The sequence below is a fragment of the Stenotrophomonas sp. PD6 genome (assembly GCF_049199305.1).
GTDB lineage: Bacteria > Pseudomonadota > Gammaproteobacteria > Xanthomonadales > Xanthomonadaceae > Stenotrophomonas.
On the sequence record NZ_JBLZQD010000002.1, the window covers coordinates 541917 to 657259 of the forward strand.

The 115343-nt window shown below is 67.1% G+C and carries 92 protein-coding genes and 2 tRNA genes (1 of these 94 only partly in view); 57 read left to right on the top strand and 37 right to left on the bottom strand.

Annotated features, from left to right (window positions below; genetic code table 11):
* Positions 1-518, bottom strand: the 5' portion of a protein-coding gene (gene crp / locus ACOZHM_RS05230; RefSeq protein WP_313345323.1) for a cAMP-activated global transcriptional regulator CRP. It extends 148 nt beyond the left edge of the window; 518 of the gene's 666 nt are visible here — the first part of the coding sequence; its start codon is at positions 516-518; its stop codon lies off the left edge, out of view.
* A 171-nt stretch (positions 519-689) separates the two neighbouring features.
* Here crp and speD point away from each other — a divergent pair, with 171 nt between their 5' ends.
* Together speD and ACOZHM_RS05240 are read left to right on the top strand one after the other, a co-directional pair.
* Positions 690-1484, top strand: coding sequence for an adenosylmethionine decarboxylase (speD, locus tag ACOZHM_RS05235; protein ID WP_017354544.1), 795 nt, complete (start codon positions 690-692; stop codon positions 1482-1484).
* A 171-nt stretch (positions 1485-1655) separates the two neighbouring features.
* Positions 1656-1973, top strand: coding sequence for a DMT family transporter (locus tag ACOZHM_RS05240; protein WP_421567954.1), 318 nt, complete (start codon positions 1656-1658; stop codon positions 1971-1973).
* Between the two features lie 43 nt (positions 1974-2016).
* Here the strand turns inward: ACOZHM_RS05240 and coq7 are convergent, their stop codons facing one another.
* Positions 2017-2661 (bottom strand): 2-polyprenyl-3-methyl-6-methoxy-1,4-benzoquinone monooxygenase, encoded by a 645-nt coding sequence (gene coq7, locus ACOZHM_RS05245; RefSeq protein WP_421567955.1) that lies wholly within the window; start codon positions 2659-2661, stop codon positions 2017-2019.
* A gap of 182 nt (positions 2662-2843) precedes the next feature.
* On the opposite strand from coq7, the gene rplM reads away from it, so the two are divergent.
* Positions 2844-3272: a 50S ribosomal protein L13 gene (rplM, locus tag ACOZHM_RS05250; protein ID WP_017354548.1), complete on the top strand. Its 429-nt coding sequence runs from the start codon at positions 2844-2846 to the stop codon at positions 3270-3272.
* A 2-nt stretch (positions 3273-3274) separates the two neighbouring features.
* The gene (gene rpsI, locus ACOZHM_RS05255) at positions 3275-3667 is read left to right on the top strand and encodes a 30S ribosomal protein S9 (protein WP_017354549.1); all 393 of its coding nucleotides are present in this window, start codon (positions 3275-3277) and stop codon (positions 3665-3667) included.
* A gap of 100 nt (positions 3668-3767) precedes the next feature.
* On the opposite strand, the gene ACOZHM_RS05260 is transcribed toward rpsI, so the two are convergent.
* Entirely contained in the window at positions 3768-4403 is a 636-nt protein-coding gene (locus ACOZHM_RS05260) for an RNA pyrophosphohydrolase (RefSeq protein ID WP_421567956.1), read from the bottom strand.
* Between the two features lie 121 nt (positions 4404-4524).
* Here ACOZHM_RS05260 and ACOZHM_RS05265 point away from each other — a divergent pair.
* The 4 genes from ACOZHM_RS05265 (at position 4525) to bfr (ending at position 5962) form a co-directional block, all read left to right on the top strand.
* A tRNA-Met gene (locus ACOZHM_RS05265) sits at positions 4525-4601 on the top strand.
* Positions 4602-4650: 49 nt separating this feature from the next.
* A tRNA-Gln gene (locus tag ACOZHM_RS05270) sits at positions 4651-4725 on the top strand.
* Between the two features lie 183 nt (positions 4726-4908).
* The gene (locus ACOZHM_RS05275; protein WP_313345311.1) at positions 4909-5118 is read left to right on the top strand and encodes a bacterioferritin-associated ferredoxin; all 210 of its coding nucleotides are present in this window, start codon (positions 4909-4911) and stop codon (positions 5116-5118) included.
* Between the two features lie 373 nt (positions 5119-5491).
* Positions 5492-5962, top strand: a complete 471-nt coding sequence (bfr, locus tag ACOZHM_RS05280) for a bacterioferritin (RefSeq protein WP_214904479.1) — start codon at positions 5492-5494, stop codon at positions 5960-5962.
* A 1-nt stretch (position 5963) separates the two neighbouring features.
* On the opposite strand, the gene ACOZHM_RS05285 is transcribed toward bfr, so the two are convergent.
* The 3 genes from ACOZHM_RS05285 to ACOZHM_RS05295 are packed head-to-tail and all read right to left on the bottom strand — an operon-like array spanning position 5964 to position 10840.
* Positions 5964-8285, bottom strand: coding sequence for an ATP-binding protein (locus tag ACOZHM_RS05285; RefSeq protein WP_421568118.1), 2322 nt, complete (start codon positions 8283-8285; stop codon positions 5964-5966).
* Positions 8286-8323: 38 nt separating this feature from the next.
* Entirely contained in the window at positions 8324-10216 is a 1893-nt protein-coding gene (locus ACOZHM_RS05290) for an EAL domain-containing protein (RefSeq protein WP_421567958.1), read from the bottom strand.
* Positions 10217-10840 carry a DUF4126 domain-containing protein gene (locus ACOZHM_RS05295; RefSeq protein WP_421567959.1) on the bottom strand — a complete coding sequence of 208 codons (624 nt, stop codon included), beginning with the start codon at positions 10838-10840 and terminating at the stop codon, positions 10217-10219.
* Between the two features lie 183 nt (positions 10841-11023).
* On the opposite strand from ACOZHM_RS05295, the gene ACOZHM_RS05300 reads away from it, so the two are divergent.
* The 5 genes from ACOZHM_RS05300 to ampE all read left to right on the top strand — a co-directional run bounded on the left by ACOZHM_RS05300 (position 11024) and on the right by ampE (position 14667).
* Positions 11024-11776, top strand: coding sequence for a DUF6776 family protein (locus tag ACOZHM_RS05300; RefSeq protein ID WP_421567961.1), 753 nt, complete (start codon positions 11024-11026; stop codon positions 11774-11776).
* A gap of 4 nt (positions 11777-11780) precedes the next feature.
* Positions 11781-12248 carry a bactofilin family protein gene (locus tag ACOZHM_RS05305; protein WP_421567962.1) on the top strand — a complete coding sequence of 156 codons (468 nt, stop codon included), beginning with the start codon at positions 11781-11783 and terminating at the stop codon, positions 12246-12248.
* Between the two features lie 46 nt (positions 12249-12294).
* Positions 12295-12684 carry an iron-sulfur cluster insertion protein ErpA gene (erpA, locus tag ACOZHM_RS05310; protein ID WP_038685803.1) on the top strand — a complete coding sequence of 130 codons (390 nt, stop codon included), beginning with the start codon at positions 12295-12297 and terminating at the stop codon, positions 12682-12684.
* Between the two features lie 69 nt (positions 12685-12753).
* A complete protein-coding gene (gene nudC, locus ACOZHM_RS05315; protein ID WP_421567964.1) occupies positions 12754-13659 on the top strand; it encodes an NAD(+) diphosphatase in 906 nt (301 codons plus the stop codon).
* A gap of 114 nt (positions 13660-13773) precedes the next feature.
* Positions 13774-14667, top strand: a complete 894-nt coding sequence (gene ampE, locus ACOZHM_RS05320; RefSeq protein ID WP_421567965.1) for a regulatory signaling modulator protein AmpE — start codon at positions 13774-13776, stop codon at positions 14665-14667.
* Here ampE and ACOZHM_RS05325 read toward each other — a convergent pair.
* The 8 genes from ACOZHM_RS05325 to ACOZHM_RS05360 form a co-directional block, all read right to left on the bottom strand.
* Complete coding sequence (locus ACOZHM_RS05325; protein ID WP_421567967.1) at positions 14664-15077, bottom strand: DUF2752 domain-containing protein; 414 nt, start codon at positions 15075-15077, stop codon at positions 14664-14666. The two genes, ampE and ACOZHM_RS05325, sit on opposite strands and share 4 nt — an antisense overlap.
* 70 nt (positions 15078-15147) lie before the next feature.
* On the bottom strand, positions 15148-15426 hold the full coding sequence (locus ACOZHM_RS05330) for a CD225/dispanin family protein (protein ID WP_421567969.1): 279 nt from the start codon (positions 15424-15426) through the stop codon (positions 15148-15150).
* Positions 15427-15469: 43 nt separating this feature from the next.
* On the bottom strand, positions 15470-15769 hold the full coding sequence (locus ACOZHM_RS05335; RefSeq protein WP_421567970.1) for a CD225/dispanin family protein: 300 nt from the start codon (positions 15767-15769) through the stop codon (positions 15470-15472).
* Between the two features lie 172 nt (positions 15770-15941).
* On the bottom strand, positions 15942-17831 hold the full coding sequence (locus ACOZHM_RS05340) for an MFS transporter (protein WP_421567972.1): 1890 nt from the start codon (positions 17829-17831) through the stop codon (positions 15942-15944).
* A 52-nt stretch (positions 17832-17883) separates the two neighbouring features.
* Positions 17884-20061, bottom strand: coding sequence for a YccS family putative transporter (gene yccS / locus ACOZHM_RS05345; protein WP_421567974.1), 2178 nt, complete (start codon positions 20059-20061; stop codon positions 17884-17886).
* A gap of 108 nt (positions 20062-20169) precedes the next feature.
* Positions 20170-23292: an efflux RND transporter permease subunit gene (locus ACOZHM_RS05350; protein WP_421567975.1), complete on the bottom strand. Its 3123-nt coding sequence runs from the start codon at positions 23290-23292 to the stop codon at positions 20170-20172.
* Complete coding sequence (locus tag ACOZHM_RS05355; RefSeq protein ID WP_421567977.1) at positions 23289-26519, bottom strand: efflux RND transporter permease subunit; 3231 nt, start codon at positions 26517-26519, stop codon at positions 23289-23291. Before ACOZHM_RS05355 ends, ACOZHM_RS05350 begins: the two co-directional genes overlap by 4 nt.
* Positions 26520-26605: 86 nt before the next feature.
* Positions 26606-27853 carry an efflux RND transporter periplasmic adaptor subunit gene (locus tag ACOZHM_RS05360; protein WP_421567979.1) on the bottom strand — a complete coding sequence of 416 codons (1248 nt, stop codon included), beginning with the start codon at positions 27851-27853 and terminating at the stop codon, positions 26606-26608.
* A gap of 224 nt (positions 27854-28077) precedes the next feature.
* On the opposite strand from ACOZHM_RS05360, the gene ACOZHM_RS05365 reads away from it, so the two are divergent.
* The gene (locus tag ACOZHM_RS05365; protein WP_421567980.1) at positions 28078-29394 is read left to right on the top strand and encodes a M20 family metallopeptidase; all 1317 of its coding nucleotides are present in this window, start codon (positions 28078-28080) and stop codon (positions 29392-29394) included.
* A 6-nt stretch (positions 29395-29400) separates the two neighbouring features.
* On the opposite strand, the gene queF is transcribed toward ACOZHM_RS05365, so the two are convergent.
* Positions 29401-30219, bottom strand: coding sequence for an NADPH-dependent 7-cyano-7-deazaguanine reductase QueF (queF, locus tag ACOZHM_RS05370; protein ID WP_421567981.1), 819 nt, complete (start codon positions 30217-30219; stop codon positions 29401-29403).
* A 143-nt stretch (positions 30220-30362) separates the two neighbouring features.
* On the opposite strand from queF, the gene ACOZHM_RS05375 reads away from it, so the two are divergent.
* Positions 30363-30659 (top strand): LysM peptidoglycan-binding domain-containing protein, encoded by a 297-nt coding sequence (locus tag ACOZHM_RS05375; protein WP_421567982.1) that lies wholly within the window; start codon positions 30363-30365, stop codon positions 30657-30659.
* Between the two features lie 46 nt (positions 30660-30705).
* Entirely contained in the window at positions 30706-31203 is a 498-nt protein-coding gene (locus ACOZHM_RS05380) for a hypothetical protein (RefSeq protein ID WP_421567984.1), read from the top strand.
* A 107-nt stretch (positions 31204-31310) separates the two neighbouring features.
* Here ACOZHM_RS05380 and ACOZHM_RS05385 read toward each other — a convergent pair whose 3' ends face one another.
* A complete protein-coding gene (locus ACOZHM_RS05385) occupies positions 31311-31988 on the bottom strand; it encodes a hypothetical protein (RefSeq protein WP_421567985.1) in 678 nt (225 codons plus the stop codon).
* 272 nt (positions 31989-32260) lie between these two features.
* Between ACOZHM_RS05385 and ACOZHM_RS05390 the strand changes: the two genes are divergently transcribed.
* The 7 genes from ACOZHM_RS05390 to ACOZHM_RS05420 all read left to right on the top strand — a co-directional run bounded on the left by ACOZHM_RS05390 (position 32261) and on the right by ACOZHM_RS05420 (position 39912).
* Complete coding sequence (locus ACOZHM_RS05390; protein ID WP_421567986.1) at positions 32261-34486, top strand: NADP-dependent isocitrate dehydrogenase; 2226 nt, start codon at positions 32261-32263, stop codon at positions 34484-34486.
* A gap of 304 nt (positions 34487-34790) precedes the next feature.
* The gene (locus ACOZHM_RS05395) at positions 34791-35744 is read left to right on the top strand and encodes a hypothetical protein (protein WP_421567988.1); all 954 of its coding nucleotides are present in this window, start codon (positions 34791-34793) and stop codon (positions 35742-35744) included.
* A 2-nt stretch (positions 35745-35746) separates the two neighbouring features.
* A complete protein-coding gene (locus tag ACOZHM_RS05400; RefSeq protein ID WP_421567989.1) occupies positions 35747-36295 on the top strand; it encodes a GTP-binding protein in 549 nt (182 codons plus the stop codon).
* Complete coding sequence (locus ACOZHM_RS05405) at positions 36288-36725, top strand: roadblock/LC7 domain-containing protein (RefSeq protein WP_421567990.1); 438 nt, start codon at positions 36288-36290, stop codon at positions 36723-36725. Before ACOZHM_RS05400 ends, ACOZHM_RS05405 begins: the two co-directional genes overlap by 8 nt.
* A 26-nt stretch (positions 36726-36751) precedes the next feature.
* Positions 36752-37111 carry a hypothetical protein gene (locus tag ACOZHM_RS05410; protein WP_421567992.1) on the top strand — a complete coding sequence of 120 codons (360 nt, stop codon included), beginning with the start codon at positions 36752-36754 and terminating at the stop codon, positions 37109-37111.
* A 129-nt stretch (positions 37112-37240) separates the two neighbouring features.
* On the top strand, positions 37241-38977 hold the full coding sequence (gene aceK / locus ACOZHM_RS05415) for a bifunctional isocitrate dehydrogenase kinase/phosphatase (RefSeq protein ID WP_421567993.1): 1737 nt from the start codon (positions 37241-37243) through the stop codon (positions 38975-38977).
* Between the two features lie 56 nt (positions 38978-39033).
* Positions 39034-39912 (top strand): energy transducer TonB, encoded by an 879-nt coding sequence (locus ACOZHM_RS05420; RefSeq protein WP_421567995.1) that lies wholly within the window; start codon positions 39034-39036, stop codon positions 39910-39912.
* A 48-nt stretch (positions 39913-39960) separates the two neighbouring features.
* On the opposite strand, the gene ACOZHM_RS05425 is transcribed toward ACOZHM_RS05420, so the two are convergent.
* The 3 genes from ACOZHM_RS05425 to ACOZHM_RS05435 all read right to left on the bottom strand — a co-directional run bounded on the left by ACOZHM_RS05425 (position 39961) and on the right by ACOZHM_RS05435 (position 45861).
* A complete protein-coding gene (locus tag ACOZHM_RS05425; protein WP_421567996.1) occupies positions 39961-41547 on the bottom strand; it encodes a sensor domain-containing diguanylate cyclase in 1587 nt (528 codons plus the stop codon).
* A gap of 224 nt (positions 41548-41771) precedes the next feature.
* Entirely contained in the window at positions 41772-42788 is a 1017-nt protein-coding gene (locus ACOZHM_RS05430) for a cupin-like domain-containing protein (protein ID WP_421567997.1), read from the bottom strand.
* A 61-nt stretch (positions 42789-42849) separates the two neighbouring features.
* Positions 42850-45861 (bottom strand): TonB-dependent receptor, encoded by a 3012-nt coding sequence (locus tag ACOZHM_RS05435; RefSeq protein WP_421567999.1) that lies wholly within the window; start codon positions 45859-45861, stop codon positions 42850-42852.
* A gap of 420 nt (positions 45862-46281) precedes the next feature.
* Here ACOZHM_RS05435 and ACOZHM_RS05440 point away from each other — a divergent pair, with 420 nt between their 5' ends.
* Positions 46282-47553, top strand: coding sequence for a sugar MFS transporter (locus tag ACOZHM_RS05440; protein ID WP_421568000.1), 1272 nt, complete (start codon positions 46282-46284; stop codon positions 47551-47553).
* 4 nt (positions 47554-47557) lie between these two features.
* Here ACOZHM_RS05440 and ACOZHM_RS05445 read toward each other — a convergent pair whose 3' ends face one another.
* Positions 47558-48565 carry a LacI family DNA-binding transcriptional regulator gene (locus ACOZHM_RS05445; RefSeq protein WP_421568002.1) on the bottom strand — a complete coding sequence of 336 codons (1008 nt, stop codon included), beginning with the start codon at positions 48563-48565 and terminating at the stop codon, positions 47558-47560.
* 322 nt (positions 48566-48887) lie between these two features.
* Here ACOZHM_RS05445 and ACOZHM_RS05450 point away from each other — a divergent pair, with 322 nt between their 5' ends.
* Both ACOZHM_RS05450 and ACOZHM_RS05455 read left to right on the top strand, forming a co-directional pair.
* A complete protein-coding gene (locus tag ACOZHM_RS05450; RefSeq protein ID WP_421568003.1) occupies positions 48888-51422 on the top strand; it encodes a glycoside hydrolase family 3 N-terminal domain-containing protein in 2535 nt (844 codons plus the stop codon).
* A 142-nt stretch (positions 51423-51564) separates the two neighbouring features.
* Positions 51565-51798 (top strand): hypothetical protein, encoded by a 234-nt coding sequence (locus ACOZHM_RS05455; RefSeq protein ID WP_421568004.1) that lies wholly within the window; start codon positions 51565-51567, stop codon positions 51796-51798.
* Positions 51799-51904: 106 nt separating this feature from the next.
* Here ACOZHM_RS05455 and rho read toward each other — a convergent pair whose 3' ends face one another.
* Together rho and trxA are read right to left on the bottom strand one after the other, a co-directional pair.
* Positions 51905-53686 (bottom strand): transcription termination factor Rho, encoded by a 1782-nt coding sequence (gene rho / locus ACOZHM_RS05460; RefSeq protein ID WP_421568005.1) that lies wholly within the window; start codon positions 53684-53686, stop codon positions 51905-51907.
* A gap of 223 nt (positions 53687-53909) precedes the next feature.
* The gene (trxA, locus tag ACOZHM_RS05465; RefSeq protein WP_421568007.1) at positions 53910-54242 is read right to left on the bottom strand and encodes a thioredoxin; all 333 of its coding nucleotides are present in this window, start codon (positions 54240-54242) and stop codon (positions 53910-53912) included.
* Positions 54243-54816: 574 nt separating this feature from the next.
* Between trxA and rhlB the strand changes: the two genes are divergently transcribed.
* The 5 genes from rhlB to ung all read left to right on the top strand — a co-directional run bounded on the left by rhlB (position 54817) and on the right by ung (position 59816).
* A complete protein-coding gene (gene rhlB / locus ACOZHM_RS05470; protein ID WP_421568008.1) occupies positions 54817-56529 on the top strand; it encodes an ATP-dependent RNA helicase RhlB in 1713 nt (570 codons plus the stop codon).
* An 84-nt stretch (positions 56530-56613) separates the two neighbouring features.
* On the top strand, positions 56614-57300 hold the full coding sequence (gene ftsE, locus ACOZHM_RS05475; RefSeq protein ID WP_421568010.1) for a cell division ATP-binding protein FtsE: 687 nt from the start codon (positions 56614-56616) through the stop codon (positions 57298-57300).
* Positions 57297-58247: a permease-like cell division protein FtsX gene (gene ftsX, locus ACOZHM_RS05480; protein WP_421568011.1), complete on the top strand. Its 951-nt coding sequence runs from the start codon at positions 57297-57299 to the stop codon at positions 58245-58247. Before ftsE ends, ftsX begins: the two co-directional genes overlap by 4 nt.
* Positions 58248-58254: 7 nt before the next feature.
* The gene (locus tag ACOZHM_RS05485; RefSeq protein ID WP_421568013.1) at positions 58255-59100 is read left to right on the top strand and encodes a response regulator; all 846 of its coding nucleotides are present in this window, start codon (positions 58255-58257) and stop codon (positions 59098-59100) included.
* On the top strand, positions 59097-59816 hold the full coding sequence (ung, locus tag ACOZHM_RS05490; protein WP_421568015.1) for a uracil-DNA glycosylase: 720 nt from the start codon (positions 59097-59099) through the stop codon (positions 59814-59816). The genes ACOZHM_RS05485 and ung overlap by 4 nt, the downstream gene beginning before the upstream one ends.
* 76 nt (positions 59817-59892) lie before the next feature.
* On the opposite strand, the gene ACOZHM_RS05495 is transcribed toward ung, so the two are convergent.
* The gene (locus ACOZHM_RS05495; protein ID WP_421568016.1) at positions 59893-60384 is read right to left on the bottom strand and encodes a helix-turn-helix domain-containing protein; all 492 of its coding nucleotides are present in this window, start codon (positions 60382-60384) and stop codon (positions 59893-59895) included.
* A 212-nt stretch (positions 60385-60596) separates the two neighbouring features.
* On the opposite strand from ACOZHM_RS05495, the gene ACOZHM_RS05500 reads away from it, so the two are divergent.
* The 4 genes from ACOZHM_RS05500 (at position 60597) to rpoH (ending at position 80473) form a co-directional block, all read left to right on the top strand.
* Entirely contained in the window at positions 60597-62735 is a 2139-nt protein-coding gene (locus tag ACOZHM_RS05500; protein ID WP_421568018.1) for a hypothetical protein, read from the top strand.
* Positions 62736-62881: 146 nt separating this feature from the next.
* Complete coding sequence (locus tag ACOZHM_RS05505) at positions 62882-75169, top strand: Ig-like domain-containing protein (protein ID WP_421568019.1); 12288 nt, start codon at positions 62882-62884, stop codon at positions 75167-75169.
* A gap of 4 nt (positions 75170-75173) precedes the next feature.
* Positions 75174-78827 (top strand): hypothetical protein, encoded by a 3654-nt coding sequence (locus ACOZHM_RS05510; protein ID WP_421568020.1) that lies wholly within the window; start codon positions 75174-75176, stop codon positions 78825-78827.
* 770 nt (positions 78828-79597) lie between these two features.
* Positions 79598-80473, top strand: a complete 876-nt coding sequence (gene rpoH, locus ACOZHM_RS05515; protein WP_313344523.1) for an RNA polymerase sigma factor RpoH — start codon at positions 79598-79600, stop codon at positions 80471-80473.
* A gap of 77 nt (positions 80474-80550) precedes the next feature.
* Here the strand turns inward: rpoH and purD are convergent, their stop codons facing one another.
* The 3 genes from purD to purH all read right to left on the bottom strand — a co-directional run bounded on the left by purD (position 80551) and on the right by purH (position 84582).
* Positions 80551-81837 (bottom strand): phosphoribosylamine--glycine ligase, encoded by a 1287-nt coding sequence (purD, locus tag ACOZHM_RS05520; protein WP_421568022.1) that lies wholly within the window; start codon positions 81835-81837, stop codon positions 80551-80553.
* A gap of 50 nt (positions 81838-81887) precedes the next feature.
* Positions 81888-82922: a RhuM family protein gene (rhuM, locus tag ACOZHM_RS05525; RefSeq protein WP_421568023.1), complete on the bottom strand. Its 1035-nt coding sequence runs from the start codon at positions 82920-82922 to the stop codon at positions 81888-81890.
* Positions 82923-82998: 76 nt separating this feature from the next.
* The gene (purH, locus tag ACOZHM_RS05530; RefSeq protein WP_421568025.1) at positions 82999-84582 is read right to left on the bottom strand and encodes a bifunctional phosphoribosylaminoimidazolecarboxamide formyltransferase/IMP cyclohydrolase; all 1584 of its coding nucleotides are present in this window, start codon (positions 84580-84582) and stop codon (positions 82999-83001) included.
* 178 nt (positions 84583-84760) lie between these two features.
* On the opposite strand from purH, the gene ACOZHM_RS05535 reads away from it, so the two are divergent.
* The 7 genes from ACOZHM_RS05535 to ACOZHM_RS05565 all read left to right on the top strand — a co-directional run bounded on the left by ACOZHM_RS05535 (position 84761) and on the right by ACOZHM_RS05565 (position 93108).
* Positions 84761-87286 carry a tetratricopeptide repeat protein gene (locus ACOZHM_RS05535; protein WP_421568027.1) on the top strand — a complete coding sequence of 842 codons (2526 nt, stop codon included), beginning with the start codon at positions 84761-84763 and terminating at the stop codon, positions 87284-87286.
* A gap of 61 nt (positions 87287-87347) precedes the next feature.
* A complete protein-coding gene (locus ACOZHM_RS05540) occupies positions 87348-87953 on the top strand; it encodes a CDP-alcohol phosphatidyltransferase family protein (RefSeq protein WP_421568029.1) in 606 nt (201 codons plus the stop codon).
* 37 nt (positions 87954-87990) lie between these two features.
* Positions 87991-89748, top strand: a complete 1758-nt coding sequence (locus tag ACOZHM_RS05545) for a bifunctional alpha/beta hydrolase/class I SAM-dependent methyltransferase (RefSeq protein ID WP_421568030.1) — start codon at positions 87991-87993, stop codon at positions 89746-89748.
* Positions 89741-91072: a phosphatase PAP2/dual specificity phosphatase family protein gene (locus ACOZHM_RS05550; RefSeq protein WP_421568032.1), complete on the top strand. Its 1332-nt coding sequence runs from the start codon at positions 89741-89743 to the stop codon at positions 91070-91072. The genes ACOZHM_RS05545 and ACOZHM_RS05550 overlap by 8 nt, the downstream gene beginning before the upstream one ends.
* Positions 91069-91506, top strand: a complete 438-nt coding sequence (locus tag ACOZHM_RS05555) for a hypothetical protein (protein ID WP_421568033.1) — start codon at positions 91069-91071, stop codon at positions 91504-91506. The genes ACOZHM_RS05550 and ACOZHM_RS05555 overlap by 4 nt, the downstream gene beginning before the upstream one ends.
* Positions 91496-92128, top strand: coding sequence for a lysophospholipid acyltransferase family protein (locus tag ACOZHM_RS05560; RefSeq protein WP_421568034.1), 633 nt, complete (start codon positions 91496-91498; stop codon positions 92126-92128). The genes ACOZHM_RS05555 and ACOZHM_RS05560 overlap by 11 nt, the downstream gene beginning before the upstream one ends.
* On the top strand, positions 92125-93108 hold the full coding sequence (locus ACOZHM_RS05565) for a phosphatidate cytidylyltransferase (RefSeq protein WP_421568036.1): 984 nt from the start codon (positions 92125-92127) through the stop codon (positions 93106-93108). The genes ACOZHM_RS05560 and ACOZHM_RS05565 overlap by 4 nt, the downstream gene beginning before the upstream one ends.
* 4 nt (positions 93109-93112) lie before the next feature.
* On the opposite strand, the gene fis is transcribed toward ACOZHM_RS05565, so the two are convergent.
* The 3 genes from fis to prmA all read right to left on the bottom strand — a co-directional run bounded on the left by fis (position 93113) and on the right by prmA (position 95282).
* Positions 93113-93388 carry a DNA-binding transcriptional regulator Fis gene (gene fis, locus ACOZHM_RS05570; RefSeq protein ID WP_038685853.1) on the bottom strand — a complete coding sequence of 92 codons (276 nt, stop codon included), beginning with the start codon at positions 93386-93388 and terminating at the stop codon, positions 93113-93115.
* Between the two features lie 112 nt (positions 93389-93500).
* Complete coding sequence (locus tag ACOZHM_RS05575) at positions 93501-94331, bottom strand: DUF3426 domain-containing protein (protein ID WP_421568037.1); 831 nt, start codon at positions 94329-94331, stop codon at positions 93501-93503.
* A 30-nt stretch (positions 94332-94361) separates the two neighbouring features.
* Complete coding sequence (gene prmA, locus ACOZHM_RS05580; protein ID WP_421568039.1) at positions 94362-95282, bottom strand: 50S ribosomal protein L11 methyltransferase; 921 nt, start codon at positions 95280-95282, stop codon at positions 94362-94364.
* A gap of 171 nt (positions 95283-95453) precedes the next feature.
* Here prmA and ACOZHM_RS05585 point away from each other — a divergent pair, with 171 nt between their 5' ends.
* The 4 genes from ACOZHM_RS05585 (at position 95454) to ACOZHM_RS05600 (ending at position 99584) form a co-directional block, all read left to right on the top strand.
* Positions 95454-96413: a hypothetical protein gene (locus ACOZHM_RS05585; protein ID WP_421568041.1), complete on the top strand. Its 960-nt coding sequence runs from the start codon at positions 95454-95456 to the stop codon at positions 96411-96413.
* Positions 96410-96781 (top strand): hypothetical protein, encoded by a 372-nt coding sequence (locus ACOZHM_RS05590; protein WP_421568043.1) that lies wholly within the window; start codon positions 96410-96412, stop codon positions 96779-96781. Before ACOZHM_RS05585 ends, ACOZHM_RS05590 begins: the two co-directional genes overlap by 4 nt.
* Positions 96781-97503, top strand: a complete 723-nt coding sequence (locus ACOZHM_RS05595; protein ID WP_421568045.1) for an alpha/beta fold hydrolase — start codon at positions 96781-96783, stop codon at positions 97501-97503. The genes ACOZHM_RS05590 and ACOZHM_RS05595 overlap by 1 nt, the downstream gene beginning before the upstream one ends.
* A 134-nt stretch (positions 97504-97637) precedes the next feature.
* Complete coding sequence (locus ACOZHM_RS05600) at positions 97638-99584, top strand: hypothetical protein (RefSeq protein WP_421568047.1); 1947 nt, start codon at positions 97638-97640, stop codon at positions 99582-99584.
* A 121-nt stretch (positions 99585-99705) separates the two neighbouring features.
* Here ACOZHM_RS05600 and accC read toward each other — a convergent pair whose 3' ends face one another.
* The 4 genes from accC to ACOZHM_RS05620 form a co-directional block, all read right to left on the bottom strand.
* Complete coding sequence (gene accC, locus ACOZHM_RS05605) at positions 99706-101073, bottom strand: acetyl-CoA carboxylase biotin carboxylase subunit (RefSeq protein ID WP_421568048.1); 1368 nt, start codon at positions 101071-101073, stop codon at positions 99706-99708.
* A 10-nt stretch (positions 101074-101083) separates the two neighbouring features.
* Positions 101084-101578, bottom strand: a complete 495-nt coding sequence (gene accB, locus ACOZHM_RS05610) for an acetyl-CoA carboxylase biotin carboxyl carrier protein (protein WP_421568049.1) — start codon at positions 101576-101578, stop codon at positions 101084-101086.
* 63 nt (positions 101579-101641) lie between these two features.
* Positions 101642-102085 carry a type II 3-dehydroquinate dehydratase gene (gene aroQ, locus ACOZHM_RS05615; protein ID WP_421568051.1) on the bottom strand — a complete coding sequence of 148 codons (444 nt, stop codon included), beginning with the start codon at positions 102083-102085 and terminating at the stop codon, positions 101642-101644.
* 77 nt (positions 102086-102162) lie between these two features.
* A complete protein-coding gene (locus ACOZHM_RS05620; protein ID WP_421568052.1) occupies positions 102163-103101 on the bottom strand; it encodes a LysR family transcriptional regulator in 939 nt (312 codons plus the stop codon).
* Positions 103102-103200: 99 nt separating this feature from the next.
* On the opposite strand from ACOZHM_RS05620, the gene ACOZHM_RS05625 reads away from it, so the two are divergent.
* Together ACOZHM_RS05625 and ACOZHM_RS05630 are read left to right on the top strand one after the other, a co-directional pair.
* Positions 103201-104070 (top strand): SDR family oxidoreductase, encoded by an 870-nt coding sequence (locus ACOZHM_RS05625; RefSeq protein WP_421568053.1) that lies wholly within the window; start codon positions 103201-103203, stop codon positions 104068-104070.
* A gap of 174 nt (positions 104071-104244) precedes the next feature.
* Positions 104245-105339 (top strand): alpha/beta hydrolase, encoded by a 1095-nt coding sequence (locus tag ACOZHM_RS05630; protein ID WP_421568054.1) that lies wholly within the window; start codon positions 104245-104247, stop codon positions 105337-105339.
* A 23-nt stretch (positions 105340-105362) separates the two neighbouring features.
* Here ACOZHM_RS05630 and ACOZHM_RS05635 read toward each other — a convergent pair whose 3' ends face one another.
* Entirely contained in the window at positions 105363-106256 is an 894-nt protein-coding gene (locus ACOZHM_RS05635) for a LysR family transcriptional regulator (protein WP_421568055.1), read from the bottom strand.
* Positions 106257-106330: 74 nt separating this feature from the next.
* On the opposite strand from ACOZHM_RS05635, the gene ACOZHM_RS05640 reads away from it, so the two are divergent.
* From ACOZHM_RS05640 to ACOZHM_RS05650, 3 genes are read left to right on the top strand one after another with little or no spacing between them, the layout of a single operon-like run.
* Entirely contained in the window at positions 106331-106927 is a 597-nt protein-coding gene (locus ACOZHM_RS05640) for a flavodoxin (RefSeq protein WP_421568056.1), read from the top strand.
* Positions 106928-106937: 10 nt separating this feature from the next.
* Positions 106938-107930, top strand: coding sequence for an aldo/keto reductase (locus tag ACOZHM_RS05645; RefSeq protein ID WP_421568057.1), 993 nt, complete (start codon positions 106938-106940; stop codon positions 107928-107930).
* A gap of 58 nt (positions 107931-107988) precedes the next feature.
* Entirely contained in the window at positions 107989-108420 is a 432-nt protein-coding gene (locus tag ACOZHM_RS05650) for a DUF4279 domain-containing protein (RefSeq protein WP_421568058.1), read from the top strand.
* 4 nt (positions 108421-108424) lie between these two features.
* Here the strand turns inward: ACOZHM_RS05650 and ACOZHM_RS05655 are convergent, their stop codons facing one another.
* Complete coding sequence (locus tag ACOZHM_RS05655) at positions 108425-109093, bottom strand: hypothetical protein (protein ID WP_421568060.1); 669 nt, start codon at positions 109091-109093, stop codon at positions 108425-108427.
* Positions 109094-109783: 690 nt separating this feature from the next.
* On the opposite strand from ACOZHM_RS05655, the gene ACOZHM_RS05660 reads away from it, so the two are divergent.
* Entirely contained in the window at positions 109784-110152 is a 369-nt protein-coding gene (locus tag ACOZHM_RS05660; protein WP_421568062.1) for a VOC family protein, read from the top strand.
* 23 nt (positions 110153-110175) lie between these two features.
* Here the strand turns inward: ACOZHM_RS05660 and ACOZHM_RS05665 are convergent, their stop codons facing one another.
* Positions 110176-110988, bottom strand: coding sequence for an AraC family transcriptional regulator (locus ACOZHM_RS05665; protein ID WP_421568063.1), 813 nt, complete (start codon positions 110986-110988; stop codon positions 110176-110178).
* 59 nt (positions 110989-111047) lie between these two features.
* Between ACOZHM_RS05665 and ACOZHM_RS05670 the strand changes: the two genes are divergently transcribed.
* Complete coding sequence (locus ACOZHM_RS05670; RefSeq protein WP_421568065.1) at positions 111048-111971, top strand: NADP-dependent oxidoreductase; 924 nt, start codon at positions 111048-111050, stop codon at positions 111969-111971.
* Between the two features lie 42 nt (positions 111972-112013).
* Here ACOZHM_RS05670 and ACOZHM_RS05675 read toward each other — a convergent pair whose 3' ends face one another.
* A complete protein-coding gene (locus ACOZHM_RS05675) occupies positions 112014-112586 on the bottom strand; it encodes a metal-dependent hydrolase (protein WP_421568066.1) in 573 nt (190 codons plus the stop codon).
* Positions 112587-113067: 481 nt separating this feature from the next.
* Here ACOZHM_RS05675 and ACOZHM_RS05680 point away from each other — a divergent pair, with 481 nt between their 5' ends.
* The 4 genes from ACOZHM_RS05680 (at position 113068) to ACOZHM_RS05695 (ending at position 115105) form a co-directional block, all read left to right on the top strand.
* Positions 113068-113415: a hypothetical protein gene (locus ACOZHM_RS05680; RefSeq protein WP_421568068.1), complete on the top strand. Its 348-nt coding sequence runs from the start codon at positions 113068-113070 to the stop codon at positions 113413-113415.
* Positions 113412-113729 (top strand): hypothetical protein, encoded by a 318-nt coding sequence (locus tag ACOZHM_RS05685; RefSeq protein ID WP_421568070.1) that lies wholly within the window; start codon positions 113412-113414, stop codon positions 113727-113729. Before ACOZHM_RS05680 ends, ACOZHM_RS05685 begins: the two co-directional genes overlap by 4 nt.
* Positions 113730-113894: 165 nt before the next feature.
* Positions 113895-114494 carry an NAD(P)H-dependent oxidoreductase gene (locus tag ACOZHM_RS05690; protein WP_421568071.1) on the top strand — a complete coding sequence of 200 codons (600 nt, stop codon included), beginning with the start codon at positions 113895-113897 and terminating at the stop codon, positions 114492-114494.
* 14 nt (positions 114495-114508) lie between these two features.
* Positions 114509-115105, top strand: coding sequence for a TetR/AcrR family transcriptional regulator (locus ACOZHM_RS05695; protein WP_421568072.1), 597 nt, complete (start codon positions 114509-114511; stop codon positions 115103-115105).
* Positions 115106-115343 lie beyond the last annotated feature (238 nt).

Genomic DNA, 115343 nt, shown 5'->3' on the forward strand with positions numbered 1-115343 from the left:
TGCGGGTGGCTCATGGCCTCCGGTTCGCGGGCCAGGTCGTGCAGGGTGCGCACGATCCGGTCGGTGACGTCCAGGAAGGCCAGGCGGCTGGCCTTGCGGCTGGTGTCCAGCAGGCGCTTGGAGATCTGCTGCCCCAGCGCGTACAGCAACCGCGGGGCGTCGGCCGACAGCGGGCCCAGGAACAGCTGGTGCAGCCGCTCGTAGCTGATTTCGGCCAGCTCGCACGGGGTCCGGGTGCGCAGGATGACCTCGCGGCGGTCCGACTCCACGAACAGGCCCATCTCGCCGACGAACTCGCCCGAGCCGAAGTAGCCGAGGACCAGCTCACGGTCGTCTTCCTCTTCAGCAATTATAGAAACCGAGCCACTGATCACGTAGTACAGGGTCCCGGCGGGGTCGCCAGGCCGGAAAACGTCCGTGCGGGCCGGGTAGCGGCGACGGTGGCTATGGGCTAGAAAGCGATCAATGGTGGCGATATCCAGGGCCAATGGACTCGTGGCAAGGCGCACAGATGACACGTTGAGGCGCTCCCTTTGCTCATGAACAATTCACGGCTATATGCCGCGAGCTTAACGATCAGGGTTGTTAAGGGCAAACCCCAACACACCAACTTGTTTCAATGCAAGTTTCGCCCCCGATCACTTTGCCCCATAATTGATCCTTTCCCACCACACACAGGATCGACCGCCGTGGTCAAGCCGTTGCCTCGCCTGAGGTTGCAGGGTTTCAACAACCTCACCAAGGCGCTGAGCTTCAACATCTATGACGTGTGTTACGCCCGCACCGAAGAGGAGCGTCAGCGTTACATTGAATACATCGATGAAGAGTACAACGCCGATAGGCTGACTCAGATCTTGACCGATGTCGCCGAGATCATCGGCGCCAACATCCTCAACGTCGCGCGCCAGGATTACGATCCGCAGGGCGCTTCGGTGACGATCCTGATCTCCGAAGAACCGGTGATCGACAAGAAGCTGGCCGGCAAGGAGTTGATCTCCGACGCCGTGGTCGCGCACATGGACAAGTCGCACATCACCGTGCACACCTATCCGGAAACGCACCCGCAGGAAGGTATCGCGACCTTCCGCGCCGACATCGACGTGGCTACCTGTGGCGTCATTTCGCCGCTGAAAGCGCTGAACTACCTGATCGAGAGTCTGGAATCGGACATCGTGATCATGGACTACCGCGTGCGTGGCTTCACCCGTGACGTGAAGGGCAAGAAGCACTACATCGATCACAAGATCAACTCGATCCAGAACTTCCTGGCCAAGAACATCAAGTCGCGTTACGAGATGTTCGACGTCAACGTCTACCAGGAAAACATCTTCCACACGAAGATGCACCTGAAGGACTTCGACCTGGACCAGTACCTGTTCGAGGAAAAGGCCAAGAACATCTCGTTCAAGGAACGCATGAAGATCGAAGCGCTGCTCAAGCGCGAGATCGAAGAGCTGTTCCACGGCCGTAACCTGTCCGAGTAAGACCACGCGACACCCGTCCGGGCTCCGGCCCGGGCGGTGCTGCACAAGGCGGGACGTCCCGCCCTGTGGAACATCTGTTTTGCGCAGAAGTAATGTTCCACGGCACGTTACCGACGACGGTCCGGTGTGAAAACACCGGGCCGTTTTGTTTTTGTTTAGGAGGCAACCCCCATGCCCTGGATCTACCTGCTGCTGGCCGGCATCTTCGAAATCGGCTTCGCCCTTGGCCTGAAGTACAGCGACGGCTTCAGCAAGCCCTGGCCCACCGTGGCCACCATCATCTCCGCCGCGATCAGCCTGTATCTGCTGACGCAGGCGCTGCGCACCATCCCGGTGGGCACCGGCTACGCGATCTGGACCGGCATCGGCGCGCTGGGCGTGGCCATCCTGGGCATCTTCCTGTTCGGCGACAGCGCCTCGGCCCCGCGCCTGGCCTGCATCGGGCTGATCGTGGCCGGTGTGATCGGCCTGAAGCTCGTTTCGGGCTGAGGTCGCCTGCGGCGTCGCCCTACCAACGGTAGGGTGCTACGCCCTACAACCGGTACGCAATCGTCTTCATGACCTTCGACGCCAAGGCCATCACGCCCGGGATCGGCGGCGGCAGCTTGCGGGCGCCGGCGTGCTCGGCATGGTCGGCGTGGCGCGCCTCATCGATCTTCATCACCTTGAGGATCGCGCGGCTGCGCTGGTCCACCGGGGGCAGGGTGTCCAGGTGCTCGTCCAGGTGGGCCTCCACCTGGCGTTCGGTTTCCACCACGAAGCCCAGGTTCCAGCCGTCGCCGCGCAGCCCGGCCAGGGTGCCGATGGTGTAGCTGCCGGCATACCAGATCGGGTTGAACAGGCTGGGGCGGCTGTCCAGTTCGCGCAGGCGCTGCGCGCACCAGGCCAGGTGGTCGGTCTCTTCCTGGGCGGCTTCAAGCAGGTGCGCGCGGGTTTCCGGCTCCCGGGCCACGGCGGCCTGGCCGAAGTACAGGCCCTGGGCGCACACCTCGCCCACATGGTTGATGCGCATCAGGCCGGCCGCATGGCGGCGGGCCGGGGCGGGCATCGGGGCGTCCGGGGTCGCCTCGGCCGGATAGGGGCGGCTGGCCGGCGGGTTGCCGAACACTGTGTCCAGGGCGCGCTGGGCCTCGGTCAGCAGGTGGTCGAGCGGGGTGATCTGGCGGAACGCGGTCATGCGGGTGGGCATCGCGGCAGGGGATCAGCGATTCTCGCCCCATAGGGCCAGCCTGCCAACCCGTGACGCCGGGCGATTTGCATGTGGGGCGAATGGCCAGTACAATCCCGCCTCTTCACAACGCGTGGCAGAGTTGCGGCCGCTTCAACGCCGTAATGAGCCCGACCTACTTGAGTTCTTCCATGAGCACTTTCACTGCAAAGTCCGAGACCGTCCAGCGCGACTGGTATCTCGTCGACGCCTCCGGCAAGACGCTGGGCCGTCTGTCCACCGAGCTGGCCCGCCGTCTGCGCGGCAAGCACAAGCCGGTTTACACCCCCCACGTTGATACCGGTGATTACCTGGTTGTCATCAATGCAGAAAAGATTGCCGTCACCGGCAACAAGCTGCAGGACAAGCTGTACCACCGCTTCACTGGCTACATCGGCAACCTGAAGACCGAAACTCTGGCCCAGGCGCTGGAGCGCCACCCGGAGCGCGTCATCGAAACCGCCGTCAAGGGCATGCTGCCGAAGGGCCCGCTGGGCCGCGCCATGTACCGCAAGCTCAAGGTGTACTCGGGTTCCGAGCACCCGCACGCCGCTCAGCAGCCTCAGGTTCTGGATATCTAATCATGGCTATCACGCAAAACTACGGCACCGGCCGCCGCAAGTCCTCCACCGCCCGCGTGTTCCTGCGCAAGGGCGCCGGCAACATCACCGTCAACGGCCGTCCGCTGGACGAGTTCTTTGGCCGTGAGACTGCACGCATGATCGTGCGTCAGCCGCTGGAACTGACCAAGAACACCGAATCGTTCGACATCATGGTCACCGCCGCTGGCGGCGGCACCACCGGCCAGGCCGGTGCGATCCGCCTGGGCATCGCCCGCGCGCTGGTCGAGTACGACGAAACCCTGAAGTCCGAGCTGCGCAAGGCTGGCTTCATGACCCGTGACGCCCGTGAAGTCGAGCGTAAGAAGGTCGGCCTGCACAAGGCACGTCGCGCCACCCAGTTCTCCAAGCGCTGATCCATCGCGCCTGGCGTGGGATCCCTCGGGATCCCGCTGGGAGGAAAGCAAAAGCCCGGCTTCGGCCGGGCTTTTGTCGTTTCAGCAGAACCGGGGGCGATCACACCGCGCCCGGGTCGCCCTTGGCCTTGCTGCGGGGCCAGTAGCCGCCGCCGCGCTTGGGTGCCGGGGCGCGCTTGCGCGGGCGGTCGTGCCCGGCCGCATGCCCGGGCATCCACGCTTCCTGGGCGGACTTGGGCATGGTGTCCACGCCGGTACCGGCCACGCCACGCGCCAAGGGCGCCAGGTGGCGCAGGGCCCGCGCGTAAACCCCGCGCTTGAACATCACCACATGCTCGACCGGGTACCAGAAATCCACCCAGCGCCACTGATCGAACTCGGGGCTGTCGGTGTGGTCCAGTTTCACGTGCGATTCGTCGCCCGACAGGCGCAGCAGGAACCAGACCTGCTTCTGGCCGATGCAGACCTGCCGCTCATTGCGACGGATGGCACGTGCCGGCAACCGATAGCGCAGCCAGCCCGGTGTCGCACCCAGCACTTCTACGTGCTCTGGCAACAGTCCGGTTTCTTCATGCAACTCGCGATACATGGCTTCGACAGGCGTCTCGTCAGTATTCATGCCACCCTGCGGGAACTGCCAGCCATCCCGGCGCACACGTCGTGCCCAGAACACCTGCCCGTCCTGCCGCATCAGCACAATGCCGACGTTCGGTCGATAGCCGTCCGGATCGATCACGATGCGGACTCCTAGAAAAATCTACTGGTCAGGACTGTGACACGCCCGCTGCCCACTCACAAGCGTGATGAAAAGGTGTTGACAGATCCCGTTTACATCTCCAGAATTGCCGGCTCACCAGGGCTATGTAGCTCAGCCGGTTAGAGCACAGCACTCATAATGCTGGGGTCGGTGGTTCGAGTCCACCCATAGCCACCAAGTTCGCTTGGTTTCCTAGTGAAAAAGTGCAATAATCGCACGCACATTTTGCCCCGTCGCCAAGCGGTAAGGCACCTGACTCTGACTCAGGCATTCGGTGGTTCGAATCCATCCGGGGCAGCCAAATACGAAAGAGACCGATCGAAAGATCGGTCTCTTTTTTTGTGCTCAGCGCTCCTGGGAGAAGGCCCCTCTGAACGGGCTGGCTGAACCGTATCGAGAATGATTCAGATACGAAATTGACAACGATTCGCGTTTCGATTGGAATAGCCCCAGGCCGATCCGGGCCTGTCTGCCGAGTCCGCACGTGTACGTCTGCATCTGCAACGGGGTTACCGACCATCAGATCCGCGAAGCCGCCCTCAGCGGTGTCGCCAGCGTGTCCGAGCTGACCATGCGCACCGGTTGCGGCGCCACCTGCGGCTCCTGCCTGGACATGGCGGCCGACCTGCTGGCCAAGGCCCGCAACACCCACGATCTGCCATTGCCCGTTCTGGGGCTGGCGCAGGTCGCCTGACGCAACGCCGACGTCCGAAGGGCCGACTGGTCCGACTGTTCCGACTGGTCCGACTGGGTAGAGCCGACTGTTAGTCGGCTGCTCTTCCCGGACGTCCACGCAAACCGCCAGCCGACTAACAGTCGGCTCTACCCAGTCGGTATCCCACAGTCGGTTCCCCACCGTCGGTTTCCGCAATCGGTTCGCGAGTCATCTACTCAGTCGCTTCCACCAGCATCCACGCTGGAGCAGGGAGCTGCCCTCCCGCGGATTTCACGCGGTCTGAATGGAACGCCTTCCCGGCAGGTTGCGCAACTAAGGTTGATTCGCGTTCCTTCATCGGCGCACGCAACGCGTTACAGTGCCGGCGTTTTCACGCTGCAGGAGCACGGTCATGAAGGGCGACGCCAAGGTCATCGAATTCCTCAACAAGGTCCTCTACAACGAGCTGACCGCGATCAACCAGTACTTCCTGCATGCCAAGATGCTGAAGAACTGGGGTCTGAAGGAACTGGCCGAACACGAATACAAGGAATCGATCGAGGAGATGAAGCACGCCGACGTGCTGTCCGATCGCATCCTGTTCCTTGAAGGACTGCCGAACTTCCAGGCGCTGGGCAAGCTGCGCATCGGCGAGAACCCCACCGAGATCCTGCAGTGCGATCTGGCGCTGGAGCGCGAGGGCACCGTCACGCTGCGCGATGCGGTGGCCTACGCCGATTCGGTCGGCGATTACGTCAGCCGCCAGCTGTTCGTGAAGATCCTCGACAACGAGGAAGAACACATCGACTGGCTGGAAACCCAGCTGGAGCTGATCGAGCGCATCGGCGAGCCGAACTACCTGCTCACCAAGCTGGAAGAATGAGTCACCGCGCGGCGGTGGCGCGCACGCTGGCCTGGTAGCCAGCCAGCGCCAGCCGCGCCCGCGCGTATTCGGCAATCAGCAGCGCCACGGCCACGGCCGGGCGCTCCAGCGTGCCGGCGCGTGCGTCGTGTTCGATCCGACGTGCGGCCACCGACAGCGCCATCGCGCCCACATTCGCACTCGCCGACTTGAGGCTGTGTGCCAGTGCGCGCAGCTTCTCCAGGTCGCCGGCAACCGAGGCGTCCTGCAGCTGCCGGATCAACGGCGGGGTGTCTTCCAGGAACACGCCGATGATGTTGGCCGTCTCCGCACCGATCACCTCCTGCAGCTCGTCCAGCACGCCGCTGTCGAGCACCCCGGGTGTGCCATCTTCGCTACCGTCGTCTGCGACCAGCAGCGGCAACGGTGGCGGCAACGGCGTGGGCACCGCTGCCAGCACCGGCACAGCGGCGGGGGCGACCGGCGGGAGCGGGGGAGCATTGCGCAGGTCTGCCGCGTTGTCTTCCATGGTGAACTGCCAGCGCAGCAGGCAGGCCTGCAGCGACTCGCGGTTGACCGGCTTGGACAGGTAGTCGTCCATGCCTGCCTGCAGGCAGCGCTCGCGGTCGCCGGCCATCGCGTTGGCGGTCATCGCCACGATCGGCAGGCGGGTGCGGCCCTGCGCGGCTTCCTGTTCGCGCCAGCGGCGGGTGGCGCTGTAGCCGTCCAGCACCGGCATCTGGCAATCCATCAGCACCAGGTCGAATGCGCGGGTCTGCAGTTGCTGCAGGCCCTGCTCGCCATCGGTGGCGGTGGTGACGGTGCAGCCGAGCACCTGCAGCAGGCGCTGGGCGACCAGCAGGTTGACGCTGTTGTCTTCCACCAGCAGCAGGCGCAGGCCCAGCTGCGGCGCCTCCACCGGGCCGCTGTAGGGCTCCACGCTGGCCAGCAGCGGTGCCGGGCGCGCGCTGACCACCGCCGGGCGCAGCAGCGTGTGCAGTTCGACGTCGCCGGCATCGCGCGGCAGTACGTGCGTGTTCTCGCGCAGCAGCGCGGCCAGCGGCTCGTCGCCCTGCAGCCATAGCAGGCGCGGTGCGGGCGTGCGGGTATCGTGCAGCACCGCGCGGTGCAGCGCGGTGGCGCCGTGGCGCAGCGCATGGGTGTCGGCGATCACCCACACCAGGTCCGGTTCGATGCCCGGGCGCACGGGCGCGCGCAGGATGTCCTGCGCGGCCGAGGCGCTGTCCACCGTATGCAGGCGGATGTCGTGATGCTGCAGCACGCGCTGCAGGCGCTGCACCAGCAATGGGTCTTCGCTGACCAGCAGCGCGCGCGTGGTGGCGGGCGCGGCCGGCAGATCGCCCGCCACCTTCAGCAGCGGAATCTCGAACCAGAAGGTGGAGCCGTGGCGCGGGGTGGAGCTCACGCCGATGCTGCCCTGCATCAGGTCGATGATGCGCCTGCAGATGGCCAGGCCCAGCCCGGTGCCGCCGTAGATGCGGGTGGTCGAGGCATCGGCCTGGCTGAAGGACTGGAACAGGCGTGCCTGCAGACTGCCGTCGATGCCGATGCCGGTGTCGATCACCTCGAAACGCAGCTGGTGTTGGCTGGCCGTTTCGCCCTGGCGCGTGACCCGCACCCGGATCTGGCCGCGTTCGGTGAACTTGATGGCATTGACCATCAGGTTGCCCAGCACCTGGCGCAACCGCACCGGGTCGCCGCGCACCGACAGCCGCACCGCCGGGTCCAGTTCCAGCGACACGCCCAGGCCCTTGGCCTCGGCGCTGCGTTGCATCAGCTGGACGATGCCCTCCAGCAGCTCGCGCAGGTTGAACGTGGTGATTTCGAGGTCGAGGCCTTTGGCCTCCAGGCGCGAGTAATCGAGGATGTCGTCCACGATGCGCAACAGCTGCTGCGAGCTGACCGTTGCCGTGGCCAGCATCTGCCGCTGGTCGGTGCCGAGCTGGCCTCCGGCGATCAGATCCAGCATCGGCAGGATGCCGTTGAGCGGGGTGCGGATCTCATGGCTCATGGTGGCCAGGAACTCGCCCTTGGCCAGCGCCGCGGCCTCGGCCGCCTGCTTGGCCTGCAACAGCTCCTGTTCCAGCATGTCCTGCTGGTGCACGGCGCGCTGCAGGTGGTCGCGTTCGCCGGCCACGGCCTCGCTGCGGCGCTGCATCAGGGCCAGTTGCGCCTGCAGTTCGCGCCAGCGGCTGACGCCGACCAGTGCGGCTACCAGGCTTACCGCTGCAGTGCCGGCGGCAATGATCGCCCACGGCCCGTTGGCGCCGGCCGCCGCCATGCCGCTGGCGGTGGCGGCAAGCGCGGCCGCGATCGCGGCCAGCCACAGTGCGAGGGGAACCCGTCCGTGGGCTGTCATGGTCAGAGCACCGCGGTGTGGAAGTCGAAGTTCAGTTCGCTCCCGGCCGACTGCACCATGTTGCCCTGGATGAAGTCCACGCCCCCCATCCACATCGCCGCCGCGGCCTGCGGATCCTCGATCTGCTGGCCGATGATGAGCGCGCCGGCCCGATGCGCCGCGTCGATCGCGCCGCGCAGTTCGTCGCGCGTCTGCTGGTTGGCGTGGCTGCTGGAGAAGCGCGCGGCCATGCGCACGAAGGCCAGCGGCAACTGACCAAGCAGTGCGTTGGCCTCCGCGCCGGGTTCGAACTGGCTCAGGCAGAAGCGCACGCCCGCCGCACTCATGCGCGTGCAGAACTGCTGCAGGGTGACAGTGTGGATCAGCGCGTCGGGCAGGCGCACGTCGATGACCAGCGAAGCGCCCGGCAACTGGCGCTGCTGCAGCGTTTCCAGCAGCCAGTCGGCGAAGGCGTCACGGGCCAGCGTGCGCAGCGACTGCGAGACGAACAGGCTCAGCGGCTGGGCAGCGTGCTGGTACAGGTCGAGCAGGCCCAAGGCGTGGTCCAGCACCTGCTGGTCGAGGTCGGCGATGCGCCCGGCCGCTTCGGCTGCCGGAATGACCTGGCCGGCATTGAGCACGCTGCCATCGGCCTGGCGCAGGCGCAGCAGCACCTGGTACTGCGCGGTGTTGCCACCGGCCACTGCCACGATCGGCTGATAGGCCGGCTCCAGCTGGCCTTCCAGCAATGCGAGGTGTTCCTGCGCGGCCACGTCTTCGCGGCGCACGTGCGCGGCCACACCCGAGGGCAGCAGGCGAGCCTGCAGCGTGGTGCGCTCTACGGCCTCCAGCGCCGTGCCGGCGTCGCCGAAGCCGGCCGACAGCCGTCCATGACCCACGACGCCACGCAGATGGACCGATTCCTCGTCGCGGATCACGAAGGCGCGCGCGGACAACTGGTCGCGCAGGGTGTGCGCCATCGTGTCCAGCGATTCCTCGTCGATGCCGCGGGCGAGCACCAGGAAGCTGTTGTCGTTCAACCGCGCCAGCAGGTGCGGATGCGCGGTCTCGGCCAGGCGCTGGGCGGCCTGCACCATCAACCGTTCGAACGCGGCATAGCCGTAGCGCTCACGCAGGCCGAGCGCGCTGGCCACTTCAATGAAGAACAGCCCGCCGTGGTCGCGGTGCGCCAGCGAGGCGCTCAGCTGCTGCATCACGTGGTGGCGGGTGGGCAGGCCGGTCTCGGGGTTGTTCATTGCCGGCGCGCCCTGCGCACCCGGCTGGGTGGCGGCCTGCGCGCGGGCCCGGCGGATCCGGTTGGATACCGCTGCAATCAGATGGCGCGGCCGGATCGGCTTGCTCAGGAAATCATCGGCGCCACTGTCGAGCACCTCGAACTGGCGCTCCGGATCGGGATCGCCACTGAGGAACACGATCGGTAGCAGCTGCTGGCCGGGCTGCTGGCGGATCAGCGCGGTCAGGCGCATGCCATCCAGGCCGGGCAGATGCAGGTCCATCAGGATCAGGTCGGGGCGGTGTTCGTTGATCACCTGCTGCACGCCTTCGGCCTCGCTGTGCACGATGGCCTCCATGCCGGCACCGTGCAGCACGCTCTGCGCGAACAGCGCCTGCGAGCGGTCATCCTCGACGATCAGCACGCGGTACGGGGCATCGGAGCCAGGCGTCGGCTGTGGGGCGTCGTCCTGCCACTGCACCGGCGGCAATTGCGGCGGCGTGGCCGCAGCCGCTGCGCTGGCTGCGTTGAGCGGCACCACGTTGCTCGGCGCGGCGGCGGGCGCAGGCGAATCGACCCAGCGCTGCCAGTGGTCGGCGGGCGGGGTCTCGGCGCGGGTGGCGCGGGCGGATGCAACAGCGTTTTCGTGAACGGCCATCAGTACTCCCAGTCTGCGGCGCAATTATGCGGTATCGCGGTCGACCACGGTCCCGACCCTGTTGGCCGGTTGCCGCAGCAACCAGCGCATGCCTTTCCACAGGGTGCGCCAGACCAGCCAGACGATCAGCGCGCCGACCAGGCTGCAGGCCACCACCGCCACCAGCGCGAGCCACGGGTGGGCCAGCGCCAGCGCCAGGCCCCCCACCACCACTGTGTCTTCGGCGGCCGAGGCCACCCAGTTGCTGGCCGGTTCGGGCGAGGTGTTGAGCAGGGCCCGGGTGCCGGACTTCAAGCCATGGCTGGCCAGCGCCACCCCGGCGCCGGCGGCCAGGGCGGTGCCGCTGAGCTCGCCGTTGGGTGACAGCGTGGCCGCCGCCAGGAAGGCACCGGCCGGAACCCGCGCCAGGGTCTGGACCAGGTCCCAGGCCGAATCGACCCCGGGAATCTTGTCGGCGAAGAACTCGGTGATGGCCAGCGCGGCCGAGGTGCCCAGCACCCACCAGGACTCGGTGGCCTGCAGCGCGGGCGGCAGCTCCACCCAGCCCAGCAGCCCGGCCAGGCCGACCCCGAACACGGTGAGGTACACGCGGATGCCGGCCAGCCAGGCCAGCAGGATGCCGATCACGAACAGGTGGGCCTCGGTCATGGCAGGCGCTCCGGCGTCAAAGTGTGCACAGGCCCACACTATCGGGGATGGCGTCGATGAACGCTACTGCCCAGACACCGGCCGGAGGCGAAAAATGCGCCAACCCTGACTTACACTACACAGTCGCTCGTTCCGACAGGGCCGTGTCGGTATCGTCCATAGGGCGCTGCCGTGGAAAACGCCATGAACAACCCGACTCCTTCCCGCATCCAGATCCGCCGTCCCGGCACGCCGTCCGTGCCCGATCGCCGCCGCCTGCTGATCCTGGGCGGGGTGTGGCTGGCCACCCTGGTCCTGGCCGTGCTGGTGGGCCGCTGGCTGGGCAGCCCGGGCGGCGACGTTGGCCGTGAGCTGGACGCGGCCAAGGGGCGCGCCGAGACGCTGCAGAAGCAGGTGGTGGAACTGCAGCAGCGGCAGGCCACCCTGCAGGCCTCCGACCGCATCAGCCGCGCCGCCAACAACGAAGTGCAGAGCTCGCTGAGCGAGCGCGACGAGGAAATCGCCGGCCTGCGCGCCGATGTGGCCTTTTATGAGCGGCTGGTGGGGGCCACCAGCCAGCGCAAGGGCCTGAACACCCATTCCATTGAATTCTCGCCGGAGGCCGGTGGCACCTGGCAGTACGCCGTGGTGCTGACCCAGAACCTGAATCGCGGAGCGATCAGTCAGGGCCAGATGCGCTTCACGGTTGAGGGCGTCAAAGGCGGCAAGCTGACCTCTGTCAGCTGGGACGAGCTGCACCAGCGCACCAAGGTGCCGGGCCAGGAGTATTCCTTCCGGTACTTCCAGCAGCTCACTGGCAGCGTCATTCTGCCGAAGGACTTCACCCCGCAACGTGTGCGGGTCACGCTGGGGAACGGTGCAGGGGGCGCCACCCAGGTATTCGACTGGAAGCAGGCCGGAGCACCGGCTGCAGCAACGGCAAAAGAAGGGGAGTAAACCGATGTTTGGCAGCAACAAATCCAATCGCGACGGCCATCTGGTCGTGGACGCGCTCATTGGCGCGCAGGTGGTGATCCGGGGCGACGTGGAATTCAGCGGCGGCCTCTACGTGGAAGGCACGATCCTGGGCAAGGTGATCGCCCAGGAAGGCGCGGCAAACGCCACGCTGACCCTTGCCGAGCAGGGCGCCATCGAGGGCGAGATCCGCGCCCAGGTGGTGGTCATCAGCGGCCGCCTGGACGGCGACGTGCACGCCAGCGAGCGGGTGGAACTGACCCCGACCGCGCGGGTCAACGGCAACATCCATTACCAGGTGGTGGAGATGAACGCCGGCGCCCAGCTGACCGGTCGCCTGATCCACGGCAGCCCGCAGATGGCGTTGCCGCCGCCGGCCGCCGATGCCGCCGCCAGCAGCAAGGATGGCAAGGACGGCAACGCGCGCAAAAAGCTTGCCGACGCCATGGCCTGAACGCGGCATGCTTGAAAGCGTGCCCATGCACCCCCATGCTGGGGGCATGAGCACGCTTGTTTCCCTGCCCGGCGCCCCTGTCGCCGCGCCGAACTACCAGTCGTTGGACCGTCCGCTGAACTTCACCGAGGCCGCTGCGGCCAAGGTCAAGGAACTCATCCAGGACGAGGCCAGCACCTCGCTCGCGCTGCGCGTGTACATCCAAGGCGGCGGCTGTTCGGGCTTCCAGTATGGCTTCGAGTTCGACGAGAACCGCGCCGAGGATGACCTGGCCGTGGACACCAACGGGGTCACCCTGCTGGTCGATCCCCTCAGCCTGCAGTACCTGATGGGCGCCGAGGTGGACTACACCGAAAGCCTCACCGGCGCGCAGTTCGTGATCCGCAATCCGAACGCGAAGACCACCTGCGGCTGCGGCAGCAGTTTCAGCATGTGACCGGCACGGCAGCGTTCCGCCGGGCCGCTGCCGCTTGCTACTGCCGATGAATGGGGGCAGGCTTTAGGGATGTCCATATTCCCCCTTCCGCTGAGCGGTTTTTCCTTTACCACCGATCCCCTTGAACGTGCCGATACGCTGCGCGACGACGCCGATGCGTTGTTGCGCCTGTGGCCGCAGGCGCATGTGCTGGTCCTGGACGTCGACGGCCGCGCGCTGGCCGGCGAAGACGGTCAACCGCTGCGCCTGAGCGGCGCGCAGGTGGGCGGTGGCCCGGGCACGGCCATTTTCCTGGGGCTGCGCGGCGAGCAGGCGTGGTTCTCGATCGAGTCCGCCGCCGTCGATGTGAACGCCCCGCAGCGCGTGGACCTGCGCGAGTCGGCCAGCACCTGGTCGGCCGCCGACGCCAGCGCGTTCTGCTACGCCCGCGGCATGTCCTACTGGCAATCGCGCACCCGCTTCTGCGGCGTCTGCGGCGGTGCGGTGACCTTCAGCCGCGGCGGCTTCATCGGCCGCTGCGGCCAGTGCAACACCGAACACTATCCCCGGGTGGACCCGGCAGTGATCGTGGCGGTGGAGAACAACGGCCGGCTGCTGCTCGGGCGGCAGGCGAACTGGGCCCCGCGCCGCTACTCGGTGCTGGCCGGCTTCGTCGAACCCGGCGAGTCGCTGGAGCAGACCGTGGTGCGCGAGGTCTTCGAGGAAAGCAAAGTACGGGTCCGCGAGTGCCAGTACCTGGGCACCCAGCCGTGGCCGTTCCCCGGTGCATTGATGGTGGGCTTCAGCGCCACCGCCGAGGACGACGTTCCCACGGTGGACGGCGAGCTGGAGGACGCGCGCTGGTTCAGCGCCGAAGAAGTGGGCGCCGCGCTGGCCCGCGATGTCACCGATGACGGAATCGGCATCCGCCTGTCCCCGCCGATCTCGATTTCACGCAGCCTGATCGAACACTGGTACCGCCGCCAGGTGGGCTGAGCCGTACCCTGCGTTGCCGCTGCCTGAACACGGGGCGGCATACATTACCTACGGCCCGGGGAATTGCCGGGTCGCAAGGCATAGTAGCCGCCAGAAACCGAGCCGGAGGCATTCATGTTCACCACCCTGGTTGCCGTGCTGGTCGCCCTGGCCCTGGGCCATGTAGCGCCTGCCGCTGCGGTGGCGCTGCGCCGGTTCGGCGGGTACCGCCGCTGGCTGCGGTGGCTGGACGCACATGCGGCCGAGAACGGCTTCTGGCGCGGGCGCCAGGGCTGGGTGCTGGCGGTGCTGCCGTTCGTGCTGCTGCTGGCGCTGCTGCAGTGGGCGCTGCATGACCGCCTGTTCGGCCTGCCTTCGCTGCTGCTGGGCATTGCCACGCTGGTGATCTGCTGGGGGCCGCGCGACCTGGACCGCGACGTGGAGGCGGTGATCGACGCCGACGATGCGCATGCCCGGCATCTGGCCATCGCGCAGCTGCAGTCGGCCGGTGGCAGCCTGCACGAGGATGTTCCGTCGCTGGTGGAGGCGACCGTACTCAACGCCCTGCGTCGCTGGTTCGCGGTGCTGTTCTGGTTCCTGCTGCTGGGCCCGGTCGGGGCACTGGCGTACCGCCTGCTCACGCTGCTGGCCGTGGGGCCGATGCGCTCGCTGGCCAGCGTGGAGGCGGTCGTGGGCGCGCGGGTGGTGCTTTCGTGGCTGGAGTGGCCGGTGGCGCAGCTGATGTCGCTGTCGATGGCGCTGGTCGGCAACTTCGACACCGCCTACAAGGCGTGGCGTGAGGCACACGGCAACCGTTGGGCCGCATCCACGGTGTTCCTCGGCGCGGTGGCACGGGCCAGCGTCAGTGCCGAGCTGCGCGAAGACGCGCACGATTACAGCGATGCGGGCATGGTGCCGGTATGGCGCCGCCTGCCAGAGCTACGCGATGCGATGAGCCTGGTCTGGCGCATGCTGCTGCTGTGGATGGCCGCGCTGGCGTTGCTGGTGATTGCCGGTTGGGTGACTTAAGGCGCCAACAACGTAAACGGCATCCAGGGCAGGTTGCGCATCACCGCATAGCCGACCAGCAGCACCAGCCAGAACGTAGGATTGGCCAGCACCCGCATCAGCGGGTCCAGCGCACGCATGCGCACACCCGCGTTGTTGAGCAGCATCAGCAGCAGGAACGGCAGCGAGATCACCAGCAGGGGGTTCATCGCCAAGGCGCCGCTCCAGTCGAAATGGACCAGCGAATACAGGCAGCGGGTGCTGCCGCAGCCGGGGCAGTACAGCCCGGTCAGCGCGTACAACGGGCACCCGGGCAGCACGCTGTTGCTGGCATACGGGCTGACGTGGCGCAGCACCACGGTGGCGCCCACCGCCAGGCCGGCACTGATGGCCAGCGGCGCCCAGCGGGTGAGGGTTGTGCGGGAAGGCATCTTCATCACGGCAGAACGGCCCGGGCCGGGTACCCCGCAGGGGCACCGGACCGGGCCGTCCAGAGTGCGATCAGTAGTTGCTGCCGCCCATCGCGCCGCCGACGCCCATCACCACGACCAGGATGATGTACAGCACGATCGCAACGACGCCGATGATGGCCGACCACATGGCCCACTTCTTGGCGTTGGCAGACGATTCCTGCGCACCGGCGATGTCACCCGCGGCCAGCTTGCCGTTGACCTGGGCGGCATACACGATCGACACGATGCCGGCCGGCAGGCAGCAGAACAGGGTGGTCAGGATGGCCCAGACGAGATTGTTGGGGACTTGCGGGGCAGTGGCGTTCATGGGTGAAGCTCCATTTTCTTGGGTGAGTTGAACGAAGGGTGTTTCAAAGGTCGGAAAGAGCGCCCAGCGCGGCAATGCCGCCGAACAGACCGAACCACAACAGCAGCAGTACCGGCATGGCCAGGGCCGATGCCAACGCCCACCCACCTGCCTTGCGCGATGCCTCGTATGCACCTGCCAGGTCGCCCGCCGCACGGCGGCCGTCCACCTGGGCGGCATACACGATCGACACGATGCCCAGCGGCAGGCAGCAGAACAGCGTCGTCAGGATCGCCCACACCAGGTGGTTCGGTACGACGACGGCCGATGACGTTTGCGGCGGGTGATCCACGTACTGCTCCATTCCATTGGTTGTCCCTTGGCATCTCCAAAAGCCAAGTGACACCCCCTATGGCGGGTAATTTACCCGATGTTGCGTCGGGATGTATGCGTTTACATCCCCGTGGGGCGGGATTTCTTCCATGCGCCAGCGGACGGGCGGGGTCCGCCGCGTCCCGACCGGGGCGATCGCGACATCAGCCGCGGTCGCCGCGCAGCGCGCGCACCTGTGCTTCCAGCCCCTCGGCGGTGGCGGTGGCGCCGTCTACCGGTGCACCGGCGACCACTTCGATGTGGGCGCGGACGCGGCGGGGTACCCGCATGCGTCCCAGCCGGCTGTCGCGGCGGCTCCACATGCTGGACCACATCCCGCGCAGGGCCATCGGCACCACGGGCACGGGGCGGCGTTCGAGAATCTTCTCCACGCCGGATTTGAACGCGGCCATCTCGCCGTCGCGGGTGAGCGCACCCTCGGGGAAGATGCAGACCAGTTCGCCTTCAGCCAGCGCCTTGTCCACCTCGTCGAATGCCGCCTGCATCAGCGCAGGGTTCTCGCGCGCGCCGGCAATCGGAATGGCCTTGGCGGTGCGGAAGATCCAGCGCATCACCGGAATGTTGAAGATCTTGTAGTACATGACGAAGCGCACCGGGCGCGGGATCGTCGCCGACAGGATCAGCGCGTCCATGTAGCTGACGTGGTTGCACACGATCAGCGCGGCACCCTCGTCGGGTACGTTGGCTTCGATGCCGTGCGGGCGCAGCCGGTACAGGAAGCGCACCATCACCCAGCTGAGGAAGCGCATCAGGAATTCGGGGACGATGGTGAAGATGTAGATCGCCACCACCGCATTGGCGATCGCGAGGGCCAGGAACAGCTGCGGAATCGTCCAGTGCAGGAACTTCTGGGTGACCAGGGCGATCATCGCCGCACCGACGATGAAGCCGGAGTTCTGGATGTTGAGCGCGGCGAACACGCGCGACATTTCCGATTTCGGCGTGCGGCTCTGGATCAGCGCGAACAACGGCACCACGAAGAAGCCGGTGAACAGGCCGATGCCGACCAGGTCGATGATGATGCGCACGCTGCCCGGAGCGGCCACGAAGGCCGATACGCTCAAGCCTGCGGCGGTCGCGGTGCCGGCGCGCGCGAAGTACAGGTCCAGCATGAACGCGGTCATGCCGAAGGCGCCGAGCGGCACCAGGCCGATCTCGACGGTGCGCCCGGACAGTTTCTCGCACAGCAGCGAGCCGACGCCGGTGCCGACCGAGAACAGCGCCAGCGCGAAGATGTACAGGGTGGGCTCGCCGCCCAGGTTGACCACCGCATAGGTGGGCAGCTGCGAGGTGAGCATGGTGCCGACGAACCAGAACCACGACACGCCCAGAATGGCGTTGCGCACGGCCTTCTGCTTCTTGGCCAGGCGCAGCACCGCCAGCGATTCGGGAATGGGGTTCCAGTTGATTTTCAGGTCCGGCGCGCCGGCGTCGACCTTGGGGATCATGCGCGCGGTGACGTTGCCGGTGATGGCCAGTGCGATCACCGCGGTGGCCGCCACGATCGGACCAAAGCTACCCGCCAGGGTGAAGATGATGCCGCCGCTGATCATGCCGGTCAGGATCGACATCGAGGTGCCCATCTCGACCAGGCCGTTGCCGCCGGTGAGTTCTTCGGGCTTGAGCACCGAGGGCAGCACCGAGTACTTCACCGGGCCGAACAGGGTGGACTGCAACCCGGTGCAGAACAGCGCCACCAGCAGGATCGGCATGCTCTGGGTGAGGAAGCCGACCGCGGCCAGCGACATGATCGCGATCTCCATGGTCGTGGTGATCACGATCAGGCGCGACTTCTCCAGCTTCTCGGCGATCTGGCCGGCCAGGGCGGAGAACAGGAAATAGGGCAGGATGAAGATCGCCGGCGCCAGGGTGGTGTACAGCGATTGTTCTTCCTGGCTGACGCCGAGGTAGAACAGCAGGCCGATGATGGCCTGGCGGTAGACGTTGTCGTTGAACGCGCCCAGCGACTGGACGATGAAGAACGGCAGGAAACGGCGCTGGCGGAGCAGGGCGAACTGACTGTGGCCGGACATGGGAACTCCTTGCGAACCGGCGCACCTTATCACGCGGCCCCGCCGTCCCCGATTACCGCAACGTACGCGCGGCCTCGTTGGCGGCGGCGCGCAGCTTGGGCAGCAGGCGCAGCATGAGGCCCATCTGGGTGCGGATCAGCTGCAGCTTGGGCGGCATGTCCTCACCGATCTGCTCGAGCTGTTCGGCCAGGGCGCGGTCGCCGTCGTTGCCGTCCTCGGCCACCGGTTCGCGCTGCTCCAGCGCGCTGGCGATCTGCTGCATGGCCTGCTGCACGCGTTCGCCGCTGGAGCGGGCCAGCGGGTCCTGGGCGTAGCTGTCCAGCTGCGCGCGGTGGGCGCCCAGCGCGGAGAGGTGACCGAGCAGGGTGTTGGACAGGGCCAGGAAGCGGAAGCCGGCATCCAGATTGCGGCGCACGTGGCCCGGCTCGCGCAGCATGTTGGACAGGGCAGTGGACAGGGCTGCGTCGGCGTTGTGCATGTCGCGGCGGGCGATGCGGTAGGCCAGGTCGTCCTGCATGCCGCTGCCGTACTGGCCCAGCACGGCCTGCAGGTAGCCCGCGCAGCGCTCCAGCACGCGTGCCATGACCAGGTTGAGCCGCCGGCCCTGCCAGTCGGGCAGGATCAGGAACGCGGCGGCCGCGGCAATCGCGCAGCCCAGCAGGGTATCGACCAGACGCGGCCAGATCAGCAGGAAGCCGTCGCCAATCAGGTTGAAGCAGGTCAGCGCCATCACGGTGATGGCGGCCGAGGCCACCAGGTAGCGGTCGCTGCGGGTGAAGAAGAACAGCAGGGCCGAGAGCAGGGCGATCAGCAGCTCGATGCGCAGGTCCTGGAACAGTTGCATCAGGGCCCAGGTCAGCACCAGGCCGATCAGGGTGCCGGCGATCCGCTGGGCCAGGCGCTGACGGGTGGCGCCGAAGCTGGGGCGGCACACGAACACGATGGTGAGCAGCACCCACGAGCCGTTCTGGGTATTGAACAGGCGGATGGTGACAAAGCCGACGATCAGCGCCAGCGCCATGCGCAGGCCGTGCCGGAACAGCACCGAGCCGGGGGTCAGCTGCTGGCGGATGCGCACGCCCATCTCGCGGAGCGTATGCGGGTTGGTATCGCGCAGGCGGGTGTCGACGTTGTCGAGGGTGGATTCGGACTGCGCCGCTTCGGACAACCGGCGTTCGATGCTCTGCAGGTTGTGGCCGAGCAGTTCCAGCGAAGACAGCAGGCGCTGCCACTGCGGGTTGTGCTGGTCACGCAGCCACGCCAGGGAGTCGGTGAGGTCGGCGGTGGCCTGGCGGGTACGGTCGCCGTACTGGAACGGGCGGCGCAGGCGGATGGCGGTACCCAGGTTGGCGCAGGCCTCGCCCTGCAGGGCGAGCAGGCGCTGGCAGCGGTACAGCACGTCGCTGTGGAAAAACGCCTCGGTGAGGGCGCCGTACGGGTAGTGGGAGGAGCTGGCGCGCTCGTGGAAGTCCTGGGCCATGTAATACAGGCGCAGGTACAGCCCGGACTGCACGCCGGGGCGACCGGAGCGGCCGAAGCGGGCCAGGATGGCGGTCTTGGCAATGTTGAGGGCCTCGACGACGCGGCGGTTCTGCTCGGCCAGGGCGAGCTGCCGCTTCTGTACGTCGGCATCGCGCACGGGTTCGAAAAGATCGGCCTTGAGCTGCAGGTAGCGGCCCAGTTCGACGAACAGGCGCGCGATGCGCTCGCGCACGGGGCGGTTGGCGAACAGGGCGGTCCACAGGATGGAGAGCAGGCCATACCAGAGCGCGCCGGCCAGCAGGTGGCTGACGGCAGTGAGGGCCTGGGCACGGTCGGCGGCGCCATGCTGTTCCAGGCCGATCATGGTGTAGATGGCGAGGGTGACGGTGGCCTGGGCGATGGAGGCGTAACGCTCGCCCAGCGCACCGAGCAGGGTCAGGGCAAAGGTGGACAGGGCCAGCGCGCCGATGAACAGCCACGGCCAGGCGAACAGTTCGACCACGGCGGCGGCAGCAGCCACGAAGCACAGCAGCGACAGCGCAACGGACTTGGTGCGGCCCCACCAGTTGTCGTCGGTTTCGGCGATGGCGCTGGCGATGATGCCCAGGAACACGCCGGGCAGGGCGGGCAGCTGGTCGAGGTGCCAACACAGGCCCATTGCGACAGAGAGCGCGATGAACACCCGCAGGCCATAGCTGGCCTTTTCATGCGCCCACAGGCGGCTCAGGCGGGATTCTCGGGCGGACATGCGGACTCGCGATGCAGGGGGCACCCTCATTATTGCGTCATCGCAGTGAAGCCGACATAGCCGGTTGGTAGGTACCTGCCGTTGGTCGGCACCTACCCGGGCCGCGCCTCAGGCGCGCGCGGCCTGCTTCATCAGCTTCTTCTCTCGGCGGCGCGCGCGGCGGTTGACCCAGCGCTCGCGCAGGCAGGAGAAGATCACGTACAGCGCGGGCGTGCTGAGCAGGGTCAGGCTCTGCGAGAACAGCAGGCCGCCGATCATCGCGATACCCAAGGGACGGCGCAGTTCGGAGCCTTCGCCCAGGCCGATGGCCAACGGCACGGCGGCCAGGATCGCCACCATGGTGGTCATCATGATCGGCCGGAAGCGCACGATGCTGGCCTCGCGCACGGCATCGTGCGGGCTCTTGCCGTGCTCGCGCTGAGCCACCACGGCGAAGTCGATCATCATGATCGCGTTCTTCTTGACGATGCCGATCAGCAGCACCAGCGCGATCATCGAGATGACCGACAGCTCGGTGTTGGTGACGAACAACGCCAACAGTGCGCCCACGCCCGCGGCGGGCAGGGTGGACAGGATGGTGACCGGGTGCACCAGGCTCTCGTACAGCATGCCCAGCACCAGGTACACGGTGATGATGGCGGCCAGCACCAGGATCAGCATGGAGTTGGGGTTGAGCTGCACGTTGAAGCCGCCGCCGTCGCTGATGCGGATGTCGCCCGGCAGGCGCAGCCCGTCCACGGTGGCCTTGATGATCGCCTCACCCTCGCCGGTACTCACGCCCGGGGCCAGGTTGTAGCTCAGGTCCATGGTGGTGTACTGGTTCTGGTGGGTGATCTGCGGCGGGGCCAACCCGGGGATCTGGCGGGCCACGGCGGTGATCGGAATCATCTCGCCATTGCCGGCGCGTACATGGATCTCATCCAGCGCACGCGGGGTGGCTGTCTGCTCGGGAATCGCGTTGACCACCACGCTGTACTGGTTGATGTCCGAATAGATGGTCGATATCTGGCGCTGGCCGAACGCGCCGTACAGCGCACCGTCGATGGCACCCACCGACACGCCGAGGCGCGCGGCCTTGGCCCGGTCGATCTCGATGTTCTGGCGCAGCCCGGCGGTGTCCACGTCGGTGCCCACATCGCGCAGCATGGGGTTCTTCTTGAGCGCGGCCTGCACCTTGGGCAGCCATTCCTGCAGCTGGGCAAGGTCATTGCCCTGCAGCGATACCCGGTACTGCGCGCCCTGGCTGTTGCCGCCGCCGCCGTCGCTGGGCAGGTCCTGGATCGCGCGCAGGCGTAGTTCCAGGTCCGGGTAACGGTCGGCCTTGGCGCTCAGCCGTGCCAGCACCTGCGCGGTGGTCTCGCGGCGGCCGTCCTTGCGGGTCTTCAGCTCGATGTTGAACTGCGCGCTGGAGCCCTGGCGGCCGCTGCCCAGGCGCACGCCCACGGTCTTCACCGCCGGGTCGGCCATCAGCATGTCGGTGATGCGACGCTGGCGGTTGACCATGTCTTCGAACGACACCGTGGCGCTGGAGTTGGCGCGGCCCCAGATCAGGCCGGTGTCCTGCGGCGGGAACGAGCCCTTCTTGACCGCGCCGGCCAGCATCACCGTGGCCACGATCAGCAGGATCGGGGTGAGCGCCAACAGCAGCGCATGCCGCAGCGAGAAGTCCAGGCACACGGTGTACACGCGCAGCATGCGGTCGTGCACGCCGTCGAGGAAGCGACCCGTCCGCGACGGCGGCGCGTCATGGTCGTGCGCGCTCAGGAAACGGCTGCACAGCGCCGGCGTGAGCGTGAGCGAAACGATCATCGACACCACGATCGCCGCCACCAGGGTGACGGTGAACTCGCGGAAGAACGCGCCGACCATGCCGGTGGCGAACAGCAGCGGGATGAACACCGCCACCAGCGAGGCGGTGATGGAGACAATGGTGAAGCCGATCTCGCGCGCGCCGGTGAGCGCGGCCTGCATGCGTGGCATGCCCTCATCCAGGTGGCGCATGATGTTCTCGATCACCACGATCGCATCGTCCACCACGAAGCCAATGGCGATCACCAGCGCCAGCAGGCTCAGGTTGTTCAGGGTGAAGCCGAAGATGTACATGACCAGCGCGGCACCGGCCAGCGACAGCGGCACGGTGATGGCCGCGATCAACGTCGGCGCCAGCCGGCGCAGGAACAGCGCCATGGTCAGCACCACCATCGCCAGGCTGATGAGCAGCGTGATCTGCACTTCATGCAGCGACGAGCGGATGGTGGGGGTACGGTCGAAGTACGGGGTGAGCGTCGTGCCTGGCTGCAGGTAGTCGCGCAGCGCCGGGATCTGCGCCTTGACCCGGTCCACCGTCTCCACGATGTTGGCCCCGGCGCGGGTGAACACATACATCACCACCGCCGGCTTGTGGTCGAACCAGGCTGCCTGGTAGGCATCCTGCTGGCCGTCATAGACGGTGGCCACGTCCTTGAGCCGGATCACGCGGCCATCGTCCTGGGTCTTGATCACCAGGTTGGCGAAGTCCGCCGCGCGCGCCACCGAGTCGTTGGCGATGATCGCGGTGGTGGTGTTGCCGTCGGTCAGGAAGCCGGTGGGCGAGGTGACGTTGGCGGCGCGCACCGCGTTGCGCAGGTCGTCCGGGGTGAGGTTGAGGGCGTTGAGCAGGCGCAGGTTGACGTCAACCCGCACCGCAGGCGTAGAGGCGCCGGCGATATCCACCGAGGACACGCCGCTGATCTGGCGGATGCGCTGGGCCAGCAGCGAATCGGCCACGTTGTACAGCTCGTCGGCCGACTGCGTCTGCGAGGTCAACGCGATGGCGATGACCGGGTCGTCGTTCGGGTTCGCCTTCTGGAACATCGGCGAGCCGAGTCCGGAGGGCAGGTCGGCCTGCGCCGAATTGATCGCGGTCTGCACGTCCAGCGCGGCCGAATCGATGTCCACGCCACTCTGGAAGATCATGAACACCAGCGAGCTGCCTTCCGAGCTCGACGAGCGCATCTGGTCCACCCCGGGCAGCTGGCCCAGGTGGCGTTCCAGCGGCGCGGTGACCGTGGAGGCCATGGTGGTGGCGTCGGCACCGGACTGGCTGGCATGCACGAAGATCACCGGAATCTGGATGTTCGGCAGTGCCGACACGCCCAGCTTCAGGTAGCAGATCAGCCCGATCACGAACAGGCCGATCGCCAGCAGCGTGGTGCCGATGGGGCGGCGGATGAACGGTCCGGAGATGTTCACGCGCGGTCCTGCACGGCGGCCTGGCGCAGCGCGCGCTGCTCACGGCGCACGCGCATGCGCTCGGAGAAGCGTTCCATGTACAGGTAGATCACCGGCGTGGTGTACAGCGTGACCAGCTGCGAAAGCAGCAGGCCGCCGACAATGGCGATACCCAGCGGGCGGCGCAGCTCCGAGCCGATGCCGGTGCCCAGCGCCAGCGGCAGCGCGCCCAGCATGGCCGCGGCCGTGGTCATCATGATCGGGCGGAAGCGCAGCAGGCAGGCGCGGCGGATCGCCTCGTGCGCGTTGGCACCGGCGCGGCGCGCCTCGATCGCGAAGTCCACCATCATGATGCCGTTCTTCTTGACGATGCCGATCAGCAGCACGATGCCGACGATGCCGTCCACCGACAGGCTAAGCCCGCACACCATCAGCGCCAGCAGCGCGCCCACGCCGGCCGGCGGCAGGGTGGAGATGATGGTGATGGGGTGGATGTAGCTTTCGTACAGCACGCCCAGCACGATGTAGATCACCACCAGCGAGGCCAGCAGCAGCCACACCACGTCGGTCTGGCTGCCGGTGAACTCGGCGGCCTTGCCGATGAACTGCGCGTGGACCTGCGAAGGCATGTCCAGGCTGGCGCGGGTCTCTTCAATCGCCTTGACCGCGTCGGACAGCGAATAGCCCGGGGCGATGTTGAACGACACCGTCACCGCCGGCAGCTGCTGCTGGTGGCTCACCACCAGCGGCGTGCTGGTGACCTTGCCTTCGGCCAGTGCGGCCAGCGGAATGATGTTGCCCGCACCGACCGGAATGCCGGTGTTCTGCGCGCCGATGCCGGTGGCGGTGGACGAGTTGGACGAGCTGACCTGGCCGAAGTTGGTGGCATTGCTGCCGGTCAGCGCACCGGCGCCGTTGGAGGCCACCGCCAGCTGGTTCATCAGCGCGGTGCTGGTGCGGAACTCCGGCGCCACTTCCAGCACCACGCGGTACTGGTTGAGCTCGGTGAAGATGGTGGAGATCTGGCGCTGGCCGAACGCGTCGTACAGGGTGTCGTCGATGGTCTGCATCGGCACGCCCAGCACGCTGGCCTTGTCGCGGTCGATGGTCAGTTCCAGCGCGCGGCCCTGGTTGGACAGGTTGTTGTCCACGTCGGCCAGCTCCGGGCGCTGGCGCAGCGCCTCGGTAAGGCGCGCGGCCTGCAGGGCGACCTGGGCGCTGTCCACGTCCGACAGCGAGTACTGGTACTCGGTGGCGGCCACGCGGGTATCCAGGGTCACGTCCTGCACCGGCTTGAGGTACAGCGCCACGCCGGGAATGCCGGCCACGGCGTTCTGCAGGCGCGGCAGGATCTCGTCGAGCCCGTCGCGGTCGCCGCGCTTCTTCAGCACGATCGACAGCTGGCCCTGGTTGAGCGTGGGGTTCATGCTGCCCGCACCGATGAACGCGGACACGCCGGTCACCGCCGGGTCCTTGCGCAGTGCCTCGGCCACCGCCTGGGTGCGCTGCTCCATCTGCGGGAAGGCGATGTTCTGGTCGGCCTGGACCACGCCGGTGATCAGGCCGGTGTCCTGCTCGGGCAGCAGGCCCTTGGGGATCACGATGTACAGCACCACGGTGAGCACCAGCGCACCGGCGGCCACCGCCAGGGTCAGCGGCTGGTGGTCCAGCACCCAGTCCAGGCTGCGTTCGTACAGGCCCACGGTGCGGCTCCACACGGTCTGCTTGCCGGCCGCGTGGGCGCGCTCATGCGCGTCTTCGCCTTCCGGCAGCGCGTCGGGCTTGAGCAGGTAGGCGCACATCATCGGGGTGAGCGTCAGCGAGATCAGCATCGACAGCACCACCGCGATGCTCAACACCCAGGCGAACTCGTGGAACAGCCGCCCGGTGACGCCGGGCATCAGCAGCAGCGGCAGGAACACCGCCACCAGCGACACGGTCAGCGACAGCACGGTGAAGCCAATCTGGCGCGCACCGATCTCGGCCGCCTCCGGGCCGCTCTTGCCCTGTTCGATGTACCGCACGATGTTCTCGATCATCACGATCGCATCGTCGACCACGAAGCCGGTGGCCACCACCAGCGCCATCAGCGACAGGTTGTCCAGCGACATGCCGGCAAAGGCCATCACCCCGAAGGTGCCGGCCAGCGACAGCGGCACCGCGACCGAGGGAATGATCGTGGCCCACAGCCGGCGCAGGAACACGAAGATCACCGCGACCACCAGGCCGATGGTCAGGATCAGCGTGAACTGCACTTCGTGCACCGAGGCGCGGATGGTTTCGGTGCGGTCGGAGAACACCTCCAGGTGCACGTCGGCCGGCAGCACGTTCTGCAGCTGGGGCAGCAGCGCCCGGATCCGCTCGACGGTCTGCACGATGTTCGCGCCGGGCTGGCGGCGGATCTCCAGCAGCACCGCCGGCTTGCCATCGGCCCACGCGGCCAGCTGGTCGTTCTCGACGCCGTCCACCACGTTGGCCACGTCCGACAGCCGCACCGGGCGGCCGTTCTTGTAGCTGATGATGGTCTCGCGGTAGTCGGCGGCGCTGGTCAGCTGGTCGTTGGTGCCGATCGAGTAGGACTGGGTCTTGCCGTTGAGCGAGCCCTTGGGCGCGTTGACGTTGGCCTGGGTCAGCGCGCTGCGCAGTTCTTCCAGGGTCAGGCCCATGTTGGACAGCTGCGCCGGATTGACCTGGATGCGCACGGCGGGGCGCACATTGCCGGCGATGGAGACCAGGCCGACGCCCTGCACCTGCGACAGGCGCTGGGCCAGGATCGAGTCGGCGTAGTTGTTCACATCGCGCAGCGGGCGCGTGTCGGAGGTGAGCTTGAGGGTGATGATGGCCGCGTCGGCCGGATTCACCCGGTTGTAGACCGGCTGGTAGGGCAGCGACGAGGGCAGCGTGGCCTGGCGGATCGCGGCCTGCACGTCCTGCGCGGCGATGTCGATGTCGCGGTCCATCGAGAACTGCAGGATGATCGTGGACAACCCGGCCGACGAGTCGGAGGTCATCAGCTCCAGCCCGGAGATCTGCCCGAACTGGCGCTCCAGCGGCGTGGTCACCAGCGAGGCCATGGTGGTGGCGTTGGCACCGGGATACTGGGTGGTCACCACCAGGCTGGGCGCATCAATTTCCGGCAGCGCCGAGACCGGCAGCTGGCGGTAACCCAGAATGCCCAGCAGCAGCAGGCCCGCCATCAGCAGCGAGGTGGCGATGGGGCGGCGGATGAAGATCGTCGAAAAGCCCACGGGCGGATCCTTGCTGTTACGTCAAACGGCGATGCAGGGGACGAACGCCGGCCCGAAGGCCGGCGTCGCGGACACGGAGCGCGGCGTCAGCGCGGGCCGCCGCCACGGCGGCTGCCGGCATTGCCCTGCTTCTGCGCGGCGGCCTTGAGTTCGGCTTCGGTCGGTGCGGCCGGGGTTTCGCCCGGCTTCAGCGCGGTGACCTTGCTGCCCGGCTTGAGCCGGAACTGACCCTCGCTGACAACGCGCTCGCCGCCCTTCAGGCCGTCGGTGATCTGGACGTTGCTGTCGCCCACTTCCACGCCACTCTTCACGGTCTGCATGGCCACCGTGTTGTCCGGCTTGACGATGTACACGTACTCGCCATCCGGGCCACGCATCACGGCCTGGGTCGGGATGACCACGCCGCCGGCGATGGTGCGCAGCTGCATGCGCACGTTGACGAACTGGCCGGGCCACAGGCGGTTGTCGGCGTTCTCGAACAGGGCGCGGGCGCGGAAGGTGCCGCTGTCGCTGCTGATCTGGTTGTCCACCACGTCCAGCGTGCCGCCATCGGTGAGCACGTGCGAATCGTTGCGGTCCAGCGCGGCGATGGTCACCGGGCCGGCCTGCTGGGCCTGGCGCACGTCCGGCAGCTGGCGTTCGGGCAGGTTGAAAACGACATGGATCGGATGGATCTGGGTCAGCGTGACCAGCGCGGTGCCGGCGCTGACCACGTTGCCGGCGTCCACCGCGCGGATGCCGGCGATGCCGGTGATGGGCGCGGTGACGCGGGTGTACTGCAGCTGCACCTCGGCCGCGCGCATGCTGGCCTCGTTGGCCGCCACCGCGCTTTCGTACTGGGCTACCTGGTTGCGCTGGGTGTCCAGGTCGGTCTTGGCGACGTACTGGCGGTATTCGGGCGAATTGGAGCGGGCGTAGTTCGAGCGGGCCGTTGCCAGCTGTGCCTGGTTCTGCTTCTTGGCCGCGGCGGCCTCGTCATAGCTGGCCTGCAGCGTGCGCGGGTCGATCTGCGCCAGCAGGTCGCCCTTCTTCACTTCCTGGCCTTCCTTGAAGTTCAGGCTGATCAGCTGCCCGCCCACCTGGGGGCTCACCGTCACGGTGTTCATCGCGCTGACCGTCCCCAGTGCGCTGGCGTAGACCGGCACGTCCTGGCGCGCGGCCTCGACCACCGTCACCGGCACCGGGTCGTTGTTGCGCTCGCCATCCTTGCCAGCCTCGGCCTTCGGGCCGCCCTTGGCGTCGTTGGATTTGCCGCCGCCGAGCATGCGCATGCCGACCAGCCCCACCACCAGCACTGCGATCACCAGCAGCACGATCTTCCAGAAACGCGACATTCAAAAACTCCTGAGGCTGGCGAAGGGCAGGGCCCGGTTGGCAGTGGCAAAGCATACCCGCCACCCGTGACCTTGCATGCATGACAAATGGGACGGGCGGTCAGACCGGCAAGCGCAACCAAGGTTCAAGGGGAAACGTCCAACGGCGCCGAAAGTTACAGCGAAAACCACCCTGATGCCCTACATTCAGGTTCAACCGCCTCGAACCCCCGCCGGAGACCCGAATGCCCCGCCTGTCGCTGCTGCTGTCCGCCCTGCTGCTTGCCTCGCCCGCACTGGCCGCCACCGCCCCGGCAGAACGCCCGGAAGTGACCGCCGCCGCCGCCCGCCTCCAGGCCCAGGTGGTGCAGTGGCGCCGTGACTTCCACCAGCATCCGGAACTGTCCAACCGCGAAGAGCGCACCTCCGCCAAGGTCGCCGAACAACTGCGCGCCATGGGCCTGAAGCCGAAGACCGGCATCGCCCACCACGGCGTGGTGGCCATCATCAAGGGCGGCAAGCCTGGCCCGCGCATCGCCCTGCGCGCCGACATGGACGCCCTGCCGGTCACCGAACAGACCGGTCTTCCCTTCGCTTCCAAGGCCACCAGCACCTACCGCGGCGAGCCGGTGGGCGTGATGCACGCCTGCGGCCATGACGCCCACACCGCCACCCTGCTCGGCGTGGCCGACGCGCTGGTCAAGATGCGCGACAACCTGCCCGGCGAAGTCATGCTGATCTTCCAGCCCTCCGAAGAGGGCGCGCCGCCGCCGGAAGAGGGCGGTGCCTCGCTGATGCTCAAGGAAGGGCTGTTTGCCGACTTCAAGCCGGACGCGGTGTTCGGCCTGCACGTGTTCTCCAGTGTCCAGGCTGGGCAGATCGCCGTGCGCGGTGGCCCACTGATGGCGGCCTCGGACCGCTTCGGGATCAAGGTGATCGGCCGCCAGACGCACGGCTCGGCGCCCTGGAACGGGGTCGACCCGATCGTGGCCACCGCCGACCTGGTGGGCACCGCGCAGACCATCGTCAGCCGCCGCGCCAACATCTCCAAGCAGCCGGCGGTGCTGTCCTTCGGCGCGATCAAGGGCGGCATCCGCTACAACATCATTCCCGACGAAGTGGAGATGGTGGGCACCATCCGCACCTTCGACGAGGGCATGCGCCAGCAGATCTTCGCCGACCTGCGCAACGTGGCCGAACACACCGCCGCCGCGCACGGTGCCAAGGCGCAGACCGAGATCTATGAGTCCGAAGGCAACCCGGCCACGGTCAACGACCCGGCCCTGACCGCACGCATGCTGCCCAGCCTGCAGGCCGTGGTGGGCGAGGCCAACGTCTACGAGCCGCCGCTGCAGATGGGCGCGGAAGACTTCTCGCTGTACGCCCAGCAGGTGCCCGGCATGTTCTTCTTCGTCGGCTCCACCAGCGAAGGCATCGACCCGGCAACGGCACCGGCCAACCATTCGCCCAAGTTCCTGCTCGATGAGAAGGCGTTGGACGTAGGCCTGCGGGCGCTGTTGCAGGTGTCGCTCGATTTTCTCAACGCGCCGAAGGCGGGTTGAGGCGGATTATTGCCGGACGTCGCGTACGGTCCGCGCCGGCTGCTCGATGCCGGCGCTGGCCCGCCACGGGTTGATGTCCAGCCCGCCGCGGCGGGTGTAGCGCGCCTCCACTTCCAGCCATTCCGGCCGGCAGCGCTGGGTGAGCTCATTGAAGATGCGTTCCACGCACTGCTCGTGGAACTCGGCATGCTCGCGGTAGCTCACCAGGTAGCGCAGCAACCCCTCGCGGTCGATGCGCGGGCCGCGGTAGCGCACGCTCACGCTGGCCCAGTCCGGCTGGCCGGTGACCGGGCAGTTGGACTTGAGCAGGGCCGAGCTCAGCGTTTCGGTCACCACCTGGCCAGCATTGGCCGAGAGGTATTCCGGCGCCGGCGGGCCGTAGCGCTCGATCGCCACGTCCAACCCGTCCAGCGACTCGCCCTCGGCATCTTCCACCAGCAGCGGCACGCCGAACACCACGTTGACCACCGCGCCGGCACAGGCTGACAGGTCGCCGGCGATCCGCTGGCGGGCCTGCTCGTCATCGTCGAAGCGGGTGCTGTTGAGCGAGTTGAGGTAGAGCTTGAACGACTTGGATTCGATCAGGTTCGGCGAGGTGCAGGGCACGCTGATGGTCGCCACGGCGACCCGGGGCTTGCCGCGCCGGTCCAGCCAGCTCAGCTCATAGGCCTGCCAGCGGTCGTGGCCGACAAACGGCAGGTGGGCCTCGTCCACCCCGATCTCCTCGCGCGCGGCGCGGCGGGGGATGGGGAACAGCAGGCTGGGGTCGTACTGCGACGGGTAAGCAACCTCGCGACCGAGGCTGGAGTCCTGGGGGGTATTCATGCCGCCATTTTAGCGTGGCCCGGGACCGCCCCGGCGCCCTGTTCAGAAAACCTTCCGGAACCTTCACGCCTGCGCCATGCCCCATTAACAAGGCCTGTGACACCGTGCGATCCAGGTCGTCACATTCAAAAGGGAGTGTGTGGATGAGTACCGACAAGAAGGCCGATTTCTCCGGTGTCACCTCCAGCGTGGATACCACGGCGCAGAAGGTGGAAAAGGCCGATTTCTCCGGCGTCACCGCTTCGGTGGATACCACCGCCGAGAAGGTGGGCGGAAGCACCTACACCGTCAAGTCCGGCGACTCGCTGTCGAAGATCGCCAAGCACGAGCTGGGCGATGCCAACGCCTGGAAGAAGATTTTCGAGGCCAATCGCGACGTGCTGGATGACCCCGACAAGATTTTCCCGGGCCAGACACTGAAGCTGCCGGCAAAAGACTGAGTCCGCTCCGCCTCACACCCACTATTGATTCCCAGGGAGGAATTCCATGAAAAAGACGTCCATCAGCACCGCCGTACTCGCTGCCCTGCTGGCCACTGTGGCCTTGGCAGGCTGCAAGAAGAAAGAAGACACCGCCGACAGCAATGCCCAGCCGGCCGCACCGGTCGCGATGACCCCGGCCGAACCGGCCGCGCCGCAGCCGATGACCGCGGCTGCACCGGTCAGCGTGTCGTCCGTGACGGTCGGCAAGACCGCCGCCGCCGACAAGTCGGTCGCCCCGGTGGCGCTGTTCGCGCCGAAGGACATCATCATCGTCTCCTTCCGCACCGACGGCACCGCCAACAACGTCAATACCGGGGTCAAGTTGACCTATCAGGACGGTCAGGTGGCGGGTGAGAAGACCCAGGCACTGAACACCACGGGTGCCGAGACCACCAACGTCACCTTCGAAAATGCCAATGGCTGGCCGGCGGGCAAGTACCGCGCGGAAGTCACGGTAGATGGTAAGGCGGCTGGAACGCCGCAGGAGTTCGAGGTCAAGTAAGTCCCGCCGACTCTCTCCCGGCACGGGCTCACGATGGACGCAGCCGCGAGGCTGCGTCTTTTTTTGGCCAACCAATCTGCGGGAAGATCGAAGCCGCCTTCCGCGTCTCAGTCAGCATGAGGCACAACGATTCCCGGAATATCGGGATCCGTTGAGAAGATAAAGCGACTCTCCGTGAGGTTGCCGATGCGCTCCACCGCCCTCAAATGACCAAATATTCGTGTTGAGGGCGCATCGAGAAACCGGTAGGTCCATGAGTCGCTATCTACCGCCGGGTGCGTGTGCACAGATCCCATGCACATGCTCAGACCACAGGCAAAGGTTACGACTGCGCCATCGGTGCCAATAACTTCGGCCAGGGCACGCCGATAGAGATCTGCGAGATCCTGGGCCTCCGTGCTCGTCATCGCCGCAGCGCTCATCTCATTCAATGCGCGGGAGAATGCATCGCTTGACCCGAGCACCTCATTGGCGCTGTCGCTATCCAGTCCGCCGTGCTTGATGAACCTGGCTTCTGAAGCAAGGTAGATCGAAGGCGAGGCCTCCGTGGGTATGGGTTGGCCGGCGTGTGCCGCCAGAAGGGGCGCGGATGGGCGGGCCTCGGCGTTGGGTGACTTTCGTTGACCGGCTGCAGCGCCGAAGCCGTCCGGTGTGGTGATGCGCTTGGATGATGGATCGGAGTGCAATGAATCGACGCGTGAGCAACCCAGAGACTGGATCAGGAGGACAAGAAGGACAGCTGTGGCGGCCATTCCCGGGGCCCCAATGTCTACACGTGACTTCATCCTTTATTCCAGCGACGTGGGCGGAGTGCCACTTGCAGAGTCTCCGCTGAGCCCAGAGCGGTCGGACTGGTAATGCTCCTAAACCTCGTCATCTTGCGGAAAACCTGTGCACCGGGTCCCAGACCCAAGTGACGCGGCCACACACACCGTTCCAATACCGCCGCGTATGGTCCGGCTTTGCTCCGGGGGTCTGAAAACGCGACAATGAGGAGGTTACCCGGCATCGCCATCGGCGATCACTCATCAGATCCGCAAGAGAGCATCAGTCCCCCATGTCGAATACGCCCAAGATTCTCTACACGCTTACCGATGAAGCTCCGTTCCTGGCGACCCAGTCGCTGCTGCCGATCGTCGAGGCGTACACCGCCACCGCCGGCATCGCGGTCGAAACCCGTGACATCTCGCTGTCCGGCCGCATCCTGGCGCTGTTCCCGGATTACCTGAAGGACGACCAGAAGGAAGTGGACCACCTGGCCGAACTGGGCCAGCTGGCGACCACCCCGGACGCCAACATCATCAAGCTGCCCAACATCAGCGCCTCGGTGCCGCAGCTCAAGGCCGCCATCAAGGAACTGCAGGACCAGGGCTTCGCCCTGCCGAACTATCCGGACGTGCCCAGCGACGACGTGTCGCGCGACATCAAGGCGCGCTACGACAAGGTCAAGGGCAGCGCGGTGAACCCGGTGCTGCGCGAAGGCAACTCCGACCGCCGCGCGCCGCTGTCGGTCAAGAACTACGCACGCAAGCACCCGCACCGCATGGGCAAGTGGTCGCCCGAATCGAAGTCGCACGTCGCGCACATGGACGGCGGTGACTTCTACGGCAGCGAAAAGTCGGCCACCCTGGCCGCCGCAGGCAGCCTGAAGATCGAACTGCAGCAGGCCGATGGCACCACCGTTGTGCTGAAGGAAAAGACCGCGGTCAAGGCCGGTGAGATCGTCGATGCGGCAGTGATGAGCCGCAACGCGCTGGCCTCCTTCGTGCAGGCGCAGATCGCCGACGCCAAGGCCAAGGGCGTGCTGTTCTCGCTGCACCTGAAGGCCACCATGATGAAGGTCTCCGACCCGATCATGTTCGGCGTGGTGGTGGAAGAGTTCTACAAGGACGTGCTGGCCAAGCACGCCGACGTGCTCAAGCAGGCCGGCTTCGACCCCAACAACGGCATCGGCGACCTGTACGCGCGCCTGCCGCAGCTGCCTGAAGCGCTGCAGGAAACCATCAAGGCCGACCTGGCTGCCGAGTACGGCAAGCGTCCGGGCCTGGCGATGGTCAATTCCGACAAGGGCATCACCAACCTGCACGTGCCCAGCGACGTCATCGTCGACGCCTCGATGCCGGCCATGATCCGCGACTCCGGTGGCATGTGGAATGCCGACGGCAAGCTGCAGGACACCAAGGCCGTCATCCCCGACCGCTGCTATGCCGGCGTGTACCAGGCGGTCATCGACGACTGCATCGCCCACGGCGCGTTCGACCCGGCCACCATGGGCTCGGTGCCCAACGTGGGCCTGATGGCGCAGAAGGCCGAAGAGTACGGCTCGCACGACAAGACCTTCCAGATCCCCGCCGACGGCACCGTGCGCGTCACCGACGAGTCCGGCGCCGTGGTGTTCGAGCACACCGTGCAGACCGGCGACATCTGGCGCATGTGCCAGACCAAGGACGCGCCGATCCAGGACTGGGTCAAGCTGGCCGTCAACCGCGCGCGCCTGAGCAGCACCCCGGCCGTGTTCTGGCTGGACGCCGCGCGTGCACACGACGCGCAGGTGATCGCCAAGGTGAACACCTACCTCAAGGACCACGACACCAGCGGCCTGGACATCCGTATCCTGACCCCGGTGGAGGCCACCGCGTTCTCGCTGGACCGCATCCGCAAGGGTGAGGACACCATTTCGGTGACCGGCAACGTGCTGCGCGATTACCTGACCGACCTGTTCCCGATCATGGAGCTGGGCACCAGCGCCAAGATGCTGTCGATCGTGCCGCTGATGGCCGGCGGTGGCCTGTTCGAGACCGGTGCCGGTGGCTCGGCGCCCAAGCACGTGCAGCAGTTCGTGGAAGAGGACTACCTGCGCTGGGATTCGCTGGGCGAGTTCCTGGCGCTGGCCGCGTCGCTGGAGCACCTGGGCAACCGCTACGACAACGCCGGCGCCACGGTGCTGGCCAAGACCCTGGACCAGGCCAACGGCCAGTTCCTGGACAACGACAAGTCGCCGTCGCGCAAGCTGGGTGGCATCGACAACCGCGGCAGCCACTTCTACATCGCGCTGTACTGGGCCCAGGCCCTGGCCGCGCAGGATGACGATGCCGCGTTGAAGGCCCGCTTCGCCCCGCTGGCCAAGGCGCTGGCCGACAACGAACAGAAGATCGTTGAAGAACTGGCGGCGGTGCAGGGCAAGGCGGTCGATATCGGCGGCTACTACCGTCCGGACGTGGCCAAGGCCCGCAAGGCCATGCGCCCGAGCAGCACGTTCAACCAGGCGTTGGCCGCACTGTAAGGTTCGATTCCGCCCTCGCGGCGATCGACAAGAAAAACCCGCGCCTCGGCGCGGGTTTTTTTTGGCCTGCATTCCGGGAAATTCTGTGAACTCCGTCGCCACCGTTTTCGATCGGAACTGACGCGTCGGTTCGTAAAGACGGCATGAAACTTGCCTGCCGGCGCGGGTTGGGTGGAGAGATTTTTGGCGAGATGTCCACACTCAAAGTGTGCAATCCATCACCTATGCCAACCGGAGCCATGGCATAGGCTAACGACGATCTTTTCAGCAATCGCTGTGATCTCTCACAACCCAGGGGAAGGCGATGGCCAGGGTGCTGGTGGTCGGATCGGATGTCCAGGGAGAACGTGCCTTGCTGCAGCGCCTGCGTGTGGCCGCTTCATTGCCGGCCGACACGGTACGCAGCTGTCGCGACCTCGATGAGTGCGACCTGCTGGTGATCAAGGACACACCGGCACTGCGCAACGCCGCATTGCGCATGGTGCGCGAACGCCCCCGCATCCAGTTCTGGGTGGAAGACCAGGACGGCCAGCTACGGCAAGGGCAGGGCGACAACCGCGGGGTGCTGGACGACAGCGCGATTGAACATGCGCTGCGGCGCATGCCCGAAGAACCCGTCAGCATCGACGAACCCTGCACCGCGCGTGGCGCAAAGGCGATCACCCGCGCGCTGCGCGAAAGCCTGCCGGCACGCCAGGGCCATGCCGTGTTGGCCCTGGAGGGGGCGCCGCGGTTGCTGCTGGATTTCGTCCAGGACCAGATGGTCGTACCGGCAGGCGTCCCGGTCGCAGACCTCGCGCAGCAGCTGTCAGACAGTTTTGATGCGCTGTCACTGCATGGTATTTCCGAACGCCGTTACCAGCAGTTGGCCGGCGCGCTGCCGCGCCAGCCACTGCGCCCCCTGCTGTGGCAATGGGGGCTGCGGCCGGCGCATTGGCACGACCTGGATGCACGTCTGCAGCGCCACGCCCGGGTGAAGCTGCTGCGCTGGCCGGACTTCCGCGTCCTCGGCCATCAGCACGACAGCTTCCGCCTGTGTTCGTTGCTGCTCAAGCGTGCGTGCAGTGTGGACGAATGCGCGCGGCTGCTCGACATGCCGGCCGAGGCGGTGCGCGGTTTCGTGCACCCGGCCTATCTGTGCGGCTACGCCGCGCTGGAAGACACCGCCGCGAGCACACCGATGCTGCGCGCCGGCAGTGGCGGCGGCACCCTGCTGGCCCGGATGTGGCGCAGCGTGCGCCAGCGCGGCGGGGGCTGAGCGTGCGCGAACACAAGATCGTCGTGCTGGGCACGATGGGCAGCGGCAAATCCACGCTGGTGCGGGCAATTGCCGAAGGCGCGGTGATCGATACCGACGTGCCCAACAGCGACCGCCAGGGGGCAGACAAGGCCTCCACCACCGTGGCCATGGACTACGCCGACATCGACCTGCCCAACGGCGACCGCCTGCGCCTGTATGGCACGCCGGGCCAGCAGCGGTTCGACTTCCTGTGGCCGATCCTGCTGCAGGGCGCCAGCGGCGTGGTCCTGCTGCTCGACGCCACCCGCCACGCGGCAGTGGACGAGCTTCAGGACTATCTCGAGGTCCTGCGCCTGCATGCCGCGCAGGTACCGGCGGTGATCGGCATTTCGCGGCTGGATCTCGCGCCCGCGTTCGACCTGGAATCGTGTGCGGCGATCGCCGGTTGGGAGGATCGCCTGTTGCCGGTACTGCCGCTGGATGCGCGCGACCGCGAACAGGGCCTGCTGCTGATGGACGTGTTGATGAGCGAAATGGAAACCCGCGACCTGGTGATGAGCGATGGCTGACGGACACGATGCCCGCCGGCTGGAACCGGCCACGCGCGAACGCGTGACGCAGCACCTGCAGACCTTCGCCGGCGACATCAACGGCGTGCGCAGCGTGGTGCTGGCCAGTGTGGACGGCTTCGCGCTGGTGCCGGCGGCCGGAACCCATGGCAATGGCGAGCGGCTGGCGGCCATGACCAGCGCGATGCTGGCACTGGCCGCGGCGGTGGGGCGCGAGCTGGCGCTGGGCGAACTGGAGGTGCTGATGCTGGAAGCCGGCGAGGGCAAGGTGCTGATGCTGGCGCTGCCCTGCACGCCGGTGCCGCTGCTGCTGATGACCGCCTGCGACAGCCGCTGCGTGATCGGCAAGGTGCTTTGGAATGCCAAGGAATGTGGCCGCAACATCATGGCCGAACTCAGCGGATCACGAGCCGATCCGCAGGGCAACTAGGGGCTCGACAACCAACGGGGTGCAACATGGCAGGACTGGACGATACCTTGAACGCGCTGATGACCATCGACGGCGCGCAGGCCGTGGCGCTGGTGGACTACGAAAGCGGGATGCTGCTGGGCGAGGCGGGCTCGGGCATGGACATGGAAGTGGCCGCGGCGGGCAACACCGAGGTGATCCGCGCCAAGATGAAGACGGCCGCATCGCTCAACCTCAACGACACCATCGAGGACATCCTCATTTCGCTGGGCAAGGCGTACCACATCATGCGCCCGGTGGCGAAGAAGCAGGGCCTCTTCCTTTATCTGGTCCTGGACCGCAACAAGGCCAACCTGGCGCTTGCGCGGCGCAAGGTGCAGGACGTGGAAAGCCAGTTGGCGTTGTAGGCGTCCTTCCCGGGTTCATTCCGGTGGTGCCGGCCGTTGGCCGGCATCCGGGCGGTGTCGGGTCTACCGGGGTTGCCGGCCATGGGCCGGCACTACTATGGTGGAGGTCGGTCTCTTCGGTCGCGCTGCATGCCTGTTGCCGATTCCCATGACGTTGAAGGGCTGGCCCCGGGGCTGGCCGTGCGCATCCGCGACGGTTTCGAGGACTACCATGCGCGCTTCGCCGCGATCACCCGCCGTGCGCGTGCGCGCTTCGAGGCCCGTGACTGGGCCGGTGCGCGCCAGGATGCGGTGGAGCGAATCGGCCTGTACGACCACTGCATTGCGGAAACCGTCGACAGCCTGCGCCGCGTGGCCGGCGATGCCATCGGCCAGCGCGAGCTGTGGCTGCAGGTGCGTACCGCGTTCGCCGCGCGCGTGGATGGCCTGATCGACGCCGAGCTGTACAAGACCTTCTACAACACACTGGCACGCCGCCTGTTCGCCACCGAGGGTGTGGATGCGGCGGTGGAGTTCATGGCGCTGGACATGGAGCCGTCCGACGCCATTACCCATCCGGTCGCGCGCCACACCTACGCGCTGTCGCCGACCCGGCCGGCCGAGGCCTTCATGCGGGTGCTGGGTGACTTCCGCTTCGGCATTCCCTACGCACACCAGCTGCGCTGCGCGGCCGCCATCGCGGTGCGCCTGCAGGACGACCTGCAGCACTGGGGCGACAACCCGGTACGCAGCATCGAGCTGCTCGACACGGTGTTCTACCGCGAACGGCGTGCCTATCTCGTCGGCCGGGTGTTCGGCGAACACCGCTTCTCGCCCTGCATCATCGCGTTGGTGAACGACGACAAGGGCCTGCGCGCGGAGGCGGTGCTCACCCGGCGCCGCGACGTGGCGCATCTGTTCGGTGTGTCGCGCAGCTACTTCCAGGCCGATCTTGGCACCGTGGGCGATGCGGTGGTGTTCCTGCGCAGCCTGCTGCCGGCCAAGCCGATCGATGAGATCTACACGGTGCTGGGCCGTGCCAAGCAGGGCAAGACCGAGCGCTACCGCACCTTCTTCCGGCACTTCCAGGAGCATCCGGACGAGCAGCTGGTGCACGCCGATGGCACCCCGGGCATGGTCATGGCGGTGTTCACCCTGCCCAGCTATCCCCTGGTGTTCAAGCTGATCCGCGACCGCTTCGCCTGGCCCAAGACCATGACCCGGCACCAGGTGGAGGAAAAGTACGCCCTGGTGTTCAACCTTGATCGTGTCGGCCGCCTGCTCGACGCACAGCCGTACCGCCACCTGCGCTTTCCCATCGCGCGCTTCTCGCCCGCGCTGCGCGAGGAGCTGCTGACCCAGTGCGCGGCCAGCGTCCGCCAGGAGGGCGACAGCCTGGTGATCGCGCTGTGCTACGTGCAGCGCCGCTTCCGCCCGCTCAACCTGTACCTGCGCGAACAGACGGCAGAGGCGCGCCGCGCCGCCGCGCTGGACTACGCGCAGGCGATCACCGACATGGCCCGCAACAACATCTTCCCCGGCGACATGCTGCCGAAGAACTTCGGTGTCTCACGGCACGGCCGCGCGGTGTTCTACGACTACGATGAGTTGTGCCTGGTCAGCGACTGCGCGTTCCGGGCGTGGCCGCAGCCGCGCAACGCCGACGAGGCGATGGCCGACGAGCCCTGGTTCCATGTCGGCCCACGCGACGTGTTCCCGGAACGCTTCGCACCCTTCATGGGCCTGCCGGCGGCGGAGCTTGCCGCCGTGCGCGAGCACCACGGCCACCTGTTCGACCCGGTCTGGTGGCAGGGGCTGCAGACGCGCTTCGCGGCCGGCGACTATCCCGATACCCCTCCCTATGCAGCCCGTCATCGATTGGCGTAATTTTCTCCTGACACATCACTGGGCTATCCTCGGGATTCATCCACAAGGAGCAGGTGATGATGCGCTATCCCCATATTCTGGCGTTGGCCCTGGCATTGGGTGGCACCGGTCTGGTTGCAACGCCCGATATTGCCGCGAAGACCGCGCGCACGGTGCGCCAGACCGCCGAAGCCAGCATGACGCTGACCGGCAAGATCGATATCGGTACCGATGGGCACGTCACCGGCTTCCAGCTGGATCATGCCGACAAGCTGCCCGCCGATCTCGCCGCGTTCGTGCAGCGCCAGGTGCAGGCATGGCAGTTCCAACCGGTCGTGGTGAACGGCGCGGCGGTGGCGACACAGACGCCGGTGACCCTGCGCCTGCTTTCCCAGCCGAGCCCGGACGGCGCGGGCGACAACGTGCGCGTGGCGGGTGCCAGCTTTACCGGATACGACCCGGAAGACACCAGCCGCGTGACCTCAGTCGAGATGCGTTCGCCGGCCTACCCCAAGAACCTGTACGCCATGCGTGCCAAGGGTGACGTGCTGCTGCTGGTGAAGGTGGGTCGCGACGGTACCGTCCAGGATGTGTTCGCCGAGCAGGTGAACCTGCGCGTGGTGGGCAAGGAAAATCAGATGCGGCAGGTACGCGATACCTTCGCCCGCGCCTCGGTGTCGACCGCACGCAGCTGGACCTTCCGCCCGCCGACCACCGGCAAGCTCAAGGACGCCGAATCGTGGAACGTGCGGATTCCGGTCCGCTACATGATGGGCGAATACGATCTGGCGCGTTACGGCACGTGGGAAGCCTACATCCCCGGTCCGCGGGAGCGCGCGCCGTGGCGCAGCTCGCAGGCCGGCGCGGAAGCGGCACCGGACCTGCTGGCCGCCGGCGGCATCTATATGGCGGACCTGGATGACGGTCCGCGCCTGCTCACCCCGTTGGGCGGCTGACGCAGTGAACGACCGGATCGACGCCACGGCGTCGATCCGGCATCACCGTTACGCGCCGGTCATGGCGTCCGGCGCGGGGTACACCACCGTGCGGTTGCGGCCCTGTTCCTTGGCCATGTACAGCGCCTTGTCGGCCAGGCGCAGCGCCTGCTGCGGGTCTTCGTGGTACGACGGGTAGTGGGCCACGCCCAGCGACACCGTTACCGTGCCCACCTGTTCGAACACTTCCGCTTCCACCTGCAGCCGCAGCCGCTCGGCGATGCCGGCGGTGGCGCCGACGTCGATGCCCGGCAACAGGATCAGGAATTCCTCGCCGCCGTTGCGGCACAGCAGATCGGTATCGCGCGAATCGTCGCGCATCAGCTGCGCGATGCGCAGGATCACCGCATCGCCCACGGCGTGGCCGAAGCGGTCGTTGATGGTCTTGAAGCGGTCGATGTCCAGCGCGATGATTCCGAACGGCTGGCCGCGCGCCTGCCAGTCTTCCAGGCCTTCCTGCAGCCCGCGGCGGTTCTGCAGGCCGGTCAGCGGGTCGGTCATGCTGGCGCGGTTGAGCTTGCCGATCCGGTCCTGCAGCAGGTTGAAGCTGTACAGCAGGGCCTGCTTGAGGTGGGCCGCCTCGTAGTACCACGCGCGGATGCCGGTGACATGGCGGATGGCGATGCCGGTGTCGCGGTTCTGCACGTTGCGCGCCAGCTGCCACAGCGGCAGCGAGATGCGCCGCGCGAACCACCAGGTCACCAGCAGCGAGAGCACGCCCAGTGGGATCGCATTCCAGATCACCGCCGACATCAACCGCGAGAGCGGTGCCAGCGTGGCCTCGGTGGGGCGCTGCGCAACCACGCCCCAGCCGACGCTGGGTACGGGCGCGTAGCCGGCCAGCATCATCACGCCGTGGCTGTTGCGCACTTCCTGTGCGCCGGAGTGGCCCTGGCTGACCGCCTTCACCGCCGGGTTCTCCAGCGCGAACTGGCCGACCCGGTCGGGTTCGATGTGGTACAGGATGCGGCCGTTGCGGTCGACCACGTACAAGTACGAGCCGTCGCGGTAGTAGTGCTTGCCCAGCAACGTCTGCAGGATGCTGCGCTGGCGCAGGTAGATGGTGCCGCTGACGTAGCCCTGGTAGTCGCCCTGCGGGTTGAAGATCGGATGCGAGATGGCCACCAGCAGACGGCCGGTGGCCGACTGGTACGGGTCGCTGATGTAGGGCTCGCGCCGCTTCAAGGCTTCGGTATTGCCCTGGCTCTTGAGCACCACGCCCTGCAGGGCAAGGCTCTGCGGCGAGGTCGCCAGCACGGTGCCGGCCTTGTCCACGATCAGCACCGAGTTGAAGCTGTTGGTCTGCAGCTGCAGGCGCGCGGCCTCGGCTTCCAGTTCGCTGCGGTCATGCGCACGCTGCCCCAGCCCGGTGGCGGCGTAGGCCAGCTGCTGCTGCGCGGACAGCACGAAGTTCTGGGTGGTCTCGGCCAGCTTGCTGGCGTAGACCCGGTTGGCCTCCAGCGTGTTGCCGATCAGTTGCTCGCGCTGCACGCGGTAGCTGGCGTGCAGGGTGTTGGCCAGGGCGACGATGGCGCTGAGCAGGGCCAGGGCAAGGATCAGCTTGCCCAGGTTCAGGCGGGACGACAGCAGGGGCATGGACGGAACAACCGGCAAGGTGCTGCGCCAACCGGTCCTACCGATGAGGCTGCAACGAAGGAGCGGTCAGAGGCGAACTGCACGGCGCCGGGTCGGTGCGCCGTCGGGCGCCCGTGACACGGCCACCCTACCCCCGGGCGGACGATGGATCACGGCGCGGATTATCACGGATTCGCAGGCGATGTGGGTAAAACACTGTGGGCCGCTGCAGACCCCCTTCAGGCTCAGCGTTCCAGCCGCTTGCGCAGGACGCTGCGCACATTGGCGGCCATGCCCGCATCCAGCGGGCCCAACACCCCGCGCGCCGTCTCGGGAATGTGCGCGGTGGTGTCCCCGCCGGCGGCGAAGACATAGTGGTCGAACAGCGCCCGCCAGTGCCGGCGCTGCGCCGGCGGCAGTTCGCGCAGTGCCAGCAGCGAGAGCATCAGGGCGTTCATCGGCGCGTCCACCCAGGCCGGCACCGGCCGCCACCAGTAGTTCACCAGCACGTTGAAGTCGTCCAGCCCTTCCATGTGGTGCCACCACAGCGAGGGAATGAAGACCGCATCGCCGGGGCCCAGTTCGGCCACCTGGGCGCTGGCCAGGGCGCGGTCGAAGCGCGGGAAGCGCGCAAGATCCGGCGCGGCGAAGTCCACCAGGCTCACCGCCTGCCCGGCGGGAGTGAAGTCCAGCGGCCCCACGTACAGGTTGCCGATCTGGTCCGGCGGAAACAGCGTGACCCGGCGCCGGCCCGCCGCCACGCAGGCCAGGTTGTCCGGCACGTCGTGGTGGGCGGCAATGCGCGAACGGTTGCCGATCCAGATGCTGGCCAGCGGATCGTCCACGCCCAGTTCCAGCGGGTTGTCCTGGCGGAAGCCGGGCAGGAAGCTGTCCAGGGTGGTGGAGGCCACATAGATGGTGGGTGCGGTGGGGGCCGTGCGGTACTTGAGCAGGGTATCGAGCACCACCTTCAGCGCGATCTGCTCGCGGCGGAAGTTGAACCCGCTCATGTCCGCGTTGTAGAAGATCCGGCCCTGTGCCTCGGGTGGGGCGGTGGTCGCCGTCACCGGCAGGGTGCCGTGGTCGTACTGCTTGAGATGGGCAACGGCGGCGTCGGCCGACGTGCGGGCGGCGGTGACCATCGGCCAGTCCGCCACCAGCCCGCGGATCACCTTCGGGGTGGTCCAGGTGGGCAGCAGCGCGGGTAGCCGGCTGCGGTCGAGGTCGCGCACTTCGTCGATCGGGCCGGGCGTGGCAGGCATGGCGGGGTCGCTTGCGGGCGGTGGCGGTGTGGCGAGTGTAGACCCACCACACCGCCGTGGCTCAGAACTTGTAGCGGACGCCGAACATGTAGCGCGGGCCGGTCTGGGTGGCGTAGCGCAGCATGTTGGTGTGGCGCGCGTAGGTGCGCATGGTCTCGTCGGTGAGGTTGATCGCCTCCAGGCTCAGCGACAGCTGGTCGCTGACCGCGTAGCTGATGTTGAGGTCGAGCTGGCCGTAGTCATCGGTGTAGTTCGGGTTGGGGCCCTGGCCGCCGATGCCGTTGAGGAACTTGTCGCGCCAGTTGTAGGCGGCACGGATCTGCCAGCTGTTCTTGTCGTAGAACGCCACCAGATTGGCCGAATCGCTCAGCCCGACCATCGGGTACTGGTCGCCCAGGCTGAGGTTGTCGAAGGTCAGGCCCGACTTGACCTTGGTGTAGTTGGCGGCCACGCCGAAGCCGGACTGGCCGAACAGGTGCTGCACGGCGATTTCCCAGCCGTCGAGATGGTCCGAACGCTGGTTGGCCGGCAGGGTGATGTCGAACCCGGCCACCGGGTCGCCGGGCTGGCCGACGATGGTGCCGGTGAGCTGGCCGGCCGAGTTGGTGCCGGTGGCGGTCACGCCGGGTTGGCCGTTGTAGTTGGTGAAGATGTAATCGCGGATGCAGGGCATGTCGCTCACCCCGCAGCCGCCGGCCGAAATCGCCGCGTTCCAGTATGCGCCGCCCACCGGGGTATGCAGGTTGCCGGTGTTCTCGCGCACGATGGTGTTGCTGATGAAGTTCTTGATGTTCTTGCGGAAGAAGCCGACCGAGGCGTAGCTGGATTCGCCGTAGTACCACTCCAGCGACAGGTCGAAGTTGTCCGACAGCAGCGGCTCCAGCGCCGGGTTGCCGCGCGAGCCGCTGCCGCCCTGGGTACGCACGATGTCGGCCAGGGACTGCCCGCTCTGGATCTGGTCCCAGCCCGCACGGCCCAGGCTGCGGCTGTAGCTGCCGCGCAGTGCCAGCGTGTCGCTGATGTCCAGTTTCAGGTCAAGATTGGGCAGCACGTAGTCGTACTTGCCGCTGTCGCTGATGAAACCGCTTTCGCTGGCGTAGTCGATGTTGAGTTCGTTGGCCGAACTCCAGCTGATGCCGTTGGGCACGCGCACCATCGCGGTGGAATCCACGTCGGTCTGCTCATAGCGCACGCCCACGGCCACGTTCAGCGGCATCGACCAGTCGAAGGTGGTGCGGTACTGCAGGAACGCACTCTTGGACGTTTCGTTGGTGCGGATGTCCTGCGAGTACTCGGTAGGCGCCACGTAGCAGGTCGGGCAGGCGGGGTCGGACGCGGTGCCGACCTGGGCGGCACGGTTGATCAGGCGGTCGAAGTCGAACACCAGGAACTGGCCGGTCAGGCGCGGGTCGTTGTGGCCGGAGAAGGCATCGAAGTACCTGGCCATGTCATCGGCGTACCAGATGCTGTCGTCATAGTCGGCCGGCGAGCCCAGGCCACCCCAGGTATTGCGCTGCATGATTGCCGACGCCGAGCGGTTCTTGACGTCGGTATAGCCCACGCCGAAGTCCAACGCGGAGTAGTCGGCGAACTTGAACGTACCGCGCCCCTGGTACTGCTCGACCTCGGACTTGTTGTAGCTGTTCTGGAACACCGAACCGGTGACCAGCGCATCGGCGGCCTGCACGCCGCCCGGCGGCAGCGCGATATTGATGATCGGCAGGTCGCCGCTGTAGTCGACCGTGGTCTTGCCGCGCACGAAGGCGGCCACGCCGAGCACGCCGGCCGAACCGTACGGGCTGTCCGGCTGCGACTCGCCGGTGGAATGGTGCGCGTCGAAGTTCAGGGTCAACGCGTCGTTGACCTCCCACTCCACGTTGAAGCCCAGCGAGTCCAGCGTGTTCTTGGTGGCCAGCTGCGCGCCACCCATCGACACGTCCGAATTGACCATGTCTTCGCTGTAGATGATCGGCGCGGCCACCGGTCCATTGGTCCAGATGCTGTCGCCTGGACCGTAGTTGAACCACACCGACAGTTCGCTGCGCTGTTGCTGCACCTTGTTTTCAACGTAGGTGTAGTCCAGCGTGGTGGTGACATTGTCGACCGGCTTCCACTGCAGGGTGGCCTGGCCGTTGGTGCGCTGGCGCTGCACGCCGTTGACGTTGTAGGCGGTGTTCTGCGGGCGGCCATACACGTCGTCGGCACCCGGACGGTTCTGGATGCGATCGGAGTACCCCTGGTCCGGCTGCGGCAGTGCGCGCCAGTCGGTGGTGTCGTCGCCCTTGAGCGTGGCCCAGCCTTCGGCCACCGTGGCCTGGTTGAAGCCGGAGTCACGCTCCTGGTAGCTGCCACTCAGCATCACACCGAAGCGCCCATCGGCATACGTATCGCTGAAGATGCCCGACATCTCGCCGGTGTACTTCGAGCCCTGCAGCGTGCGTGGCAGGTTGTCGTTGGAGGTGTCGCTGACCGCCTTCAGGCCGACGCTGACCACCGGTGCGGATTCGAGCGGACGCAGCGTCTTGACGTTGATCGTGGCGCCGATGCCACCGGTCGGGTTGTCGGCACGGGTGGTCTTGAACACTTCCACCGCCGAGATCGACTCGGACGCGATGTTGGCGAAGTCGAACGAACGCGAGCCGGAAAGACCGCCGCCGCCGTTGCCCAGGTTGGATGCCGGCATCTGGCGGCCGTTGAGCAGCACCAGGTTGAAGTCCGGGCCGATGCCGCGCACGGTCACCTTCGAGCCTTCGCCGCTGGAGGTGCGGTCGATCGACACGCCGCTGATGCGCTGCAGCGATTCGGCCAGGTTGGTATCGGGGAACTTGCCGATGTCTTCGGCCACGATGCCATCCACCACGCCTTGGCTGTCGCGCTTGAGGTTCATCGACGAGGTGAGGCTGCCGCGGATACCGGTGACCTGCACCGTATCGAGCGTGGCCGGATCCAGCCCTTCCGATGACGACGCAGCGCCGTCGCGGGTGGTGTCCTGGGCCCACGCCGGCCCGGCCAACACGGCGAGCAGCGCGGAAGTGAGCATTGCCTTGCGGGGTACGGCCTTGTACGTCTTCATGAAAGCTCCCTCCCCAGGGAATTCGGAAATGGCAGTCCTACGGCGTCTGGCACGATTCAACAACGATGTGGGCGGATTGGGCCGACGCCTGACAGCGTTGTCAACAAAGTGCCACGAAGGGCAACATTGGTTGCATATCGCTGCGGTGTCGCCACGGTTCCAAAAGGGACCGCCGCAGGGCGGGTAAACGCTGCGCTGCGGGCCTTTCCGCCCGGTTTTGATGGGACGTGGCGCGCCCGATTCATCCCGTGCAGGTCGTTGTGCAGTGCAGAACGAAACTGCGCGAAATGCGTTTTGGAGACGGTACCCGCCACTGTCGCGTGTTCTGACCGGTTGTCTGACAGCGCTGGACAACTGAGCGCCAAGCGAGTTCCATGTCTGGCCGCCGCATGGCTGGCGTTCCCATCAGAAGGACAGGCAATGGACACATCCACCGTGGTTCGCGGGCAACACGTACAGAGCACTCGCACGGCGCTGGCCGTGGTGACGGCCATCTTCTTCATGTGGGGCTTCATCACCTGCCTCAACGACATCCTGATTCCGCACCTCAAGGCCGCGTTCTCGCTGACCTGGGTGCAGGCGATGCTTATCCAGTTCACCTTCTTCGGTGCGTACTTCCTGATGTCGCTGCCGGCCGGGCGGCTGGTTGCAGCGGTCGGCTACAAGCGTGGCATCGTGGCCGGGCTGGCCATCGCGGGCGTAGGCGCTCTGCTGTTCTGGCCGGCTGCGGGGTTGCACGTCTATGGCCTGTTCCTCGGCGCCCTGTTCGTGCTCGCCACCGGCATCACCGTGCTGCAGGTAGCGGCCAACCCCTATGTGGCGCTGCTGGGTCCGGAGCAGACCAGTTCCAGCCGTCTCACCCTGGCGCAGTCGATGAACGCGCTGGGCACCACCATCGCGCCGCTGTTCGGCGGGCTGCTGATCCTGGCCGCCGAGCCGCGCAGTGCCGAGCAGCTGGCGCTGCTGCCGCAGGCCGAAGCGCTGGCCTACCGTGCCGCCGAAGCGCAGTCGGTGCAGGTGCCGTATTTCGGGCTGGCCATCGTACTGTTCGTGCTGGCCGCGGCGATCTGGATGTTCCGCCTGCCCAGCATTGCCGGTGTGGAAGACAGCAAGGAACACGGCACCCTGGCCGCGGCGCTGCGCCACAAGCATCTGGCGTTCGGCGTGCTGGCGATCTTCTTCTACGTGGGCGCCGAAGTGTCCATCGGCAGCGTCCTGGTCAACTTCCTGTCCATGCCGGGTATCGGCGAAGGCCTGACCGAGCAGGAAGCCACCCGTTATGTGTCGCTGTACTGGGGCGGCGCGCTGGTGGGCCGCCTGGTGGGCACGTTCCTGCTGGCCCGCTTCGATCCGCGCCGCCTGTTGGGCCTGGCCGCACTGATCGTGATGGGTCTGCTCGCGGTCACTATCCTGGGCACGGGCGAGCTGGCCAAGTGGAGCGTGGTCAGCGTGGGCCTGTTCAACTCGATCATGTTCCCGACCATCTTCGCGCTGGCCATCGGCGGCCTTGGGCCGCTCACCGGGCAGGGCTCCAGCCTGCTGGTGATGGCCATCGTGGGTGGCGCGGTGGTTCCGCTGGCCGTGGGCTGGCTGGCCGACCACTACGGGCTGCAGACCTCGTTCCTGCTGCCGATGCTCTGCTACCTGTTCATCGTCTTCTACGCATGGCGCGGTTCGCGCCGTTACGCCTGAGGCTTCACCGCCGGCGCGGTGCGTGGGTGGATTCACGCACCAGCACGGCGTGGTCCACGGTGACCATGTGGCCGCCGCCGGGCGAGCGGATGCGTTCGATCAGCTGCTCGGTGGCCAGCCGGCCCATGCTGTCGGTGGGCTGGCGCACCGTGGTCAGCGCCGGGTAGATGTGGCCGGCAATGGGCGTGTCGTCGAAGCCGCATACGGAAAGATCGCGCGGCACGCGCAGGCCGCGCTGCCCTGCCACCCGGAACACGGCGGCGGCCATGTCGTCGTTGGCCGCGAAGATGGCGGTCGGGGGCTCCGGCAGGTCGAGCAGCATATTGGCCGCCTCGATTCCCGATTCGAACGAGAACTGACCGTTCACCACCAGCGTCGGGTCATACCCGATGCCGGCCTCGCGCAGCGCCTGGCGATAGCCGGCCAAGCGCCACTGGCAGGCACCGTGCGTACGCGGGCCCTTGATATGCGCGATGCGCCGATGCCCCTGTGCGACCAGGTGGCCGATCAGCTCCACCACAGCCGTGGTCTCATCCATGCGCACGCCGATGCGGCCCTCGGGATGACGGGGGGCGATGCTGGAGAAGGGAATCTCGTTGTCTTTCAGATAGGCCAGCACCACCGCATCGTCGGTCAGCGGTGGGATCAGCACCACGCCGTCGGGGCGCGAGTTCTCGAACAGCGCGGCCAGGTCGGGCAGGGTGCGCCGCCCAATGCCAACCGGGCCCAGGATCAGGTTGTAATGGTGCGCATGACAGGCCTCCAGCATGCCGTTCTGGATTTCCATCAGGTAATTGCGCGAGGGATTGTTGTAGACCAGCGCCAATGCATACGACCGCTGCCCGGCCAGGCTGCGGGCCGACAGGTTCGGTTTGTAGCCCAGCCGCGTCACTGCCACGAGTACGCGTTCGCGCGTTTCCGCGCGCACGTTCGGCTCGTTGTTGAGCACGCGCGATACGGTCTTGATCGAAACGCCCGCGACGGCGGCAACATCCTCGATACGACTACGCATGGTGCAAGGGTTCCTCGGTAAGAGTCGTTCGGCCGCTGCCGATGGTAATGCGCCTGTGTCGTTTCGGGGTTACCGATGCAGGCGGATGGTGCCATGACGCGGGGCATTCGTGCACGGTCGGAATTCCATGCGGCGCTGCAACAGCAACGGCGGATTTTCATCGCGTTCCAGAACATCCGGCCCAGCAACCACGGGGAAGCCAGGACAACGCGCGTGCCGAACGGTTGACAGGGCCACGCCCGGCTTATATGACAGCGCTGTCACCGGAGCCGCCAAATGGATCTGTGCCCGGTCCGCTATCCGTATTTCCCATTGGAGGTAGATGTCTGTGAGCAGCGCCCGCAAGACCCTTCTCGCCATCTGTGTACTGACGGCATTGGCCGCCCAGGCGCATGCCGCGCCCACCGCCGAGCGCCTGCAGGACTGGCCGCATGTGACCAGCGCGATTGCCAGCGACCCGGCCATCGAAAGCCGCGTGCGCAGCATCCTTGCGCAGATGACCCTGGCGCAGAAGGTCGGGCAGATGACCCAGCCGGAGATCAAGCAGATCACCCCCGAGCAGGTGCGCAGCTACTACATCGGCTCGGTGCTCAACGGCGGCGGCTCGTGGCCGGGCATGGACAAGCACGCCAGCGTGGCGGACTGGGTGAAGCTGGCCGATGCGTATCACGCCGCGTCGCTGGCTACCGATGCGCGCACGCCGGTGCCCGTGATCTGGGGCACCGACGCCGTGCACGGCCACAGCAATGTGTATGGCGCCACGCTGTTCCCGCACAACATCGGCCTGGGTGCCACCCGCGACCCGGCGCTGATCGAACGCATCGGCGCCGCCACCGGCAGCGCCACCCGCGCCACCGGCATCGGCTGGGTGTTCGCGCCCACGCTGGCCGTGGCACATGATCCGCGCTGGGGCCGCACCTACGAAAGCTTCTCGTCCGACCCGGCCATCGTGCGCGCGTACGCGCAGGCCTACGTCAAGGGCGCGCAGGGCCGCCTCAACGGCGACGGCAACGTGGTCGCCACGGCCAAGCACTATATCGGCGACGGGGCCACCGACAACGGTCGCGACCAAGGCGAGTCCAGCGTGGACAAGGCGACCATGATCAACGTGCATGGCCAAGGCTACTTCGGTGCGCTGGGTGAGGGCGTGCAGACGGTGATGGCCTCGTTCAACAGCTGGAACGACCGCGCCGGCGGCGTGGATTACGGCAAGATGCACGGCAGCCAGGCGCTGCTTACCGGCGCGTTGAAGGAGAAGATGGGCTTCGATGGCTTCGTCGTCTCCGACTGGAACGGCATCGCCCAGGTGCCGGGCTGCCGCAATGACAGCTGCGCGCAGGCGATCAACGCCGGCATCGACATGGTGATGGTGCCCGACGACTGGAAGGCGTTCATCGCCAACACGATCGCGCAGGTGGAGCGCGGCGAGATTCCGATGGCGCGCATCGATGATGCGGTGACCCGCATCCTGCGCGTGAAGCTGCGTGCGGGCCTGTTCGAGCACAAGCCGTCCGACAGCCGCTACGCGGGCGATACCAACGCCGTGCAGCACCGCGAACTGGCGCGCGAAGCCGTGCGCGAATCGCTGGTGCTGCTGAAGAACCAGAACAAGGTGCTGCCGCTCAAGCGCGATGCGCGTGTGCTGGTGGTGGGCAAGAGTGCGGACAGTCTCTCCGACCAGGCCGGCGGCTGGTCGCTCACCTGGCAGGGCACCGAAAACAGCAACGCCGATTTCCCCAACGCCGATTCGGTGCTGGGTGCGCTGCGCGCCGAACTGGGCACGCAGCAGGTGACCTTCAGTGCGGATGCCACGGGCATCGATGCGTCGACCTTCGACGTGGTGGTCGCGGTGATCGGCGAAACGCCGTACGCCGAAACCAACGGCGACATCCTCGCCTCGGACACCGTCAGCCACAGCCGCGCCCACCCGCAGGACCTGGCCGTGCTCAAGGCGGCCGCCGCCACCGGCAAGCCGTTGGTCACGGTGTATTTCTCCGGCCGCCCGATGTACACCAACGACCTGCTCAATCTGTCGCAGGCGTTTGTCGCGGCCTGGCTGCCGGGCACGGAGGGCAAGGGCATCACCGACGTATTGGTGGCCGGCAAGGACGGCAGGCCGGCGTACGACTTCCACGGCCGCCTCAGCTTCCCGTGGCCGGGCGTGGCGTGCCCCGCGCCGATCGACCGCCCGGACCCCAAGCGCCCGGACCTGTTCAAGTTCGGGTATGGCCTGAGCTACGCGCAGCCGGCGCAGGTCGCACGACTGCCCGAGGCCAACCCGGACCATTGCGGTGAAGTGACCACGCTGCCGATCTTCAATCGCGTGGACACCGCGCCGTTCTCGCTGCACGTCGCGGCCAATGGCGCCACCCAGCCGCTCGGCAACGACCTCAACGCCAGCCTGCGCTGGCCGAAGGAAAGGCCGGTGGCGGAGGTGCGCACCGTGCAGATCAACACCCAGCAGGACGCCCGCGAAGTGACCTGGCTGGCACCGGCGCAGCTGATCGCGCGCAGCACCTCGCGGCGCAACCTCGGCGCGCTGGCGCGCAGCGAAGGCGCGTTGCAGTTCGACGTGATGGTGCAGCACCCGCCGGCGTCAGCGGTAAAGGTGACCATGCAGTGCGGCACCGGCTGCGAGGGCGGGGTGGATATCGCGGCGACGCTGGCCACGTTGTCACCCGGGCAGAAGCGCACCGTGACCATTCCGCTGGCCTGCTTCGCCAGCAAGGGCGTGGACCTGGGCGCGGTGGAGGCGCCGTTCGTGGTCAGCGCCGACAAGCCGTTCGCCGCGGCCTTCACCCAGGTGCGGATCGCGGCGAAGGCGGACAAGGCCGCGGGTGTGGTGGACTGCAAGTGATGCCTGGGCCGGCCGTTGGCCGGCCCACAGGTTGCCAAAGACGCACTCGCGGCGAACGGTCTTCCGGATATAGGAGCAGTTTCAAAGGCAGCCATCCGCGTCATGCGTAACGTGCGAGGCACATGCATGCGGGGAGGCTGATATGACGCTTATCCATGTTCTGGGTGGGGCGTCGCTGCTGATTCTGGTGGCGGTGTCTACCGTGATCAGGGCGGGGATCGGAGTGGATCGGGGGGAGGGCGCGCCGTCGAAACCGGAGACTGTCGAAGCTGCGGCTGCGGCTGCGGCTGCGGAAGCGGCGGAGGCTGTGGAGGAGCCGGCGGCGGTGTTGGTTGCGCCACCGTTCGGGCCGCTGCTGGACCGGATGGGGGCGTGACACGTACCGACCAACGGTCGATACCTACCGGCGGAGCGGTCGGCCGGACTCCGAACGAAAAAGGCCCCGCAATGCGGGGCCTTTCCTGTTTCGAATGCGGCGCCGGTCAGCGCTTCATCGAACCGAAGAACTCGTCGTTGGACTTGGTGTTCTTCATCTTGTCGAGCAGGAACTCCATCGCGGCGATTTCATCCATCGGGTGCAGCAGCTTGCGCAGGATCCAGATCTTCTGCAGCAGCTCCGGTTCGATCAACAGGTCTTCGCGGCGGGTGCCCGAGCGGTTGATGTCGATGGCCGGGTACACGCGCTTTTCGCCGATACGACGGTTCAGGTGCACTTCGCTGTTGCCGGTGCCCTTGAACTCTTCGTAGATCACCTCGTCCATCTTGCTGCCGGTTTCAACCAGCGCCGTGGCGATGATGGTCAGGCTGCCGCCTTCTTCCACGTTGCGTGCCGCACCGAAGAAGCGCTTCGGACGGTGCAGGGCGTTGGCGTCCACACCACCGGTGAGCACCTTGCCGGAGCTGGGCACCACGTTGTTGTAGGCACGTGCCAGGCGGGTGATCGAGTCGAGCAGGATCACCACGTCCTTCTTGTGTTCGACCAGGCGCTTGGCCCGCTCGATCACCATTTCGGCGACCTGCACGTGACGCGCGGCGGGTTCGTCGAAGGTGGAGCTGATGACTTCGCCGCGCACGGTGCGCTGCATTTCGGTCACTTCTTCCGGGCGCTCATCGATCAGCAGCACGATCATGTGCACTTCGGGATGATTCGTCGTGATGGCCGTGGCCACCTGCTGCATCATCATCGTCTTGCCGGCCTTGGGCGGGGAGACGATCAGCGCACGCTGACCCTTGCCCTGCGGTGCCATCAGATCGAGGATGCGGCCGGTGATGTCTTCCGACGAGCCGTTGCCGCGTTCCAGCGTGAAACGCTTGCGCGGGAACAGCGCCGTGAGGTTCTCGAACAGGGCCTTGTTCTTCGACGCTTCCAGCGGCTCACCATTGATGGTGTCCACGATCGACAGCGCGAAGTAGCGCTCGCCGTCCTTCGGGAAGCGGATGCGGCCGGACAGGTGGTCGCCGGTACGCAGGTTGAAGCGGCGGATCTGGCTGGGCGAGATGTAGGTGTCGTCCGGGCCGGCCAGGTAGCTGGCTTCGGCCGCGCGCAGGAAGCCAAAGCCGTCCGGCAGGATTTCCAGCACGCCGTCGGCGGCAACGCCGTCGCCGTGGCGGGTCAGCACCTTGAGCAGGGCGAAGATCACGTCCTGCTTGCGGGCGCGGGCCACGCCTTCGGAGATCTGCAGCTGCTCGGCGATGTCCAGCAGCTTCTGGGCCGGCATGCGCTTGAGGTCGCTCAGCGAATAGACCGGGAAGCCTTCCGGCACGTTGGCCTGCTGGCTGCGCACGAACGGCTGCTGCTCGCCATTGTCCTGCGGCATGCCGTCGTCGCGGAAGCCACCACCACCGCCGCCACGATTGCGGTCGCGGTCGCGGCGGTTACGGAAACGGTCGCGGCGGTTGCCCTGGCCCTGGCCCTGGCCGTCGTTCTGGTTCTGGCCTTTGCCCTGGTTCTGGCCCTGGTACGGGTTCTGGCCGCCCTGCGGGTTGTTGTTGCGCTGGCCGCCGTCGCCGGCGTCCTGGCCACCGCCCTGCGGGGCCGGGGCGTCGCCGCTGGACGCGGCCGGTGCCTGGGGCGCCTGCTGTGGGGCTGCGGGTGCAGCCGGCGCCGGCGCGTCAGGCGCGGCAGCCAGGGGCAGGGCGTTCTGGGAAGGAGAAGAACCGGTGTCGGCGCTGCTGGCAGCGGCCTTGGCGACGCGCGGCTTGCGCACGCGCTTCTCGGCGGGCGCGTCGGCGCTCCCGGGTTCGGAAGTAGTGATATCGGACAAGTGCTGAATTCCTCGCTGGAAGGTGCGAGCGCCCGGCAGGGGCGGCGAACGTTGGGAAGGGATTCTGGAAAGAAACGTCGTCCAGAAGATGCGGCGCGCGAATGCGGCCGGATGTGCCGACACTAACACCGGCTCGCGGCGGTGCGCAAGCCGGGTGGGGCAGGGTCATTCATGCGGGCGTGGGCCCGCGGGGCAGCCAGCCTGGGCCGGCTGCCTGCTGCGATCAGGCCAGGGCCTTGTCGAGCATGCCAGCCAGCTGGGCCTTGCCGACGGCGCCGATCTGCTGGTTCTGGACTTCGCCGTTCTTGAAGACCAGCAGCATCGGGATCGAACGCACGTGGTACTTCACGGCCAGTTCGCGCTGCTGATCCACATTGACCTTGGCGATCTTGGCGCGGCCGTCATAGGCGTCTGCCAGCTCGTCCAGCGCCGGGGCGATCATCTTGCAGGGGCTGCACCATTCGGCCCAGAAATCAACCAGGACCGGCTCCTTGGAGTTCAGTACCTTGTTCTCGAAGTCAGCGGTATCTTCTACGTATACAACCTTGTCGCTCATCTTGGTCTCTCAAATTGGAGTGCACCCGGCCGGGCCGGAGGGGTTGAACCTGGACAGGGCTGGGGGCCTGGTCCGCGTCTGCTGCCTCGTGGCCGCGTCGGCGGCCAGCGGTGCGTCCGGTGGATGCCTGGACGCTCACGGCCGGCAGTGTACCCCTATCGTCGCGGGGTGGCAGGCACGGGGTGCAACGAATCATCCTGTGACTGGCATCGCGCTTTGCCGGGGCTGGCCATACCTATATGCGGGTGGGGGTTTGGCGGTTCCAGCCCGGAAGGGCGGGGCGTTCAACTGGGGGTCGGGGGGGTGAACGAGCGGTTGACGGGCTACCGGGGCAGCCACGCATGGCGTGGCTCTACCTGCGTTGGGTGCCTTGTCGTGCTGTCGCGCAGGGGCGTGAGACCGAGCATCCCGGTTTGGCGGCCGCTTTGCGCTAAACTGGGTCATTGTGCGGCGCCCGAGGACCGGTAGGTCCGGCCTCCGCCTTCCCTGGCGCAGGGCCCTCAATGGCGACGGTGCCCCCAAGATTGCAAGCCACCCGTGCACGCTGCCGGGCTGGCCTTACCAAGACGGACTCATGAGCGACAAACCGCTGACCGATTTGACCTTCTCCTCCTTCGATCTGCATCCGGCCCTGCAGGCCGGTCTTGAAGGCGCTGGATTCACCCGCTGCACCCCCATCCAGGCGCTGACGCTGCCGGTGGCACTGCCCGGCGGAGACGTCGCCGGCCAGGCCCAGACCGGTACCGGCAAGACGCTGGCCTTCCTGGTCGCGGTGGTCAACCGCCTGCTGACCCGCCCGGCGCTGGCCGACCGCAAGCCGGAAGACCCGCGCGCGCTGATCCTGGCGCCGACCCGCGAACTGGCCATCCAGATCCACAAGGATGCGGTGAAGTTCGGCTCCGACCTGGGCCTGCGCTTCGCGCTGGTCTACGGCGGCGTGGACTACGACAAGCAGCGCGAGCTGCTGCAGCAGGGCGTGGACGTGATCATCGCCACCCCCGGCCGCCTGATCGACTACGTCAAGCAGCACAAGGTGGTCTCGCTGCACGCCTGCGAAATCTGCGTGCTCGACGAAGCCGACCGCATGTTCGACCTGGGCTTCATCAAGGACATCCGCTTCCTGCTGCGCCGCATGCCCGAGCGCAGCACGCGCCAGACCCTGCTGTTCAGCGCCACCCTCAGCCACCGCGTGCTGGAGCTGGCCTACGAGCACATGAACGAGCCGCAGAAGCTGGTGGTGGAAAGCGAGTCGATCACCGCCGCCCGGGTGCGCCAGCGCATCTACTTCCCGGCAGACGAGGAAAAGATCCCGCTGCTGCTGGGCCTGCTCTCGCGCAGCGAAGGCGCGCGCACCATGGTGTTCGTCAACACCAAGGTGTTCGTCGAGCGCGTGGCGCGCTCGCTGGAGAAGGCGGGCTACCGCGTGGGCGTGCTGTCCGGCGACGTGCCGCAGAAGAAGCGTGAGAGCCTGCTCAACCGCTTCCAGAAGGGCCAGCTGGAAATCCTGGTGGCCACCGACGTGGCCGCGCGCGGCCTGCACATCGACGGCATCAAGTACGTCTACAACTACGACCTGCCGTTCGACGCCGAAGACTACGTGCACCGCATCGGCCGTACCGCCCGCCTGGGTGAGGAAGGCGATGCCATCAGCTTCGCGTGCGAGCGCTATGCGATGGGCCTGCCGGACATCGAGGCGTATATCGAGCAGAAGATTCCGGTGGAACCGGTCACCAGCGAGATCCTGACCGCGTTGCCGCGTCCGGAACGCGCCCCGGTGGCCGCAGGCGAGGAGGGCGACGAGAACGAGAGCGTCGGCCAGATCTTCCGCGAAGCGCGCGAAGCGCGTGCCGCCGAAGAAGAGCGCCGCGGTGGCGGTCGTTCGTCCACTGGCAGCCGCTCCGGCGGTGGCCGTGGCGAACGCAGTGGTGAGCGTAGCGGCGAACGCAAGCCGCGCCCGCCGCGCAAGCCGCGTGTGGAAGGCGAACAGCCGGCCGTTGCCGTCGAAGGCGCCGCACCCGTAGCAGTTGCAGCGGCCCCGCAGCCGCCGCGTCCGCCGCGCGCCGAAGGGGCACCGGAAGGTGCGGCCGAAGGCGAACGCGCGCCGCGCAAGCGCCGTCGTCGTCGCCACGGCCGTCCGGTCGAAGGCGCCGAGGGTGCTACCCAGTCGGTCACGCCGGTGCAGGTCACCGCCAAGCCGATGCGCAACACCGCACCGGCCGCCGACCCGGGCGCAGGCTTCCTGACCCGCATCGGCCGCAAGATCCGCCGGATGTTGTCGGGCGGTTGATCTCCGATCAACGGTAGCGCCCGGCCGGTGGTCGGGCGCTACGCCATCCCCACGCTGCCGCGCTCCTCCTGCATAATCGGAGGAATGAGCGTCCTGCGTTTTGACAATGTCAGCAAACACTATGCGGGCGGCCACCAGGCACTGGTGGACGTCAGCTTCGACGTCGCGCCCGGGGAGATGCTGTTCGTCACCGGGCATTCCGGCGCCGGCAAGAGCACCCTGCTCAAGTTGATCCACCTCGACGAACGGCCGAGCCGTGGCGCCGTCGTGTTCGACGAGCGCAACCTGCTCAAGGTCCGCGGTGGCGACATTCCGCGCCACCGGCGCACGGTCGGCGCGGTCTACCAGGACCACCGCCTGCTGATGGACCGCAGCATTGCCGAGAACGTCGCCCTGCCACTGATCCTGCGCGGTACCCGCCGTGCCGATATCGCCAAGCGTGTGCGCTCGGTGCTGGAACGCATGGGCCTGGGCCACCGCGAAAAGGCGCTGCCGTCGCAGCTGTCGGCCGGTGAACAGCAGCGCGTGGGCATTGCCCGGGCGATCGTCGGCGAACCCAAGCTGCTGGTCGCCGACGAACCCACCGGCAACCTCGACCCCACCCTGGCGGCGGAAATCATGGCGCTGTTTGCCGAACTGCCCGAGCGCGGCACCAGCGTGCTGGTGGTCAGCCACGACCTGGCGCTGCTGCGCGCGATGCGCAAGCGCGTGCTGATCCTCGACCACGGCAAGCTGATCGACGACATCTCGCCGCAGGACCTGGCCGAATGAGTACCGCCACCAACAAGGAAGCCGCCGCACCGTCGCGGTTGGGCGTGTGGCTGCACCACCACGGCCACAGCGTGGTGTTCAGCCTGGGCCGCGCCTGGCGCAAGCCGTGGGCCACCCTGCTCACGGTGATGGTGATGGCGCTCGCGCTGGCCCTGCCGTTGGGCCTGTCGATCGCGCTGGACAACCTCAAGCACTTCGCCGGCAGCGTGCAGCAGTCGCGCGACATCAACCTGTTCCTCAAGACCGACGTCGATGCGGCGGCGGCCAAACAGGTGGCCGATACCCTGCGCGGCCGCGCCGACGTGGCCGGCGTCACCCTGCGCTCGCCCGACGAGGGCCTGGCGGAACTGCGCGACAGTGCCGGGCTGGGCGAAGCGATCGATGCGCTGCACGACAACCCGTTGCCGTCGCTGCTGATCGTGACCCCGGCCAATGGCACCGACGACGCCCGCCTGGCGCAATCGCTGGAAGGGCTGCCCCAGGCAGACCTGGTCCAGCACGATGCACTGTGGCGCAAGCGCCTGGACGCGTGGCTGGGCTTCGGCACGCGGCTGGTGCAGGTGCTGTCGGCACTGCTCGGCCTGGGCGCCGCGCTGGTGGTGGGCAATACGGTGCGGCTGGACATCCAGGCGCGCCGCGACGAAATCGGCGTGCTGCAGCTGCTCGGTGCCAGTGACGGCTTCATCCGCCGTCCGTTCCTGTACCTGGGCGCCTGGTACGGCCTGGGCGCCGGTGCGCTGGCCCTGGCCCTGGTCGGCATCGCCGGGCTGGCGCTGCGCCCGCCGCTGGCCGCGCTCTCGCAAAGCTACGCCAGCCCGTTCGTGTTGCATGGGCTGGACCTGCTGCATTCATCGCTCGTGCTGGTCGGCACCGTCGTGCTGGGCTGGCTGGGCGCGTGGCTGGTGACGGGACATTTCCTGCGCCAGACCCGTCCGACCGAAACCTGAGGCCCGCATGCGTCCGCAAGTATTGAAGCACCTGGTCGACGATGCACCGCGCGTCATGGTGGTCGATGGTTCCAAACTGGTCCGCCGCCTGATCGCCGACGTGCTGCAGCGCGAGCTGCCGGCGGTGCAGGTGGTGGGCTGCGCCAGCATCGAAGAGGCGCGCATGGCGCTGGAGGCGGGCCCGGTCAACCTGGTCACCACCTCGCTCACGCTCAGCGATGGCGACGGCCTGGCGCTGGCGCGGCTGGTGCGCGAGACCGCCGGCCAGGCCTACGTGCCGGTCATCGTGGTGTCTGGCGATGCGCAGCAGCATCTGGAGCAGCGCCGCTTCACCGACTACGTCACCGACTACTTCGACAAGGCGCTGGGCCATGAGGCGCTGGCCACCTTCATTCGTGGCTATGTGCAGCCGGAAACCATTCCCGGCGCCACCATCCTGTATGTCGAGGACAGTCGCGTGGTGGCCGAGGCCACCAAGCGCATGCTCGAACGCCAGAGCCTCAACGTGCTGCACGTGATGACCGCCGAAGAGGCGTTCGCGTTGCTGACCGCCGAGTCGCTGGGCCGCAGCAGCCACCGCATCGACCTGGTGCTGACCGACGTGACCCTGAAGGGCGAACTCAGCGGACGTGACGTGGTGGAGCGCGTGCGCGTGGATTTCGGCTACGGCAAGCGCCGCCTGCCGGTGCTGGTGATGACCGGCGACGGCAACCCGCTCAACCAGTCCGGCCTGCTGCAGGCCGGTGCCAATGACCTGGTGCAGAAGCCGATCGAAGAACGGCTGCTGGTCACCAAGGTCCTGTTCCAGCTGCGCCTGGCGCGACTCAACGACAACAAACCCGCGGTGCGATGAACGACGACGTACAACCGAGCATCCAGCTCGAACCGAGCTGGAAGGCGCGTATCGGGGACTATCTGCTGCGGCCGGAGATGCGCGAGCTCGCCGGCTTCCTGCGCCAGCGCAAGGCGGCCGGTGCCCACGTGTTCCCGCCGGGCCCGCAGATGTTTGCCGCCTTCGATGCCACGCCGTTCGGGCAGGTGAAGGTGGTGATCCTGGGGCAGGACCCCTACCACGGCGCGGGCCAGGCGCATGGCCTGAGCTTTTCGGTGATGCCCGGCGTGCCGGTGCCGCCGTCGCTGCTGAACATCTACAAGGAACTGGAGGCCGACCTCGGGCTGCCGCGGCCAGACCACGGTTGCCTGCTGCCCTGGGCGCAGCGCGGGGTGCTGCTGCTCAACGCGGTGCTGACCGTGGAAGAGGGGCAGCCCGGCTCGCACCAGAAGCGCGGCTGGGAAGGCTTCACCGACCATGTGGTGGACACCCTCAACCGCGAGCGCGAGGGCCTGGTCTTCCTGCTGTGGGGCAGCTACGCGCAGCAGAAGGGCAAGGTGATCGACACCGGCCGCCATCGTGTGCTCAAGGCGCCACATCCGTCGCCGCTGTCGGCGCACCGCGGCTTTCTTGGCTGCAGGCATTTTTCCACGGCCAACCAGTACCTGGAGCGACGCGGCGCGGGCCGCATCGACTGGTCGCTGCCGCCGCGCGCCGCAATCGCGCAATCGGTGTAACGACCCACGGTCGTTACCCACCGGTCGGCTACATTCTGCGTAGTCAGGGTGAAAGCCTGACGTAATCGCACCGAATTTAATCGTTCAACATTTCGATGATGGCGCGGGCCATCTGGCGTTTTCGCGGCGGCATGCGACGCAGCAGGGAGAGAATCTCGGTTTCCTGGGCGGTACGCGCCGCGTCGACCGAGGTTTCTTCCGACAGGGTTAAGTCGTTTCCGTCCTCGGGACGGCCCGGTCCGCGTCCCGTCGCCAGCCATTCAAAATAGACTTGCGTCACAATTGCGACGCAGGCAAGGTGTTGAACACTGGGAAACGTGCCGCCCTCCCGTTCCCATTGCGCCACGGCACTGCGGCGTACGCCGGCCTCCAGCGCCAGCTGCGATTGCGATAGTCCTGCGGTCAGGCGTGCTCGTCTGATTCTGTCGCACATGGCCTGCATGTAGCGCCCCCTTTCCCTGTTTAGTAAGTATTGCTTCCCTGAAAGCGATTCTTTTCTTCTGTGTACAGAATTGCTTTCGCTCACTTCTGTAGCAAGGGTTATAGCCGGGCGCCAGCCCGCCAGCAAGCGCCACTCCCCCGCATTTTCACACCGTCTTGTTTGACGGAATTTCCGTGGCCCCGCATTAATCGCCAAAACCGGGGCTGAACGTAGATTACGTCGGGAACCGGACATCGGCACAGCGCGATCAGGGAGGCGACGGAGTAAATCCGCCGTCACGGTCGAACTCTGCCCAAAAAATGTCTGCGGAGACGAAACGTATGGTTAATGTGAAAGGCGTGAACGTTTCGTCAGTGCGTTGGCAGGCGCTGTTGCTGCTGACCCTGCTGGCGGTGCTTTCCTGCCTTGGCCGGGCCTACGCGCAGTCAGCCTGCACCGCGGGCGCCTGCGTCAGCGCCGGGCCCCGCCTGGCCTCGGTCGACTCCACCCAGAGCCCGATCCTGAATCTGCTGTTCGGCGCGCTGCTGCCCGGCACCACCCTCAACCTGAGCGTGGCCGACTGGAACAACCTGGCTGGCGCCAACATCAACCTCAACGCGCTGCTGACCCAGCTCAACGGCGGCGTGGTGGTCAGCGATCCCAGCCAGGTGCTCAATACCAACATCACCCTGGGCCAGCTGCGCGCGGCGATGGTGCAGGTGCTGCAGGCCGACGGCCAGACCGCGGCGGCCAACGTGCTCAACGCGCTGCCCCTGGGGGTTGCCGGCACGTCCGGCAGCATCCGCCTGGCCGACATCCTGCAGATTGCCCTGCCTACCGGCTCGCTCACCACGGTGCGGCTGAATGTCCTGGACCTGCTCACCGGCGGCGTGCAGCTGTACAACTTCCGCAACGTGCTCACCACGCCCACCCCGATCACCGTCAACACGGCCGCACTCGGGCTCAACGGCGTGGCCAACGTGCGCCTGTGGGTGCAGGTGGTGGAACCCCCGGTGTACAACTGCGGCGCGGTCGGTGCGGCGTTCCACAGCGCGGCCATCCGCATCAAGCTCGACCTGGACCTGGTGCAGGGCCTGAACACCGGCACGCTGAGCGCCGCGCTCAGCGGCCTCAACCTCCTGGGCGTGTCGCTGTCCAACACCAGCATCAGTGCCGATGTGCTGCACCTGCAGGTGTACGCCGATGTGGCCCGCGCCGAAGGCTCGATCTCGGCGATCAACCTGGTGGGCAGTGCGGTCACGCTGCAGGCGCGTCCGGGCCTGGTCAACCTGTACGTCGGCCAGATCAGCGACGCCACCTTCTTCAACCGCAGCACGGTACTGACCAGCACCGCGCTCAGCCCGGCGACGCTCACCTCGCTGAGCGTCAAGGTGCGGGTGTCGGCCAACGTCCTGGGCATTCTCACGCCCATCGCCGACGTCACCATTCCGCTCACCGTGAGCATCAGCGGCTACGCCACCGCCACCCCCGGGCTGCAGAGCGCCAGCTTCACCGGGCCGTATCCACAGACGCGAACGCTGACGGCCGGCACAGTGAGTGCGGCGACGCTGGTATCCACGCTGGCCAACTCGCTCAACATCCAGGTCACCAGTGGCAACCCGGTGGTGACGCTGCTCGGCGGTATCGCCTTGCCGTTGCCGGTGGCCGACCTGGTCAACGGCATCGTCAACACGCTGCTGACGCCGATCCGCAGCCAGGTCAACGCGCTGGTCACCCCGGTACTCACGGCGTTGTTGGGCGGCGTGGTGGACAACCTGCTGGGCCTGCTCGGCATCCGCGTGGGCCAGGCCGTGTTCACCGTCGAAGGCGTCACCCAGGCCTGCGCGGCGACGCTGCAGCTGGTGAAACTGCTGCAACCCACCAGCGACACCGGGCTGTTCAACCTGTCCATCACCTACAACGGCAGCACCGTCGGGTCGGCCACCAGCGTAGGCAACAACGGCGCCACGGCGGCGGTGATCACCGTGCCTGGCGGCAGCTATGCGCTGGCCGAGGCTGCGGCCGGCGGCGGCACGCTCGCGCGCTATGCCAGCAGCTGGCAGTGCGTGGACCAGAACAACACGGTGGTCTCGTCCGGTACCGGCGGCACGTTCACGCTGCAGGCGCCGGCGATGACCGCTACGGCGGTCACCCTGGTGTGCAGCATCACCAACCGAACGCGCCAGGCAGACCTGTCCATCACCAAGAGCGATGGCAGCAGCACCTACACGCCGGGTGGCTCGGCGACCTACACGCTGGTGGTGCGCAACAACGGGCCCGACCCGGTCACCAACGCCATCGTCGCCGACACGCTTCCCAACGGCACCACGCTGCGTGGCGCATGGACCTGCAGTGCCACCACGGGCAGCGCCTGCGCTGCGGCCAGCGGCGGGGCGGTGGGCGGTGCCGCGGTCAGCGTCGGGGTGAACCTGGTCAATGGCGGCCAGGCAACGATCAGCGTGCCAGTGAGCTTCAGCAACAACCCCGGCGCGTACTGACGCGCCGGGCAATACGACCGATGGCGGGGGAATGATCCCGCGCCGTGGATTCACGGATACAGCGTTGCCGGGCAGGCCACACGGGCCTCACGGCGGCTTTGGAGGAGGAACGCATGGCAACAACCGGCACACACGGCAGGGCACGCATGGCTTCGGCCAGCATCGCGTACGCGGTGGCCCTGTTGGCGGTGCTGCTGTCGCCACCCGTCTCCGCACAGAGCTACCCGAATCCGCTGAGCAACACCGCCACGGTCACCGCGCCGGTGGATGTCGGCGACCCGACGCTGGGCAACAACACCGCCATCGACGCCAACGCGCTGGCGCTGCAGGCGCAGCTCAGCGTGACCAAAACGCTGCTCAGCGCGTCCCCCGTGGCCGCCGGCGGCGCCGTGCAGTACCGCATCCAGGTCAGCAATGCCGGCCCCTCGGCGGCCAGCGCCGTGGGCGTGGTCGACACTGTGTCCGCGTCGCTCACCAACGTCACCTGGACCTGCCAGCCCACCACCGCCGCCTCGTCGTGCGCGTTGGCCAGCGGTGCGGGCAACGCGATCAACGTGCAGGTCAATGTAGGGGTAGGTGACAGCGTCGTGCTGCTGGTCAACGGCAGCGCGCCCACCTCCACGCCCGCCACCGTGCCGGCCAACAGCGTGTCGCTGGTGCTGCCGCCGGGCACGACCGACCCGACCCCGGGCGACAACAGCGCGACCACCCCGGCGGTGCCGGTGCAGGCCAACGCGCTGGTCGCCAACAACGACACCTTTGCCACGGCCATTTCCTCGACCACGGGCGGCAACACGCCCAGCGTGCTCACCAACGACACCCTCAACGGTGCACCGGTGAACGGGGCCAACCTGATCATCGCGCTGCAGAACGCGCCGGCCGGCTTCACCATCAACGCCGCCGGTGTGATCGCGGTCCCCGCGGGCGCCGCCGCTGGCGCCACCGCGCTGACCTATCAGATCTGCGAGAGCGCATCGCCGACCAACTGCGCCACCGCCACCGCCAGCTTCGTGATCGCCCCGACAGCGGTGAATGACAGCTTCAACGCCGTCGGCGGCAGCGCGTCACTGAGCGGCAGTGTGGCGGCCAACGACAACGCGCCGGCCGGTGCGGTGTTCAGCGCGATCGGCACCCCGCCGGCCGGGCTGACCGTCGCCAGCGCAGGTACGTTCACCTACGCGCCGCCGGGCGGCATCGTCGCGCCGACCTCGTTCCAGTACCAGGTCTGCCTGCCGGCACCGAACGCCACGGTCTGCGCCACCGCCACCGCGGCGATCGTGGTCAACGCCAATGCGCTGGTTGCCGTGGATGACACGCTGACCCCGCCGATCGCACCCGGTGTTGGCGGCCTTACCGCCAGCGTGCTGCAGAACGACACCTTCAACGGCGGCGCGGTACCGCAGGCGCAGGTCACGCTGAGCCTGGTCGGCGCGCCGACCGGCTTCGCCATCAACGGCAACGGCAGCATCCAGGTGCCGGCAACGGCCGCCGCCGGTCCGCTCGCGCTGACCTACCGCTTCTGCGAAAACGCGTTGCCGGCCAACTGCGCGACCGCCACCGCCAACCTGGTGGTCAGCCCCGACGCGGTCAACGACACGGTCACCACGCCCGGCGGCGGACAGCCGGCGACCGGCAGCCTGGCGGCCAACGACAACATCGCCAGTGGGTCCACCTACACCCTGGGCACCGCGCCGACCCGTGGCACGGCCGTGGTCAATGCCGACGGCACCTTCAGCTACACCCCGCTCAACGGCAACACCGGGCCGGACAGCTTCACCTACCAGGTGTGCCTGCCGACACCGAACGTCGGTGTGTGCGACAGCGCCACGGTCAGCGTGAACGTCGCGGCGAACCAGCTGGTCGCGGCAAACGACGTCTTCACCACGCCGCTGCAGCCGGGGACCACCACTACGGTGAGCCTGCTGGCCAACGACACGCTCAATGGCGCGGCGGTGGTGCCGGCAGCGGTGACGCTGACCCTGAGCGGCGCACCGGCGGGCTATGCCACCAATGCGGCCGGCCAACTCTCCATCCCGGCTGGCGCCGGCGCCGGCGCGGGTGCGGTCAGCTTCAGCTACCAGCTGTGCGAAGTGGCCACGCCGACCAGCTGCGCGACCGCGAACGTACAGCTCGTCATCGCACCGGATGCGGTGGACGATACCTTCGTGGCCACCGCTGGCGTTGCCTTCAACGGCAGCGTGACCGGCAACGACAACGCCGGCGCCAACGCACAGTTCAGTCTGCTGGCCGTGGCCGCGCATGGCACCGTCACCGTCAATGCGGATGGCAGCTTCATCTACACCGCGCAGGCGACCTATACCGGTCCGGACACCTTCCGCTACCAGCTGTGCCTGCCGGCGCCGAACAGCGGCGTGTGCGACGCGGCCACGGTCACCGTCAACGTTGCCCCCGGCGTTGTCGTCGCCAACAACGATGATTTCACCGCTGCCCCGCTGACCGGCGCAGGTGGCCTGACCGCCAGCGTGCTGGCCAACGACACCTTCAATGGCGCGCCGATCACACCGGCGCAGTCCGCACTGTCGCTGATCAACGCGCCGCCGGCCGGGTACACGCTCAATGGCAACGGCCAGCTGCTGGTGCCTGCCGGTGCGCCGGCCGGTCCGATCAGCCTGACCTACCAGCTGTGCCAGGCGGGCACGGGCAACTGCGCCACCGCGACCATCGCGGTGGTGATCGCACCCGATGCCGTGGCCGATGCCTATGCCACCCAGGTCGCGACCCCGGTGAGCGGCAATGTGTCGGTCAACGACAACGTGGCCGCCGGCACCACCTTCGCCATCAACGGCGCGACGCCGCCGGGCCTGGTGTTCGCCGCCGATGGCAGCTTCACCTATACCCCGCCGGCGCAGTTCACCGGCACCACCACCTTCAATTACCAGGCCTGCCTGGCGGCGCCGTTCGCCGCTGTGTGCGATATCGCCACGGTCACGCTGAACGTCAACGCCGGCACGCTGGTCGCCAATCCGGATGACTTCCGCGGCGCCATCATCAACCCGGCCAGCGGCGGCACCACCAACAGCGTGCTGGCCAACGACACCATCAACGGCGCGGTTCCGCCTGCACCCGCACAGGTGATCCTGAGCCTGGTGGGCGCACCGGCAGGCTATGTGCTCAACAGCAACGGCACCATCTCGGTGCCCGGCGGCGCGGCCGCCGGTGCGGTCACCTTCAGCTACCAGCTGTGCGAAGCGGCGCTGCCGACCAACTGCGACACGGCGGCGGTGCAGCTGCTGCTCGCCCCGGTGGCGGTCAACGACAATTTCAGCACCCAGGCCGGCGTGGCGCTGACGGCCAGCGTGGCAGGCAACGACAACGTACCCGCCAACAGCAGCTTCGCGCTCAGTGGTGCAGCGCCTGCAGGCCTGGTGTTCACCGCCAACGGCGGCTTCACCTACACGCCGCCGGTGGGGACGCAGGGCGTTGTCACCTTCGCGTACCAGGCCTGCCTGCCCGCGCCCAACGCCGCGGTCTGCTCCGGCGCCACGGCCACGCTGAACGTCAACGCGGGCACACTCGTTGCCAACGACGACGATTTCCGTGGTGCGCCGATCAATCCCCTGGTGGGCGGCACCACCGTTTCGGTGCTGGCCAACGACAGCCTGGATGGCACCTCGCCGCCGGCGTCGGCGGACGTGCTGCTGAGCCTGGTCGGTGCGCCGTCCGGCTATACGCTGGCCGCCGACGGCACCCTGACCGTTGCCGCCGGCGTGCCGGCGGGTGCCGTCACGCTCACCTATCGCCTGTGCGAAACCGCGCTGGACAGCAACTGCGATTCGGCACAGGTGCAACTGCTGGTGGCGCCGCTCGCCAGCGCCGACGTGTTCTCCACGCCTGCGGGCCAGCTGCTGGCCGGCAATGTCGGCAGCAACGACAACGCGCCGGCGGGTGCGGTGTTCACCCTCACCGCGGCCGCGCCCGCCGGGCTGCAGTTCGGTCCGGATGGCAGCTTCCTGTACACGCCGCCAGCAGGTTTCACCGGCCCGGTCGCGTTCAACTACCAGGTGTGCCTGCCCGCACCGGATACGGCACAGTGCAGCACCGCCGGTGCGGTCATCAACGTCAATGCCGGCACGCTGGTTGCGCGTGACGACGACTTCAGCGGCACCCCGCTGGCACCGGGCAACAACAGTCCCACCAGCGTGCTGGCCAACGACACCCTGGACGGCGCCACGCCGCCGGCGGCCGCCAACGTCATCCTCAGCCTGGTCGGCGCACCGGCCGGGTATGCGCTGGATGCCAACGGCATCCTGCAGGTGCCCGCCGGCGCTGCCGCTGGCGCCACGGTGCTGACCTACCAGATCTGCGAAACCGTCCTGCCCAGCAACTGCGCCAGCGCGACCATCCGGCTGGTGGTGACCCCGTCGGCCACCGACGATGCGTTCTCGACGCCTGCGGGGCAGGCGCTGAACGGCAGCGTGGGCAACAACGACAACGTGCCTGCCGGCGCGCAGTTCACCCTGACCAGCGCCGTGCCGGCCGGGTTGACGTTCAACGCCGACGGCAGCTTCCTGTACGTCGCACCGACCGGCACCACCGGCCCGGTCAATTTCAGCTACCGGGTCTGCCTGCCTGCGCCGAACGGTGCGCTGTGCGCCACCGCAAACGCCGCCATCGCCATCACTGTCGGCACGCTGGCGGCCGTCAACGATGATTTCAGCACCACCCCGATCAGCCCGGTGAGCGGTGGCAGCACCGCATCGGTGCTGCTCAACGATTCGCTCAACGGCGCCACGCCGCCGGCCGCCGCCGACGTGCTGCTGTCGCTGACGGGCGCGCCGGCCGGCATCGGCATCAATGCCGATGGCACGGTCAATGTGGCCGCCGGCACCACCGCCGGCGCCAGGACCCTCAACTATCAGCTGTGCGAAGCCGCCGCACCCGGCAATTGCGCCATCGCGTCGCTGCGCCTGGTGGTGGCCCCCGCCGCCGTCGACGATGCGTTGTCCACGTCGGTGGGCGTGCCGCTCACCGGCACGGTTGCCGGCAACGACAACGTGGGCACGGGCGCGCAGTTCAGTGTGTCCGGCGCGGCCCCGGCGGGGCTGGTGCTTGCCGCCGATGGCACGTTCACCTACACGCCGCCGGCAGGCTTCAGCGGCCCGGCCACCTTCACCTACCAGGTCTGCCTGCCCGTGCCGGATGCGGCGGTGTGCAGCACCGCCAACACGACCATCAACGTCAACACCGGCACCCTGGTGGCGGTCGACGACACCTTCGCCACCCCGATCGCGCCGGGCACGCCGTCGCCCACCGTCCTGGCCAACGACACCCTCAATGCTGTCACGCCGCTGCCGGCCGACGTGCTGCTCTCGCTGATCGGCGCGCCGACCGGTTTCACCATCGCCGCCGATGGCACGATCAGCGTTGCCACCGGCACGTTGTCCGGTGCCACCACGCTCACCTACCAGATCTGCGAAGCGGCCGCGTCCACCAACTGCGCCACGGCAAACGTTGCCCTGGTCGTCAGCCCTGCGCCGGCCAATGACGTGTTTGCGGTGCAGGCCGGCCAGACCCTCAACGGCTCGGTGTCGGGCAACGACAACATGCCGATCGGTTCCACGTACACGCTGCAGGGCACGCCCCCGGCGGGTGTGACGTTCGCCGCCGATGGCAGCTTCAGCTACACGCCGCCGGCAGGCACCACCAGCCCGACCAGTTTCACCTACCAGGCCTGCCTGCCGGCACCGAACGGCGCGGCCTGCGGCACGGCCACGGTGACGTTGAACATCAACAACGGTGCACTGGTGGCGCGTGACGATGCCTTCGGTGCGGTAGCACCGGGCGGCATTACGCCCAGCGTGCTCGGCAACGACGTGCTCAACGGGGTGAGCCCGCCGGCCGCCGCCAGCGTCGCGCTGTCGCTGGTCGGTGCGCCCGCCGGCTTCACGCTCAATGCCAACGGCACGGTGTCGGTCGCGGCCGGCGCACCGGCCGGGGCGATCACGCTGCGCTACCAGATCTGCGAAACCGCCGCGGCAAACAACTGCGCCACCGCCGACATCGCGCTGGTGGTGCGCCCCACGCCGGTGGACGACGTCATCGCCGTGCAGGCCGGCCAGCCCAACACCGGCAACGTGTCCGGCAACGATGGCCTGCCCGCAGGCTCCACCTGGAGCGTGGCCGTGCCCCCGCAGGGCCTGGTGTTCAACGGCAACGGCAGCTTCACCTACACGCCGCCGGCCGGGACGATCGGCCCGGTGACCTTCAGCTACCAGGCCTGCCTGCCGGCCCCGGACGCGGCCGTGTGCGGCAACGCCAACGCCACGTTGAACATCGGCGTCAATGCCGTGGTGGCCAACGACGACACGTTCGCGGTCCCGCTCGGCGCCGGCTCGGTCACGCCCAGCGTGCTGGCCAACGATTCGCTCAACGGTGTCACGCCGCCTGCAGCGGCGGCCGTGCAGTTGCTGCTGGTGGGCGCGCCGACCGGCTTTGTCATCAACAACGACGGCACCGTGCAGATTCCTGCCGGCACCACCGCGGGCGCGACGCTGCTGACCTATCAGCTGTGCGAAAGCGCGTCGCCGACCAATTGCGCCACCGCCGCCATCCGCTTCGTGATCGCGCCCGCACCGCAGAACGATGCGTTCGCGGTGCAGGCCGGTGGCACGCTCAACGGCAGTGTGGCCCTCAATGACAGCATGCCGGCCGGTTCGCGCTGGGCCGTGCAGGGCACCGCTCCGGCGGGTCTGGTGTTCAATGCCGATGGCAGCTTCACCTACACCCCGCCGGTGGGCACCACCGGTGCGGTGACGTTCACCTACCAGACCTGCCTGCCGGCGCCGAACGGTGCCGTGTGTGGCAATGCCACCGCCACGCTCAACGTCAACCTGGGCACCCTGGTGGCCGGCGACGACAGCTTCACCGGCGTGGCGCAGGGCGGTTCCACCCCGAGTGTGCTCGGCAACGACGCGCTCAATGGCGTCAGCCCGCCGCCGGCGGGCAGCGTGCAGCTCTCCCTGGTGGGGGCGCCCAGCGGCTATGCGATCGCGGCCGACGGCACGATCGCCGTGCCGGCGGGGACCATGGCGGGCCCGGGCACGCTGACCTACCAGATCTGCGAGACCGCGGCGCCGGGCAACTGCGATACCGCAACGGTGACATTGGTGATCAACCCGTCGCCGGTGGATGACGCCTATGCGGTACAGGCCGGCGGCACCATCAGCAACGGCAATGTGGCCGCCAACGACTGGATGCCGGCCGGCTCCACCTGGGTCGTGCAGGGCGCCACGCCGGCCGGCCTGGTGTTCAATGCCGATGGCAGCTTCACCTACACCCCGCTGCCGGCCACCGTGGGCCCGGTGGTCTTCACCTACAAGACCTGTCTGCCCGCGCCCAACGCGGCGCTGTGCGGCACCGCCAACGTCACGCTGAACATCAACTCCGGCACCTTGGTGGCCGTCGATGACACGCTCACCGGTGTCGCCGCCGGTGGCACCACCGCGAGCAGCGTGCTTGCCAACGATGTACTCAATGGCGTGACGCCGCCGGCACCGGCCAATGTGATCCTGAGCCTGGTCGGCGCGCCTGCCGGTTTCGCCATCACCCCCGCCGGCACCCTCAGCGTGGCACTCGGCACCGTTTCGGGTCCGACCACGCTGACGTACCAGATCTGCGAAGTGGCCGCGCCGACCAACTGCGATACCGCCAGCGTCACCGTGGTGGTCAACCCCACGCCGCAGAACGATGCCTTCACCGTGCAGGCGGGGCAGACGCTGCGCAACAGCGTGGCGACCAACGACAACCTGCCGGCCGGCGCCAGCTTCACCGCGCAGGGCGCACTGCCTGCGGGCCTGGTGTTCAACACCGATGGCACCTTCGCCTACACGCCGCCGATCGGCGCGACGTCGCCGGTGAGCTTCACCTACCTGGCCTGTCTGCCGGCTCCCAACGGCGGGCTGTGCGCGCCGGCGACCGTCACGCTGAACATCAGCAACGGCACGCTGGTGGCGGGCAACGACACGCTCAGTGGCGTTGTTCCGGGCACCACTTCGGCGGCCAGCGTGTTGGCCAATGACAATCTCAATGGCGTCTCGCCGCCGGCCTCCGCCGATGTGGTGTTGACGCTCATCGGCGCACCGGCGGGCTTCGCGATCACCCCCACCGGCACGATCACCGTGTCCGGCGGCGTCGATGCGGGCCCCACCACGTTCACCTACCAGGTCTGCGAAGCGGCGGCGCCGGGCAACTGCGCCACCGCCAGCGTGACCGTGATCGTCACGCCCACGCCGCAGAACGACGCGTTCTCGGTGCTCGCCGGCCAGAGCCTGTCTGCCAGCGTGGCCGCCAACGACCGCATGCCGGCCGGCTCGAGCTGGGCCGTGCAGGGCACGCCGCCGCCGGGCCTGCTGTTCAACCTGGATGGCAGCTTCACCTACACCCCACCGATCGGTACCCCCAGCCCGGTGGCCTTCACCTACCGCACCTGCCTGCCTGCACCGAACAACAACCTGTGCAGCACCGCCACGGCGACGCTCAACGTCAACAACGGCACGCTGACCGCCGGCGATGACACCCTGTCCGGCGTGCTGCCGGGCGCGACCACCGGCAGCAGCGTGCTGGCCAACGACAGCCTCAACGGGGTCAGCCCGCCGCTGCCTGCCAATGTGGTGCTGAGCCTGGTCGGTGCACCGGCCGGCTTCACCATCAACCCCGATGGCACGATCGCGGTCGGCAGCGGGGTCGTCTCGGGCCCGACCACGATCACCTATCAGATCTGCGAGGCGGCCGCGCCGGCCAACTGCGATACCGCCAGCGTCACCGTGGTGGTGACACCGGCACCGCAGAACGACGCGTTCGCCGTGCGGGTCGGGCAGACCCTGGCTGATACGGTGGCCGCCAACGACAGCGCGCCGATGGACGCGGTGTACACCCTGCAGGGCGCCTCGCCTGCCGGCTTCGCCTTCACCGCAAGCGGTGCCTTCACCTACACCCCGCCGGTGGGCGCGGTGGGCCCGATCAGCCTGTCGTACCAGGTCTGCCTGCCCGCACCGAATGCCAGCCTGTGTGGCCAGGCGTTCCTCACCATCAGCATCAACAACGGCCAGCTGGTTGCCGGCGACGACACGCTCACCGGCGTCGCACCGGGCACCACGTCGGCCGCCAGTGTGCTGGCCAACGACAGCCTCAACGGCGTCACCCCGCCGGCGCAGGCCGATGTGGTGCTCAGCCTGGTCGGCGCACCGAGTGGCTTCACGATTGCGCCGGATGGCAGGATCAGCGTCGCCAGCGGCACGCCCTCGGGCGCCACCCCGCTGACGTATCAGATCTGCGAAGCCGCGGCACCGACCAACTGCGATACCGCCAGCGTGACCGTGGTCGTCGGCCCGGCACCGCAGAACGACGCCTTCACCGTGCAGGTCGGGCAGACGCTGAGCAACACGGTGTCTGGCAACGACAACATGCCGGCGGGCGCGGCGTACACGCTGCAAAGCACCCTTCCGGGGCTGTCGCTGGCGGCCACCGGTGCGTTCACCTACAGCCCGCCGGGCGGCACGCCCAGCCCGGTCAGCTTCACCTACCAGACGTGCCTGCCGGCGCCCTATGCGACCGTCTGCGCCACGGCCACCGCCACGATCAACATCAGCAACGGCAGCCTGGTCGCCGGTGCCGATGTACTGCCCGACGTGCTGCCGGGGACGACCTCGGCCACCAGCGTGCTGGCCAATGACCAGCTCAACGGCGTCAGCCCGCCGGCGCCGGCCACGGTGCTGTTGACCCTGGTCGGTGCACCGCCTGCCTTCACCATCAATGCCGACGGCACGGTCAACGTGGCGGCCAGCGGCGTGGTCTCCGGCGCCACTGTCCTCACCTACCAGATCTGCGAGGCGGCCGCGCCGGCCAACTGTGCGACCGCAAGCGCCACCGTGGTGGTCACCCCGGTGCCGCAGGCCGATGCCTACACCGTGCCGATCGGGCGTCCGACCACCGGCAATGTGGGGTCCAACGACAACGTGCCTGCCGGGGCGGTATTCACCGTGACCAGCGGTGCGGTGCCGGGCCTGGTCTTCGACGGCACGGGGGCGTTCACCTACACGCCGCCGTCGGGCACCACCGGGCAGGTGAGCTTCACCTACCGTGTCTGCCTGCCGGCGCCGTACAGCGCGCAATGCGGAGACGCGACTGTCACGCTGACCCTGTCCGGCTCGGCCAACGTGGTGCTGGCAGTCAACGATGACTTCACCAGCACCCCGGTGGACCCGTCGGTGGGCGGCACCATCGCCCGCTCGGTGCTGGACAACGATGCGTTCAACAACGTCTCGCCGCCGCCGGTCGGCAGCGTCATCGCCAGCCTGACCGGCAGCACGCCGGGCTACACCATGAACAACCTTGGCCAGATCATGGTCGCGGCGGGTGTGCAGGCTGGGCAGGTGCAGCTGGCCTACCAGCTGTGCGAAAACGGGGTGCCGACCAACTGCACCACCGCCATTGCCACGGTGAGCGTGCAGGGCCCGGTCGGGGCACTGCTGGCCGTGGACGACAGCGGCGGGCCGGTGGGCCCGGCAGGGCGGGTACGGCTGTTGAACGTGTTCACCAACGACACCTTCAACAGTGCACCGCTGGACCCGGCGCAGGTGAGCTTCACCCCGGTCGCCACCAACGCGCTGACCTTCAGTGCGGATGGATGGGTGAACGTGGCGGCCGGCCTGCCGGCGGGAAGCTACACCACCACTTACACGCTCTGCCTGGTCAGCCAGCCCACGGTCTGCGACACCGGCACCGTGAGCGTGACCGTGATCGCCGCCGAACCCGGCGTGGATGCGGAGGATGACCGCGTGGAGCTGCCGCAGGACGGCGTGATCGAGATCGACGTGCTCGGCAACGACCGCATGAATGGAACGCCGATCGACCCGGACAGCGTCACCCTGAGCATCGTCGCCCAGCCGCCGTACGGCACGGCCACCGTGCTGCCGCGGGCCCGTATCCGCTTCGCCGCGCTGGCCAACTTCTCCGGTGTGCAGGGCTTCGACTACCAGCTGTGTGATATCGCCGATCCGGCCATGTGCGCCACGGCGACCGTCACCGTGACGGTCGACCCGAACGTGCTGAGCCTGGGCGATGATGCGGTGAGCACCAGCGGCTCCGGGCCGTTGCTCATCAACGTGCTGGCCAACGACAGTGTGCGCGCTGCGCCGCTGGACCCGGCGTCCCTGCAGGTGGTCGTGGCACCCACCCATGGCGCCGTGCAGTGTGCCAACGGCGTGTGCACTTACACCCCGACCGCGGCCTTCGCCGGTACCGACAGCTTCCGCTACCGCATCTGCGACGTGTCCATTCCCACGCCGCTGTGCGCCGAAGCCAACGTTTCGGTGACGGTGGCGGGCGAGCAGGCCGTCCTGCGCCTGAGCAAGGTGGCGGCCAAGCGCAGCGCGCAGATCGGCGACCTGGTGCGTTACACCGTCACCATCGACAACGTCGGTGAGGTCGATGCCAACGGGGCCACGCTGCTGGATACGCTGCCGCCGGGCTTCACCTTCGTCAGCGGCGGCTTCGCGGTGCAGGATGCGGACAACGATGCGCGCACCAGTGGGGTTCAACCGCTGCGTATCGACGGTATCGATATCCCGGTCGGCGAACGCGCCACGGTGGTGTACTACCTGCGCGTCGGTGCGGGCACCGGTACCGGTGTGCACACCAACCGCATCACCGCCATCGATGGGCAGAACCGCACCATCGGCAACGTGGCCTCGGCGGATGTCGACATCACCACCGACCCGCTGCTGGACGAAAGCCTGATCGTGGGCAGTGTGTTCGACGACCGCAACGGCAATGGCATCCAGGACGACGGCGAGCGCGGCATTCCAGGCGTGCGCGTCGCCGCGGTGGAAGGCCTGCTGATGGAAACCGACGCGTTCGGTCGCTACCACCTGCTCGGCATTCCCGGCGGTCAGGCGCGCGGACGCAACTTCATCCTGAAGGTCGACCCGTCCACCTTGCCGGCCGGTGCGCAGTTCACCACGCCCAATCCGCTGGTCCGCCGGATCACGCCCGGGCTGCCGGCACGCTTCGACTTCGGTGTGCGGATGCCTGACGGTGCCCTGCGCAGCGGGCCCTCCGCCGGCGTCGGGGCGCCACGGCCCGCCCACATCGAGCTCGGCGATGCCCTGTTTGAGCGGGGCAGTGCACGCCTACCGGCCGACCGCAGCGCGGTACTCGCCAAGGCCGCGCAGGCGCTGGAAACGCATGCGGGGGGACGCCTGACATTGACCGCCACCGCGGCACAGCCCGCGCTGGCACAACAGCGCGCACGCGCGCTGCAGGCGGCGCTGCGCCCGCTGGTGGGCGATGCCGTTGCGGCAGGCACCCGCATCGATGTGCTCGCCGCCGACGGCAGCACGTTGCATTCGCTGCGCCTCGATGATCCTCCCGCGTCTCCTGACGGACCCGACAGCTCGCTCAGGGAGGGGCGCTGACAGCATGGACAATATTCTGAGCCCGACTCCGATTTCCTCCCGTTTCGCCGTACGTGTGGTAGGCGTGCTGTTGCTGGCCGCGTCGCCGGCCTTCGCCCAGCAGACCCTGCCGGCCGACCCGCCCGCGTCGGTCCGCTGCGAAGGCGACAGCTGCCGCAGTGACGACGGCCTGCTCATGCGCATCCGCGACGATGCCGATGCACCCGTCGTGGGCGCCGTGCCTCAGGGACCGGCGACAACGCCGGATGTCGCCACGCCCAATGGCCAGTTCATGGCCGAGCTGCCCAACGGCGGTGTGGTGTGGGCCACCGAAGATCCCACCATGGTGCCGCCCAGCCTGAGCGTGCAGGCGGCCGCCACCGTACCGTTCGAAAACGGCCGGATCGTGCGTCCGCTGCGCTTCCACAGCTACAACAACTACGCTTCGTTCATCCAGAAGCTCGAAGTGACGCTGTATCGGGGCACCGATACCGACCTGGTCACCCCGTTGGCGCGGATCGATCTGCCGGCGGACTACGTGGGCGATGCGGAGTGGAACGGCGAGGTCCCGGCGCAGATCAAGCTGCGCACCGGCGATGACCTGATCTACGTCGCTCGCGCTTACGGTGCCGGCGGCGCGTTCGATGAAACCCGCATCCAGCGCATCCAGCTGGTCACCCCGGAAGACTTCGACCGCGGCCTGCAGGTCACCCGCGACAACGTGCAGAAGACCCTCGGCCAGGCCCTGGACGGCGAAGGCGCGCAGGACCTGCAGGTGAGCAACAGCATCTACGGCCAGAGCATGCTGCGGCTGCAGAACATTCCGATCCACGGCTCGCGCGTTCGCCTGTACGGGCGTGGTCTGGAGCCCAACAGCCGCGTGCGCATCAATGGCCAGGATTTCCCGGTCGATCTGGAGCAGAAGTTCGCCGCCGAGTTCCTCGAGCCGGTCGGCCAGCACCGCTACGACGTCAACGTAGGCTCGCGTGACGTGCCCGATGCGCAGCGCCAGCTGGACGTGGACGTCACCGGCCGCTACCTGTTCCTGGTCGCCATCGCCGACGTGACCCTGTCCAAGAACAGTGCCAGCGGCAACGTGCAGCCACTGGCCGCCGACAACCGCGACGACGACGGCTTCCTCAGCGAGGGGCGGCTGGCGTTCTATCTGAAGGGAAAAATGCGCGGCAAGTATCTGGTGACCGCGCAGGCCGATACCCAGGACCGCGAACTCAAGTACCTGTTCCGCGACTTCACCCAGGCCGACGCACAGGACGTGTTCCGCCGCCTGGATCCGGACCTGTACTACCCGGTGTATGGCGATGACTCCACCACCTACCGCGACGTGGACACGCAGGGACGTTTGTACCTGCGTGTGGACTGGGACCAGAGCCAGGCGCTGTGGGGCAACTTCGCGACCGGCATCACCGGCACCGAGTACGGCCAGTACGTGCGTTCGCTGTACGGCGGCGCGTTGAACTGGCGCTCGCTCGAGGCCACCCCGCTGGGCGAGGCGCGCTCGCAGCTGAAGGTATTCGGTTCGGAAGCGCAGTCCGCACCCGGTCACAGCGAGTTCCTCGGCACCGGTGGCAGCCTGTACTACCTGCGCCACACCGACGTTCTGCCCGGCTCGGAGCAGGTGGTGCTGGAAGTGCGCGACCGCACCACCGGCCGCACCGAAACCCGCGCGACCCTGCAGGAAGGCGTGGACTACGAGATCGACGATCTGCAGGGACGGCTGATCCTGACCCGGCCGCTGGCGCAGCTGACCCGCGAAAACGTCCGCAGCATCACCCGCGACATGCCGCTGGATGGTTACGACCAGTTGCTGCTGGTGGACTACGAGTACGTGCCGCTGGGCTTCAGCAGCGACGACGTGACCTACGGTGCGCGTGGCCGGCAGTGGCTGGGCGACCACGTGGCGATCGGCGGCACCTGGATCGACGAGAACCGCAGCGGCGAGAACTACAGCCTCAAGGGCGCCGACCTCACGCTGCAGGCGGGGCGCGGCACCTATCTGAAGATGGAACAGACGCGCACCGATGCCACGGCTGCACCGGTGTTCTATTCGGACAACGGCGGCCTCAGCTTCATCCGTCGCAACCCGTATGAAGGCCGCCGCTCGGGCACGGCCAGCGCCGTGGAGGCGCGGGCCAACCTGCGCGAACTGGGGTGGACCGCCCAGGACTGGAGCCTGGGTGCCTGGTGGCGCGACGTGGACGCGGGCTTCTCGGTAGCGCGGCAGGACACCGGCGAGCCGATCCAGGAATACGGCGCGGAGTTCCTCGGCTACTTGAACGACGACTTCAGCCTGTATGGCCGGCACACCCGTACCGAGCAGGGCGAGCTGGCCTTGGAGCAGACCCAGCTCACCGCGGAGTGGCGGCTGGGCAACGACGGCCAGCTGTCGGGCGAGCTGCGCCGCGTGCGCGAAGAACAGCAGACACAGGACGTGGATGCACTGCTCGCCGCGATCGGCTACCGCCAGCGCTTCGGTTCCTCGTGGGAGCTGTACAGCACCGGCCAGGTCACGCTGGACGATGACGGCGGCGCCTACGAGAAGAACAACCTGCTGACGCTGGGCGCGCGCTATCTGTTCGGCGACCGCAGCAGCGTGGGTGCGGAAGCCAGCACCGGCAGCCGCGGCAATGGTGCCAAGGTGGACGCCGAGTACCGCATGGCACCCGACCACAGCCTGTACGGAAGTTACAGCTACAGCACCGACCGCACCGGCACCGACCCGCTGTTCGACACCGGCCTGCAGAGCGGCTGGACCATCGGCCAGCGTTGGCGCCTGAGCAACCAGGTCAACGTCTACAACGAGAGCCAGTACCTCAAGGACCGCCGCCAGGACAGCGCCGGGCTGGTGCACACCTTCGGCATGGATTTCTATCCCGCGCAGGGGTGGAACCTGGGCTTCACGCTGATGGACGGCCAGCTCGACTCCACCGCCGGCCGCATCGACCGTCGCGCGTACAGCGTCAGCGGCGGCCGCACCGACGCGGTGACGCAGTGGAGCAGCAAGCTGGAATACCGGCATGACAGCGGTGCCGAGCAGCGCGAGCAGTGGGTCACCACCAACCGCCTGCTGTACAAGCTCAACGAGGACTGGCGCTTCGCGTTGCGCGCCAACTACGCCGACACCGACGACCGCATCAACCCGGTGGCCGACGCCAAGCTGGTGGAGACCAACGTGGGCTTCGCGTGGCGCCCGCACGACAACACGCGCTGGGCGGGCTTCGGCAAGTTCACCTATCTCTACGACGTGGCGTCGCTGGGGCAGGAGGGCGGCAATCTGTATGACCAGCGTTCGCAGGTGCTGTCACTGGAGGGCATCCGCCAGATCGGCGTGCGTTGGGAGCTGGCCGCCAAGCTGGCCTCGCGCTGGGGCGACTACCGCACCGGACGCGGTGAGGGCGCCTGGCTGGACAGCCGCGCCGACTTCGCCGCGCTGCAGCTGCGCTACCGCCTGTTCGCCGAATGGGAAGGGCTGGCCGAGCATCGCTGGCTGAAGGTGCGCGATGGTGGCGTGCGTAAGGGCTGGCTGCTGGGTGTGGACCGCCGGGTGGGGGAGAACTTCAAGGTGGGGGTGGGGTACAACTTCACCGAGTTCAGTGATGACATGACGGAGCTGCGGTATGACCAGAAGGGGTTCTTCTTGAATATGGCTGGGTATTATTAGATTTGGTGTTGTGTGGGGGTTGCCACGCATCAGCTTCGTCATTGTCGACTTGCCACCCATTCGGCTTCGTCATTGCTGGGCCTGCCACCCATCTACCTTCGTCATTGTCTGGCCTGCCACCCATGGGGTGGCACTACCGGGCATTGCGGCTTCGGCGGTCGGCTTCGGTGGGTTTGCGTTTTGCCACGTACCACCTTCGTCATTGTCTGGTCTGCCACGCACCTCCTCCGTCATTGTCTGGTCTGCCACCCATCTACCTTCGTCATTGTCTGGCCTGCCACCCATGGGGTGGCACTACCGGGCATTTCGCTCTTGCCTTCGGCTGGTGTGCGTTTGCTTCGGGCTCGTAGCGCCAGGCTCTGCCTGGCTGGGGCCGAAGGCCCTTGCCTTGGCGTTGGGCTTTCGGCTTCGGGTGCGGCGCGCTTGCGTCGCCCCGGTAGAGCCTGGCCATGCCTGGCTGGGGGCCGCAGGCCTCCGCCTTTGGGCCGGCGTTCATGTCGGCGGGGCCGCAGGGCTGAATGCCTGGCAACGTTTTCATGCTGAATGGGCTCAGGGGCGTGGGATTGTCCGGCCCAAAACGACGCGGGCGTGACGTTTTCTCTCGTATCATCCTGATTTACAAGGGAATATGGTGTGATCGTGGTGCACTCGCCACTGTCACCATTTCGCGGTACGTTATCCAGGTGATCTGCGCCAGTGTTGCACCTATAGGACGCTGGAACTTTTTAACCCTTTAGCAGTCCAAATCCCGGACTGCTAAGATGAAGACTATGAGCCAGAACATGTCTACTGCCCTTGTGGCAAACAATCTTCCGATTCCCAGTGCGCTCGGTTCGCTGGACGCCTACATCGGCGCCGTGCACCAGATCCCGGTGTTGACGGTCGATGACGAGCAGGACCTGGCGCGCCGCTTCCGCGACGACCAGGACCTGGACGCCGCGCGCGAACTGGTCCATTCCCACCTGCGCTTCGTGGTGCACGTGGCCCGTGGCTACAACGGCTACGGCCTTGCGCTGGGCGACCTGATCCAGGAAGGCAACATCGGCCTGATGAAGGCCGTGAAGCGCTTCGACCCGGAAATGGGCGTGCGCCTGGTGTCGTTCGCCGTGCATTGGATCCGTGCCGAAATGCACGAGTTCATTCTCAAGAACTGGCGCATCGTCAAGGTCGCCACGACCAAGGCGCAGCGCAAGCTGTTCTTCAACCTGCGCAAGTCCAAGACCCGCCTGGGCTGGATGAACGCGGCGGAAGTCAGTGCGGTGGCCAAGGACCTCAACGTCTCCGAACGCGAAGTGCTGGAAATGGAGTCGCGCCTGTCGGGTCGCGATATCGGTTTCGACGCGCCCGCCGATGAAGACGAAGAGCGTGCACCACCGTCGCCGGCTGCTTATCTGATGGCCCAGGACGAGGACCCGTCCATGGCCTACGAACGTGCCGACAGTGAAGACAACCAGCTGCAGCTGCTGCGCGAAGGCCTGGCCGAACTGGATGCCCGCTCGCGCGACATCATCCGCCGTCGCTGGCTGGACGCGGACAGCAAGGTCACCCTGCAGGAGCTTGCAGATGAGTACGGCGTTTCTGCCGAACGCATCCGTCAGGTCGAGGCGAACGCGCTGAAGAAGATGAAGGCGCTGTTCACCGCGTAATCCGGTGGCACTGCACCCAACAAAAAACCCGGCGATGCCGGGTTTTTTGTTGCCGCGCGCTCACCGTTACGCAGTCCTTACGCCTGTTCGCGCGCAATCGCACGCCAGCCGATATCGTTGCGGTGGAACTCGTGCTCCCACGAGATCTTCGCCACGCCCGCGTACGCATTGGCCTGCGCAGCGCCCACGCTGTCGCCCAGCGCGGCCACGCACAGCACGCGGCCACCGGCGCTGAGCACCTGGCCCTGCGCATCCAGCGTGGTGCCGGCATGGAACACCTTGGCCGTGGCCGGCACCTGGTCCAGGCCATGAATGACGTCGCCGGTGATCGGCGTTTCCGGGTACGGCGAGGCGGCCATTACCACGCCCAGCGACGGGCGCGGATCCCACTGCGCCTGCACGCTGTCCAGCCGTGCATCGATCGCCGCTTCCACCAGTTCCACCAGGTCCGACTGCAGGCGCAGCATCACCGGCTGGGTCTCCGGGTCGCCGAAGCGCACGTTGAATTCGATCACCTTCGGCGCGCCGCTGGCATCGATCATCAGGCCGGCATAAAGGAAGCCGGTGAACGGAATGCCATCGGCAATCATGCCCTGCACGGTGGGGTTCACCACCTCACGCATCACGCGTGCATGCACTTCATCGGTGACCACCGGCGCAGGCGAGTAGGCACCCATGCCGCCGGTGTTCGGGCCGGTGTCCGCGTCGCCCACGCGCTTGTGGTCCTGCGAGGTCGCCATCGGCAGTGCCGTGGTGCCGTCCACCATCGAAATGAAGCTGGCTTCCTCGCCGTCGAGGAATTCCTCGATCACCACGCGCGCGCCGGCATCGCCGAATGCATTGCCCGACAGCATGTCGCGCACCGCATCCTCGGCTTCCTGCTGCGTCATCGCCACGATCACGCCCTTGCCGGCGGCCAGGCCGTCGGCCTTGACCACGATCGGCGCACCCTTCTCGCGCAGGTAGGCCAGCGCCGCGTCCACGTCGGTGTGTACCGCGTAGAACGCGGTCGGAATGTTGTGCCGGGCCAGGAAGTCCTTGGCGTAGGCCTTGCTGCCCTCCAGCTGCGCCGCGGCGGCGGTGGGCCCGAAGATGCGGTGCCCGGCCGCACGGAAGCGATCGACCACGCCGGCCACCAGCGGCACTTCCGGGCCCACCACGGTCAGCTCGACGCCTTCGGCCTGCACCAGCGCCAGCAGGCCGTCCAGATCGGTGACCTTGACCGCCACGTTGCGGCAACCCGCCTCGGTCGCCGTACCGGCGTTGCCCGGCGCAACCAGCACCTCGGTAACGCGGGACGACTGGGCCAGCTTCCAGGCCAGGGCATGTTCACGGCCGCCGGAGCCGATGACGAGGATTTTCATTGAGGGCGATCCTGGGTAACGGTAAGAAAAAGTGGTGGTGAGGCCGGGAGTCAGACGGGTTGTTCACGGGAGCTCAGGCGCTTTGCTTCGGCCTGCAGCAGTTGCATGTCGAGCTCTGCCTCCGCATCGGCGGCAAGCTTCTCCTGCGCACGGCGCGACGCATCGAACGCTTTGTAGCGCTCGGTGATGATCGCTTCCATCTGCTGGTTCGAGACGCGACCGGGGCCGTCGAGAATGGCGCGTTCGTTGAAGTCCAGGAAGCGGTCGGTCTGCTTGATCCAATCGGCCATGCGCGTTTCGATGCGGCGTTCGGCGCGATCTTCGGCAAAGTCAAGGAACATGGTGACCAACCGATTGAGCTGTTCGAGTTCCGGCTGCGACAGATAGTTCTTGGACACTACTGCGTCGGACTTGCGGGGTTTTTCGCCCGACCAGTTGGTCAGGCCAAGCTGGGCTGCGCCGGGATCGGCACGCTCAACGATCAACTGCGCGGCAGTGCAGCCAGTGATGGCGTAGACCAGCTTGTTCTGGATGGTGGCGAAGAAGGTCTTGGCGGTCGCCGTCGTACCGTCGTAATCGCTGCTGCTGAGTTTGAACAGATCGCGAAGCGTCTGGTAGAACCGCTTCTCCGAACTGCGGATGTCGCGGATGCGGCGAAGCAGCTCTTTGAAATAGTCTGCGCGTTCGGCGTCCTTGAGCCGCTCGTCGTTAAGCAGGAAGCCTTTGACCAGATACTGAGACAGGGCATCTGCGGCCCAACGACGGAACTGACCACCGCGAGGCGACCGCACCCTGAAGCCCACTGCCATGATCAGCTCAAGCCGGTACGTTTTCACGCTGCGACGTACCTCGCGATTCCCCTCACGGCGAACTTGTAAGTAATCCTTACAAGTTGCGGATTCATCGATCTCACCGTCTTCGTAGACTGACTGGATGTGCTGGGTGACGTTCTGAGGAGAGGTCTCGAACAAGGCGGCCATCTCAGCTTGCGTCAGCCAGACGGTCCCCCCCTCGGCGCGCAGATGAACGTCCGTCCGCCCGTCGTCGGTGCGGTACAGAATCAGCTCGCCGTGGTTGTCCGTCATGCGATCACCCTTAGCTCAGATCAAGAACCGCCCGTCGGTGCCGACACCCGGTCGGCACCCACCTTACGCCCAACGATCAATGCCGGAAGTGACGCACGCCGGTAAACACCATCGCCAGGCCATGCTCGTCGGCGGCGGCAATCACCTCCGCATCGCGCATCGAACCGCCCGGCTGGATCACCGCCTTGATGCCGGCGGCGGCGGCGGCGTCGATGCCGTCGCGGAACGGGAAGAACGCGTCGGAGGCCATCACCGAGCCTTCCACCACCAGGTTCGCGTCGGCGGCCTTGATGCCGGCGATGCGGGCCGAGTACACCCGGCTCATCTGCCCGGCGCCCACACCGATGGTGCGGTTGTCCTTGGCGTAGACGATCGCGTTGGACTTCACGAACTTGGCCACGCTCCAGGCGAACAGCAGGTCGGCGAACTGCTTCTCGGTCGGGGCCAGCTTGCTGACCACCTTGAGTTCATCGCGCGTCATGCCGCGGTTGTCCGCGCTCTGCACCAGCAGGCCCGAGCCGATGCGCTTGGTGTCGTAGCTGTTGCGGCCCTCGCCATGCGGAATGCGCAGCACGCGCACGTTGGCCTTCTTCTGCGCGTATTCCAGCGCGCCCGGCGCGTAATCCGGCGCGATCAGCACTTCCACGAACTGGCGGTCCAGGATCACCTTGGCGGTGGCTTCATCCAGCGGCTGGTTGAAGGCGATGATGCCGCCGAAGGCGCTGGTCGGGTCGGTGGCGTAGGCCAGCTCGTAGGCATCGCCGTTGCCGGCGCCCACGGCCACGCCGCACGGGTTGGCATGCTTGACGATCACGCAGGCCGGCGCGTCGAACTGGCGCACGCATTCCCACGCCGCGTCCGCATCGGCCAGGTTGTTGTAGCTCAGTTCCTTGCCCTGCAGCTGCTGGAACGTGGCCAGCGTGCCCGGCACCGGGTGCACGTCGCGGTAGAACGCGCCGGCCTGGTGCGGGTTCTCGCCGTAGCGCAGGTCCATCACCTTCACCACGCTGGAATTCATCTGCGCGGGGAACTCGGTGCGCACCGGCACGGCGGCATCACTGGCGGTCACGGCCGAGAGATAGTTGCTGATCGCCGCGTCGTACTGCGCCACGCGGTTGAACGCGGCCACCGAGTACGCGAAACGCTTCGCAGCGGAGAGCTTGCCATCGTTGGCGTCCAGCTCGGCCAGCAGCTCGGCGTACTGCGCCGGATCCGTCGCCACGGTGACGCGGGCGAAGTTCTTGGCCGCCGAGCGCAGCATGGCCGGGCCGCCGATGTCGATGTTCTCCACCGCGTCTTCCAGTGTGCAGTCGGCCTTGGCGGTGACCGACTCGAACGGGTACAGGTTGAGCACCAGCAGGTCGATCGCACCGATGCCGTGCTCGGCCATCACCGCTTCGTCCAGCCCGGCGCGGCCGAGCAGGCCGCCGTGCACCAGCGGGTGCAGGGTCTTGACCCGGCCGTCCATCATTTCCGGGAAGCCGGTGACATCGGCCACGTCCTTCACCGGCAGGCCGGCCTCGCGGATCGCCTTGGCGGTGCCGCCGGTGGACAGCAGCTCCACGTTGCGGGCGGCCAGGGCACGGGCCAGGTCGATCAGACCGGTTTTATCGGAGACGGACAGGAGGGCCCGGCGAACGGGCAACAGATCAGCAGTCATGGGGACGGGGCAATCGGCAGCGGAGCGGGGCCAATATTGTAGGCGGTGGGGGCCGGTGGCGGGCGTCGCCCGGCCGATATTGCCGCTGGCGGCCCCATCCGGCACATCCGCCGAGCCCCGCAAGCCCGGGGCGCTGGGGTAGGCTGCGCGTTCAGCCAGGGATCTGCAGGTCTTCATCGTGTCGACAGCAACATGGAAGGTGCCGCTGTTTGTCAGCGTGGCGGCGTGGGCCAGCATCGGAACGGCCGTACAGGCACAGGACGCGGCCAGTGTGGTGGCCAATGAGACCGTCATCGTGGACACGGTGGTGGATGCAGCGGCCGCCGCGCCTGCCGCCGGAGACCCCGCTGACGACACGGGCTCCAGCAGCGACGACCTCGAGCAGCAGGCTTATGCCGCCTACGAAGCCGAGGACTGGCCGCAGGCCCGGCGCCTGATCGACGCGGCCATCGTCCTGGCGCCACGCCAGATCAGCCTGTTCCGCCTGAAGGCGTACATTGCCGCCGCCACCGACGACAACGCCGGGGTCGCTGCCGCGACTGCACAGGGATTGCAGGTGGCTCCGGGTGACCCGGAAACCCTGCAGCTGCGCGGCACCGCAAGGGCCAAGCAGGGCGACACGCCCGGCGCGTTGGCAGACTACGCTGCGGCCCTGCAGGCGGGCTGGCATACCAGCAGCCTGTTCCGCAATTACCTGTACCTGCTCAACCAGCAGCACGACAACGCCCGCATGCTGGAGGTCTACGCCGCGTACGAGGCGGCGTATCGCACCGACCCTGAGGGCACCGGCCTGCATGCGGACATCCCGTTCCACGCCGCTCAGGCGTACTACCACCTGGACCAGCCACGCCGCGCGGTGGAACTGCTCGACCAGGCCATCGCGCAGTCGCCGCAGGTGGCCAGCTACTACGGCAACCGCGCCATGGCGCAGCACGCGCTGGGCCGCTCCAGCCAGTCCCTGGCCGACGATGCCCAGGCCATGCGGCTGGAGCCGAAGGAGCCGCAGTATCCGTACAACCGGGGCGTGACCCGGCTGGACCTGGGCGACCCGGCGGGCGCACTGGCCGACTTCAAGGCGGCGCTGGCACTGGGGCGGGACGATGCGGCCACCTGGCTCAACATCGGGGTGGCCGAAGACCGGATGGGGCGCACACGCGAGGCCTTGGCGGCCTATGACCGGGCCCTGCAGAAGGAGCCCGCCAATCCGCAGGTGCTGACCAACCGTCTGTCGCTGCTGCAGCGGACCGGCAAGGGCGCTGCCACGGTAGCGGCGCAGGCCGGCGCACTGCCAGCCGAAAACCAGGCGCAGCTGCTGTTCAACCAGGCGCTTGCGCACTCCAAGGCGTCGCAGTGGCAGGCTGCCGCGGACCTGCTGGAGCAGGCGGTGCGGCTGGATCCCGGCCTGGATACCGCCTGGCTCAACCTCGGCGTCATGCAGGCCAAGATGGGGCAGTACCAGCGTGCGCTGGAGACCCTCAACGACTACATCAAACGCGCGCCGCTCAAGCCCATGGGCCTGGTCAACCGTGCCGACGTGCTGCACACGCTGGGCGACGACAGCGCCGCCGAGAAGGACCTGCTGCGGGCCACCCAGCTGGAGCCCGGCAACCTCGACACCCAGCAGCGCCTTGCCCGCCACTACAGCCGCACCGGGCAGACCGACAAGGCGCGGCGCTACTACGCACAACTGGTGACGCTGCCGGGCAACCTCGCGCCCGATGCCTTCATCAACTACACCGCGATGCTGCTGGACCTGGGCGATACCCGCGAAGCCGCAGTGGTAGCGGCCAACGGCGTGGCGCGCTTCCCCGACAACTACGGCCTGCGCATCAACCTTGCCAATGCACTGGGCGACAGCGGCCAGCACACCCGGGCGGTGGACGCCTACCGTGCGGCGATGCGGCTGCAGCCCAAGCGCCTGGATGCCCACTACAACCTGGGCAACCTGTACCTGCAGCAGTTGAAGGAGCCGCGCAAGGCCGTGCAGGAATACCGCACCGCGCTGCAGCTGCAGATGGACCCGGAGGTGGACGCCGACGAGCAGCGCGAGCGGCGCATGAGCATCCATCTGAACCTGGCCAGCGCGCTGGCCGATACCGGCGATGCGCGCGCCGCGCGCGCTGCTTTGCAGACCGCCATCGACGAGGCGCCCGACGACTACCGCCCCTGGTTCAACCGTGCCGCGATGGCGCTGTCGGCAGGCGACCCGGCGGCGGCCCGGCCTGACTTCGAAGGCGCGTGGACGCGCCTGGAGGGACTACAGCGTGCGCAGCCGCCGCGGGCGCGGCCCGATCCGGCGCAGCTGGAACACGCCGGCTACCTGCTGTTCCACCTGGGGCGTACCGGCGAAGCGGCGACCCACATGCAGCAGTTGTTGCAGGCCCAACCGGACAACATCGACGCGCAGCGCAACTACGGTTTCATGCTGCTTGATCTGGGCCGGCCGCAGGATGCCCGGCAACTGTTCGAGCGGGCGTTCACCCGCGAACCGGATGAGGTGGATGGTTGGCTGGGGCTGTTGGCCTGCGCGATGCTGGACAGCGACCCGACCCGCCTGGCCCGGTTGAAGCGCGAGTTCGGCCAGCGCTTCGACGGCCGCTACCCGCTGGCCGCCGACCTGCCCGCCCAGCTGATGCGCAGCGAAGGCTACTGGTACTCCGAGCGCTTCGTGCAGCTCTGGCAGCAACTGCTGGCGGCCGGGTGAGCGCGATGCCCCGCAACGCACATGGTGAAGGGTTCAACGAACGTCAGGAGGGCGGTGCGGCATGTCGATCTATGCATTGAAGGGACGCTTCCAGGATCTGCTGCGCCCCGGCGTGCGCGGCCTGTACCGGATGGGGATCACCGCCAACACCGTGACTGTCGCGGCCGCCGTGGTATCGCTGGCCGTGGCGGGGGCCGTGTACGTGTGGGCCCCGGCGCAGCCGCTGTGGTACCTGGCACTGCCGGGCTGGATGCTGCTGCGCATGGCGCTCAATGCCGTGGACGGCATGCTGGCACGCGAGTTCGGCCAACAGTCGCGGCTCGGCGCATATCTCAACGAGCTTTGCGACCTGTTTGCCGACGCCGCGCTGTACCTGAGCCTGCTCAGCGTGCCCGGCGTGGACGCCACCGCCTTGTGGGCACTGGCGTGGTTGGCCGCCGTTTGCGAGTACGCTGGCGTCCTGGGGCTGATGGTGGGGGCGACCCGGCGCTACGACGGTCCGATGGGCAAGAGTGACCGCGCCTTCGTGATCGGCGTGACCGGGGCGCTGCTTGCGCCGGGCTGGATCGGTGGCAGTGTGGTGACCGGCGTGGCCTGGGCCGCAGCGGCGCTGTGTGTGCTGACGGCCTGGCGGCGGGTAAGGAATGGATTGGCGGAGGCCGGCTGACCTGGCTTGCCCCGCCGGATGCACAACGGAGTGATGCATGCGCGCACAGGAACACCTGCAGTTTCAGAGTTTCGACGGGCAACCGCTGTTCTATCGCCACTGGTCCGCAGCCACGCCGGGTACCCCCCGGCGCGCGCTGGTGCTGCTGCACCGTGGCCATGAACACTCTGGCCGCGTAGCGCACCTTGTCGACGAGCTCGACCTGCCCGACACCGAGGTGTTTGCCTGGGATGCACGCGGCAACGGCCAGTCGCCCGGCGAACGCGGCGACGCGCCCGGCTTCGAGGCGCTGGTGCGCGACCTGGACAGCTTCATCGACCACATCGGCCAGCAGCACGGCATTGCCGTGCAGGACATCGCCATCGTCGCGCAGAGCGTCGGTGCGGTGGTGGCCGCCACCTGGGTGCACGACTATGCGCCGCCGCTGCGCGCGCTGGTGCTCGCCTCGCCCGCGTTCAAGGTGAAGCTGTACGTGCCGCTGGCGGTGCCCGGCCTGAAGCTGATGCAGAAGCTGCGCGGCAACTTCTTCGTCAACAGCTACGTCAAGCCGCAGTGGCTCACCCATGATCCCGCGCGCGTGGAAAGCTACCGCACCGATCCGCTGATTACCCGGCCGATCTCGGTACGCGTGCTGCTGGGGCTGTACGAAGCGGCAGAGCGGGTGGTGGGCGACGCGCAGGCGATTACCGTGCCCACCCAGCTGCTGGTGTCCGGTAGCGACTTCGTGGTGCACCGCGCGCCGCAGGACCGCTTCTACGAGCGGCTGTCTTCGCCGCTGAAGGAACGTCACCTGCTGCCCGGCTTCTTCCACGACACCTTGGGTGAGCGCGACCGCGCGCCGGCCATCGCCAGCATCCGCCGTTTCCTCGGCGAGCGCTTCGCCCAGCCGCTGGTGCGCCCCAGCCTGCGCGACGCACATCGCCAGGGCCCTACCTTCAACGAGGCCGAAGTGCTGGCCTGGCCCCCGCAGCGCAACAGCCTGCAGGACCTGTACTGGCGCTTCACCCGCGCCGGGCTGCGCTTCGGCGGCAAGCTCTCCGAAGGCATCGCGCTGGGCCTGAGCACCGGTTTCGATTCCGGCAGTACGCTGGATTACATCTACCGCGATGAAGCACGCGGGCGCGGACCGCTCGGCCGCATGGTCGACCGCAACTATCTCGATGCGATCGGCTGGCGTGGCATCCGCGTGCGTCGCAGCCATGTGCGCGAGCTGCTGCAGCTGGCCGCGCAGCACCTGCAGGGCGAAGGCCGTGCGGTGCACGTGCTCGACGTTGCCGCCGGCCACGGGCGTTACGCGCTGGACGCGCTGGCGCAGGGTGAGCAGCGCGCCGCGTCGATCCAGCTGCGCGACTTCAGCGAGATCAATGTGGTCCAAGGGCGCGCGCTGATCCAGGCGTTCGGTGCGGCCGACATCGCCACGTTCGAGCAGGGCGACGCCTTCAATGCCGAAGCGCTGGCCGCGTTGCCGGTGGCACCCACGCTGTCGATCGTGTCGGGGCTGTACGAACTGTTCGCCGACAACGACGCGGTGTCGCGTTCATTGCAGGGCATCGCCGCCGCCATGCGCGACGGGGGCTATTTGGTCTATACCGGGCAGCCGTGGCACCCGCAGCTGGAATTCATCGCGCGCGCGCTGACCAGCCATCGCCAAGGCGCGGCGTGGGTCATGCGGCGCCGCACCCAGCAGGAGATGGATGAACTGGTGCGGCTGGCCGGGTTTGAGAAAGTGACCCAGCGCATCGACCGCTTCGGCATCTTCACCGTCTCGCTCGCACGCCGGGTGCGGCATGACTGAACTGGGCCGTCCGTGGCGGCGTGCGCTGCTGTGGCTGGCGCTGCTGGGGCCGTTCTTTTTCCTCAGCTACGGCATGGCCAACCTGCTGGCCGAACGGCTGCCGTTCGTGCCCTCGGTGGTGTTCGGCTGGGAGGCGAAGATTCCCTTCCAGGCGTGGACCATCGTGCCGTACTGGTCGATCGACCTGTTCTACGTGGCCTCGTTCTTCATCTGCACCCAGCGCGCCGAGCTGGACATGCACGCGCGCCGCCTGTTGACCGCGCAGCTGCTGTCGGTGGCCTGCTTCCTGCTGTGGCCGCTGCGCTTCAGCCTGGAGCGGCCGGAAACCGGCGGCGTGTTCGGCTGGCTGTTCGATGTACTGCTCGGGTTCGACAAACCGTTCAACCAGGCACCTTCGCTGCACATCGTGCTGCTGGTGGTGCTGTGGGTGCGCTACCAGCAGCACCTGCAGGGGCTGTGGCGCACCGCGCTGCATGTGTGGTTCGCGTTGATCGGGCTGTCGGTGCTCACCACCTGGCAGCACCATTTCATCGACGTTCCCACCGGCGTCGCGGTGGGCTGGCTGTGCGTGTGGCTGTGGCCGGCGCAGGGGCCTTCGCCGCCGCGGCACTGGCAGTGGGCGCGGGAGCCCGCGCGCTGGACGCTGGCGGGCCTGTATGCAGCGGGTAGTGCAGGGTGTGCGGTGCTGGCCTGGGTGTTCGGTGGTTGGGCACTGTGGCTGTGCTGGCCGGCATTGTCGCTGTTGCTGGTCGCGCTGGCCTATGCCGGCCTGGGCACGGCCGTGTTCCAGAAGCAGGAAGACGGCCGCCTGAGCATGGCCGCCAGCTGGCTGCTGGCTCCCTATCTGTTGGCGGCGTGGGCCAATTCGCGCTGGTGGACGCGGCGCGCGCCGCACCCGCAACTGGTGATCGACGGGGTCTGGCTGGGTCGCATGCCGGATGCCAGCGCGCCCCTGCAGGTGCCCACGGTGGTGGATGTCTGCGCCGAGCTGCCGTTCCGCGGCCGCGCGCGCCACTACCGCCATGTGCCGATGCTGGACCTGGCCACGCCCACCCCGGAATCGCTGCGCCGTGCCGCCGAGGCGATCGCGCATGGGCACCGCCGCGGTGCGGTGCTGGTGTGCTGCGCGCTGGGCTACTCGCGCAGCGCCGCCGCCGTGGCGACCTGGCTGTGCCACAGCGGCCATGCCGACAGCGCCGATGCCGCCATCACGCTGCTGGCGCAGGACTGCCCCTGGGTGGCGCTGAAGGCACGCCACCGGCGCGCCATCGAACAGGCGGTACAGCTGCAGGCCACCAACGGACCATTCAAGGTGAACGCATGAGCCACATGCTGCAGGTACGCATCATGGCGGCGCTGCTGCGCCAGGGCAGGGTGCCGGCGGTGGTGTCCACGCTGCTGGGTGCCACGGCGCTGGCCTTGTTGTGTCTGCCGCCGATGACGCTGCTCTCCACCCTGTTGGTGGCGCTGTCGCTGCTTGTGGGTGCGGTGCAGGCGTACTACGCGGTGCGGGTGGGTTTCGACCAGGCATTGCTGGAGGCCTTCGCCGCGACGCAGGCCGACGATGCTCCCGCACCGATCGATGCCGCGCTGGAAGCACTGTCGCTGCGCCGTGCAGACAAGGTCAGCCGCGACTGGCCCGCACGCTGGCGCGGCATGCGCGCGCTGCTGCGCGGGCAGCTGTTGGCGTTGGCGGTGCAGGCCATCACGCTGATGCCGGCGCTGTGGCTGCGGTGGAGATACCCCGATGCTGGCTGATCTGGTGGCACGCAGCTGCAGTGGCGCGATCCGCACCCTCACCGGCGCACGTGCGCTGTGGCAGGGCTGCGCACCCTCCAGCGAGCACCGCGTCTACTACGGCAACCACGCCAGCCATGGCGACTTCGTGTTGATCTGGTCGTCGCTGCCAGCCGGTCTGCGCCGGCAGGTGCGGCCGGTTGCCGCAGCCGATTACTGGCAGCGCGACGGTCTGCGCCGCTATCTCATCCACGCCGTGTTCAACGGCGTGTTGATCGAGCGCGATCCCGGCGCGCGCCAGCAGGACCCGATCGCGTGCCTGTGCCAGGCGGTGGATGAGGGTAATTCGCTGATCCTGTTCCCCGAAGGCACCCGCAACACCGACGAGGGCGTGCTGCCGTTCAAGAGTGGCATCTACCACCTGGCGCGGCAGCGCCCGGAACTGGAGTTCGTGCCGGTGTGGATCGACAACCTCAAGCGGGTGATGCCCAAGGGCCGCTGGCTGCCGTTGCCGCTGCTGTGCACCACCACCTTCGGCGAGCCGCTGCGGCTCAAGGCCGACGAGGACAAGCAGCACTTTCTCGAACGCGCGCGTGAAGCGTTGCTTGCGCTGGATCCGCAGCCGCGCCGGGGGCGCGCATGAACGCGTTGCAGGGCATCGCCACGCAGGTCGCGGCGCTGTCCACGCATGCGCAGACCCGGCTGCTGTTTGCCTGCATTGCCGGCGTGCTGGTGGTGGCCACAGTCATCGCCGAAACGCTGCGCTGGCGGTCACGGCATGCGCCCAGCAGCGTGCTGGCCAACCTGGTCTCGCGCATCCGCGCGTGGTGGGTGATGGCGGCGGTGGTGGCGGTGGCGTTCTTCTTCGGGCGCACCGGCGTCATCGTCCTGTTTGCCGGGGTATCGCTGTTCGCGCTGCGCGAGTTCATCACCCTGACCCCGACCCGGGCCGGCGATTACTACGCGCTGCTGGCCGCGTTCTACGTGGTGCTGCCGTGGCAGTACTGGCTGGTGTGGACCGACTGGTACGGCATGTACACGCTGCTGATCCCGGTCTACGCGTTCCTGTTCCTGCCGATCCTGGCCACCATCGGCGGCGACACCACCGACTACCTGGAGCGCACGTCCAAGGTGCAGTGGGGGCTGATGATCTGCGTGTTCTGCATCTCGCACGTGCCGGCGCTGCTGAACCTGCGGCTGGAAGGCGTGGAAACGGCGCGCAACCTGCTGCTGTTCGCCTTCCTGGTGATCGTGGTGCAGTCCTCGGACGTGCTGCAGTACATCTGGGGCAAGCTGGTGGGCCGCCACCTGATCGCGCCGAAGCTGTCGCCGTCCAAGACCGTGGAGGGATTCATCGGCGGGGTGTTGTCGGCCAGCGCGCTGGGTGCGGCGCTGTGGTGGCTGACCCCGTTCACGCCGTGGCAGGCGTTCGGCATGTCGCTGGCGATCAACCTGATGGGGTTCTGGGGTGGCCTGGTGATGTCGGCGATCAAGCGCGATCGCGGCATCAAGGACTGGGGCCACATGATCGAGGGCCATGGCGGCATGCTCGACCGGTTGGATTCGGTGTGTTTCGCCGCGCCGGTGTTTTTCCACCTCGTCCGGTATTTCTGGAGCGCGTGACGCGTCAGGTCGCGATGCCGTATTCCTTCAGCTTCTTGCGCAGCGTCGCCCGGTGGATGCCCAGCATCGCCGCCGCGCGGCTCTGGTTGCCTTCGCAATGGTTGAGCACTTCCACGAACAGCGGGATCTCCATTTCGCGCAGGACGATCTCGTACACGTCGTCGGCATCGCATCCATCCAGGTCCCGCAGGTAGCGCCGGACCGACTGGGCCACGTGTTCGCGCAGCGGTGGCTTGGGCGCGCCACGACTATTGTCAGGACGAGAAAGGACAGCGTTCAAGGAGGTTCCCGGTGCAGAAGCCAGGGCGGACCACAGCCCTGGCAGAAAATTGGAGGGGGCCAGTCTAGCGCGTGCGCCGCCTGCCCGCCACGCTCGCCGGCAGGACGCCGGGTTACAGGAACTCGAAGGTGAATGCGACCGTGGACGCGGCGGGCTCGCGGACGCGGAAGGCGATCTGCGCGCTTTGGCCCGGTTCCAGCAACGCTGCCGCGTCTGCGGCCGGGTCCAGGTAGTCGCGTGGTGCGAATACGCTGGTGCCGATCACGCGCCCATCAGGATCGGACAGTGACAGCCTCAGCGACGGCCAGGCCTGCGCCCACCGCGCATCGTTGCGGAAACTGGCCTGCACCTGCAGCGCGCCCGGTTGCCCGGGTACCGGCCGCACGTCGCGGCTGATCATGTTGAAGGCCGTCGGTTCCTGCCAGGCCGGCAGGCTGCAGCGCAATACGCCGCACAGGCCGGCGATCCACGGCCGGCTGCCTGCATCGGCGGCCAGACGGGCGCGGTCGGCCACGGCGATCTGAAGTGACAACAGCACCACCAGGCCGGCCACCAATCCCCACTGCCAGCGCGGGGTAGGCAACCGCGCACCGGGCAGGCGCAGGAAGCTGGGGGCCGGCGATGCCCCGGGTTCGTCCGCCGGCGTCGCCGCGTCATGGTCGGGTTCGGCAGGCGCCGATGCGTCATCGATCCCGTCGTGTGTGTCCACACCGCCGAGGGGCGCAGCGTCTGCGACTGCCTCCGCTTCCGCGGAGTGCGCGTCTTCCAGCGCCGCCTCGGGTTCCCTTCCGGTGTCCTGCAACTCCGTGCCTGCGTCATCCGGTCGTACCGCCGCGTCCGGTTCGGGCAACGTGCGGGTGGCTTCCACCGCCGGCGTGTCCTCGGTCGAGGCGCGCAGGAAGGTGGCCAGCGGGCGGCGGGGTGGCGGGGTCGGCTCGGTCATCGCGTCACGCTCGGGCGAGGGTCACGCCATTCAAGCACGACGGACGCCGGTGATGCGCATCCAGTCGTCGTCGCGGGCAACCTCAAGCTGTTCGAACCACGGCGCGTAGCGCACCAGCAGTTCGTCTTCCTGCCCGTGCAGGATGCCCGACAGCGCAATGTGACCGCCGGGTGCGACGCGGGCGGCAAGCACTTCGGCCAGGGCGTCCAGCGCCGTGGCCAGGATGTTGGCCACCACGACGGGATACGTCGCCTTCGGTTCGTCGGCGGGCAGGTACACCTGCACGCGATCCTGCAGGCCATTGCGCTCGGCGTTGTCGTTGGTGGCGATCACGGCCTGCGGATCGTTGTCCACGCCGACCGCCTGGGCGGCGCCGAGCTTGAGCGCGGCCAGCGCGAGGATGCCCGAGCCGCAGCCGAAGTCCAGCACGGTCTGCTCGACCAGCACGCCCTCGGCCGCCAGGCCGTCCAGCCAACGCAGGCACAGCGCGGTGGTGGGGTGGGTGCCCGAGCCGAAGGCCAGGCCCGGATCGAGCCGCACCACCGCCGCGTTGGCGGCCTGCGCCGCCTCCGGCAGTTCATGGTTCCACGGCACGATCCAAGTGCGTTCACCGAACGACATCGGCTGGAACTGGTCCAGCCACGCGCGTTCCCAGTCCTCGTCCTGCACCGCGCGGAAGCTGGCGTTGCTCCACTCCAGGCCGGGGTCGAACGCTTCCAGCGCGGCCAGCAGGGCCAGCGCGTTGGTCTCTGCCGGGAACAGCGCCGACAGCACCAGGTCGTTCCACAGCGGGGTCTCGCCCACGCCGGGTTCCAGGATGGCGCGCTCGTTGCTGGTATCGGCGTCGGCATCGAGCAGGGTCACCGCCAACGCGCCGACGTCGTCCAGCGCGTTCTCGTAGCGGGGCTGGGTAGATTCGGTGCAGCGGAGGGTGAGTTCCAGGAACGGCATGGGCGGAAAGGACCTGCGGAAAACCGTGAATGCTAGACCATTGTGGCGTCGCGCGGCTGCCCCCGTCTCGTAACCCGTTGAGAATAAAGGCGTCCACCCGTTCAGACAGCCGACGGCGGCGTTGTTAAACTGCGCCACCTGTTGGCGTTTCTCTCTCTTCCGGACCTGCGCATGGCGCTCGCGCCCACCCTCAAAACCTGGCTGCTGGTGTTACCGGCCCTGGCGTTGCTGGGGGTGGTGGGTTACCGCGCCGGTGGCCGCGCCCTGCAGGGGGAGCACGCGGCGGTGGCGATGAATGAGGTCCCGGCCGACAGCAGCATCAGCGCGCCGACACAGCCGCAGCAACTGGCCCGCCAGTTGCTGGCGCGCGAGCGCAGCAGCGCAGTGCCCTCGGGCCTGCCGCTGGATATCCGCGCCGACATCGAAGGCGACAGCGACCTGTTCGCCTACGCGCAGCGGCTGCGCCTGCAGGCTGCCAACGGCAACGCCGAAGCGGGCTGGATGGTCAGCCGCGTGTACGACTACTGCGCCATCTACGCGATGGACCCGGGCGGCTACCAGCTCGACAACAACGTGCTCACCGGCCTCGGCATGAGTGCCTCTTCGCCGATGGTGCTGGCGCGCGAACGCGTTGCCCGGCGCTGCGCCGGCTTCGTGGCCAGCGATGGGCTGGGCCGGCAACTGATCCTGACCCAGCGCCTGCTGGCGGCCAAGGCCGGCAACCTGGCCGCCGAAGCGGCGTTGTTCGCCGACGGCCAGCCGCTGCAGGACACCCCCGACTACCGGCGCGGCCTGGTGGAGCGGGTGAGGGATTCGCGCGATCCGGAGGCCTTCATGGCCCTGTCCACCGCCATGGGGCAACGTGCCAGCGGTGACCGCGCGATGGAAGGCATGGTTGCCGGCGACCAGTTCAGCGAACTGGCCTGGCGGCTGGCCGCGTGCGAGCTGGGCATGGCCTGTGGCGCGGACAGTGTGTTGATGAACAATTTCTGCGCGAACGGAGGGATCTGTTCGCAGGACGGTGGGCAGGACTTTGCCACTTTCGTGTATGACGCTGCGGTTTCGCGGCAAGGTGCGGGGAAAATGAAGACGTTGGTTGAACAGTTGATCAAGCGGAGCAATGGGCGATGAATTACCGTCGATTCCTGCATGGCGCCAAGTTCTGGTTCTGGGTGGCCTTGTTCGTGGCGTACTCCGCCGGCGCGGTGGGGTTGGTCATGATCGATACCTACGATGACCGCTACCGGCAGTTGTCCAAGGTGCAGTTGACCTCGGTCAAGGCGCAGGAAGACGTGCGTCGTGCCGGCGCCAGCCAGGTGGCCGCGGTGTACCGCGCGCAGAGCGGCATGCCGTTCGCCTCGCTGCCGGCCGGCAGCACCTTCCAGGTGGTGTGGCCGGACGGCTCCACCGAGACCATGGTGATCGTGGACCCGACCTCGTCGCTGGGCGTGGCGCCGGTCAAGAACACCCAGGTAACCGCGGCCGATGCGCAGCGTTGATGTACAGCCCTGGCGCTGAGCCGCCGGGCGTACCGTATCTGGTGATACTGCCGGGGCTGGACGCCACCGGCACGCAGCACGCGGCGTTCTGTGCCGCGCTGCGCGAACACGGCGTGGCCAGCACGGTCATCGCCTACCCGGTGGACCGCCCACTGGGGTATGCCGCATTGGAAGCCTTCGTGCGCCAGGCGTTGCCGGCCACGCAGGACTACGTGCTGCTTGGCGAATCCTTCTCCGGTCCCCTCGCGCTGGCCATCGCCGCGCAACCCCCGCCGCGGCTGCGCGGCATGGTGCTGTCCACCACCTTCGCGCGCTCACCGTGGCGTGCACTGCGCGCCGCGCAGGCTGCGTTGTACCGTGCGCCGGTGCGGTTGCTGCCGATGCCGGTACTGTCGTGGTGGCTGCTGGGGCGCTGGAGCACGCCGGCATTGCGCGCAGCACTGGCCGCGGCGCTGGCAAAGGTGGATGCCGACGTATTGCGCACGCGTGCGGCGGCCGTGCTCGGCGTGGACCACACCGTACATGCGGCGTGTGTCGCGCTTCCATCGCTGTGCCTGCACGCCCGCAACGATCGCCTGCTGCCCGGCCACTGCCAGCGCCACCTGTCGCGACTGCTGCCGGCGCAGTGCGCGCGCTGGTTCGATGGGCCGCATCTGCTGCTGCAGACGCGCCCGCAGGTGGCCGCAGCCGAGGTGGCTGCTTTCGTACACTCGCTGACGTAAACGGCTCTCCCTGATCGGCGGGCTCGGCTGCTGATCGCACTGGTCAATCGCACTCGCAAAGTTGGTTGAATCCATCGACTGGACAACGTGCCCGGCGTTGCCTCTCATGCGACGGCGTTGACCTGGAGTTCGCCGTGCCCATTTCATCCGATCAGCATCGCGCCGCCGCCGGTGGATCGCCGCGGGCCTGCATGGCGGTGGCGCATCGTCGCCACGCCCGTTCGCGGTGGCCGATGGACCCGGGTCAGGTGCGCCGGGTCGATACACCTCTGCAGGCAGCGCTGGTGCTGCTGCTGGTGGCCAATGCCGTCGCCGCACCGGTGCGGGTCTCCCGCCCGGGCCGCAGCGCGGCCACCGTACCGCCCTCGGTGCGGCCTTGCCCGGCCGCACCGGCGCTGACCGTGCCAGGGGCGCTGCACGAGGTCGCGGAATTCGCGCGTGCGCCGATCACATCCGCCTTCGATGCAGGGCGCGAGGCCTACTACCAATTCGTCGCCCATCGTTGCGCGCCGCAGGAGAGCGTCATTGAGCACGCCTTGCTGCAGGTCGCCGATTCGGCGGTCGGCGTGCTGGAGTCGGTGCTGCTCGGGCCCACCGGCGCGCTGGCGATCCGCGAAGGTGCCAACGCGCTCGATCTGGCCGGTGACGCGATGGAAGGCAAACCACTGGATGCGGCGCTGCTGGTCGACACGCTGCTGGCCCAAGGCGGTATCAAACCTGCCGGTGCCCGGGCGCTGGCGCCGCCAGAATCGGCAGTGCTGCCCGCCGCGCGGGCCGACAGTTCCGTCCGCATCTTCGACCGTGCCGCGCAATTGATCAGCCAAGGGCCAACGGTGCAGCCCGAGTGGATCACCGCCACCCCTGCCGATGCACGCGGCCTGCTGCGCTACCGCAACCCGCTGAGCGGCAAGATGGGGCGCGCGCTGCAGCTGGATGGCCGCTACCACGCCGTGCAGCTGGCCGGCGCGCACCGTCTGGTGGCGGCAGGCACCGCGCTGGAGCACCGCGACGGCATCTATTGGCTGGGCGAGCGGGAACGCCGTTCAAGTGCCGATGCCAACGCCGTGGAAGGGGAGGAGAGTTCACGGCGCTGCAGGCGCGAAACGGGCGGTCCGTGCGCGCCGTCGACCATCGCTTACTCCAGTGAGCTGGATGCCGTGCTCCGCGCCCACCACGACCAAGGCCTGAGCCAGCATCAGGCCAACCAGCGCGGCATCGTGCCCGATCCGCAGCGCCCGGGTTGGCATGTGCGCGTGCATCACGGCCAGCGCAAGCCGTTCCTGCACTTCCAGGGACGCTACTTCCGCGCCCGGTCGTACCGCCTGGGGGATTGCGAGCGCGTGGCGCTGTACGCCGCACGCGTCTCGCACCTGGGCGACGTCGCGCTGTCGCACCCGTTGGGTGGCCAGCGCCTGGTCGACATCGCCGAATCACCCGCCGGCCCCGGGCCACGGTTCATGACCCAGGCCGAGTACAACGTGCGCTTTCGCGGCTTCAACAGCCTCAATGCCGCGCAGGTTTACGAACAGGCCGTGCGCAATGCGCCGGTGGTGCACCTGACGCAGGGCGAACAGGCGGCCATCGTCCACTACGCCCGCGCCGAGCACCCGCTGCTGGATGCCTTCCTGCAGCGCGGCCCGGCGCCGGCGTCGCAGCTCGACGTGCTGGCGCAGCAGGCGCAGGACCTGCGGCATGGCCTGTCGCAGATCCCGCCGCACATCGGGCCGGTGTATCGCGGCGCAACGCTGCCTGCCCGGGCGCTGGAGGGGTTGGAGGTGGGGCACACCGTGTTCTGCCGCAGCTTCCTGCGCGCCTCTGGCGACCGTGCCGTGGCCGTGCGCGAACTTGCCGCGCTCGGAAACGAGGTGGACCAGGCGCCGGTGCTCATCACCCTGCACATGGTCCGCGCCGCACATCCGGTCGGGCTGTACACGCTGCAGGACGAGGCCGGGGTGCTGATCGACAGCGGCCGCGTGTTCAAGGTCGTCGCCCGGCGCGCGGGTGAGCTCGAACTGGAGGAGGTCGGCATAACGCGGCAGGCGTTCGGCCAACGGGGTGCACGCCCACTCGACCTCTCCTGAGCCGGCGCCACAAACAGCAACGCCCGGTGCAGGCACCGGGCGTTCGTAGCGCCACGCCATGCGTGGCTGGGCCTGGACACGGTAGAGCCACGCCATGCGTGGCTCCCCGGTGCCCCATCGATCAGGTCAACGCAATCGACTTGGTCTTGCGTTCGGCCAAACGCTTTTCCAGATAGTGGATGTTCTGCCCACCGGCCTGGAAGCCCTTGTCGCGCATGATCCGCTGCTGCAGCGCGACGTTGGTCTTGATACCGTCCACCACCATCTCGCTCAGCGCCACGCGCATGCGCGCAATGGCCGTTTCGCGGTCCGGACCGTGCACGATCAGCTTGCCGATCATCGAGTCGTAGTTTGGCGGCACGCGGTAGCCGGCGTAGATGTGCGTATCCACACGCACACCGGGGCCACCCGGCGGATGGAAGGCCGTGATCTGGCCCGGGCTCGGCACGAAGGTTTCCGCATCTTCGGCGTTGATGCGGCACTCGATCGCGTGACCCGTGAGCACGATATCGCTCTGCTTGATCGACAGCTTCTGGCCCGCAGCGATCTTCAGCTGCTCCACCACCAGGTCGATACCGGTCACCATTTCGGTTACCGGGTGCTCCACCTGGATACGGGTGTTCATTTCGATGAAGTAGAAGCGGCCGTCCTCGTACAGGAACTCGAACGTACCCGCACCGCGGTAGCCGATGCGCACGCAGGCTTCGGTGCACACCTTGCCGATCTGCTCGCGCTGTTCGGCGCTGATGCCCGGTGCCGGTGCTTCTTCCACCACCTTCTGGTGGCGGCGCTGCATCGAGCAGTCGCGTTCACCGAGGTGGATGGCGTTGCCCTGGCCGTCGGCCAGCACCTGGATTTCCACGTGGCGCGGATTCTCCAGGAACTTCTCCATGTAGACCTCGCCATTGCCGAACGCGGCCTTGGCCTCGCTCTTGGTGGTCTCGATGGAGGTCTTCAGCGATGCCTCGGCATGCACCACGCGCATGCCGCGCCCGCCGCCACCACCGGCCGCCTTGATGATGACCGGGTAGCCGATCTCACGGGCGATCTTGGTGTTGGCGACGATGTCTTCGCCCAGTGGGCCGCCCGAACCGGGCACGCACGGGACGCCGGCGGCCTTCATCGCGCGGATCGCTTCCACCTTGTCGCCCATCATGCGGATGGTGTCCGCCTTCGGGCCGATGAAGATGAAACCGGATTCTTCCACGCGCTCGGCGAAGTCGGCGTTCTCCGACAGGAAGCCGTAGCCGGGGTGAATCGCCTGGGCATCGGTGACTTCCGCGGCGGCAATCAGCGCTGGAATGTTGAGGTAGCTTTCCGGCGACGGCGCCGGGCCGATGCAGACCGACTCGTCGGCCATGGCCACGTGCTTGAGGTTGCGGTCGACCGTGGAATGCACGGCCACCGTGCGGATGCCCAGGGTGTGGCACGCGCGCAGAATGCGCAGCGCGATCTCCCCTCGGTTGGCAATAACGACTTTGTCGAGCATGGACGGATCCTTAGCCGATCACGAACAGCGGCTGGTCGAACTCGACCGGCTGGCCGTTTTCACCCAGGATGGCCACGATGGTGCCGGAAGCATCGGCTTCGATCGGGTTGAACATCTTCATCGCTTCGATGATCGCCAGCGTTTCGCCGGCCTTGACCTGCTGGCCCACCGACACGAAGGCCGGCTTGTCCGGTGCGGACGAGGTGTAGAAGGTGCCGACCATCGGCGAACGCAGCACGTGGCCGTCCGGCAGTGCCGGGCCCGGCTTGGCGCTGCCGCCGGTGGAGGCTTCGGTCGGCGACTGCATCGGCATGGCCGGTGCGGCGGCCTGGGCCGGAGCCGCTGCCGGCGCCATCATCATCTGCGGCGCGGCCTGCATCATGCCGTAGCCGGACACCGGGGCGCGCGACAGGCGCACGGACTCTTCGCCTTCCTTGATTTCGATTTCGGCCAGGTTCGACTCTTCAAGCAGGTCGATCAGTTTCTTGATTTTGCGGAGATCCATAGGGGCCTCTGGGTGTTGATGTCAGTGTGGTGGGAAGCGCAGTGCGCTCGGGTCAAAGGAATTTCAGGCTGCCGCCAGCCGGGTCAGTGCCGCGTCCATCGCGTAGCGGTAGCTGTCCGCGCCGAAGCCGCAGACCACACCCACCGCCTTGTCGCTGAAGTAGCTGTGCTGGCGGAACGGTTCACGCGCATGCGGGTTGGACAGGTGGATTTCGATGAACGGCACATCCACCGCCGCCAGCGCATCGCGCAGGGCTACCGAGGTGTGGGTGAATGCCGCCGGGTTGATCAGGATGAAAGTGGTACCGTCGGTACGGGCGGCCTGCACCCGGTCCACCAGCACGTGTTCGGCGTTGGACTGCAGGTGGTCCAGCTCGTGGCCGGCGCCTAGCGCCTGGGCCAGCAGGGCCTGGTCGATCTGCGCCAGCGTGGTATGCCCATACACCCCCGGCTCGCGCGTACCGAGCAGGTTGAGGTTGGGGCCATGCAGGACCAGCAGTTTCGCCATGAGGACCACGGAGCGGGAAAGGGCGAAGTCTGGCGGAAGCGGTGGATGGTGTCCAGTTCGGCGAAGTTACGCGCGTTTCAATCAATCGTTTGAAATTTGCGGCGAAGGCTTGGGGTCAGGGGCTCATGCGTCGAGGCGAAGTCTGCCAGCTCCTCCGCCTGGCCCTGTGGGAAGGTCTCCTTGAGCAGGTCCAGCAGTGCCGACACCCGGGAGCTCAGCAGGCGCCGCGACGGGTATAGCGCCCATATCTCGATGGGGGGCGCCTTTGCATTTCCCCATGACACCAGCGCACTGCGGTTGAGATCGTCGGCAACCAGTGAGAAGGGCAGCATGGCCGCACCGATTCCAGCGCGCACTGCATCCCGGACCATGGTCAGCGCGCCCAGCCGGAGTAACGGCTCGACCGCGACGCGCACTTCGCTGCCATCCCGGATGAGGGCCCAGCTCGTCGCATCGCTCGAGGGCCGGAACACCGCTGGCGCCGTAGCGCCCGGCGCAGGCAAGGGCAACGCCGGGTGCGCCACCGCCACCAGCCTATCGCGAACCAGCACCCGTCCCACCAGCCGCTCATCCGGATCGGGATTGACCCGGATCACCAGGTCGTAGCCTTCTTCCACCATGTCCACGGGGCGACCTTCGGTGGTGACCTCCAGCCGTACCTGCGGATATCGCCTCGCGAACTCAGCCGCGATCTTCCCCAGCGCCATCTGCGAAAACAGCATCGGCGCGCTTACCCGCAGACGGCCGCGCGGTGTGTCGCCACCGGACGCGATGGACGAGGCGGCCTCATCCAGTTCGCTCAGCAGCGCCTCGGTGCGCGCGTACAGCGCCTGGCCTTCCTGCGTCAGCTTGAGCGTGTGCGAGCCGCGTTCGAACAGCCGCACGCCCAGGCTGGCCTCCAGCTCGCCCACCCGCCGCGACAGCGTGGCCTTGGGCCGCTCCGCCGCGCGCGCTGCCCGCCCGAAGCCGCCATGGCGCGCCACCAGATTGAAATCGGCCAGGGCAAGCAGGTCCATGTGTTCCACCAATGAGACGGGTGGTCCAAGTATATGGGCTATCGGCTCAGGCATGGATCAACAACCATGAGGCCTCCCAACCCAACCCGGAGCAACCCCATGACCATCCTCATCACCGGCGCCACTGGCAACGTAGGCCGCCAGGTCGTCCAGCACCTCACCCAGCGCGGCGCCACCGTCCGCGCCCTGGTCCGCAACGCCGCTACCGCCAACCTGCCCGAAGGCGTGGACGTGGTGCAGGGCGACCTGCTGGATGTGGACGCTCTGCGCCAGGCCTTCCACGGCGTTTCCACGCTGTTCCTGCTCAACGCCGTGGTGGCCGAGGAATTCACCCAAGCGCTGATCGCCCTCAACGTGGCGCGCGAGGCGGGCGTGAAGCGCGTCGTCTACCTCTCCGTGATCCACAGCGACCGCTACGTCAACGTGCCGCACTTCGCCGGCAAGTTTGGCGTGGAGCGCATGATCGAGCAGCTGGGCTTCAGCGCCACGATCCTGCGCCCGGCGTACTTCATGGACAACGACCTAACCATCAAGGACGTGATCGAGGGCTACGGCGTGTACCCCATGCCCATCGGCAGCAAGGGCCTGGCGATGATCGACACCCGTGACATCGCCGAGATCGCTGCGCTCGAACTGCTCCGCCGCGAACAGGCGCCGGACGACAGTACGCTCACCCGCATCAACCTGGTCGGCCCCGAAGCACTGACCGGCAGCCAGCTGGCCGCGCTCTGGAGCGAGGCGCTGAACCGTCCCATCGCCTACGGTGGCGATGACACGGCCGCCTTCGAGCAGAACCTGCGCCAGTTCATGCCGGCGTGGATGGCCTACGACATGCGGCAGATGGCCGAGCGCTTCATCAGCGACGGCATGCTGCCGGCGGCAGGGGATGTGGAGCGGCTGATGCAACTGCTGGGTAGGCCGTTGCGCGCGTACCGCGCGTTCGCGGCCGAGCGTGCAGCAACGCGCTGAAGGGTGAAGGACGTCAGCGCTGGAACTGCATCTGCAGCCAGCGCTTGGCGGCGGCCTCATCCCCACCGCTGAGGGATATATATCTTCCATGCATTGGTCATATGCCCATTACCCACTTTTTCCACAATGACCGCGCCGCGTAGATTCTCCTGACTGTCCGTCACGGAGTGGTCCATGCAGACCCGCACGATTCCCGGCACCCGGCTGTCCGGTCTGACGTCTACCTTGGCCTGCATTGCGCTGCTGCTCTGCACCGGGGCTGCCATGGCCAGTGAGCCGCTGCAGATCCAGTCGCAAGGCAGCTTCATTGCCGGCGGCACCGTGCAGCAGCAGCCGGGCGCCTTCGATCCGTTGCTGCCCTCCAAGCCGGATGGCCAGAGCTACCACGGCGATCATGTCTATGCCTTCTACCAGGTCCCGGTGGATGCGCGTCCGCTGCCGATCGTGATGTGGCACGGCGCGGGCCAGTCGTCCAAAAGCTGGGAGACGACTGCCGATGGCCGCGAGGGCTTCCAGAATCTGTTCCTGCGTCGCCGCTTCGCGACCTACCTGATCGATCAGCCAAGGCGCGGCAAGGCCGGCCGAAGCATGGTGGAGTCCACGCTGAAGCCCGTTGCGGATGATCAGATGTGGTTCAACCAGTTCCGCATCGGCCTCTGGCCGCAGTACTTCGATGGCAGCCAGTTTCCGAAGGGGGAGGCCACGCTTGACCAGTTCTTCCGTTCGGTCACGCCGAATACGGGTCCGTTCGACAGTGCCGTGGTCTCTGATGGCGTCGCCGCGCTGTTGCAGAAGACCGGGCCGGCGATTCTGTTTACGCATTCGCAGGCGGGAGGTCCGGGCTGGATGACGGCGATCAAGAGCAAGAATGTTCGCGCCATCGTGGCCTTCGAACCCGGTAGCAGCTTCGTATTCGCCCAGGACGATGCGCCGGCACCGATCCCCAGCGCCTTCGACTCCGTCGCGCCCGTCGTGGTGTCGCCCGAGGAATTCAAGGCGCTGACGCGCATCCCGATTCTCGTTCTGTACGGTGACAACATTCCCGAGAAGCCCGTTCGCCTGCCCGCGCAGGACAGCTGGCGGGCACGCCTGGAAATGGCCCGTGCCTGGCGCGACGCCGTCAATCGACAGGGCGGCGATGTCACCCTGATCCATCTGCCGAACGTGGGGATTCGCGGCAACAGCCACTTCCTGTTTTCAGACCTCAACAACGTCCAGATTGCCGACCTGGTAAGCGATTTTCTGGAAAGAAAACACCTGGACCGTTGAGCAGGCACCGCTGCGGTTGCCCCTCAGCCCTGGTAGCGCAGTGCATCGCGCAGCAATGTAAACGCAGGCGAGGATTGCCGGCGGCTGGGGTAGTACAGGTGATAGCCCGGGAACGAAGGGCACCAGTCCTGCAGTACGTGCACCAGCGCCCCCGCCTGCACGTGCGGGCGCACCAGGTCTTCGGGCATGTAAGCCAGCCCCAGCCCTTCCAGTGCCGCGCCCAGGCGCAGCGCGATGTTGTTGAACACCAGCTGGCCCTCCACGCGCACCTTCAGCTCCTGGCCCTTCTTCTCGAATTCCCACGCGAAGATGCCGCCGTGCGTGGGCAGGCGGATGGTGATGCAGTTGTGGTGGGTGAGATCGTGCGGCGATTTGGGCTTCGGGCGCTGCCGGAAGTAGGCTGGCGAGCCGACCACCGCCATGCGCAGGTCCGGCCCAACACGCACGGCGATCATGTCCTTGGCCACCTGTTCGCCCATGCGGATGCCGGCATCGAAGCCCTCGGCGACGATATCGGTCAGCCCGTAGTCGACGACGACTTCAATGTTGAGGTCCGGGTGATCGGGAAGCAGCTTGCCCAGCACCGGCTGCATCACAGTGAGCGCGGCATGCTCACCGGCGGTGATGCGCAGGCGCCCTGCGGGCTTGTCGCGGAAGGCGTTGAGCTGCGCCAGTTCGGTGTCGATTTCCTCGAAGCGCGGCGCGATCACCCGCAGCAACTGCTCGCCTGCTTCGGTGGGTGCAACGCTGCGGGTAGTACGGGCGAGCAGGCGCACTCCAAGCCGCTCTTCCAGCTGGCGCATCGACCGGCTCAGCGCCGGCTGCGACATCCCCAGCTGGGCGGCGGCGCGGGTGAAGCTGCGCTCCCGCGCCACCAGGGCGAACATGGCCAGCTGGTCGTAGTTCTCGACGCTCATTGATGCGTTCCGGATATAAGCGATATCCGATTATGCCCCTGCAAGCATGCCTGGTGGGGGCGTAGATTGGGGCCATGACCCTTCCATCTCCCAATCCTGGCCGCCGGGCAGTGGTGGCCGCACTGGCATCGCTGCCGCTTGGGTGCGCGGCGGCGGAGCCAGATACGCAGGCAACGGCCTCGCCTTCGAACGCGCGGACGCTGGTTGCCTACTTCTCCCGCTCGGGCAACACACGGGTGATTGCCGGGTTGATCCACCGCAGCATGCCGAGCGAGCTGGTTGAGATCCTGCCGGCGAAGGACTACCCGGACGACTACCTGGAAACGGTGGCGCAGGCGCGGCACGAACGCGACGACGGGGTTGAACCTGCATTGCGGGCGACCATTGCCGACATTGCCCGCTACGACACGGTGTACCTGGGCTTTCCCATCTGGGGCGAGACCGCGCCGCCGGTGATCCGCTCGCTGCTGTCACGGCACGACATGAGCGGCAAGACCATCGTGCCGTTCATCACCCATGGCGGCTATGGCGTGGGCACCAGCCTGCGTGTGCTGGCCCGCCATGTCCCCAAGGCACGCATCCTGGACGCCTTCGTGATGGAGGCCGATCAGGAGCGCAGGACCGTGGAGACCGTCAACGCATGGTTGGCCACTCCACCCACTGTTCGATGAGGATTCCGCAATGAAAACCCGCATTCTTGGTCAAGGCCTCGAAGTCTCCGCCCTCGGCCTGGGCTGCATGGGCATGAGCGCGGCCTATGGGCCCGCCGCAGACAAGGGCGAGATGATCGCCATGCTCCGCACGGCGGTGGAGCGCGGTGTCACCCACTTCGACACCGCTGAAGCCTATGGCCCGTTCGCCAACGAGGAACTGGTCGGTGAGGCCTTGGCACCGCTACGCGACCAGGTCGTGATCGCCACCAAGTTCGGCTTCGATATTGACCCGGTGAGCGGGGCGCGCGGGCCGGGCACCAACAGCCAGCCGGCGCACATCAAGGCGGCGGTGGACGCCAGCCTCAAGCGGTTGCGCACCGAGCGCATCGACCTGCTGTACCAGCACCGTGTGGACCCGGCGGTGCCGATTGAAGAGGTTGCCGATGCGGTGAAGGCGTTGATCGCGGAAGGGAAAGTGGGGCACTTCGGGTTGTCCGAAGCAGGGTTGCAGACCATCCGCAGGGCGCACGCGGTGCAGCCGCTTACGGCCGTGCAGAGTGAGTACTCGTTGTTCTGGCGCGAGCCGGAGAAGGAACTACTGCCGCTGCTGGATGAGTTGGGTATTGGCTTTGTGCCGTTCAGTCCGCTGGGTGCGGGGTTCCTGACCGGCAGGATCGACGAGCATACGCAGTTCGACGCGAGCGACTTCCGCAATGTGGTGCCACGCTTCTCCCCTGAGGCGCGTCGAGCGAACATGGCCCTGGTGGACGTGGTCAAGGCGATGGCGACTGAGAAGGGTGCTACGCCGGCGCAGGTCGCGCTGGCCTGGCTGCTGGCGCAGAAGCCGTGGATTTCGCCGATTCCGGGTACCACCAAGCTGCATCGTCTTGATGAGAACCTGGGTGCCGTGGATCTGGTTCTGGACCACGCCGACCTGATGCGCATCGACGAAGAGGTGAGCAACATCCGCATCAGCGGTGAGCGCCTGCCCGAAGCGGCGCTGAAGATGACGGGCAGGTAAGCTGCAGGTAATTCGCATCACCGGACCCGGCGTCGGTCCAAAAGGTAGGTGGGGTCAAATGGCGGCATTCGATCATTCCTTGGCGGCACTCCGACTCTTCGGGGATGAGCTTGTCCCCGACGAGATTAGTGCCTTGCTGGGAGCCAACCCAACGGTGGCGCATCACAAGGGTCAGGAAATTGTTGGCAGCCGTACCGGAGTCACGCGTATTGCCAGGACCGGCAGTTGGCGGCTCAGAGCGGCTGATCGTGCGCCGGAGGACCTGGAGGCCCAGATTTTCGAGATTCTTGAGCAACTCACACATGATCTCAGTGTCTGGGACTCATTGGGACGGTTCAAGCCCAACCTGTTCTGCGGCCTTTTCATGGGCAGCAACAATGACGGCATCTCGCTTTCGGCAAAGGCGATGCTTGCCATCGGTCAGCGCGGTATCGCACTCGGGCTGGACGTCTATGATTCTGATGAAGAGGAGTCCAGCGCCGGGCCCTAGCAAATCATTCGAGCCGGAGCCGTGTTGCGGCGCCTTGATCTTTTGCTGCCCAGATCGCCGGTAGGCGGTCATGGCTGGCCAGCCACTGGGCAAGGTTTGGATCCAGCCAGCGGACCAAGGTTACGCCCTTGCCGTGCTGCTCGCAGAGATCCGGGGTTAGCCAGAGCAACGGCTCGTGGTGGAAAACCCGGTTTCGCAGTTCACGTACCCGATTCAAGGCACCGGAGACAGTGTGTCGTTGTCGCTGATCACGCGGACACGCGGGGAACGCCAGGCGCAGATCCTTCCACAATGAGGGCTGGTACTTCACGTTGAACAGCATGCACCAGAACCCGAAGGTCAGTTCTGCCAGAACCTTGTCTGGGCTGGTCCTTTCGCGTCGTTGTTTCAGCTTTTGCTTGGCGTCTGCCAGCACGCGGTTCACCTTGTCAAATTCTGGCTGGCCAGCCCATGCTTCCCACCAGTCGTCGCGGCCGTAACGATGTTTCAGTCGACCATGCAGAGCGTTGCGCAGCCCGATCTCAAGGACATTGAGCATCGGCAGCATGGCTTCGGCCAGCAGCATGTTGCGCGAGTAGTCAGCTGCGGCGAGTGCCGCATCGCCGCCTCTGGCTGCCCGGTATCGTCCAATACGGGCGGGGGAGAAGTGTTGCTCCATCTGTTCCCACTTCATGACCCTTCACTTTCGCCTGAATGACCGTTCTGCTAGACTAGCCCGGCAGCCCTAGCTTCAGTCCTCTCCCAGCCACCATTACTGGTGAAGACACTAGGTCCGTTCTGGCCCCGCTTTGCGGGGCCATCTAGTTTCCGAAAGGTCTGCCACCGGCGGGCCTTTGGCCTTGAATGGGCCGAAAGTACTTGAAACAGGCAGTTTCCGTGTCAGTCATGCTGACTACGTGAGTGAACCGCACGAGCCGCGTAACCTGGAAATACGCATTCGGCAGTACGTGTGACGTCACTCCAGCGCCGTTTCCATTGAAAGATTCGATCATGCTCGATATGAGGCGTGGCTTGGTGCGTTGACGCACATGACTACCTGGTGCGTGGCCACCCGCATTACCGCCACGGGCCTGGAAGAGCTTGGTGGTAGCCGGTTACGTTTGGAGGCTTCCGCGAGAGTCGAGGCGACGTTGGCGACGGCAGCCCCCGCAAATGCGCGCGATCTGCCCAGAACAGGTCACTGAGATTTGCGCGGGTATGCCGGGCTGCCTACCAACCTTGTCCGCGATTCCCGCCCCGGCTACGATCGGCCTGCCCCAGCGTATTGTTCAATCTCCGCACCCATGATGGACGCCCATGAACGAGCAGACCCTGCCTTCGCGGCTTGCCTCAACTGTGGCATTCGCCCTCAGAGAGAACCGTCGTGAATCTTGAGACGATTGAAATCAAGGCCTTTGTCCCGGCGAGAGACCTTCTGGAGTCCTTGGCGTTCTACAAGGCGCTCGGCTTTGAGGCCACTATGGTGTCTGATGATCTCGCTCACCTTAGTCATGGCAAGACCGCTTTTCTGCTCTCGCACTTCTACAATCCAGAGCATGCAAACAACTTCGTGATGCACATGCTTGTTGCCAACGCCGACGACTGGTATCAGAACGTCATGAAGGACGCCGTTGTCGGGAATTTCGCCGTTCGGACCAGCCCGCCAGAAGATCGTCCCTGGGGAATAAGGGACTTCACAGTCATTGACCCGACAGGTGTGCTCTGGCGAATTGGACAAGTGATTCCGGGCTGAGGCTCAACAATCGATTGGGTTCGTTATCCTGCTCCGCTCACAGCAGGTGCCATGCCTGAGCCACTCTGAAATGCTGTGGGCGTCGTCCCAGTGACCTGCTTGAACGCAGCTGAGAAGGCTGCGGTACTTCCAAAGCCGGCATTGGTTGCCACGGTAGCAATCGCTTTGCCCGACGACAGTTGCTCCATTGCCCATACTATCCGGGCCCGCTGCCGCCATGCCTTCAAGGTCATTCCAGTCTCCAGTGGAAACAACCGGCTGGCGGAGCGGACCGAGGTTGCGGCACGCAATGCCAGCTCACCAACATCCAGAGAATGGCAGTGGTCGGCCACCGCGATGTCTGCCAGTCGCCGCCCCAGCGCACTTTTCGGCAACGGAAGAAACGTGGTTGCTTCCTGAAGAATGGTCATCTCGTGCAGTGCGAGCCTGACGATCAACTCGGCCTTCTGCGGTCCAAGGTCGGTCGCGACCGCTTCGTCAAGCAGGGCGCGCAGCAGAGGCGTCACCCGCGAAATGAACGGACGCTCTGGAAATGAGGGAGGCGCCCAGTCCCGTATCGCATCCTTCTGCCAAAGGATGATCCATAGTTCTGCATCCGTGATGATATCCAGGCGATGCGGGACACCCGCAGGCACCCACGCGGCGAGTTGGGGCGGCACCAGCCAAACGCCATCGTCGGTATGCAGCTGCACCATTCCCGAGGCAGCGAAGGTGAGCTGTCCCTGGTCATGGACATGCTGGGGCAGCGCCGAGCCTTTCGGCTTTGACGCCCGGTGGATGCTGAAAGAACGCTCCATCTGTGCCTGGCCTTTGTGCGATGCGGATTGGCGCCACATCGCAGAAGTGTATCCCTAAGATGGGGAGCCCAGACGACCAGAAGAACGGAACTGCACAGATGACGATGAAAAGTGTGCTCATTCGCGCGTATGGCTCCAACGAGCAGGTCGAGCTTGCCGATGTAGCCCGGCCGGTGCCCAACGCAAACGAAGTCCTGATCAGGGTTCAGGCTGCCGGCGTGAATCCGATTGATTGGAAAATCCGCGACGGGGCAGGGCAGCGCATGGGAAAAACGCTGCCCATCCAACTTGGCAGTGAGGTCGTCGGCACGATCGAGGCGCTGGGTGCCGGCGTCGATCGTTTTCGGGAAGGCGAGGCCGTTTACGCGATGGTGTCATCGGGCGGATTCGCGCAGTACGCCATCGCCCAAGCGAACCATCTGGCCCGCATACCGAACAATCTCGACATCGTTCATGCTGCCGCTTTGCCGCTGGCGGGCACCACCGCGTGGCAGGCACTTTTCGATGAGGCCGGGCTTTCGGCGGGGCAGCGCCTGCTGATCACGAACAGCTCCGGAGGCGTGGGCTCACTTGCGCTGCAGTTGGCCAAGGTCCATGGCGCACATGTCACTGCAGTTGCCTCAGGCCGCAACGAGGCATTCGTTCGAGGTCTGGGCGCTGATGCGTTCATCGACTACACCCGTGAGCCTTTCGAGGAGGCCGTTGGTGATATCGATGTTGTTCTCGATACCATGGGTGGCGAAACCTTCCAGCGCGCCTTCAAGTGCCTGAGAAAGGGCGGCGTCATGGTCACCGTGGTCGCCTTCCCGCAGGATGAAGCAGAGCGTTTTGGGGTAACCGTGAAGCGATCCGCCACCCTGCCAAGCGCAGCGAGCCTGGCACAGATCACGACGCTGGTGGAGGCGGCCAAGGTCGTTCCCCACGTGGAATCCGTGTTTCCTCTTGCAGAGGTAAGGCAGGCGCTTGCCTTGTCCGAGGCGGGCCGAACGCGCGGCAAGATCGTCCTGACAGTCTCACACTGACGCAGGCAACCTCGCCCGCGGGTGTGCAGAAAATGCCAGCGCTTATCGGGTGAGGCTGAGCGACCAGACAACGAACATCGCCCAGAAGGGCGCGATGCCTGCCGCCCACGCCGTGAGCGGAGCAACAGCAACGCGCCGGGACATGGCGACACACAGGGCGAACACGGGCAGCAGTACGCCCAGCTCGATGAGCAGGTTGCGCCAAAGGTAGTAGTTGCCGAGCTTGAGGGTGCCTGCGCTGGGCAACACTCCCACGGCAATGGACACGTCCGCGCCGAACGGCCAGAGCAGAGGCACCGGATGTGCACCCACCAGCAGGTCGAGAACCGGGTGGGAGGCGCTGGCCACCATCAGCCACACCACGGGCAGGCGTAGCGTGGTGCACCTGCGCAAGATGCAGTGAACAAGCACGGCAGCACTGAGTGCAAACAGGAAGCTGTGGGTGAACCGTGGCGTCGCGTCATATCCGGCCAGCCACACGGCGAGGTAATCAATATCCGCGCACACGGCCAGAACCACGAATGGCAGCAGGGACCCGCGCGTGCGGCGATTCGACCGCGCGCTGCAAAGGTAGGCAGTAACACCAGCGGCAGCATGGCCAACGATGGATGACATGGGGTGGCCCTGGTGGTGGCGGAGCGGAAAGTGTGCCAACCGCCCATGAGGCCAGCGAGGGTGCAATGTGTGGCGAGAATGAAGCGTGCGCATGAGCGGCGCGCATCCACTGCAACGCTGGCTTAGCGGGGCGTCTGGCAAAGGTGCGTATGCCCGTGCGCAGGCCGACCGATGTGCAAGGAATGCGTGCTCGCTGCGCATTTTCCGCAGGTAGATGACGCGAACGCCTCGATAGAGATGGCGTCAAACAAAGCCGTCAAATCAACAGGAACAAGCAATTTCCTATCCTCCGCGGGCTCCTGCATGGTGGCCACCGGAGTGTAGGAACTCCTTCACATGAGAAAGTTGGACGTCCCTTTGTCGGGAGGGTGGCTAATACAACACCCTCGGGGAAATACGCCCACCGGTTCTCGTGTGTCGGTTCCTAACCTCCCGACTCCCTCGCCATCCCGGCGAGGGAGACATCCATCGGAGGTCCCTAATGCAAACGCACTGGGCTGACACGCCCTACTTCGAGATCGGACGCGACTTGAACTACCCTGCCACTTGTCCCAACGACGAGGTGCGCGCCTCGTCCCCACCACCCTGCGCGGTGTGCGACGACGAGCCCATTCCCTACATGCTGCTGCGCGGGCCCTGGCTGAGCAGGATGGGCTTCGACATCGGCAGCAAGGTGAGCGTAAGGGCGTGCAGCCGGTTCATCACCATTTCCGTGGTCGAGCCTTCGACGCGCATGGTGTCCGACCCGCCACCAATGTTGGAGCGCCAGGGCGTGGTTGACCAGTGGCCGCTCTCGGAGCGGCAGTCCCGGCCGGAGCGCACGTCATGAACAAGCGCGGCGTGATGCGAGTGAAGGTGGACGAGGCGCTGCGCATGCGCTTCAGGGGTGCGGCATCGCGGGCACGGACAAGCCCTGCGCATTTGATTCGGCTGCTGATGCAGGAGTACGTGGAAATCCAGGGTGGTCATCCTGCGTATTGCCCGCCTGTGGACGAACACACCTTCGAATCTGTGGCAAACGCCGTAGTGCGAGCGGTGCCACCGGCGATGCCCATCTTCGTCTACGAAGACGACGATGAGCAGACGGTTGCCCGCAAGGAAGGGTGGTGGTGTGAAGCGTTGGCGGAGAACCCAAGGTACTGAGCCGGCCTTCAGGACGGGCAGGGTGCAGGCGCCTGCCATGGCGGGGCGCCCGCGCTGGCAGGGCGCCACGCCAAGGGTGCGCGCCCAGCGTTCCGTCCATGGCACTGGTGTGGCCGAATTGTGATGTTACCTTTAGTAGGTAGCGTCATTCGAGACCCATCCCCCATGCACAGCCTGATCGTAGCAGCCCACCCCGAACCCGCTTCCCTGACCCACGCGATAGCCAAGCGCATCGGCGATGCCGTCCTTTCCGCGCACAGTGGCAACACCGTGGAAATCGCCGACCTGGCCGCGGAGGGCTTCGACCCGCGCTTCAGCCAGGCCGACAACGCGCTGTTTCGCCAGACCGCGCCGGTGCCGGCCGACGTGGCCGCCGAGCACGCCCGCATCGATCGCGCAGACGCACTGGTGCTGGTCTATCCGTTGTACTGGTGGTCGTTTCCGGCGCTGCTGAAGGGCTGGATCGACCGCGTGTTCACGCAGGGCTGGGCGTATGCCGAGGGTGCCGACGGCAAGGTGGCCAAGAAGCTGCAGCGGCTCCAGGTGCACCTGGTGGGCCTGGGCGGTGCGGACGCCGGCATGCTGGAGCGGCGCGGCTACGGCGCGGCGATGAAGACCCAGATCGACATGGGCATCTTCGACTACTGCGGCGCACGCGTGCTGTCGTCCACGCTGCTGCTGGAGTCGGACAGCGGCAGCGCCGACGCCCACCTGCGCACCGCCGCGGATATCGGACGTACCATTGGGGCCTCCGCCGCCGCGTGACCCTCGCCACTTCAATGCCTGCCCGCCCTGAACCACCCCGCCGCCGCATGCCGCGCGAACAGCGCACCCGCCAACTGCTGGACGTGGCGTGGGCGCTGGTGGGCGAGGAGGGCACCGACGCGCTGTCGCTGGGGCGGCTGGCAGAGGCCGCGGGCGTCACCAAGCCGGTGGCGTACGACCACTTCGTCACCCGCAATGGCCTGCTGGCGGCGCTGTACCAGGACTACGACCAGCGCCAGACGGCGGTGTTCGAAGAGCGCATCGGCAACGCGAAAGCACAGCTGAAAGACCGCGCGCATGCGATAGCCGGCGGCTACATCGACTGCGTGCTGTCGCAGGGCAGTGAGATCCAGGGAATTCTTGCGGCGCTCGCAGGTTCGCCGGAACTACTGGCGGTGAAGCGGCGATATCAGCAGGCGTTCGTTGCAAAATGCGCCGGATGGCTGGGCGACTTTGCGACCGCTGGCAATGTGCCGGAGGCCGGGTACTGGGCGATGCTCGGTGCCGCTGAATCACTGTCCGAGGCGGTTGCCGCTGGGCTGGTGGAACAGGCGGTGGCAGAAGCTGAGCTGGAGCGGGTGATCGTCTCGATCATCAAGCGCGGCCGATAGATCACTTGGACACAGGTACGTTCATCGCGGACTGCTAGTAGCCCATTCCAAGCTCCTGTGCCTGCTGCGCGAGAGCATCTAGTGCTCGCAACTGACGCGCTCTCTTCAATTCCAACACGTCGTTTGGATGCACGTGATCCTCCGGCCCATCTTGGCTGCATGGAGTGACATTTATCTCTGACCGTGTGCGGCAATAATGGAGCGAGACGGTCGGGCGATCTTCAGCGTCGCGGGCTGA

Coding starts and splice junctions, on each gene's coding strand:
- ACOZHM_RS05240 (WP_421567954.1), top strand. CDS start 1,656: ATGCCCTGGATCTACCTGCTGCTGGCCGGCATCTTCGAAATCGGCTTC.
- coq7 (WP_421567955.1), bottom strand. CDS start 2,661: ATGACCGCGTTCCGCCAGATCACCCCGCTCGACCACCTGCTGACCGAG.
- rplM (WP_017354548.1), top strand. CDS start 2,844: ATGAGCACTTTCACTGCAAAGTCCGAGACCGTCCAGCGCGACTGGTAT.
- rpsI (WP_017354549.1), top strand. CDS start 3,275: ATGGCTATCACGCAAAACTACGGCACCGGCCGCCGCAAGTCCTCCACC.
- bfr (WP_214904479.1), top strand. CDS start 5,492: ATGAAGGGCGACGCCAAGGTCATCGAATTCCTCAACAAGGTCCTCTAC.
- ACOZHM_RS05295 (WP_421567959.1), bottom strand. CDS start 10,840: ATGACCGAGGCCCACCTGTTCGTGATCGGCATCCTGCTGGCCTGGCTG.
- ACOZHM_RS05300 (WP_421567961.1), top strand. CDS start 11,024: ATGAACAACCCGACTCCTTCCCGCATCCAGATCCGCCGTCCCGGCACG.
- ACOZHM_RS05305 (WP_421567962.1), top strand. CDS start 11,781: ATGTTTGGCAGCAACAAATCCAATCGCGACGGCCATCTGGTCGTGGAC.
- erpA (WP_038685803.1), top strand. CDS start 12,295: ATGAGCACGCTTGTTTCCCTGCCCGGCGCCCCTGTCGCCGCGCCGAAC.
- nudC (WP_421567964.1), top strand. CDS start 12,754: ATGTCCATATTCCCCCTTCCGCTGAGCGGTTTTTCCTTTACCACCGAT.
- ampE (WP_421567965.1), top strand. CDS start 13,774: ATGTTCACCACCCTGGTTGCCGTGCTGGTCGCCCTGGCCCTGGGCCAT.
- ACOZHM_RS05325 (WP_421567967.1), bottom strand. CDS start 15,077: ATGCCTTCCCGCACAACCCTCACCCGCTGGGCGCCGCTGGCCATCAGT.
- ACOZHM_RS05330 (WP_421567969.1), bottom strand. CDS start 15,426: ATGAACGCCACTGCCCCGCAAGTCCCCAACAATCTCGTCTGGGCCATC.
- ACOZHM_RS05335 (WP_421567970.1), bottom strand. CDS start 15,769: ATGGAGCAGTACGTGGATCACCCGCCGCAAACGTCATCGGCCGTCGTC.
- ACOZHM_RS05340 (WP_421567972.1), bottom strand. CDS start 17,831: ATGTCCGGCCACAGTCAGTTCGCCCTGCTCCGCCAGCGCCGTTTCCTG.
- yccS (WP_421567974.1), bottom strand. CDS start 20,061: ATGTCCGCCCGAGAATCCCGCCTGAGCCGCCTGTGGGCGCATGAAAAG.
- ACOZHM_RS05360 (WP_421567979.1), bottom strand. CDS start 27,853: ATGTCGCGTTTCTGGAAGATCGTGCTGCTGGTGATCGCAGTGCTGGTG.
- ACOZHM_RS05365 (WP_421567980.1), top strand. CDS start 28,078: ATGCCCCGCCTGTCGCTGCTGCTGTCCGCCCTGCTGCTTGCCTCGCCC.
- queF (WP_421567981.1), bottom strand. CDS start 30,219: ATGAATACCCCCCAGGACTCCAGCCTCGGTCGCGAGGTTGCTTACCCG.
- ACOZHM_RS05375 (WP_421567982.1), top strand. CDS start 30,363: ATGAGTACCGACAAGAAGGCCGATTTCTCCGGTGTCACCTCCAGCGTG.
- ACOZHM_RS05380 (WP_421567984.1), top strand. CDS start 30,706: ATGAAAAAGACGTCCATCAGCACCGCCGTACTCGCTGCCCTGCTGGCC.
- ACOZHM_RS05385 (WP_421567985.1), bottom strand. CDS start 31,988: ATGAAGTCACGTGTAGACATTGGGGCCCCGGGAATGGCCGCCACAGCT.
- ACOZHM_RS05390 (WP_421567986.1), top strand. CDS start 32,261: ATGTCGAATACGCCCAAGATTCTCTACACGCTTACCGATGAAGCTCCG.
- ACOZHM_RS05395 (WP_421567988.1), top strand. CDS start 34,791: ATGGCCAGGGTGCTGGTGGTCGGATCGGATGTCCAGGGAGAACGTGCC.
- ACOZHM_RS05405 (WP_421567990.1), top strand. CDS start 36,288: ATGGCTGACGGACACGATGCCCGCCGGCTGGAACCGGCCACGCGCGAA.
- ACOZHM_RS05410 (WP_421567992.1), top strand. CDS start 36,752: ATGGCAGGACTGGACGATACCTTGAACGCGCTGATGACCATCGACGGC.
- aceK (WP_421567993.1), top strand. CDS start 37,241: ATGCCTGTTGCCGATTCCCATGACGTTGAAGGGCTGGCCCCGGGGCTG.
- ACOZHM_RS05420 (WP_421567995.1), top strand. CDS start 39,034: ATGATGCGCTATCCCCATATTCTGGCGTTGGCCCTGGCATTGGGTGGC.
- ACOZHM_RS05425 (WP_421567996.1), bottom strand. CDS start 41,547: ATGCCCCTGCTGTCGTCCCGCCTGAACCTGGGCAAGCTGATCCTTGCC.
- ACOZHM_RS05430 (WP_421567997.1), bottom strand. CDS start 42,788: ATGCCTGCCACGCCCGGCCCGATCGACGAAGTGCGCGACCTCGACCGC.
- ACOZHM_RS05435 (WP_421567999.1), bottom strand. CDS start 45,861: ATGAAGACGTACAAGGCCGTACCCCGCAAGGCAATGCTCACTTCCGCG.
- ACOZHM_RS05440 (WP_421568000.1), top strand. CDS start 46,282: ATGGACACATCCACCGTGGTTCGCGGGCAACACGTACAGAGCACTCGC.
- ACOZHM_RS05445 (WP_421568002.1), bottom strand. CDS start 48,565: ATGCGTAGTCGTATCGAGGATGTTGCCGCCGTCGCGGGCGTTTCGATC.
- ACOZHM_RS05450 (WP_421568003.1), top strand. CDS start 48,888: ATGTCTGTGAGCAGCGCCCGCAAGACCCTTCTCGCCATCTGTGTACTG.
- ACOZHM_RS05455 (WP_421568004.1), top strand. CDS start 51,565: ATGACGCTTATCCATGTTCTGGGTGGGGCGTCGCTGCTGATTCTGGTG.
- trxA (WP_421568007.1), bottom strand. CDS start 54,242: ATGAGCGACAAGGTTGTATACGTAGAAGATACCGCTGACTTCGAGAAC.
- rhlB (WP_421568008.1), top strand. CDS start 54,817: ATGAGCGACAAACCGCTGACCGATTTGACCTTCTCCTCCTTCGATCTG.
- ftsE (WP_421568010.1), top strand. CDS start 56,614: ATGAGCGTCCTGCGTTTTGACAATGTCAGCAAACACTATGCGGGCGGC.
- ftsX (WP_421568011.1), top strand. CDS start 57,297: ATGAGTACCGCCACCAACAAGGAAGCCGCCGCACCGTCGCGGTTGGGC.
- ACOZHM_RS05485 (WP_421568013.1), top strand. CDS start 58,255: ATGCGTCCGCAAGTATTGAAGCACCTGGTCGACGATGCACCGCGCGTC.
- ung (WP_421568015.1), top strand. CDS start 59,097: ATGAACGACGACGTACAACCGAGCATCCAGCTCGAACCGAGCTGGAAG.
- ACOZHM_RS05505 (WP_421568019.1), top strand. CDS start 62,882: ATGGCTTCGGCCAGCATCGCGTACGCGGTGGCCCTGTTGGCGGTGCTG.
- ACOZHM_RS05510 (WP_421568020.1), top strand. CDS start 75,174: ATGGACAATATTCTGAGCCCGACTCCGATTTCCTCCCGTTTCGCCGTA.
- rpoH (WP_313344523.1), top strand. CDS start 79,598: ATGAGCCAGAACATGTCTACTGCCCTTGTGGCAAACAATCTTCCGATT.
- purD (WP_421568022.1), bottom strand. CDS start 81,837: ATGAAAATCCTCGTCATCGGCTCCGGCGGCCGTGAACATGCCCTGGCC.
- rhuM (WP_421568023.1), bottom strand. CDS start 82,922: ATGACGGACAACCACGGCGAGCTGATTCTGTACCGCACCGACGACGGG.
- purH (WP_421568025.1), bottom strand. CDS start 84,582: ATGACTGCTGATCTGTTGCCCGTTCGCCGGGCCCTCCTGTCCGTCTCC.
- ACOZHM_RS05540 (WP_421568029.1), top strand. CDS start 87,348: ATGTCGATCTATGCATTGAAGGGACGCTTCCAGGATCTGCTGCGCCCC.
- ACOZHM_RS05545 (WP_421568030.1), top strand. CDS start 87,991: ATGCGCGCACAGGAACACCTGCAGTTTCAGAGTTTCGACGGGCAACCG.
- ACOZHM_RS05550 (WP_421568032.1), top strand. CDS start 89,741: ATGACTGAACTGGGCCGTCCGTGGCGGCGTGCGCTGCTGTGGCTGGCG.
- ACOZHM_RS05555 (WP_421568033.1), top strand. CDS start 91,069: ATGAGCCACATGCTGCAGGTACGCATCATGGCGGCGCTGCTGCGCCAG.
- ACOZHM_RS05560 (WP_421568034.1), top strand. CDS start 91,496: ATGCTGGCTGATCTGGTGGCACGCAGCTGCAGTGGCGCGATCCGCACC.
- ACOZHM_RS05565 (WP_421568036.1), top strand. CDS start 92,125: ATGAACGCGTTGCAGGGCATCGCCACGCAGGTCGCGGCGCTGTCCACG.
- ACOZHM_RS05575 (WP_421568037.1), bottom strand. CDS start 94,331: ATGACCGAGCCGACCCCGCCACCCCGCCGCCCGCTGGCCACCTTCCTG.
- prmA (WP_421568039.1), bottom strand. CDS start 95,282: ATGCCGTTCCTGGAACTCACCCTCCGCTGCACCGAATCTACCCAGCCC.
- ACOZHM_RS05585 (WP_421568041.1), top strand. CDS start 95,454: ATGGCGCTCGCGCCCACCCTCAAAACCTGGCTGCTGGTGTTACCGGCC.
- ACOZHM_RS05590 (WP_421568043.1), top strand. CDS start 96,410: ATGAATTACCGTCGATTCCTGCATGGCGCCAAGTTCTGGTTCTGGGTG.
- ACOZHM_RS05595 (WP_421568045.1), top strand. CDS start 96,781: ATGTACAGCCCTGGCGCTGAGCCGCCGGGCGTACCGTATCTGGTGATA.
- accC (WP_421568048.1), bottom strand. CDS start 101,073: ATGCTCGACAAAGTCGTTATTGCCAACCGAGGGGAGATCGCGCTGCGC.
- accB (WP_421568049.1), bottom strand. CDS start 101,578: ATGGATCTCCGCAAAATCAAGAAACTGATCGACCTGCTTGAAGAGTCG.
- aroQ (WP_421568051.1), bottom strand. CDS start 102,085: ATGGCGAAACTGCTGGTCCTGCATGGCCCCAACCTCAACCTGCTCGGT.
- ACOZHM_RS05620 (WP_421568052.1), bottom strand. CDS start 103,101: ATGGACCTGCTTGCCCTGGCCGATTTCAATCTGGTGGCGCGCCATGGC.
- ACOZHM_RS05625 (WP_421568053.1), top strand. CDS start 103,201: ATGACCATCCTCATCACCGGCGCCACTGGCAACGTAGGCCGCCAGGTC.
- ACOZHM_RS05630 (WP_421568054.1), top strand. CDS start 104,245: ATGCAGACCCGCACGATTCCCGGCACCCGGCTGTCCGGTCTGACGTCT.
- ACOZHM_RS05635 (WP_421568055.1), bottom strand. CDS start 106,256: ATGAGCGTCGAGAACTACGACCAGCTGGCCATGTTCGCCCTGGTGGCG.
- ACOZHM_RS05640 (WP_421568056.1), top strand. CDS start 106,331: ATGACCCTTCCATCTCCCAATCCTGGCCGCCGGGCAGTGGTGGCCGCA.
- ACOZHM_RS05645 (WP_421568057.1), top strand. CDS start 106,938: ATGAAAACCCGCATTCTTGGTCAAGGCCTCGAAGTCTCCGCCCTCGGC.
- ACOZHM_RS05650 (WP_421568058.1), top strand. CDS start 107,989: ATGGCGGCATTCGATCATTCCTTGGCGGCACTCCGACTCTTCGGGGAT.
- ACOZHM_RS05655 (WP_421568060.1), bottom strand. CDS start 109,093: ATGAAGTGGGAACAGATGGAGCAACACTTCTCCCCCGCCCGTATTGGA.
- ACOZHM_RS05665 (WP_421568063.1), bottom strand. CDS start 110,988: ATGTGGCGCCAATCCGCATCGCACAAAGGCCAGGCACAGATGGAGCGT.
- ACOZHM_RS05670 (WP_421568065.1), top strand. CDS start 111,048: ATGACGATGAAAAGTGTGCTCATTCGCGCGTATGGCTCCAACGAGCAG.
- ACOZHM_RS05675 (WP_421568066.1), bottom strand. CDS start 112,586: ATGTCATCCATCGTTGGCCATGCTGCCGCTGGTGTTACTGCCTACCTT.
- ACOZHM_RS05680 (WP_421568068.1), top strand. CDS start 113,068: ATGCAAACGCACTGGGCTGACACGCCCTACTTCGAGATCGGACGCGAC.
- ACOZHM_RS05685 (WP_421568070.1), top strand. CDS start 113,412: ATGAACAAGCGCGGCGTGATGCGAGTGAAGGTGGACGAGGCGCTGCGC.
- ACOZHM_RS05690 (WP_421568071.1), top strand. CDS start 113,895: ATGCACAGCCTGATCGTAGCAGCCCACCCCGAACCCGCTTCCCTGACC.
- ACOZHM_RS05695 (WP_421568072.1), top strand. CDS start 114,509: ATGCCTGCCCGCCCTGAACCACCCCGCCGCCGCATGCCGCGCGAACAG.